General features: G+C 63.1%; 98 protein-coding genes, 2 pseudogenes and 1 riboswitch (2 of these 101 cut by a window edge). Of the genes and pseudogenes, 46 read left to right on the top strand and 54 right to left on the bottom strand.

The window, feature by feature from the left end; translation table 11 throughout:
• Both NY023_RS25690 and NY023_RS25685 read left to right on the top strand, forming a co-directional pair.
• Positions 1 to 490, top strand: the 3' portion of a protein-coding gene (locus tag NY023_RS25690; protein WP_238531277.1) for a BCCT family transporter. 1457 nt of this gene lie to the left of the window's left edge; the window shows 490 of its 1947 coding nt (coding positions 1458–1947); the start codon falls outside the window, past its left edge; the stop codon is at positions 488 to 490.
• Positions 491 to 622: 132 nt separating this feature from the next.
• A complete protein-coding gene (locus tag NY023_RS25685) occupies positions 623 to 5239 on the top strand; it encodes a dermonecrotic toxin domain-containing protein (RefSeq protein ID WP_013974586.1) in 4617 nt (1538 codons plus the stop codon).
• A gap of 42 nt (positions 5240 to 5281) precedes the next feature.
• Here the strand turns inward: NY023_RS25685 and NY023_RS25680 are convergent, their stop codons facing one another.
• From NY023_RS25680 to gpmI, 4 genes are all read right to left on the bottom strand, one after another.
• The gene (locus tag NY023_RS25680) at positions 5282 to 6049 is read right to left on the bottom strand and encodes a divergent polysaccharide deacetylase family protein (RefSeq protein ID WP_013974585.1); all 768 of its coding nucleotides are present in this window, start codon (positions 6047 to 6049) and stop codon (positions 5282 to 5284) included.
• Positions 6050 to 6057: 8 nt separating this feature from the next.
• Positions 6058 to 7374: a S41 family peptidase gene (locus NY023_RS25675; RefSeq protein WP_013974584.1), complete on the bottom strand. Its 1317-nt coding sequence runs from the start codon at positions 7372 to 7374 to the stop codon at positions 6058 to 6060.
• Between the two features lie 77 nt (positions 7375 to 7451).
• Positions 7452 to 8756, bottom strand: coding sequence for a murein hydrolase activator EnvC family protein (locus tag NY023_RS25670; protein ID WP_013974583.1), 1305 nt, complete (start codon positions 8754 to 8756; stop codon positions 7452 to 7454).
• 231 nt (positions 8757 to 8987) lie between these two features.
• Entirely contained in the window at positions 8988 to 10523 is a 1536-nt protein-coding gene (gene gpmI, locus NY023_RS25665) for a 2,3-bisphosphoglycerate-independent phosphoglycerate mutase (RefSeq protein WP_013974582.1), read from the bottom strand.
• Positions 10524 to 10729: 206 nt separating this feature from the next.
• Between gpmI and NY023_RS25660 the strand changes: the two genes are divergently transcribed.
• Genes NY023_RS25660 through secB form a run of 3 tightly spaced genes read left to right on the top strand, consistent with a single transcriptional unit; the run spans position 10730 to position 11924 of the window.
• The gene (locus tag NY023_RS25660) at positions 10730 to 11143 is read left to right on the top strand and encodes a rhodanese-like domain-containing protein (RefSeq protein ID WP_003259887.1); all 414 of its coding nucleotides are present in this window, start codon (positions 10730 to 10732) and stop codon (positions 11141 to 11143) included.
• A gap of 1 nt (position 11144) precedes the next feature.
• Positions 11145 to 11399, top strand: coding sequence for a glutaredoxin 3 (gene grxC / locus NY023_RS25655; RefSeq protein WP_003249204.1), 255 nt, complete (start codon positions 11145 to 11147; stop codon positions 11397 to 11399).
• A gap of 39 nt (positions 11400 to 11438) precedes the next feature.
• On the top strand, positions 11439 to 11924 hold the full coding sequence (gene secB / locus NY023_RS25650) for a protein-export chaperone SecB (protein WP_013974581.1): 486 nt from the start codon (positions 11439 to 11441) through the stop codon (positions 11922 to 11924).
• A 74-nt stretch (positions 11925 to 11998) separates the two neighbouring features.
• Here secB and trmL read toward each other — a convergent pair whose 3' ends face one another.
• A complete protein-coding gene (gene trmL / locus NY023_RS25645; protein WP_013974580.1) occupies positions 11999 to 12460 on the bottom strand; it encodes a tRNA (uridine(34)/cytosine(34)/5-carboxymethylaminomethyluridine(34)-2'-O)-methyltransferase TrmL in 462 nt (153 codons plus the stop codon).
• On the opposite strand from trmL, the gene NY023_RS25640 reads away from it, so the two are divergent.
• Complete coding sequence (locus NY023_RS25640) at positions 12459 to 12896, top strand: hypothetical protein (protein ID WP_013974579.1); 438 nt, start codon at positions 12459 to 12461, stop codon at positions 12894 to 12896. The two genes, trmL and NY023_RS25640, sit on opposite strands and share 2 nt — an antisense overlap.
• Positions 12897 to 13253: 357 nt before the next feature.
• Here NY023_RS25640 and ntrC read toward each other — a convergent pair whose 3' ends face one another.
• From ntrC to glnA, 4 genes are all read right to left on the bottom strand, one after another.
• Positions 13254 to 14690, bottom strand: coding sequence for a nitrogen regulation protein NR(I) (ntrC, locus tag NY023_RS25635; protein WP_013974578.1), 1437 nt, complete (start codon positions 14688 to 14690; stop codon positions 13254 to 13256).
• Positions 14687 to 15772 carry a nitrogen regulation protein NR(II) gene (gene glnL / locus NY023_RS25630; RefSeq protein WP_013974577.1) on the bottom strand — a complete coding sequence of 362 codons (1086 nt, stop codon included), beginning with the start codon at positions 15770 to 15772 and terminating at the stop codon, positions 14687 to 14689. Before glnL ends, ntrC begins: the two co-directional genes overlap by 4 nt.
• 265 nt (positions 15773 to 16037) lie before the next feature.
• Positions 16038 to 16958 carry a gamma subclass chorismate mutase AroQ gene (aroQ, locus tag NY023_RS25625; protein WP_013974576.1) on the bottom strand — a complete coding sequence of 307 codons (921 nt, stop codon included), beginning with the start codon at positions 16956 to 16958 and terminating at the stop codon, positions 16038 to 16040.
• Positions 16959 to 17131: 173 nt separating this feature from the next.
• Positions 17132 to 18538, bottom strand: coding sequence for a type I glutamate--ammonia ligase (gene glnA / locus NY023_RS25620; protein ID WP_013974575.1), 1407 nt, complete (start codon positions 18536 to 18538; stop codon positions 17132 to 17134).
• 470 nt (positions 18539 to 19008) lie between these two features.
• Here glnA and thiI point away from each other — a divergent pair, with 470 nt between their 5' ends.
• The 4 genes from thiI to NY023_RS25600 all read left to right on the top strand — a co-directional run bounded on the left by thiI (position 19009) and on the right by NY023_RS25600 (position 25251).
• Complete coding sequence (gene thiI, locus NY023_RS25615) at positions 19009 to 20463, top strand: tRNA uracil 4-sulfurtransferase ThiI (RefSeq protein ID WP_013974574.1); 1455 nt, start codon at positions 19009 to 19011, stop codon at positions 20461 to 20463.
• A 127-nt stretch (positions 20464 to 20590) separates the two neighbouring features.
• On the top strand, positions 20591 to 22411 hold the full coding sequence (gene typA / locus NY023_RS25610) for a translational GTPase TypA (RefSeq protein ID WP_013974573.1): 1821 nt from the start codon (positions 20591 to 20593) through the stop codon (positions 22409 to 22411).
• A 191-nt stretch (positions 22412 to 22602) separates the two neighbouring features.
• The gene (locus tag NY023_RS25605) at positions 22603 to 24027 is read left to right on the top strand and encodes a PhoPQ-activated pathogenicity-related family protein (protein ID WP_044047169.1); all 1425 of its coding nucleotides are present in this window, start codon (positions 22603 to 22605) and stop codon (positions 24025 to 24027) included.
• A gap of 270 nt (positions 24028 to 24297) precedes the next feature.
• A complete protein-coding gene (locus tag NY023_RS25600) occupies positions 24298 to 25251 on the top strand; it encodes an IS110 family transposase (protein WP_013970314.1) in 954 nt (317 codons plus the stop codon).
• Between the two features lie 99 nt (positions 25252 to 25350).
• Here the strand turns inward: NY023_RS25600 and NY023_RS25595 are convergent, their stop codons facing one another.
• Positions 25351 to 25755 carry a YkgJ family cysteine cluster protein gene (locus NY023_RS25595; RefSeq protein WP_003259873.1) on the bottom strand — a complete coding sequence of 135 codons (405 nt, stop codon included), beginning with the start codon at positions 25753 to 25755 and terminating at the stop codon, positions 25351 to 25353.
• 184 nt (positions 25756 to 25939) lie between these two features.
• Between NY023_RS25595 and NY023_RS25590 the strand changes: the two genes are divergently transcribed.
• From NY023_RS25590 to NY023_RS25570, 5 genes are all read left to right on the top strand, one after another.
• Entirely contained in the window at positions 25940 to 28390 is a 2451-nt protein-coding gene (locus NY023_RS25590) for a glycogen/starch/alpha-glucan phosphorylase (protein ID WP_013974569.1), read from the top strand.
• Between the two features lie 255 nt (positions 28391 to 28645).
• Entirely contained in the window at positions 28646 to 29656 is a 1011-nt protein-coding gene (locus NY023_RS25585) for a class 1 fructose-bisphosphatase (RefSeq protein WP_013974568.1), read from the top strand.
• 3 nt (positions 29657 to 29659) lie between these two features.
• Complete coding sequence (locus NY023_RS25580) at positions 29660 to 30256, top strand: DUF924 family protein (protein WP_013974567.1); 597 nt, start codon at positions 29660 to 29662, stop codon at positions 30254 to 30256.
• A gap of 225 nt (positions 30257 to 30481) precedes the next feature.
• Positions 30482 to 30736, top strand: a complete 255-nt coding sequence (bamE, locus tag NY023_RS25575) for an outer membrane protein assembly factor BamE (protein ID WP_044047168.1) — start codon at positions 30482 to 30484, stop codon at positions 30734 to 30736.
• Positions 30733 to 31305 carry a lipocalin family protein gene (locus NY023_RS25570; protein ID WP_003259870.1) on the top strand — a complete coding sequence of 191 codons (573 nt, stop codon included), beginning with the start codon at positions 30733 to 30735 and terminating at the stop codon, positions 31303 to 31305. Before bamE ends, NY023_RS25570 begins: the two co-directional genes overlap by 4 nt.
• Before the next feature lie 169 nt (positions 31306 to 31474).
• On the opposite strand, the gene NY023_RS25565 is transcribed toward NY023_RS25570, so the two are convergent.
• A complete protein-coding gene (locus NY023_RS25565; RefSeq protein WP_013974564.1) occupies positions 31475 to 32839 on the bottom strand; it encodes a formimidoylglutamate deiminase in 1365 nt (454 codons plus the stop codon).
• Between the two features lie 145 nt (positions 32840 to 32984).
• Between NY023_RS25565 and hutC the strand changes: the two genes are divergently transcribed.
• From hutC to hutG, 7 genes are all read left to right on the top strand, one after another.
• The gene (gene hutC, locus NY023_RS25560; protein ID WP_013974563.1) at positions 32985 to 33695 is read left to right on the top strand and encodes a histidine utilization repressor; all 711 of its coding nucleotides are present in this window, start codon (positions 32985 to 32987) and stop codon (positions 33693 to 33695) included.
• Complete coding sequence (locus NY023_RS25555) at positions 33692 to 34264, top strand: HutD family protein (RefSeq protein WP_013974562.1); 573 nt, start codon at positions 33692 to 33694, stop codon at positions 34262 to 34264. Before hutC ends, NY023_RS25555 begins: the two co-directional genes overlap by 4 nt.
• Positions 34265 to 34519: 255 nt before the next feature.
• On the top strand, positions 34520 to 36193 hold the full coding sequence (gene hutU, locus NY023_RS25550; RefSeq protein WP_013974561.1) for a urocanate hydratase: 1674 nt from the start codon (positions 34520 to 34522) through the stop codon (positions 36191 to 36193).
• A gap of 107 nt (positions 36194 to 36300) precedes the next feature.
• Entirely contained in the window at positions 36301 to 37833 is a 1533-nt protein-coding gene (hutH, locus tag NY023_RS25545) for a histidine ammonia-lyase (protein WP_013974560.1), read from the top strand.
• A 157-nt stretch (positions 37834 to 37990) separates the two neighbouring features.
• Positions 37991 to 39394, top strand: coding sequence for an amino acid permease (locus NY023_RS25540; protein WP_023663049.1), 1404 nt, complete (start codon positions 37991 to 37993; stop codon positions 39392 to 39394).
• 16 nt (positions 39395 to 39410) lie between these two features.
• Complete coding sequence (gene hutI, locus NY023_RS25535) at positions 39411 to 40616, top strand: imidazolonepropionase (RefSeq protein WP_013974558.1); 1206 nt, start codon at positions 39411 to 39413, stop codon at positions 40614 to 40616.
• A 10-nt stretch (positions 40617 to 40626) separates the two neighbouring features.
• Positions 40627 to 41430, top strand: coding sequence for an N-formylglutamate deformylase (gene hutG / locus NY023_RS25530; RefSeq protein ID WP_013974557.1), 804 nt, complete (start codon positions 40627 to 40629; stop codon positions 41428 to 41430).
• Between the two features lie 59 nt (positions 41431 to 41489).
• Here the strand turns inward: hutG and NY023_RS25525 are convergent, their stop codons facing one another.
• Complete coding sequence (locus tag NY023_RS25525; RefSeq protein ID WP_238531276.1) at positions 41490 to 42299, bottom strand: NEL domain-containing protein; 810 nt, start codon at positions 42297 to 42299, stop codon at positions 41490 to 41492.
• Positions 42300 to 44232: 1933 nt separating this feature from the next.
• On the bottom strand, positions 44233 to 47016 hold the full coding sequence (locus NY023_RS25520) for a dermonecrotic toxin domain-containing protein (protein WP_238531255.1): 2784 nt from the start codon (positions 47014 to 47016) through the stop codon (positions 44233 to 44235).
• A gap of 170 nt (positions 47017 to 47186) precedes the next feature.
• Between NY023_RS25520 and pip the strand changes: the two genes are divergently transcribed.
• From pip to NY023_RS25485, 7 genes are all read left to right on the top strand, one after another.
• A complete protein-coding gene (gene pip, locus NY023_RS25515; protein ID WP_013974556.1) occupies positions 47187 to 48158 on the top strand; it encodes a prolyl aminopeptidase in 972 nt (323 codons plus the stop codon).
• Complete coding sequence (dtd, locus tag NY023_RS25510; protein ID WP_013974555.1) at positions 48155 to 48592, top strand: D-aminoacyl-tRNA deacylase; 438 nt, start codon at positions 48155 to 48157, stop codon at positions 48590 to 48592. The genes pip and dtd overlap by 4 nt, the downstream gene beginning before the upstream one ends.
• A gap of 263 nt (positions 48593 to 48855) precedes the next feature.
• On the top strand, positions 48856 to 50577 hold the full coding sequence (locus tag NY023_RS25505; protein WP_202945023.1) for a glucan biosynthesis protein G: 1722 nt from the start codon (positions 48856 to 48858) through the stop codon (positions 50575 to 50577).
• On the top strand, positions 50570 to 53143 hold the full coding sequence (mdoH, locus tag NY023_RS25500) for a glucans biosynthesis glucosyltransferase MdoH (RefSeq protein ID WP_013974553.1): 2574 nt from the start codon (positions 50570 to 50572) through the stop codon (positions 53141 to 53143). Before NY023_RS25505 ends, mdoH begins: the two co-directional genes overlap by 8 nt.
• A gap of 253 nt (positions 53144 to 53396) precedes the next feature.
• A complete protein-coding gene (locus NY023_RS25495; protein WP_024087841.1) occupies positions 53397 to 54194 on the top strand; it encodes a transporter substrate-binding domain-containing protein in 798 nt (265 codons plus the stop codon).
• Between the two features lie 78 nt (positions 54195 to 54272).
• Entirely contained in the window at positions 54273 to 55235 is a 963-nt protein-coding gene (locus tag NY023_RS25490) for an amino acid ABC transporter permease (protein ID WP_013974551.1), read from the top strand.
• Positions 55228 to 55962: an amino acid ABC transporter ATP-binding protein gene (locus NY023_RS25485; RefSeq protein WP_013974550.1), complete on the top strand. Its 735-nt coding sequence runs from the start codon at positions 55228 to 55230 to the stop codon at positions 55960 to 55962. The genes NY023_RS25490 and NY023_RS25485 overlap by 8 nt, the downstream gene beginning before the upstream one ends.
• Before the next feature lie 116 nt (positions 55963 to 56078).
• Here the strand turns inward: NY023_RS25485 and NY023_RS25480 are convergent, their stop codons facing one another.
• The 14 genes and pseudogenes from NY023_RS25480 to ubiE all read right to left on the bottom strand — a co-directional run bounded on the left by NY023_RS25480 (position 56079) and on the right by ubiE (position 67533).
• Positions 56079 to 57029 (bottom strand): RHS repeat-associated core domain-containing protein, encoded by a 951-nt coding sequence (locus NY023_RS25480; protein WP_080563828.1) that lies wholly within the window; start codon positions 57027 to 57029, stop codon positions 56079 to 56081.
• 153 nt (positions 57030 to 57182) lie between these two features.
• On the bottom strand, positions 57183 to 57887 hold the full coding sequence (locus NY023_RS27875) for a methyl-accepting chemotaxis protein (RefSeq protein WP_372241080.1): 705 nt from the start codon (positions 57885 to 57887) through the stop codon (positions 57183 to 57185).
• A 198-nt stretch (positions 57888 to 58085) separates the two neighbouring features.
• Positions 58086 to 59126, bottom strand: a pseudogene (locus NY023_RS27870) (methyl-accepting chemotaxis protein); the annotation flags it as partial.
• Between the two features lie 263 nt (positions 59127 to 59389).
• Entirely contained in the window at positions 59390 to 60103 is a 714-nt protein-coding gene (locus NY023_RS27865; RefSeq protein ID WP_405047450.1) for a methyl-accepting chemotaxis protein, read from the bottom strand.
• 141 nt (positions 60104 to 60244) lie between these two features.
• Positions 60245 to 61189 (bottom strand): annotated as a pseudogene (locus tag NY023_RS27860) (methyl-accepting chemotaxis protein); the annotation flags it as partial.
• A 217-nt stretch (positions 61190 to 61406) separates the two neighbouring features.
• Positions 61407 to 62114, bottom strand: a complete 708-nt coding sequence (locus NY023_RS25465; protein WP_013974547.1) for a 16S rRNA (uracil(1498)-N(3))-methyltransferase — start codon at positions 62112 to 62114, stop codon at positions 61407 to 61409.
• On the bottom strand, positions 62111 to 62899 hold the full coding sequence (gene tatC, locus NY023_RS25460) for a twin-arginine translocase subunit TatC (RefSeq protein WP_013974546.1): 789 nt from the start codon (positions 62897 to 62899) through the stop codon (positions 62111 to 62113). The genes NY023_RS25465 and tatC overlap by 4 nt, the downstream gene beginning before the upstream one ends.
• The gene (gene tatB / locus NY023_RS25455) at positions 62896 to 63273 is read right to left on the bottom strand and encodes a Sec-independent protein translocase protein TatB (protein ID WP_003259854.1); all 378 of its coding nucleotides are present in this window, start codon (positions 63271 to 63273) and stop codon (positions 62896 to 62898) included. Before tatB ends, tatC begins: the two co-directional genes overlap by 4 nt.
• A gap of 3 nt (positions 63274 to 63276) precedes the next feature.
• A complete protein-coding gene (locus tag NY023_RS25450; protein WP_003259853.1) occupies positions 63277 to 63549 on the bottom strand; it encodes a twin-arginine translocase TatA/TatE family subunit in 273 nt (90 codons plus the stop codon).
• A gap of 172 nt (positions 63550 to 63721) precedes the next feature.
• Positions 63722 to 64057, bottom strand: coding sequence for a phosphoribosyl-ATP diphosphatase (locus NY023_RS25445; RefSeq protein ID WP_013974545.1), 336 nt, complete (start codon positions 64055 to 64057; stop codon positions 63722 to 63724).
• Between the two features lies 1 nt (position 64058).
• Positions 64059 to 64451 (bottom strand): phosphoribosyl-AMP cyclohydrolase, encoded by a 393-nt coding sequence (gene hisI / locus NY023_RS25440; RefSeq protein WP_013974544.1) that lies wholly within the window; start codon positions 64449 to 64451, stop codon positions 64059 to 64061.
• A 72-nt stretch (positions 64452 to 64523) separates the two neighbouring features.
• Positions 64524 to 66143, bottom strand: coding sequence for a ubiquinone biosynthesis regulatory protein kinase UbiB (gene ubiB, locus NY023_RS25435; protein WP_013974543.1), 1620 nt, complete (start codon positions 66141 to 66143; stop codon positions 64524 to 64526).
• Positions 66140 to 66763, bottom strand: a complete 624-nt coding sequence (locus tag NY023_RS25430) for an SCP2 domain-containing protein (protein WP_013974542.1) — start codon at positions 66761 to 66763, stop codon at positions 66140 to 66142. The genes ubiB and NY023_RS25430 overlap by 4 nt, the downstream gene beginning before the upstream one ends.
• Positions 66763 to 67533 (bottom strand): bifunctional demethylmenaquinone methyltransferase/2-methoxy-6-polyprenyl-1,4-benzoquinol methylase UbiE, encoded by a 771-nt coding sequence (ubiE, locus tag NY023_RS25425; RefSeq protein ID WP_013974541.1) that lies wholly within the window; start codon positions 67531 to 67533, stop codon positions 66763 to 66765. The genes NY023_RS25430 and ubiE overlap by 1 nt, the downstream gene beginning before the upstream one ends.
• A 124-nt stretch (positions 67534 to 67657) precedes the next feature.
• Here ubiE and NY023_RS25420 point away from each other — a divergent pair, with 124 nt between their 5' ends.
• From NY023_RS25420 to NY023_RS25410, 3 genes are all read left to right on the top strand, one after another.
• Complete coding sequence (locus tag NY023_RS25420) at positions 67658 to 67933, top strand: polyhydroxyalkanoic acid system family protein (RefSeq protein ID WP_013974540.1); 276 nt, start codon at positions 67658 to 67660, stop codon at positions 67931 to 67933.
• A gap of 123 nt (positions 67934 to 68056) precedes the next feature.
• Positions 68057 to 68476 (top strand): phasin family protein, encoded by a 420-nt coding sequence (locus NY023_RS25415; RefSeq protein WP_023663112.1) that lies wholly within the window; start codon positions 68057 to 68059, stop codon positions 68474 to 68476.
• A 10-nt stretch (positions 68477 to 68486) separates the two neighbouring features.
• Entirely contained in the window at positions 68487 to 69260 is a 774-nt protein-coding gene (locus NY023_RS25410) for a phasin family protein (protein WP_013974538.1), read from the top strand.
• A gap of 130 nt (positions 69261 to 69390) precedes the next feature.
• On the opposite strand, the gene NY023_RS25405 is transcribed toward NY023_RS25410, so the two are convergent.
• The 14 genes from NY023_RS25405 to gshB all read right to left on the bottom strand — a co-directional run bounded on the left by NY023_RS25405 (position 69391) and on the right by gshB (position 83451).
• Positions 69391 to 70005, bottom strand: coding sequence for a TetR/AcrR family transcriptional regulator (locus NY023_RS25405; RefSeq protein ID WP_013974537.1), 615 nt, complete (start codon positions 70003 to 70005; stop codon positions 69391 to 69393).
• A gap of 13 nt (positions 70006 to 70018) precedes the next feature.
• On the bottom strand, positions 70019 to 71701 hold the full coding sequence (gene phaC / locus NY023_RS25400; protein ID WP_024087840.1) for a class II poly(R)-hydroxyalkanoic acid synthase: 1683 nt from the start codon (positions 71699 to 71701) through the stop codon (positions 70019 to 70021).
• Positions 71702 to 71869: 168 nt separating this feature from the next.
• Entirely contained in the window at positions 71870 to 72721 is an 852-nt protein-coding gene (phaZ, locus tag NY023_RS25395; protein ID WP_013974535.1) for a poly(3-hydroxyalkanoate) depolymerase, read from the bottom strand.
• Positions 72722 to 72783: 62 nt separating this feature from the next.
• On the bottom strand, positions 72784 to 74463 hold the full coding sequence (phaC, locus tag NY023_RS25390; protein ID WP_013974534.1) for a class II poly(R)-hydroxyalkanoic acid synthase: 1680 nt from the start codon (positions 74461 to 74463) through the stop codon (positions 72784 to 72786).
• Between the two features lie 269 nt (positions 74464 to 74732).
• Positions 74733 to 75110 (bottom strand): gamma-butyrobetaine hydroxylase-like domain-containing protein, encoded by a 378-nt coding sequence (locus NY023_RS25385; RefSeq protein ID WP_003249306.1) that lies wholly within the window; start codon positions 75108 to 75110, stop codon positions 74733 to 74735.
• Positions 75111 to 75306: 196 nt separating this feature from the next.
• Positions 75307 to 76650 carry an ATP-dependent protease ATPase subunit HslU gene (gene hslU / locus NY023_RS25380; RefSeq protein WP_015272084.1) on the bottom strand — a complete coding sequence of 448 codons (1344 nt, stop codon included), beginning with the start codon at positions 76648 to 76650 and terminating at the stop codon, positions 75307 to 75309.
• 76 nt (positions 76651 to 76726) lie between these two features.
• Positions 76727 to 77257 (bottom strand): ATP-dependent protease subunit HslV, encoded by a 531-nt coding sequence (gene hslV, locus NY023_RS25375; protein WP_003249309.1) that lies wholly within the window; start codon positions 77255 to 77257, stop codon positions 76727 to 76729.
• A gap of 212 nt (positions 77258 to 77469) precedes the next feature.
• Positions 77470 to 78741: a dihydroorotase gene (locus tag NY023_RS25370; RefSeq protein WP_013974532.1), complete on the bottom strand. Its 1272-nt coding sequence runs from the start codon at positions 78739 to 78741 to the stop codon at positions 77470 to 77472.
• Positions 78738 to 79742: an aspartate carbamoyltransferase catalytic subunit gene (locus NY023_RS25365; RefSeq protein WP_013974531.1), complete on the bottom strand. Its 1005-nt coding sequence runs from the start codon at positions 79740 to 79742 to the stop codon at positions 78738 to 78740. The genes NY023_RS25370 and NY023_RS25365 overlap by 4 nt, the downstream gene beginning before the upstream one ends.
• Before the next feature lie 12 nt (positions 79743 to 79754).
• Entirely contained in the window at positions 79755 to 80273 is a 519-nt protein-coding gene (gene pyrR, locus NY023_RS25360; protein WP_003257772.1) for a bifunctional pyr operon transcriptional regulator/uracil phosphoribosyltransferase PyrR, read from the bottom strand.
• A 49-nt stretch (positions 80274 to 80322) separates the two neighbouring features.
• Complete coding sequence (gene ruvX, locus NY023_RS25355; protein WP_013974530.1) at positions 80323 to 80760, bottom strand: Holliday junction resolvase RuvX; 438 nt, start codon at positions 80758 to 80760, stop codon at positions 80323 to 80325.
• On the bottom strand, positions 80760 to 81329 hold the full coding sequence (locus tag NY023_RS25350) for a YqgE/AlgH family protein (RefSeq protein ID WP_013974529.1): 570 nt from the start codon (positions 81327 to 81329) through the stop codon (positions 80760 to 80762). The genes ruvX and NY023_RS25350 overlap by 1 nt, the downstream gene beginning before the upstream one ends.
• Before the next feature lie 171 nt (positions 81330 to 81500).
• A complete protein-coding gene (locus NY023_RS25345; RefSeq protein WP_013974528.1) occupies positions 81501 to 82406 on the bottom strand; it encodes an energy transducer TonB in 906 nt (301 codons plus the stop codon).
• A gap of 91 nt (positions 82407 to 82497) precedes the next feature.
• The gene (gene gshB, locus NY023_RS25340) at positions 82498 to 83451 is read right to left on the bottom strand and encodes a glutathione synthase (RefSeq protein WP_013974527.1); all 954 of its coding nucleotides are present in this window, start codon (positions 83449 to 83451) and stop codon (positions 82498 to 82500) included.
• A 212-nt stretch (positions 83452 to 83663) separates the two neighbouring features.
• Between gshB and NY023_RS25335 the strand changes: the two genes are divergently transcribed.
• The 7 genes from NY023_RS25335 (at position 83664) to trhA (ending at position 93324) form a co-directional block, all read left to right on the top strand.
• Entirely contained in the window at positions 83664 to 84065 is a 402-nt protein-coding gene (locus NY023_RS25335; protein WP_003257770.1) for a PleD family two-component system response regulator, read from the top strand.
• Positions 84066 to 84112: 47 nt separating this feature from the next.
• Entirely contained in the window at positions 84113 to 84478 is a 366-nt protein-coding gene (gene pilH / locus NY023_RS25330) for a twitching motility response regulator PilH (protein ID WP_003257768.1), read from the top strand.
• Complete coding sequence (locus tag NY023_RS25325; protein ID WP_003257767.1) at positions 84475 to 85029, top strand: chemotaxis protein CheW; 555 nt, start codon at positions 84475 to 84477, stop codon at positions 85027 to 85029. Before pilH ends, NY023_RS25325 begins: the two co-directional genes overlap by 4 nt.
• An 11-nt stretch (positions 85030 to 85040) precedes the next feature.
• Entirely contained in the window at positions 85041 to 87095 is a 2055-nt protein-coding gene (locus NY023_RS25320) for a methyl-accepting chemotaxis protein (protein ID WP_013974525.1), read from the top strand.
• Between the two features lie 35 nt (positions 87096 to 87130).
• Positions 87131 to 92083, top strand: a complete 4953-nt coding sequence (locus NY023_RS25315; RefSeq protein WP_013974524.1) for an Hpt domain-containing protein — start codon at positions 87131 to 87133, stop codon at positions 92081 to 92083.
• Complete coding sequence (locus NY023_RS25310; RefSeq protein ID WP_013974523.1) at positions 92076 to 92549, top strand: chemotaxis protein CheW; 474 nt, start codon at positions 92076 to 92078, stop codon at positions 92547 to 92549. Before NY023_RS25315 ends, NY023_RS25310 begins: the two co-directional genes overlap by 8 nt.
• Before the next feature lie 157 nt (positions 92550 to 92706).
• Positions 92707 to 93324, top strand: coding sequence for a PAQR family membrane homeostasis protein TrhA (gene trhA, locus NY023_RS25305; RefSeq protein ID WP_013974522.1), 618 nt, complete (start codon positions 92707 to 92709; stop codon positions 93322 to 93324).
• On the opposite strand, the gene NY023_RS25300 is transcribed toward trhA, so the two are convergent.
• Together NY023_RS25300 and NY023_RS25295 are read right to left on the bottom strand one after the other, a co-directional pair.
• Positions 93325 to 94044, bottom strand: a complete 720-nt coding sequence (locus NY023_RS25300; protein ID WP_013974521.1) for a 16S rRNA (uracil(1498)-N(3))-methyltransferase — start codon at positions 94042 to 94044, stop codon at positions 93325 to 93327.
• A gap of 129 nt (positions 94045 to 94173) precedes the next feature.
• On the bottom strand, positions 94174 to 95580 hold the full coding sequence (locus NY023_RS25295; RefSeq protein ID WP_013974520.1) for an adenosylmethionine--8-amino-7-oxononanoate transaminase: 1407 nt from the start codon (positions 95578 to 95580) through the stop codon (positions 94174 to 94176).
• A 265-nt stretch (positions 95581 to 95845) separates the two neighbouring features.
• Between NY023_RS25295 and NY023_RS25290 the strand changes: the two genes are divergently transcribed.
• The 3 genes from NY023_RS25290 (at position 95846) to NY023_RS25280 (ending at position 99090) form a co-directional block, all read left to right on the top strand.
• Complete coding sequence (locus NY023_RS25290) at positions 95846 to 97711, top strand: flavin monoamine oxidase family protein (RefSeq protein ID WP_013974519.1); 1866 nt, start codon at positions 95846 to 95848, stop codon at positions 97709 to 97711.
• Between the two features lie 214 nt (positions 97712 to 97925).
• Entirely contained in the window at positions 97926 to 98477 is a 552-nt protein-coding gene (locus tag NY023_RS25285; RefSeq protein ID WP_013974518.1) for a cytochrome b, read from the top strand.
• A 34-nt stretch (positions 98478 to 98511) separates the two neighbouring features.
• Positions 98512 to 99090, top strand: coding sequence for a YceI family protein (locus NY023_RS25280; RefSeq protein ID WP_013974517.1), 579 nt, complete (start codon positions 98512 to 98514; stop codon positions 99088 to 99090).
• Positions 99091 to 99248: 158 nt separating this feature from the next.
• Here NY023_RS25280 and NY023_RS25275 read toward each other — a convergent pair whose 3' ends face one another.
• The 5 genes from NY023_RS25275 to ahcY form a co-directional block, all read right to left on the bottom strand.
• Positions 99249 to 101135, bottom strand: a complete 1887-nt coding sequence (locus NY023_RS25275) for a DEAD/DEAH box helicase (protein WP_024087836.1) — start codon at positions 101133 to 101135, stop codon at positions 99249 to 99251.
• A 219-nt stretch (positions 101136 to 101354) separates the two neighbouring features.
• Positions 101355 to 102143 (bottom strand): substrate-binding periplasmic protein, encoded by a 789-nt coding sequence (locus NY023_RS25270; RefSeq protein WP_013974515.1) that lies wholly within the window; start codon positions 102141 to 102143, stop codon positions 101355 to 101357.
• A gap of 166 nt (positions 102144 to 102309) precedes the next feature.
• Positions 102310 to 103386: a hypothetical protein gene (locus NY023_RS25265; RefSeq protein ID WP_023661386.1), complete on the bottom strand. Its 1077-nt coding sequence runs from the start codon at positions 103384 to 103386 to the stop codon at positions 102310 to 102312.
• Positions 103387 to 103478: 92 nt separating this feature from the next.
• The gene (gene metF, locus NY023_RS25260) at positions 103479 to 104324 is read right to left on the bottom strand and encodes a methylenetetrahydrofolate reductase [NAD(P)H] (RefSeq protein ID WP_024087835.1); all 846 of its coding nucleotides are present in this window, start codon (positions 104322 to 104324) and stop codon (positions 103479 to 103481) included.
• 166 nt (positions 104325 to 104490) lie between these two features.
• Positions 104491 to 105900, bottom strand: coding sequence for an adenosylhomocysteinase (ahcY, locus tag NY023_RS25255; protein WP_013974512.1), 1410 nt, complete (start codon positions 105898 to 105900; stop codon positions 104491 to 104493).
• Between the two features lie 20 nt (positions 105901 to 105920).
• Positions 105921 to 106017, bottom strand: a riboswitch (S-adenosyl-L-homocysteine riboswitch).
• A 178-nt stretch (positions 106018 to 106195) separates the two neighbouring features.
• Here ahcY and NY023_RS25250 point away from each other — a divergent pair.
• Positions 106196 to 106597: an acyl-CoA thioesterase gene (locus NY023_RS25250; RefSeq protein ID WP_003257757.1), complete on the top strand. Its 402-nt coding sequence runs from the start codon at positions 106196 to 106198 to the stop codon at positions 106595 to 106597.
• 122 nt (positions 106598 to 106719) lie between these two features.
• Here the strand turns inward: NY023_RS25250 and NY023_RS25245 are convergent, their stop codons facing one another.
• Positions 106720 to 107955 (bottom strand): cation:proton antiporter, encoded by a 1236-nt coding sequence (locus NY023_RS25245; protein ID WP_013974511.1) that lies wholly within the window; start codon positions 107953 to 107955, stop codon positions 106720 to 106722.
• Between the two features lie 320 nt (positions 107956 to 108275).
• Between NY023_RS25245 and NY023_RS25240 the strand changes: the two genes are divergently transcribed.
• Both NY023_RS25240 and NY023_RS25235 read left to right on the top strand, forming a co-directional pair.
• On the top strand, positions 108276 to 109109 hold the full coding sequence (locus NY023_RS25240) for an EamA family transporter (protein WP_013974510.1): 834 nt from the start codon (positions 108276 to 108278) through the stop codon (positions 109107 to 109109).
• Positions 109110 to 109137: 28 nt separating this feature from the next.
• Positions 109138 to 109524: an MAPEG family protein gene (locus NY023_RS25235; RefSeq protein ID WP_013974509.1), complete on the top strand. Its 387-nt coding sequence runs from the start codon at positions 109138 to 109140 to the stop codon at positions 109522 to 109524.
• A gap of 49 nt (positions 109525 to 109573) precedes the next feature.
• Here the strand turns inward: NY023_RS25235 and NY023_RS25230 are convergent, their stop codons facing one another.
• Positions 109574 to 110725, bottom strand: coding sequence for a murein transglycosylase A (locus tag NY023_RS25230; RefSeq protein WP_013974508.1), 1152 nt, complete (start codon positions 110723 to 110725; stop codon positions 109574 to 109576).
• Between the two features lie 119 nt (positions 110726 to 110844).
• On the opposite strand from NY023_RS25230, the gene NY023_RS25225 reads away from it, so the two are divergent.
• Positions 110845 to 111291, top strand: coding sequence for a c-type cytochrome (locus NY023_RS25225; RefSeq protein ID WP_024087833.1), 447 nt, complete (start codon positions 110845 to 110847; stop codon positions 111289 to 111291).
• Positions 111292 to 111364: 73 nt separating this feature from the next.
• Here the strand turns inward: NY023_RS25225 and NY023_RS25220 are convergent, their stop codons facing one another.
• The 4 genes from NY023_RS25220 to NY023_RS25205 all read right to left on the bottom strand — a co-directional run.
• A complete protein-coding gene (locus NY023_RS25220; RefSeq protein WP_003257749.1) occupies positions 111365 to 111757 on the bottom strand; it encodes a DUF1090 domain-containing protein in 393 nt (130 codons plus the stop codon).
• A 132-nt stretch (positions 111758 to 111889) separates the two neighbouring features.
• Positions 111890 to 113590: an NAD-dependent DNA ligase LigB gene (gene ligB, locus NY023_RS25215; RefSeq protein ID WP_044047167.1), complete on the bottom strand. Its 1701-nt coding sequence runs from the start codon at positions 113588 to 113590 to the stop codon at positions 111890 to 111892.
• A 145-nt stretch (positions 113591 to 113735) separates the two neighbouring features.
• Positions 113736 to 114926: a methionine adenosyltransferase gene (gene metK, locus NY023_RS25210; protein WP_015272060.1), complete on the bottom strand. Its 1191-nt coding sequence runs from the start codon at positions 114924 to 114926 to the stop codon at positions 113736 to 113738.
• Positions 114927 to 114944: 18 nt separating this feature from the next.
• Positions 114945 to 115031, bottom strand: the final stretch of a protein-coding gene (locus NY023_RS25205; RefSeq protein WP_013974504.1) for an ArsR/SmtB family transcription factor. 906 nt of this gene lie beyond the right edge of the window; only the last 87 of its 993 coding nucleotides appear in the window; its start codon lies off the right edge, out of view; the stop codon is at positions 114945 to 114947.

Raw genomic sequence — 115031 nt, 5'->3', positions numbered from 1 at the left:
GTACAAGGCCATGAAGCAGGACGTGGTGGTGGAGCAGGAGCGTGCCGAGCTGGCCGCACGTGGCCGTCGTGGCTTCAGCGAGCGCCTGACCCAGCTGGAACTGCAGCCGACCCAGGCCTTGGTGCAGCGTTTCATGGACAAGCAGGTCAGCCCGGCGCTGAAAGAAGCCGCCGCGCAGTTGCAGACCCTGGGCTTCGAGGTGGAAACCCGGGTTGGCCAGTCGCGCAACATGATGGGCCTGCGGGTGTTGATGGAAGAGGGCAACCCGTTCGTCTATGAAGTAAGCCTGGATGGCTACCTGGCCGCGCCGAGCGAAGCGCCGGTGGAAGGTGAGCCGGAAGTGCGCCAGCGCTTCTACCGCGCCGAGGTGTACCTGCACGATGGCAGCCAGGAGTACGACCTGATGGGCTTTGCGCCGGAGCAGATCGTGCGTGATGTGCTGGACCAGTTCGAAAGCCACCGCCAGTTGCTGGGGCGTGTGTACAGCTGATCGCTGCGTTGAGTGAGAAAGGCTCTGTTCCCAAGAACAGGGCCTTTTTTGTTGGGCGGGTGCTATTTATCCAGCACCATGGATAAGAGCGGTTTCTCTAGGTTGGCCACCCCACCAACAAGAGGACCTGTCATGCCAACCCCCCCTGATTCTGTATTCGATTTCAAGGCGGCGGTCGCTCGCCAGTTCGCAGGCCGACCTACCCTGCGAAAGGTGGTCGGCGACCAATTGCTGGCGCAGCTGAAAGTGCGGCACCCAGTGTTGACTGATGTCGAACCGGTACTTACCGCTGAAGCGCTGGAGCTGCTGATACCTCATCCAAGCCAGCCGCACTGGGATCGAAAGCCCCTGATTGATGCAGTGCTGCAGGCTTGGCTGGATGGCAAGTCGCTAGATCTGGAGCCGATAAACGGGCGAGCTTTTGCGCTGACTCTGGCTTCCCCTTTCCTGTTCCCAGGGGCCGATGACGCATTCGGTGTGATACAACTGGTTGCCGGGACGGATGGTTTCGACGCATTGATCGCGCAGTTGGACGAAGACTGGTGCCAGGCGCAGATCGACTACTGGCAAGCCATTGGCTCAGCAGGTGTGTCACGCGACCGCTGGTTGCAGTTGCTGCTGAAGACAGCATTGCTGAGTAATTTGCCTCTGCAGGGCCTGGATGCCCAGCAGCAGGCCTGTGTGCACGGGCTGCTGGGTGGTGGTACGGCATCGCCTTCGGTGTTCGTCGTGGAAGTGCAACTGGATTTGCGCGGGCAGCAAACCCGCGAGATGCAGACCATGCTGCTGGTTACCGGAGAATGGGATGAAAGGCAGGTCGTGCTGTGGTGTTCTCCCTCAAGCGTTGTTCGTGCGTTCGATTCGCTTGATGAGTTTGCCGAAGCCCTGCGGGACACATTGGCTGAACGGTTCCAATACGATGCATTCACCTGGCACCGTCAGGAGCTGGAAGGCGATATTTTCGCCCAGCAAACGGCACTTCTGCTGGACAATATGCTTACCCGTGCCAGCGGCGTCCGGCATTATCACCTGGGTAACGTGGCGGAACTGGAGCAGGTGTTCGACGCGCTGAGCGCCCCGGAGCAGTGGTTCATCGACGGCTACTTCGTCGGTCAGGATGAGCCGGCGAAGCCCCTGCCTGGCCTGCTCAAGGCCAAGGCGGCTGACAGTTTTGCCTATCAGGATGCGGTATTCGAACTGGCCCTGGAGCAGGCGATATGCGAAGGCTCCACGGCGCCGGATGAGATTCTGGATCTGCATTCCTATACCCGCCAGAAACTTCGCGAAGCGCTACTGGCGGACTATCCGCTCGAGGCCAATTACCAGCCTGATGATCTGATACTGGAGCTCAAGTTGTCCCAAGGCGTGCCGGGTGGTGCTGCTACTGGGGCGGGCGGTGGGGAGCCGTGGGTACGGCTTGCCGACAAGACGTTGACCGAATTCGCCATCGGTAACCTCAGCTCGCTGGGTGATGCCGTCATCACCGGTATCCGGCATAAGAATGACCAGTTGATCATGCCTTGGCTGACAGGCGCCTACCTGCGTGAACTGGTCCAGCGCGTTGATATAGGCGGCAAATATCCCGCGTATGTGGCGCAGGCCATGAACGAGCCCGTGAAGCGCCCGCAACGGGTCGAGCGTTTTGCCCGCGAATGGCGGCAGACGATGATATTCAGTGCGCTCGACGCGAGGCTGGAGCGCAGGCTCAGTGATGCCGGTCTGCAGGTTGTTACCGACTACTGCCGAGGCTTTTACAGCGCGGGGCCGGCGGCGTCGTTGATCCCGCTGGCATTCACCACGGCTACCCAGTCCGAACGCTACGACCTGGTCTCGGGCATGTACCTGCTGTATTGCGCGGAGCCTTCCGTGGTTCTGCTCTATCGGCCATTGTACAAAAGCGAAGCGCTCCGGGAGTTTGCCAGCCTGGATAAACTCAAAGCCTACATTGCCCAGTCGGAGTCGCTGCAAGCGAGCATCTTGCAGTGGATGAGCGCTGAAGCGCGTGCGTTCTACCACAGCGATCTGAGCGCTGACACTCGCCTGGTGCACGTGGGAGGAGACCCTTTGCTGCTGCCTGAGTCGGCACAGCTTGCCCTGCGTCTGTGGAGCATCGATGTGGATACCAATCTCTACAACGCCAATCGTGACCTGCTGGTGGCGATTGCAGAGCAAGATGTCACGTCCAATGCCGAAAGCCGCTGGGCGCTGCTCGAGCGCGGTGCCTGGTTGCTGTTCCAGACCGTTACGCCGCTGCTGCGAGGGCCTGTCGCCGTTGTGGCCTGGTTGGCGCAGGGTGTTGCGGCAGTCAGGGACGATGTGTCGGCTTTGAGTGAAGGCAGCGAGTTCGAGCGTTCGGCTGCGGTGGTCGACCTGATACTCAACGTCGGCATGACCCTGATGCACGCGCGGTTGCCCGGCCCACAACTGGCGTCGCCCCCTTCTGCCGTGGCGTTGGAGTGGGGCGCTCGGCCCTTGCCGTCAGGCAGCCAGCAGCAGGTGGTGCCTGCTCAAGGCAAGGTGGGGCTGCCAGGGTCTCTGACTGGCATTCAACTGGACTTCTCCTGGCGAGGAAACCAGGGTTTCAACTGGATAACACCGTCCCAGCGTGAATCGCTCAAGGCGCTACGCTCGGGCCAGGACTTGAGCGCTCGAACGCCGGTGGTTTCAGGCTCTACCAAAGGGCTGTACCAGATCGAAGATCGGCTATATGCGCAGATGGGTGCAGAGGTCTACAGGGTCGAGCTGATCACTGATCAGGTCCGCATCGTCGGTCCGCAGGGCAGCATCGGGCCTTGGCTAAGTTTGGAAAACGGCGCATGGCGCATCGACCGGTCATTGCGACTGTTGGGTGGAGGGCCGAAAACCCGCCGGGAAATTCTGCAGCGGCAGAACAGGCAGAAGCTTGAAGAATTGATGGACCTTGAAAAAAACTTGACCCTGAAAAATAACGCACTTAGCGAGGAATTCCGCAAACATCGTGAGTTTCTGCTGGACAGTACCAAGAAGCTCGAGGCGGCCAGAAGCAGCGGCAGTGAACAGGTCAAACTCCTGGAGTCACTCAATCACCAAGCCAAGTTGCGGGTTCTGGCTGATTTGAAAAGTGTGATACGCAACGCGCTCGAGCACGATGAGGTACTCACCAAGATCATTCCGCTGAGCTCTTATGGGCTCAGCCTGGAAGACGCCTTGAAGCAGCAACGCAGTTCAAGCCGGCAAGAGCTGATCTCGAACTGCGAAAGTTACTACAACGAATTGGCGAGCCTGATTAACGCTGCTGATATAAACACGCTTGCCGAATCCCTGGTCGTCCTGCCTGAACTGGAAGGTGAGAAGCAGCACTATCGGGACTTCTACACAAAGCTTCAGCAAGTGGTGGAGTGGGAGCGCGACCTTGAAAAAATATTGGTCGACTTCGACCGGCTACTGGAGTGCACGCTCAAGGACGACGAGATTGTCTTTACCGATGCCGTCACTGGCAAGAGTATGAGTAAAACGAAGGAACTCAACGGTCTCATCGAGCGGCGTCGGCTGTCGGCAACAGACCTGGCGTTTCGTCAGTTGACGGACTTGGCGGAAGCTAGCCTGGACCGCCTGGCGGAGGTCGACGAGCGCGTACTCGTGGAATACGAGGCCTATCTGAATGGGCCTGAATTGCAGAGCGCCGGGGCCGCTCATGCAGATCTTGCGGGAGGCGTGTTCTCTACCGTGGAACGCATTGAAATTCTGAAAGGTGTGGTGGACGCCTACGAGCAGGCGCTGGCCATGAGTGAGTACCTGCGCAGTTTTGGCGGCAAGGCGATCAGAGCGGCGTCGCTGCAAGACTACCGAAGGGTTCTGAAGGGATTGAAGGCAAGGGCCGAGGCTGCGTTTGAGGAGCTCGTGCGCGAGCAGGAGCTGGCCGAGCAGCCAAGGCCGCGGGTATCACTTTACCCCGCCCGCGGCGGTAAGCGCCGAGTCGTGCGGACCCAGCGGGGCAGGAGCGTTGTCGGCCTACAGCGGGAGGTCGATGGGCGGTCGGTCATTGAGCAACTCGACTATCGCAAGGCCGTGCTGAAAACGTTCCGTGAAAAGGATGGGAAGTGGGTCGAGGATGTCACGGTTACTCCAGAGGATTTAGTAACGCCCGTGGCTTCGGGTGCGCTCACCAAGCAGGCGCAAGCGCTGATAGGTGACATCGAGTCGGTCATCAAGCTTGCCAGGCAATATATCAAGTCTGATCAGCCCATTAGTCTTTCAACCATCATTGACGGGCATAAGGAAAAACTTGAAGAAGTGCTTGGGCGGTTGCCGCGTCTCGACTCGACGAAACAGGTGATCGAGGCGCTGAGCGATGGCATCACCCGGCTGGAAACTTCGCATGATGAATGTTTGACGGAACTATACCTTTCTAGCCACCGTCCCACGGCTGAAAGTTTGCGGTTTCTGTGGAAGCGGCGCCTAGTGACCATCTCTCGCGTCCCTGAGCGGAAGCGGATCAGTGTCGAGGACTACCTCGACATCTACGAGATCCGTCGGCCGCCGGCGACTGGGCGAACACAGGGCATTTGTGTGTGGGAGGCGCACTTCCACTATACGAGTGAAAGTGCAGCGGCACGCGAGTTCGTCAAAGGCCACCTCAAGCTCTGGAGGGAGCGCAAGCTAGGGCGCAAGGCCCAGTTGCGTGCAGCGACCCAGCGTAAAGAGCTGCTATCGATCTACCGCGGTGACCTGCGCCTGGAGCAGGTAGACGGGATCATTCCGTTCGACTGAAGGCTTCCACCCGAATAGTGCAGCGGCCAAGTGGTGGATGTTTCAGCGGTTGCTGTAGCGGCCATGCTTGCCATGTGCGGGCATGGCCTGATTACTCCGCTCGGCGATCATCTGCTGCAGGTTTATCAGCCTGACGCCCTGGCTGCGCAGGTGTGGTAGCTCGTGCGCCAATACTTCAAGTGTCTGCGGGTAGGGGTGGCCGATCAGCACGGCAGAACCCTGCTTGCGCGCCAGTGCGATGCCTTGCTGAAGCTGTAGGGTAATCGCCTCGGGGGTGCGCACGTCATCCAGGAACACATCCCGCGAAACATGTGCCAGCCCCAGCGCCTGGGCCTCGGCCGCCGCTACGGTGGCGGCGCTGGTGCGGCTGTCGACGAAGAACAGGTGTCGGCGCTGCAGTTCTCCCATCAGCCAGGCCATCGGCTCACGCTGGGCGGTCATGAGGCTGCCCATGTGGTTGTTGATGCCGGCGGCATACGGAACCTTGGCCAGGGCTGCGTCCAGGCGTTTGGCCAGTTCATCGATCGGCGTGCCGGGGTGCCACGCGTAAGGGCCGGTGGCCGGGTCCATGGGCATGTGCAGGATCACCGTCTTGCCGGCCTTGTGCGCCTGACGGGCGAACGTTGTGGCATGCGGGGTGTCGGGCATGATCGCCATGGTCACCGGGCCGGGCAGGGCCAAGGTACGGCTGTCGCGCTCGCTGCTCTGGCCCAGGTCGTCGATGATGATGCTCATGTAGGCCTTGCCGGCCGGTACCGCTTGCGCGACCCCGGCCATCAGGCAGAACAGCAGACACAGCAGATAACGCATGGGGTGGATCAGTCGCCCTTGGTGATGTTCAGGCCTTTGAGCAGGCTCAGGGCCTGGCTCAGCTGGAAGTCGTCATCCTGCGGGCGCTCCTTGCGCTTGCCGCTGCCGGTCGGTCGGTCGGCGCCGCCGTTGCCGTTGCCCAGGTGGCCCTGCAGGTCGGCTTCCTTGAAGTTGTCGGTGTCGGCTTCGGCGGTGAGCTTGGCCGGGCGCACTTCGATGTCGGGGACGATGCCCTGGGCCTGGATCGAGCGGCCGTTGGGGGTGAAGTACAGCGCGGTGGTGAGCTTCAGCGCACGATCGTTGGCCAGTGGCAGCACGGTCTGCACCGAGCCTTTGCCGAAGCTGTCGGTGCCCATCAGCACGGCGCGTTTCTGGTCTTGCAGGGCGCCGGCGACAATTTCCGAGGCCGAGGCACTGCCGCCGTTGATCAGCACAACCAGTGGCACGCCGTCGCTGGCGTCTGCCGGGTCGGCCGAGAAGCGCAGCTCGGAGTTGGCGATGCGGCCCTTGGTGTAGACGATCAGGCCCTTGGTCAGGAAGTGGTCGGCCACTTCCACCGCCGACTGCAGCACGCCGCCCGGGTTGTTGCGCAGGTCCAGCACCACGCCGCGCAGCTTCTTGCCGTTGTCCTTGCGCAGTTTGGCCAGGGCCTTGCCTACTTCGTCGCCGGTCTTGACCTGGAACTGGGTGATACGGATGTAGCCGTAGTCGTTCTCCAGCAGCTGGCTCTTCACGCTCTTGACCTGAATGACCGCCCGGGCCAGGGTCACGTCGAAGGGATTGCCGCCGTCGCGCACCAGGGTCAGGGTGATTTTCTCGCCCACCTTGCCGCGCATCTTGTCGACCGCTTCGGTCATGGTCTGGCCACGAGTCGGGGCGCCGTTGATCTTGACGATCAGGTCGCCGGCCTGCACGCCGGCACGTGAGGCCGGGGTGTCGTCGATCGGCGAGACCACCTTGATGAAGCCGTCTTCCTGGCCTACTTCGATGCCCAGCCCGCCGAACTCGCCGCTGGTGCTTTCCTGCAGCTCCTGGAAGTCCTCGGGGCCGAGGTAGGCCGAGTGCGGGTCGAGGTTGCTGAGCATGCCCTTGATGGCATTTTCCAGCAGGGTCTTGTCATCCACCGGCTCCACATAGGCCGCCTTGATGCGGTCCATGACCTCGGCGAAGGTGCGCAGCTCTTCAAGCGGCAGTGGCGCCTTGGCGGTCACCTCGGTGGCCGGTACTGCGGCCGGCTTGGCCGGCTCCGCGGCAGTGACCAGGGGCGCGCCGACCGCCAGGGCGATGGACAGGGCCAGCTGGGTGAGACGAGGCGAGTGCAGCATGTCGAACGAACTCCTGATCCTGTAAGCGCTCCCTGGGGAGCATCGGTGCAGCCCGTGGCTACCCCGTAGAAAATTGACTAGCCCCGGCACCATTGCGAAGGGTCGGTAGGCCGACCCTGCTGGCGGATGGCGAAGTACAAGCCGGCAGCGTCCTGGCCGCCGCTGTCGCCAACGGTGGAAATGGCCTCGCCGGCCTTGACGATATCACCGGCGCTCTTGAGCAGGCTCTGGTTATGGCCGTACAGGCTCAGGTAACCGTTGCCATGGTCGAGAATGACCAGCAGCCCGGCACCGCGCAACCAGTCGGCGAACACCACGCGCCCGCCGTGCACGGCACGTACCTGGGTGCCCGGGTTGGCGCTGATCATCACCCCGTCCCACTTGGCACGGGCATCGCTGCCGCGGGCATCACCGAAACGTGCCAGCAATCGACCATTGACTGGCCAGGGAAGTTTTCCCCGGGCGGCAGAAAATGCGCCGCCGTAGCTTGCGCCGTCGCTGGAAACCATCGGGCCCAGGGTGGTGCGGGCCTTTTTCGGTGGCTCCACCGGTTCGCGGGCCTGTTCGCGGGCGGCAGCGGCGGCCAGGGCTTCCTGCTGGCGGCGTTTTTCCGCTTCCTGCTGGGCCAGCAAGGCCTTCTGGCGCGCTTCTTCGGCCTCGCGGGCCTGGCGAGCGAGGGTTTCCTCGATGGTCTTGAGTACTTTGGACAGGTCGGCCTGATCCTGCTCGCGCGATTGCAGCCTCTGGTCGCGGTCCTTCATGTCGCTGTTGAGCTTGGCCAGCACCTGCTGGCGCTTGCCACGCTCGGTTTCCAGGGCCTGGCGGCGGCTGTCGAGGTCCGCGCGCTGGGCCAGCAGCTGTTGCTGCTGGGTAGCGATTTCCTGTTCGACGTTGGCCAGCTGGCGCAGGGTCTCGTTGAAGGTGCGCAGTTGCTCCAGGCGCGCCTTGCTCAGGTAGTCGTAGTAGGTGAGGGTGCGGGCAAACTTCTCGGGGTTCTGCTGGTTGAGCAGCAGCTTGAGGTATTCCTCGCGGCCGTTCTGGTAGGCCGAACGGGCCTGGATGGCGATCAGTCGCTGTTGTTCAACGCGGGCGCTCTGGAGTTTTTTTTTCTCGGTATCAAGGCGCTCCAGCTCGCCCTCGGTCTTTTTTAGTTCTTGTTGCAGGGCCTCCACCTGCTTTTCGAGGTTGCCGATATCGGTCTCGGTGGCTTTGAGGTCCTTTTGCACACCGGCCTTTTCTTCCTGGAGCTTGCCCAGCGTCTTCTTGAGCTCGGCAATGTCCTGGCGGGTGGCGTCCAGTTGCTGCTGGGTCTGCGCACGCTCATCGGCAAAGGCCGGGCTGAGCAGGCAAGACAGGGCTAGGAGGATCAGGGCGCGAAGCATGGGGTTTGGCGTACCAAGGATGGAGACTGGCCTAGTATGCCCGCGCGGGCGGGCAAAAAAAACGCCTCGCTGCGGGTGCAGAGGGGCGTTTGTCTGGAATTCATGTGTTATTGGGGCTGCTATGCAGCCCATTCGCAGCTCAAGGCTGCTCCTACAGGCATTGCATGAGCCCTTTGTAGGAGCAGCCTTGTGCTGCGAATGTGCCGCAAAGCGGCCCCCTTTGGCACCGAGTCAGGCGTCGACCAGGATCGAGGTGCCGGTCATTTCTACCGGCTTTTCCAGCCCCAGCAGCTTCAGCATGGTCGGCGCCACATCAGCCAGCACGCCGCCGTCACGCACCTTGACGTTGCGCTTGCCCACATAAATGAACGGTACCGGCTCGGTGGTATGCGCGGTGTGCGCCTGGCCGGTGCATTCGTCTTCCATCTGTTCGACGTTGCCGTGGTCGGCGGTGATCAGCGCTTCGCCGCCGACCTTGTCCAGAGCTTCGACGATGCGCCCGACGCAGCCATCCAAGGCCTCGACGGCTTTCACCGCAGCCTCGAACACGCCGGTATGGCCGACCATGTCGCCGTTGGCGTAGTTGACCACGATCACGTCATAACGCTGTTGCTCGATAGCCTCGACGATGCGGTCGGTAACTTCCGGTGCGCTCATTTCCGGCTGCAGGTCGTAGGTGGCGACCTTCGGCGATGGGATCAGAATGCGCTCTTCGCCTTCGAAAGGCTCTTCACGGCCGCCGGAGAAGAAGAAGGTGACATGGGCATACTTCTCGGTCTCGGCGATGCGCAGCTGGGTCTTGCCGTTCTTCGCCAGGTACTCGCCCAGCACGTTGTTCAGGCTGGCCGGGGCGAAGGCGGCGGGGGCCGGGATTTTCGCCGAGTACTGAGTCAGGCCGATGTAGGCGGCCAGTTTTGGCAGGCGGGCACGCGGGAATTCGTTGAAGTCGGCTTCGACGAACACGCGCGACAGTTCGCGAGCGCGGTCGGCGCGGAAGTTCATGAAGATCACCGCATCGCCGTCTTCGACCTTGACGGCTTCACCAATGCGCGTGGCCTTGACGAACTCGTCGCTCTCGTCGCGGGCGTAGGCCGCTTCCAGGCCGGCCAAGGCGGTGTCGGCGGTGTATTCGGCAGCGCTGTCGACGATCAGGTTGTAGGCGGCGCTGACGCGGTCCCAGCGGTTGTCGCGGTCCATGGCGTAGTAGCGGCCGATCAGGCTGGCGATGCGGCCCTTGCCCAGCTTGGCGAAGGTGGCGTCGAGCAGTTCGATGGACGACTGCGCGCTGCGTGGTGGCGTGTCGCGACCATCGAGGAAGGCGTGCAGGTAGATCTTTTCCGCACCGCGCTGCGCGGCCAGTTCGGCCATGGCTACCAGGTGGTCCTGGTGGCTGTGTACGCCGCCGTCCGACAGCAGGCCGAGGATGTGCACGGCCTTGCCGGCACTGGCTGCCTTGTCCACGGCGCCGGTCAGAACCGGGTTCTCGAAGAACTCGCCGTCGCGGATGGCCTTGGTCACTCGGGTGAAGTCCTGGTACACCACGCGGCCGGCGCCGAGGTTCATGTGACCGACTTCGGAGTTGCCCATCTGCCCGTCCGGCAGGCCGACATCCATGCCCGAGCCGGAAATGAGGCCATGCGGCTGGCTGGCGCGCAGGCGGTCATAGACCGGTGTGTTGGCGGCATAGATGGCGTTGTATTCGGGGCTTTCGCTGTGGCCGAAGCCATCCAGGATGATCAGGACCAGGGGTTTGGGCGTACTCGTCATCAATCAAACTCACGGTTGTTCAAAGATGATAAAGACACGCATTTTAGGGCAAATGCGCCACCGGCGGCGAATATTCGTCCTGTTCCCTGACCAGCGTGGCCAATGTGGCAACATGAAGGTACCTTTCCGGCCGGCCCGTCGGGCTTTGGTGGCAATAAGGGCCTGTGTATACTGGCCGGCATTTTCAATCGCGTGGAACACCCCAGATGGTTGCTAACCTGATTCAATTTGCGACAAACCACTACATCCTGGTGGCGATCTTCGTTGTTTTGTTGGTCGCGCTGCTGGTCAACGAAATCCGTCGCGGCGGCCAGAGCCTGAGCAACGGCCAGCTGACTGCCCTGGTCAATGCCGAGAAAGCCCTGGTCATCGACATCCGCCCGACCAAGGAATACTCCGCCGGTCACATCGTCGGTGCGGTGAACATCCCGCAGGACAAGCTGGTCAACCGCATGAGCGAGCTGGACAAGCACAAAGAGAAGACCCTGATCGTCGTCGACTCGATGGGCCAGCAGTCCGGCACCATCTGCCGCGAGCTGCTCAAGGCTGGTTACAACGCCGCCAAACTGAGCGGTGGCGTTTCCAGCTGGAAAGCCGATAACCTGCCCCTGGTGAAGTGATATGAAGCCCGTCATCGTCTATTCCAGCGACTACTGCCCCTACTGCATGCGCGCCAAGTACCTGCTCGAGAGCAAGGGCGTGGCCTTCGAGGAAATCAAGGTCGACGGCAAGCCACAGGTTCGTGCCGAGATGAGCCAGAAGGCCGGCCGTACATCTGTGCCGCAGATCTGGATCGGCAGCACCCACGTCGGTGGATGCGATGACCTTTATGCCCTGGAGCGCGCCGGCAAGCTCGACGCGCTGCTGGCGGCCTGATTTGCACTGCATTCAAAAACATTAGGATAAGGATCTGCCATGACTGACCAACAGACCAACGGCGCTGCTGCAGAAGACAACAGCCCTCAGTTCTCCATGCAGCGCATCTATGTGCGCGACCTGTCGTTCGAAGCCCCGAAAAGCCCGCAGATCTTCCGCCAGACCTGGGAGCCGAGCGTTGCCCTGGACCTTAACACCAAGCAGAAAGCCCTGGAAGGCGACTTCCACGAGGTGGTACTGACCCTGTCGGTTACCGTCAAGAACGGTGACGAAGTGGCCTTCATCGCTGAAGTGCAGCAGGCCGGTATCTTCCTGATCAAGAACCTGGACGCGGCTTCGATGAGCCACACCCTGGGTGCGTTCTGCCCGAACATCCTGTTCCCGTACGCCCGCGAGACCCTCGACAGCCTGGTGACCCGCGGTTCGTTCCCGGCCCTGATGCTGTCGCCGGTCAACTTCGACGCCCTGTACGCGCAAGAAATGCAGCGCATGCAGGAAGCCGGCGAAGCGCCGACTGTGCAGTAATAGCTGCGTTTGAAAAAAGGCGACTTCGGTCGCCTTTTTTGTTGGCCTGTTCCGGCCCTATCGCCGGCAGCGCATCAACTGCCGGCAAACCCATTTTGCCGCCACGCCTCATACACCGTCACAGCCACGGTATTGGACAGATTCAGGCTGCGGCACCCCGGCCGCATCGGCAGGCGCAGGCGTTGTTCGGCCGGCAGGCTGTCCAGTACTTCGGCCGGCAGGCCGCGGCTTTCTGGCCCGAACAGGAAGGCATCACCCGGCTGGTAAGCCACTTCGTGGAACGGGTGCGAGCCCTTGGTGGTGAAGGCGAACAGCCGTGGGTTGCCCAGGCTTTCCAGGCATCCGGCCAGGCTCTCGTGGCGCTTGAGCGTGGCATACTCGTGGTAATCCAGCCCCGCGCGCCGCAGGCGCTTGTCGTCCAGTTCGAAGCTGATGGGCTCGATCAGGTGCAGGTCGCAGCCGCTGTTGGCGCAGAGGCGAATGATGTTGCCGGTATTCGGCGGAATTTCTGGTTGAAAAAGGATGACGTGAAACATGCACGGCTCCAAGCGTGAAGATGACGGGCATTCTACCCCCGAACCGGACGTGCGTTCGAAGGCGTTCCCGCGGGTGATGCTGTCGCTGGCGATCGTCTGCTTGATGGTAGGGCTGATGATCGGCCGCCTGACTACACCCGACGAGCGCGAGTTGCAGCAGGTGGAGGTGGTGCAGGATGGCCTGGAGCTGTGGTTCAACGAAGAGCCTCAGCTGCATGGCGAGAATGTGGACGGTACCGTAGCACTGTTGTTCCAGGCCCAAGGCAAGGCCCGGCAAGGGCAACTGAGCCTGCAGGGCAAGCCTGTGAGTTGGCGGGTGCAGAGTAGCAAGGAAGGGCTGTTGCTGACGGTGGTGGCCGCGCGCGCCCTGCACGGCGAGTGGGCCGGTGCAGAGGACGCTGGGCGCTGGCGGTTGCAGGTGAAACTGCACGAATAAAAGAGGGGATATCCCGGCCTGCCTGTACCAGGGTCCCCGAAAGGGGTACTGCGTATAAAGGGGGGATGGCCCGGCCTGCCTGTACCGAGGTCCCCAAAACTGGCGATGTTGCGAATAAAAGAGGGGTTCACCCGGCCTGCCTGTACCAGGGCCCCCGAAACTGGATATGTATTGTTTATTGCAGGGGGCGTGCCAGTTTTGAAAAGCCCGTGAATCTGGGCTTTCAGGGTGAATTGGCCGTTTTTTGAGGGGATTTGTGCCTTAGTGAGGTGCATCGGGCACAGGATCGGTGCATCGAAGGGCTGAAATGTTAGGGGCCGCAAAGCGGCCCCTAACAACTATTGGTTTACCTGGAACTCAGTGCTCGTCACCTTCCTCATCATCGCCCCCCGCCACATTCATCCCCAGCTCCTTGATCTTGCGCGTCAGGGTGTTGCGTCCCCAACCCAGCAACAGTGCCGCATCGCGCCGACGGCCAGCAGTGTGCTTGAGGGCTGTCTCGATCATGATCCGCTCGAAGCTCGGCACTGCGCTGTCCAGCAGGCTGGTCTGCCCGCGCGCCAGCGCCTGGTCGGCCCACTGGCGCAGGGCCTGCTCCCAGTTGGTTACCGGTGCGGCGTCCTGTGGCAGGTTCAACAGCTCCGGCGGCAGGTCGCCGATCAGCACTTCGCGGCTGGAGGCCATCACGGTGATCCAGCGGCAGGTGTTCTCCATCTGCCGTACGTTGCCCGGCCACGGCAGATTGCGAATGAATTCCTCGGTTTCCGGCTTGAGGATCTTCGGCTCGACCGCCAGCTCCTGGGCGGCACGGGCGAGGAAGTGGCGGGCGAGGGCAGGGATATCTTCGCGGCGGTCGGCCAGCCGCGGAATGTGGATGCGGATCACGTTCAGGCGGTGGAACAAGTCCTCGCGGAACTTGCCGGCCTGCACCAGCGACTCCAGGTTCTGGTGAGTGGCGGCGATGATGCGCACATCGACCTTGACCGGTACGTGGCCGCCCACGCGATAGAACTCGCCATCGGCCAGCACTCGCAGCAGGCGGGTCTGTGTGTCGGCGGGCATGTCGCCGATCTCGTCGAGGAACAGGGTGCCGCCGTCGGCCTGCTCGAAGCGCCCTCGGCGCAGGTTGGCGGCGCCGGTGAAGGCGCCCTTTTCATGGCCGAACAGCTCGGACTCCATCAGGTCCTTGGGGATGGCTGCCATGTTCAGTGCGATGAACGGTGAGGCCGCACGCGGGCTGTGGCGGTGCAGGGCGTGGGCCACCAGCTCCTTGCCGGTACCGGACTCACCGTTGATCAGCACGGTGATGTTGGAGTGGCTGAGGCGGCCGATGGCGCGGAACACCTCCTGCATTGCCGGTGCTTCACCGATGATTTCCGGGGTGCGCGCCAGGCTCTGCGGCACATCCAGCCCTTGTTGCTCCTGGGCGTGCTGGTTAGCGCGCTTGACCAGCGAGACCGCCTCGTCCACATCGAATGGCTTGGGCAGGTACTCGAATGCACCGCCCTGGTACGACGCAACGGCGCTGTCCAGGTCGGAGTGGGCGGTCATGATGATGACCGGCAGGCGCGGGTGCTGCTCACGGATCTGTGCCAGCAGGTCGAGGCCGCTGGTGCCCGGCATGCGGATGTCGGAAATGATCACGTCCGGTTGCTGGCGTGCCAGGCGGCCCATGACGCCATCGGCGCTATCGAAGCTCTGGGTGGTCATGCCTTCCTGTTGCAGGGCTTTTTCCAGGACCCAGCGGATGGAGCGATCATCGTCGACGATCCATACGGTTTCACTTCGGCTCATGAGGCGGTGGCTCCTTGTTCCAGGGGCAGGTAGATCGAGAATGCGGTGTGGCCTGCATGGCTTTCACACTCGATCAGGCCCTGGTGCTGGCTGATGATGTTCTGGGTAATGGCCAGGCCCAGCCCGGTACCGTCCGGGCGACCGCTGACCATGGGATAGAAAAGGGTGTCCTGCAGTTCCGGCGGGATGCCCGGGCCGTTGTCGATGATCTCCACCCTCGCCACAAGGCGATGGCGCACATGGCCGATGGTGAACTGGCGCAGGGCACGGCTGCGCAGGGTGATGCGGCCCAGGCGCAGTTCGTTCTGCGAACTGATCGCCTGCATGGCATTGCGCACGATGTTGAGCACGGCCTGGATCATCTGCTCGCGGTCGACCAATACGTCAGGCAGGCTGGGGTCATAATCGCGCACCAAAGTGATGCAACCCTGGCTTTCGGCCTCGACCAGGCTGCAGACCCGCTCAAGCACTTCGTGGATGTTGGTCATGGCCAGCGACGGCAGCTTGTTCGAGCCGAGCATGCGGTCGACCAGGTTACGCAGGCGATCGGCTTCCTCGATGATCACGTTGGTGTAGTCGCGCAGGCCTTCTTCAGGCAGCTCGCGGGCCAGCAGCTGGGCTGCGCCGCGGATGCCGCCAAGGGGGTTCTTGATTTCGTGGGCCAGGCCGCGCACCAGCATCTTTGTGGTTTCCTGCTTGCTCAGCTGGGCCTCTTCCTTGGTGATGCGCAGCAGCCGGTCGCGCGGGTGCACCTCCAGTAGCAGCAGGGTTTGGCCCTGGTGCAGGATCGGCGTTACCGCGTAGTCGACGGTGATGGTCTGCCCGGTCAGCGAGGTGAGCTGCGCTTCGCGCTTGGTGAACGGGTGCGCCTGCTCGACCGCCTGGCGCAGCGAGCTGAGCGCTTCGGTCGACTCGGTGAACAGCTCGCTGATGAACTGCCCATGGCTGCGCTGGCCACTCACTGCCAGAAGCATTTCCGCGGCCGGGTTCATGTACTCCAGGCGCAGCTCGGCGTTGAGCAGCAGCGTGGCGGTGGTCAGGTTGTCCAGAAGTAGACGGTGCTGGGCATCGCTGATGGTCATAGGGCGTCGTCGACCTCTTTTGGCGCGTGTCGGGCATGGGCGCGGCCATGGTCGGGCGCGCGGTGGATCCGCTGATTCCAGTCTTTGGGCAAAAAATGCAAGAACCAAACCAAGGCTCCGAAAAGAAGCGGAATTTGCCGATAAAGCCCTGGAAACGGGAAAATTCGCACCAGAATGAACTGATTAAACGGTTCATGTGATCGCTTTTGGGGTGCATTCGGGGGCGTCAGCTCTCAGAATGCACCAATATGGAGCATAGGTGGTTTCAGGTTTTATCGCATAGTTTGCTCGAGGCACGGATCATCGCCTGCTTGAGGGCAATGGGTTGAGGCCGTTTGCGGAGCTTGGTTGCCAGCTGCCGAGCACAGTCCGCCCTTCGCTCTTTGTCGAAGGCAGCGAGGGAATGCAGCAATTCGGCTTGCAAGCTGTCCAGTTCGGGTCGTAGCACGCTTGTGAGATCGCGACGATCTGCATCCGGTGCAGCGCCTCGACGCTGCCAGCGCTCAAGCAGAGCGTATTGCACCATTTTGTGTGCTTCGATCTGGTCGGCGAAAAAGCGCGCAGCTCGCTCGACTGGTAGCTGATGGCGCCATGCGCTGTTGCGAACCCTGGCCTGGACTTGCTGCTCCCTTTCGGTGTCCTGCACAGGCTGGCCATTGTCCCACTTGTGCAAGGCAATAGACTCGGCAGTGGCCAAGCGCTTTTCGATAGCATTGAACAAGGTGTCAAAGGCGTCTTCGCTTGTCGCGTCAAGCGGAGGGCATTCGGCTTCTGGCGTTGAAAACGCCAGGTCTTCATTGCTTGCGTGGAACACCATGACAGTGGCGGGCTGCCCAGTGGTGTGCCCGCGGTGCACTTGCCCTTGAAGTTCGGCCAGCGTCTGGCCTGCAACCAGGCTTGTCCGCTTGCCGTCGCGGGTTTCCACCTCGAGTCGTCCCTCGGTCAGATAGCCTAGATTGAGCGCCTGGTGACAGTGCCAGCCAAGGGTGGTGTGGGGGGGAATGCTGACTTTCACCAGCGACAGCACTGGTCGCCCTTCGGGGTAATTGCCATAGGCGGTACCGTCCCAACTGCCGGTGGCGCGGTGAAGCACCTCTGACGTTGCCTGGCCTGGCGCGGTGCCGTTGCTGGCGCAGCCGGTGAAGAGGGCGGATACGGTAATCATTGCAGGTAGAAGTTTGCGCATGGCGTGATGTCCGTTGACTGAAGGGACGCCTACCCTGCGGGCTGAGGGGGCGGCGAAATGTCAGCGGCATCTGCCGATTCTGTATGAAATCGAGGACGCAGCCACGGAAACGAAAACGGCCTCCCGAAGGAGGCCGTTCGTGATCAGGTCATCGGCGCGAGGCGCCGATCAGATCAGCAGCTGTAGTACAGCTCGTATTCCAGCGGGTGAACGAAGGTGCGGACCTTGATTTCTTCTTCGCTCTTCAGCTCGATGAAGGCATCGATGAAGTCGTCGGAGAACACGCCGCCCTTGGTCAGGAACGCACGGCCCTTGTCCAGCTCTTCCAGAGCTTCCTTCAGGCTGCCGCAAACCTGCGGGATGTCCTTGGCCTCTTCAGGCGGCAGGTCGTACAGGTTCTTGTCGGCAGCATCGCCTGGGTGGATCTTGTTCTGGATACCGTCCAGGCCGGCCATCAGCAGGGCCGCGAAGGCCAGGTACGGGTTGGCCGATGGGTCCGGGAAGCGAGCTTCGATACGGCGGGCTTTCGGGCTGCCGACGTAAGGAATACGGATCGAGGCGGAACGGTTGCGAGCCGAGTAGGCCAGCATTACCGGGGCTTCGAAGCCTGGGACCAGACGCTTGTAGGAGTTGGTTGACGGGTTGGTGAAGCCGTTCAGGGCCTTACCATGCTTGATGATACCGCCGATGAAGTACAGGGCGGTGTCGGACAGGCCGGCATAGCCTTCACCCGAGAAGGTGTTCTTGCCGTCTTTCCAGATCGACATGTGCACGTGCATGCCCGAGCCGTTGTCACCGTACAGTGGCTTCGGCATGAAGGTGGCGGTGCGGCCGTAGGCGTCGGCAACGTTGTGCACGACGTACTTCAGCGCCTGTACTTCGTCAGCCTTCTTCACCAGGGTGTTGAACTTGACGCCGATTTCGTTCTGGCCGGCAGTCGCCACTTCGTGGTGGTGAACTTCGACGGTCTGGCCCATTTCTTCCAGTGCGTTGCACATGGCAGTACGGATTTCGTGGTCGTGGTCGAACGGCGGAACCGGGAAGTAGCCGCCTTTAACGCCTGGACGGTGGCCTTTGTTGCCGCCTTCCACGTCAGCGCCGGTCATCCACGAGCCTTGCTCGGAGAAGATCTTGAACATCGAGCCGGAGATGTCCGACTGGAACTTCACTTCGTCGAAGATGAAGAACTCTGGCTCCGGGCCTGCGAATACGGTGTCACCGATGCCGGTGCTCTTCAGGTACTCTTCGGCGCGCTTGGCAATGGCGCGAGGGTCACGATCGTAGCCCTGCATGCTCGATGGGTCGACGATGTCGCAGGTGAGGATCAGGGTCGGCTCTTCGGTGAACGGGTCCAGTACGGCAGTTTCGTCGACCGGCATCAGGATCATGTCGGAGGCTTCGATGCCTTTCCAGCCAGCGATGGAGGAACCGTCGAACATCTTGCCGACTTCGAAGAAGTCGTCTTCCAGTGCATCACGCGCCGGCATGGTCACGTGGTGCTGAGTGCCTTTGGTGTCCGTGAAACGCAGATCAATCCACTTGACGTCATGATCTTTGATGAGTTGAACCGACTTCGACATGTTGTCCTCCGGATGGTCTAGAGCGCGGTGGGCCGCTGCCCTGGAAAAAGGGTGTTGCCGGGCGCGGATAGTCGGCCAAGCTTACCTGCCTCACAAGGGAGCAAATTGCATGCCAGTGCCCGAAAATGGCGAGGGCGGGATAAAAGGGGGCGTTTGCGGGCATCTGGGGGTGGGTTGCTGGGGAAAAGTGCACCCTTAAGATGCGAATTTTGGTAGCAGTGCACCAATAGTGTGCATTGCTTGAGTTATGTGCTTTCTTTGAGGGCCTCATCGCCGGCAAGCCAGCTCCCACAGGCAGGGCGCAGGTCTTGAGGACTGTGGATAGCCTGTGGGAGCTGGCTTGCCGGCGATGAGGCCGGTGCAGGCAATATAAATCCGACCTTCTGTACAAAAGTTGGTCAAATCCTGAGCAATTTCCGCTATAATTCGCGCCCCTCATTTTCGGCAGGCCCTGCGCGCGCTGTTAACCAATGAAACTTATCGTCAAAGTCTTCCCAGAAATCACCATCAAGAGCCGGCCGGTGCGCAAGCGCTTCATCCGCCAGCTCGGCAAGAACATCCGCAACGTGCTCAAGGACCTCGATCCTGAGCTCGTGGTCGATGGTGTCTGGGACAATCTCGAAGTGGTCACCCGCGTCGAAGACGAAAAGGTCCAGCGCGAGATGATCGAGCGCCTCACCTGCACCCCGGGTATCACCCACTTCCTGCAGGTAGAGGAATACCCGCTCGGCGACTTCGATGACATCGTCGCCAAGTGCAAGCAGCACTTCGGCCACCTGCTGGCCGGTAAGCACTTCGCCGTGCGCTGCAAGCGCGGTGGTCACCACGACTTCACCTCTATGGACGTCGACCGTTACGTCGGCAGCCAGCTGCGCCAGCAGTGCGGCGCCGCCGGCATCGAGCTGAAGAACCCGGAAGTCCTGGTGCGCATCGAAATCCGCGACCAGCGCCTGTACGTGATCCATAACCAGCACCAGGGCATCGGCGGCTACCCGCTGGGCGCCCTGGAGCAGACACTGGTACTGATGTCCGGTGGCTTCGACTCCACCGTGGCGGCTTATCAGATGATGCGCCGCGGCCTGATGACCCACTTCTGCTTCTTCAACCTCGGTGGCCGTGCCCACGAGCTGGGCGTGATGGAAGTGGCTCACTACCTGTGGAAGAAGTTCGGCAGCAGCCAGCGCGTGCTGTTCATCAGCGTGCCGTTCGAGGAAGTGGTCGGCGAGATTCTGAACAAGGTCGACAACAGCTACATGGGTGTGACGCTGAAGCGCATGATGCTGCGTGGTGCCGCGCACATGGCCGACCGCCTGGAGATCGATGCCCTGGTCACCGGCGAAGCGATTTCCCAGGTGTCCAGCCAGACCTTGCCGAACCTGTCGATCATCGACTCGGCCACCGACAAGCTGGTGCTGCGCCCCCTGCTGGCCAGCCACAAGCAGGACATCATCGACCAGGCCTACGCGATCGGCACTGCCGACTTCGCCAAGCACATGCCAGAATACTGCGGCGTGATCTCGGTAAACCCGACCACCCACGCCAAGCGCCACCGCATGGAGCATGAAGAGAAGCAGTTCGACATGGCCGTGCTGGAGCGCGCCCTGGAACGCGCCCGGTTGATCTCCATCGACCATGTGATCGACGAACTGGGCAAGGACATCGAAATCGAGGAAGTGACCGAGGCGCTGCCCGGCCAGATCGTCATCGACATTCGTCACCCCGATGCCCAGGAAGACGAACCTCTGGTGCTGGACGGTATCGAAGTCCAGGCCATGCCGTTCTATGCCATCAACAGCAAGTTCAAGCAGCTGGATGCCAACCGCCAGTACTTGCTGTATTGCGACAAAGGTGTGATGAGCCGTCTGCACGCACACCACCTGCTCAGTGAGGGACATGCCAATGTGCGTGTTTATCGTCCGGCATAAGACGCCAGGGCTGTATGGCGGCAGCATCCGCCATCGCCCTCCCGACCACCGGGCCCGCTGAGCCTCAAACCATACATATTCGCCGCCTACACTGGCGGCAACCGAATCCTCTGATCGAGATACAGTTGTGATCGAAAATCTGCGTAACATCGCCATCATCGCCCACGTTGACCATGGTAAAACCACCCTGGTCGACAAACTCCTGCGCCAGTCCGGCACCCTGGAGCGTAACGAGCTCAACGACGAGCGCGTGATGGACTCCAACGACCAGGAAAAAGAGCGCGGCATTACCATCCTGGCGAAAAACACCGCCATCAACTGGAACGGCTACCACATCAACATCGTCGACACCCCCGGCCACGCCGACTTCGGTGGCGAGGTTGAGCGTGTAATGTCGATGGTCGACTCCGTGCTGCTGCTGGTCGATGCCCAGGACGGTCCGATGCCACAAACCCGCTTCGTGACCAAGAAGGCTTTCGAAGCTGGCCTGAAGCCGATCGTCGTGATCAACAAGGTTGACCGCCCGGGCGCGCGTCCTGACTGGGTTCTGGACCAGATCTTCGACCTGTTCGACAACCTCGGTGCCACCGATGATCAGCTGGACTTCCAGGTTGTCTACGCTTCGGCCCTGAACGGCATCGCCGGTCTGGACCACACCGACATGGCCGAAGACATGACCCCGCTGTACCAGTCGATCGTCGACAACGTACCGGCGCCGAACGTTGACGTCGATGGCCCGTTCCAGATGCAGATCTCCGCTCTGGACTACAACAGCTTCCTCGGTGTTATCGGCGTTGGCCGTATCGCCCGTGGTCGTATCAAGCCGAACACCCCGGTTGTTGCCATCGACACCGAAGGCAAGAAGCGTAACGGCCGTATCCTCAAGCTGATGGGCCACCACGGCCTGCACCGCGTCGACGTTGAAGAAGCCCAGGCTGGCGACATCGTCTGCATCAGCGGTTTCGACGAGCTGTTCATCTCCGACACCCTGTGCGACATGAACCACGTCGAGGCGATGAAGCCACTGACCGTTGACGAGCCGACCGTTTCGATGACCTTCCAGGTCAACGACTCGCCGTTCTGCGGCAAGGAAGGCAAGTTCGTCACCAGCCGTAACATCAAGGAACGTCTGGACAAAGAGCTGCTGTACAACGTTGCACTGCGCGTTGAAGAAGGCGACTCGGCTGACAAGTTCAAGGTTTCCGGCCGTGGTGAGCTGCACCTGTCGGTTCTGATCGAAACCATGCGTCGTGAAGGCTTCGAGATGGCTGTAGGCCGCCCTGAAGTGATCATCCGCGAAGTCAACGGCGTGAAGCAGGAGCCGTTCGAGAACGTCACCATCGACATCCCTGAAGAATCCCAGGGCAAGGTCATGGAAGAAATGGGCCTGCGTAAGGGCGACCTGACCAACATGGCGCCGGATGGCAAAGGCCGTGTACGTCTGGAGTACAACGTACCTGCTCGTGGTCTGATCGGTTTCCGTAACCAGTTCCTGACTCTGACCAACGGTGCCGGCATCCTGACCTCGATCTTCGATCGCTACGACACCATGAAAGCCGGCCAGATGTCCGGTCGCCTGAACGGTGTACTGGTTTCGATCGAGACCGGCAAGGCGCTGACCTACTCGCTGGAAACCCTGCAGGCTCGCGGCAAGCTGTTCATCGAGCACGGCCAGGACATCTACAACGGTCAGATCATCGGCCTGAACAGCCGTGACAACGACCTGGGCGTGAACCCGACCAAAGGCAAGAAGCTCGACAACATGCGTGCTTCGGGCAAAGACGAAGTCATCGCCCTGGTACCGCCGGTTCGCCACACCCTGGAACAGGCCCTGGAATTCATCCAGGACGACGAGCTGTGCGAAGTGACTCCGAAGTCGATCCGCCTGCGCAAGAAGATCCTGGACGAAGGCGAGCGTACCCGCGCTGCCAAGAAAGCCAAGGCTTGATCGTCTAGCTTGAGCTGAAACGAAAACGCCCCCGGTCGAAAGGCCGGGGGCGTTTTTGTTTGTCTGACGCAGGTTTTTGTAGGTGATATCTCAAGCTGATGTAGGTGGCATCTTTCACGGCCTTTTGCGACTTGTGCGCGCTTGTTGTGATGCCTAGCGTGAAGTGCTTTCTCGAAGCAGGAAGCATGCACATGAATTACCGTTTAGCGCTGGCCATCCCCTGCCTGATGGCTGGCTTGCAGGCTTGCACCCTGCAGGATTGTGCCAGCCTGCGTCCGCAGGATGTTGTCCAGTGCCATATTGGCAAGGTGCGTCAGGCACCCTTGGAAGCCGTATTGCTCGAGCAAGCCTCCGAGCCTGGGTATGCGTTCCGTCGCTTGCAGATGGTTTCGCAGGTTTGGGAGCCAGCGCCGGTGGTTGAGCCGCGCCGCTGGGAGCATGATGTCGAGCTGCATATCCCGCACAATGCCGTGCCCGGCAAAGCCTTGCTGGTGGTGAACAACGGTGTACGGTTCGGACCGGCGCAAACCCCGGACTATACCCGCGAGGCATTGCGCGAGGTCGCCCTCAAGGCGCGGATGGCCGTGGTCATGATCAGCGATGTGCCCAATCAGTATGTGACCTTCAACGATAACGAGAAGCCCTTGCGCGAGGATGACGCCGTGGCCCATACCTGGGCTCATGCGCTTCGCGGCGCCGCGCCGGAATTGCCACTGCACGTGCCGATGGCCGCGGCGGCAAGCCGGGCGATGGATCTGGCCGAGCAAGAGCTGGCAGGGCAAGGGCTCACGGTGGACCGCTTCATTATCACGGGTGCCTCCAAGCGCGGCTGGAGCGCATGGCTCACGGCATTGGCCGATGAGCGGGTGATGGCCATCGTGCCCAGTGTGATCGACGTCGCGGATACTTCGGACATGCTGGCCGGATTGCGCAAGCGTTATGGTGGTCACTGGCCCTTGGCGCTGGGTTCCTACCAGCAGGCTGGTGTCCTGCAGCAGCTGGGTACCCCGGCATTCGAGCGGCTGATGGCGATGATGGACCCGATGCAGTACCTGAACGAGAAAAGGCAGCGTCTGGCCATTCCCAAGTACCTGGTGTCCGCCAGTGGTGACGATTTCTTCGCCCCTGACCCGGTCACCGATTATCAGCAGCGCCTGCCGGGTCAGACCAGCCTCAGGGTATTGCCGAACTCCGACCATGGCGGGGTGCGTCAAGCGATAGTCAGTACCTTGGTACCTGCGGTGTCGCGCTTGCGCGATGGGGCCCCTCTGCCAAGCGTGCAGGTGTCGCCGAACGGGCAAGGCGGGCAGATGAGCGTCGAATTCTCCGAGCCGCCAGTGGCGGTTAAGGTCTGGACGGCGAGTAACAGCCAGGACCGCGACTTCCGTTTTGCCTGCGGGGTGCGCTACCAATCCGAGACGCTCGCTCCCATGCAGAGTTTCACCCTGCAGCGCACGCCGCCGGCGGTGGGATGGCAGGCGCAGTTCGTCGAAGCGAAGTTTGCTGATGGCTTTATCGCGACCAGCCCGGTCAGCGTGCTGCCGCAGACCTATCCCGAACATCCACCGGCGGAGCAGGGTGGTGCGTGCAGGAGCTTTCCCTCTGGCGGAAAGTAGAATTCTGGCTTGGCACATAATTGGCCAGCAGTGGCCGCTTTGCGGCCCTTCGCGGGCTTGCCCGCTTGTATGGTTAGACTTGAAGGGGTGGTGGGACTAAATGCCCGATTCTGACTGTTCACAGCAGTACAGACCGTGGGAGACATCGCCCCACCCCTTCCACCAAAGCGCCGATAAAGAATGCATCGTTTGCAAGCGACGATAGAAACAAGCCAGCGCCTCTTGGTGAAACCCCTTCAAGCCGAAAAACCATAACGTGAGGAGCGGCCCATGGCAATGCAGGTAGGTAAGTTGATCGTGGGTGCGGATGTCGCGAAAGCTGAGCTGGTTATCCACCACGATGATCGCGACGAGATCATCAGGCTCAAAAACTCCAAACTCGAGATCAGAAGGTGGCTCAAGCAACAACCCCTCAACACCGCTATCGCTGTTGAGGCGACCAACGTCTATCACTTGGACCTGGTTGAATTGGCCCACAGCCTAGGCTTCGAGGTCTATGTCATCGATGGTTTTCAATTGAGCAACTACCGGAAGAGTGTTGGGGGACGGGTTAAAACCGACCCCTCCGATGCTCGGTTGCTGTCCCGTTTTTTAAAAAATGAAGGCGAGGACCTTCGCCCTTGGAGCCCGCCTCCCGCTGTCTACGGCAAGCTTCAGAGCCTCTTGCGACGCAGAGCCGCCTTGGTGACTGCTCGTACTGCAATGACTCAGAGCTGGGCTAACGAAAGCCTTTTGAAAGCCGCCTTCGAAACTTTTGTGAAGTCGATAGATCGGCTGGATCAGTTGATTCAAAAGAAGATTAAAGAAGTACTGCGAGACGCTGGGCTGCAGGAACAAGTCGCTCGCTGCCAGGCAGTAGAGGGCATTGGTTTTCTCACCGCCGCAGCATTGGTGATGGCTTTTACAAGGGGCGAGTTCAAAAGCAGTGACTCGTACATTGCATTCCTAGGAATGGATTTACGAGTCAGTGATTCCGGACAGAAGAATGGGCGACGTCGCCTCACCAAGCGAGGTTGTTCAGAAATTCGTCGCTTATTGCACAACGCTGCGATGGCGGCCAGCAGATCGGCAGCCTGGAAAGGGCTTTACGAACAGCATCGGAGCAGTGGTAAAGCAACAACCCAAGCGTTGGTAATCCTGGCAAGAAAGCTCGCGCGGGTGGCATTCGCCCTGATGAAAAATCAGGACGAATACGTCACTAAAGGCGCGAAACTGGCTTGCTGAAAACCATAGAATCTCCCACAGGTGTGTCGCTGAACCCATGATTTGCGCGACCCTTGTGGGAGCGGGCAAGCCCGCGAAGAGGCCCTTGAAGTCTAGCGATCAGCGCCCGACCACCTTGGGCTTGTATGCACAATACCCCGGCCGTGGCCCGACCTTGGGGTGGTTGCGGCAGGTATCCGGCCGCTTGTCATAAATGGTGCACAGCCGGCTTTTACGATCCAGATACAGGCAGTCATCATTGCTCATCCGGGTCAGGGTGAAGATCCCCGACTTCTGGTTGAAGCGTTCGATGATGCCGTCCTTCTGCAGGCGCTTGGCGATGTTCTTCGGCGGTTCGTCTTTCTCGAACTCGTCGACCACGCCGATACGGATCAGATCCTTGATCTTCACCTCCACCGGCAGGGTGCAGCAGGTCGAATGGCAGCCATGGCACATGTTGCTGGTGTAGCGCTGCCAGGTCTCCAGGCGGTCGACTTCGGCTGCGGCGATCAGGGTCGTTTTCATCTTTATGGGGTGTATCACGGTCTTGGGGCGCGCGATCATACCGGAATTGTTCAATTTATGAACAACCTTTTGCCGGAATCGCAAAGTGGGCATGAAAACTGCGAACGCTAACTGTCACTCCCTGTCGAAGGGTCTAGGCTCAACAGTCTCCCTCCGTTTTCGTCAACTTGCCCGAGGATGCCGCATGTCCCAGGAACCCAAAGCTCGTGACGCCGAGGTGGCCGAATTTCGCGCCGCTGTACTGGACAAGCTGACCTACGCGGTTGGCAAGGACCCAGAGCACGCCTTCGACCACGACTGGTTCGAGGCCATCGCCCTGGCCGCGCGCGATCACATGGTCGATCACTGGATGGACCACACCCGCCAGGCGTATCGCTGCAGCCAGAAGCGGGTCTATTACCTTTCTCTCGAATTCCTCATCGGCCGGCTGCTGTATGACAGCCTGAGCAACCTGGGCCTGCTCGACATTGCCCGCGACGCATTGGAAGGGCTGAACGTGGACCTGGAGCGCATTCGCCTGCTCGAGCCCGATGCTGCGCTGGGCAACGGTGGCCTGGGCCGCCTGGCGGCGTGCTTCATGGAGAGCATGTCGACCCTGGGCATCGCTGCTCACGGTTATGGCATCCGCTATGAGCACGGGCTGTTCCGTCAGGCCATGGTCGATGGCTGGCAGCAGGAGCAGACCGAGAACTGGCTCGACTTCGGCAACCCCTGGGAGTTCGAGCGCGCCGAGGTGATCTACCCCATCAGCTTTGGCGGCAGCGTCGAAACGGTGCACGACACCCACGGCCAGCAGCGTCAGGTGTGGTGGCCGGGCGAGACCGTGCGGGCGGTGGCCTACGATACCCCGGTGGTCGGTTGGCGCGGGGCCAGCGTCAATACCCTGCGCCTGTGGCGTGCGCGGGCGCTGGAAGAGCTGCACCTGGAACGCTTCAATGCCGGCGACCACCTGGGCGCGGTGGCCGAGGTGGCACGGGCCGAAAGCATTTCGCGGGTGCTGTACCCGGCCGACAGCACCGAGGCGGGCCAGGAACTGCGCCTGCGCCAGGAATACTTCTTCGTCTCGGCTTCGTTGCAGGACCTGCTGCGCCGCCATCTGAACATGCACGACAACCTGCTCAACCTGCCGGATGCGGCGGCCATCCAGCTCAACGACACCCACCCGTCGATCGCCGTGGCCGAGCTGATGCGCCTGCTGGTCGACCAGCATGAGATCCCTTGGGATACCGCCTGGGAGCTGACCGTCGGCACCCTGGCCTACACCAACCACACCTTGCTGCCCGAAGCCCTGGAAACCTGGCCCGTTGCGCTGATGGAACGCATGCTGCCGCGGCACATGCAGATCATCTACCTGATCAACGCCTACCACATCGACGCGCTGCGGGCGAAAGGCCTGCACGACTTCGACGTGTTGCGGGCTGTGTCGTTGATCGAGGAAGACAATGGCCGCCGGGTGCGCATGGGCAACCTGGCGTTCCTCGGCTCGCACAGCGTCAACGGTGTGTCGGCGCTGCACAGCAAACTGATGAAAAGCACGGTGTTCGCCGAGCTGCACAAGCTCTACCCGCAACGGATCAACAACAAGACCAACGGCATTACCTTCCGCCGCTGGCTGTACCAGTCCAACCCGCAGCTGACCGCGATGCTGATCGAGGCGCTGGGCCCTGAGCTGCTGGACGACCCCGAAGGACGCCTGGCCAATCTGGTACCGTTCGCCGACAAGAGCGGTTTCCGCAAACAGTTCGCCGCGCAGCGCCTGCACAGCAAGCGTGCCCTGGCCAGCATCATCCAGGACCGCCTGGGCGTTACGGTGAACCCCGAGGCGTTGTTCGACGTGCAGGTCAAGCGCATCCACGAATACAAGCGCCAGTTGCTCAACCTGCTGCACACCGTGGCGTTGTACCAGGCCATGCGCAACGACCCCGGTACCGACTGGGTGCCGCGGGTGAAGATCTTCGCCGGCAAGGCCGCGGCCAGCTATCACCAGGCCAAGCTGATCATCAAGCTGGCCAACGACATCGCCCGGGTGGTGAACAACGACCCCACCGTGCGCGGCCTGCTGAAGGTGGTGTTCCTGCCCAACTACAACGTCAGTCTGGCTGAAAGCATCATCCCGGCGGCGGACCTTTCCGAGCAGATCTCCACCGCCGGTTACGAAGCGTCCGGCACCAGCAACATGAAGTTCGGCCTGAACGGCGCGTTGACCATCGGTACCCTGGATGGTGCCAATGTCGAGATGAGCGAGCAGGTGGGTACCGAAAACATGTTCATCTTCGGCCTTACTGCGCAGCAGGTGGAGGCCAGGCGGCGCGACGGTGACTTTGGCGCCAGTGCGGCGATTGCCGCGTCCAGCCGCCTGAACGACGTGTTGCAGGCTGTTCGCAGCGGGGTGTTCTCACCGGACGACCCGTCGCGCTACAGCGCGCTGATCGACGGGCTGGTAGCTCATGACCGTTTCCTGGTGTGTGCCGATTTCGATGCCTACTGGGATGCCCAGCGACGGGTCGAGGAGCTTTGGCACACGCCGCAGGAATGGTGGCGCATGGCGGTGCTGAATACCGCGCGGATGGGCTGGTTCTCCTCGGACCGGACCATTCGGGAATATGCCAGCGAGATCTGGAAGGCTTTGGATTGAGGTAAGCCTGTGCCGGCCTCTTCGTGGGCACGCCCGCTCCCCCAGGATTTGCACAACCTTGGAAATCTTGTGCAGTCCCTGTGGGAGCGGGCGTGCCCGCGAATGGGCCCACAACCAGACCACCGGCCTGGCGCGCGCTGAACTACCGACCTATTGTGCCGTCTGAGAGCCGTTGCGAGTCTCATCACTCGCTAGCCTGCAACTCTCCCTGTAAACTGCGGGGGTTTTTATCCCCCAATCCTTTCGGAGCCATACATGTCCCGCGTTACCCTGAGTCGCTATCTGATTGAGCAGACCCGCAGCAACAATACCCCTGCCGATCTGCGCTTCCTGATCGAAGTGGTGGCGCGTGCGTGCAAGGAAATCAGCCATCACGTGTCCAAAGGCGCCCTCGGTGGCGTGCTGGGCAGCATGGGCACTGAAAACGTGCAGGGCGAAGTCCAGAAGAAACTGGACGTGATTTCCAACGATATCCTGCTGGAAGCCAACGAGTGGGGCGGCCACCTGGCCGGCATGGCTTCCGAAGAAATGGACAACGCCTACCAGATCCCGGGCAAGTACCCGAAAGGCGCCTACCTGCTGGTATTCGACCCGCTGGACGGCTCGTCCAACATTGACGTCAACGTTTCGGTCGGCACCATCTTCTCGGTACTGCGTTGCCCTAACGAATACCTGAGCCAGAACGAAACCCTGAACGAAAAAGCCTTCCTGCAACCAGGCACCCAGCAGGTCGCCGCCGGTTACGCCATCTACGGCCCGCAGACCATGCTGATCCTGACCCTGGGCAACGGCGTCAAGGGCTTCACCCTGGACCGCGAACTGGGCAGCTTCGTCCTCACCCACGAAAACATCCGCGTGCCGGAAACTACCGCAGAATTCGCCATCAACATGTCCAACCAGCGCCACTGGGAAGCCCCGGTTCAGCGTTACGTGGGCGAACTGCTGGCAGGCGAGACCGGCCCGCTGAAGAAAAACTACAACATGCGCTGGATCGCCTCGATGGTGGCGGACGTACACCGCATCCTGACCCGTGGCGGCCTGTTCATGTACCCACGTGACGCTCGCGAACCGAGCAAGCCGGGCAAGCTGCGCCTGATGTACGAAGCCAACCCGATGTCCTTCATCATCGAACAGGCCGGCGGTGCCTCCACCAACGGTTACGATCGCATCCTCGACATCCAGCCAGAAAGCCTGCACCAGCGTGTGTCGGTAATCCTCGGCTCGAAGGAAGAGGTCGAGCGCGTCACCGCCTACCACAAGGAGTAAGTCATGCTCGCACCTTGGCAGCCGTTGCTGGAGTGGTGGTTCGGTTGGGGCACCAGTCCCCAGGCCGTGGCTGACGAGAAGAGCACGCTGTGGTTCGGCAAGCATCATGACGCCGACGCCCATGCGCTGTTTGGCGACCTGGTCGAGCATGCCCTGGCGGGTGGGCTCGACGAGTGGCAGCAAAGCCCGCAGGGCTGGCTGGGCCTGCTGATCCTGCTGGACCAGTTGCCGCGCATGATCTACCGCGACACGCCGCGTGCCTTCGAGGGCGACCGGCGTGCCCAGGTGGTGGCGATGCAGGGTTTGCAGAAGAACTGGGATTACCAACTGCTGCCGATACAGCGGGTGTTCGTGCTGCTGGTTCTGGAACATGCCGAAGTGCTGGACTGGCAGAACCTGTGCGTCGAGCGCTACCAGGTGCTGCTGGACGAGCAACCCGAAGCCAACCGCCGGTTGTTCGAAGGCTTCCTCGACTATGCCGAGCAGCACCAGCGGGTAATTGCCCGTTTCGGGCGCTTCCCGCACCGCAACCTGGTGCTGGAGCGGCCGAGTACCAGCGAAGAGATGGACTTTTTGCTGGAACCTGGGTCCAGGTTCTGAGGTTTCGTGGCCTGCTGCGCAGGCCGTCGCGACGCAAGGCCGCCTCCTGCACGGGGCGGCCTTTTTGTTTGTGCGGGGTAATGCTTTGTGATTAATCGCACAGTAGTGGCCATCCGACCAATGGCGTAGGGGTAGAGGAGGGGGAGCAGGGAACCTGGGAGGGTTTTTACCGTCGAAGGTCACTGCAGGCCACTCGCCTGTATCCCCTCTCCAGGAGTGTCCTTCATGTCGTTGCGTTCCCTCGCCCTGTTGTCGCTGTGCGTCGTCCTGACTGCCTGCAGCAATATCAACCAGGAAAACTATTCCAAGATCAAGGCCGGTATGAACAAGGCCGAGGTCGAGCAGCTGCTCGGCACGCCGACCGAGTGCTCTGGCGCGCTGGGGATGAGCAGCTGCACCTGGGGGGACGAGAAGAGCTTCATCAGTGTGCAGTACGCGGCTGACAAGGTGCTCATGTATTCAGGGCAGGGTCTCAAATGAGGCGCGTGTATCTGCTGATGGGGGTATGCCTGGCGTTGCTGCTGGGCGGTTGTGCCGGCTCCGTGCACGACCCGCTGGCGCCGAAGACCGCGGGCAACATCGACCTCAAGCGCTACCAGGGCAAGTGGTACGAACTGGCGCGCCTGCCAATGCGCTACCAGACCGGCTGTGAGCAGTCCGAAGCGCACTACAACCTCAGACTCGATGGTAGCCTCGGCGTGCTCAACCGCTGCCGCACCATGGGTGACGAATGGCTGCGCGCCGAAGGGCATGCGAACATCCAGGAGCCAGGGCACACCGACAAATTGTGGGTCGAGTTCGACAACTGGTTCACCAAGCTGGTGCCAGGGGTGGCGAGGGGCGAGTACTGGATTCTGTATGTGGATGATCGCTATCGCACGGCGGTGGTCGGCAGCCCGGACCGCAAGCACTTGTGGCTGCTGTCGCGTACGCCGACGCTACCAGCCTGGGAGCGCGAGAACCTGATGTCCAAGGCCCGGCAGCAGGGTTATGACACCAGCCGGCTGATCTGGCGCGCGTCTGACCAGCAGATCGTCAAGATGCACTGAGGTTCAGAGTAGTTGTGGGTGTGGGCCTACCCGCAACCGCGATTTATGGCACCGGCTTCGCCGGTGTTCGCGGGTAAACCCGCTCCCACAGGTACTGCACAGTATCTGAGTTCAGCGCCTCACCTGTGGGAGCGGGTTTACCCGCGAATGCGATAGAACTGCCGGCAGATCAGCCCAAAAGCTGCCGCAGTACCTCGGCAAACGCCAGCGCGCTTTGCTCTTCCTGCGCATGCCGCCCCTGGCGCACCACCCACTGCCCATTCACCATCACATCCCGCACCTGCCGATCGCCGCCAGCAAACAGCCAGCGGTTGAGAATCGCATCCCCATCGGCCATGGCGATGTAAGGGTCCTGCCCATCGAGCACCAGCCAGTCGGCGCGCTTGCCCACGGCCAGTTCCCCGACCGCCTGCCCCAGCGCCTGCGCACCGCCCGCCAGGGCAGCGTCATACAGCGCTCGCCCGACCATCGGCTGGTCGCCGCGATACAGGCGGTTACGCCGCTGGTCGCGCAGCCGCTGGCCGTATTCCAGCCAGCGCAGTTCCTCCACAACGCTCAGCGACACATGGCTGTCCGAACCAATGCCCATGCGCCCACCCTGTGCCAGGTAGTCCACTGCCGGGAAAATCCCGTCGCCCAGGTTGGCCTCGGTGGTCAGGCAAAGCCCGGCTACCGCGCCGCTGCGGGCCATGGCGGTGACTTCATCCGGCTCTGCGTGGGTTGCGTGCACCAGGCACCAGCGCGGGTCCACATCTACATGCTCGTACAGCCACTGCAACGGGCGCAGGCCGCTCCAGGCCAGGCAGTCGTTGACTTCCTTCTGCTGCTCGGCGATATGGATATGCACCGGGCACTGTTTGTCGCTGGCTGCCAGCACTTCGGCGATCTGCCCGGGCGTCACCGCGCGCAGCGAATGGAAGCACAGACCCAGTTGCTGCGCGGGTTGCGCGGCCAGCAGCGGGGCCAGCTGCGCTTGTAGTTGCAGGTACTGTTCAGTGGAATTTATGAAGCGCCGTTGCCCGTCATTCGGGGCTTGGCCGCCGAAGCCTGCGTGGCTGTAAAGCACCGGCAGCAAGGTCAGGCCAATGCCGCTGTCGGCTGCAGCCGCGCTGATGCGGTGGGACAGTTCGGCCGGATCGGCGTAGGCCCTGCCGGCCTGGTCATGGTGCACGTAGTGGAACTCGGCGACCGAGGTATAGCCGGCCTTGAGCATTTCGATGTACAGCTGGCGGGCGATGACCTGCAGCTGCTCTGGACTGATCTGGCCGACCAGGCGATACATCAGGTCGCGCCAGGTCCAGAAACTGTCGTTGGGGTTGCCGGCGACTTCTGCCAGCCCTGCCATGGCGCGCTGGAAGGCATGCGAGTGCAGGTTGGGCATGCCGGGCAGCAGCGGGCCGGCCAGCCGCTCGGCGCCTTCGGCCGAGGCACCTGGTTCGATGCGGGCCACATGGCCATCACTGGTGACCTCGATGCGAACATGGCTGGCCCAGCCCGTGGGTAGCAGGGCGCGTTCGGCGAAGTAGGCGGACATCGGTGAAAATCCTGTTATTGTTAACTTGTATATACATATACAGGCGTTTGCCTGCCGGGTAAACTGCGGCAAGCTACCGCTCATTCCATTTGCACAAGGATCCAACGCCGTGCCGACACCTCCTGTCTCCGCGCTGGTTGCCCAGATGGGCGAGGGCCCGGCTCCGCTTTACGCCCGGGTCAAACAGATGATCATCCAGCAGATCGACAACGGCAGCTGGCCACCGCATCACCGGGTGCCCTCGGAGAGCGAACTGGTCAGCGAGCTGGGCTTCAGCCGCATGACCATCAACCGCGCCCTGCGCGAGCTCACCGCAGAAGGCCTGCTGGTGCGCATGCAAGGGGTCGGTACCTTCGTGGCCGAGCCCAAGGGGCGTTCGGCGTTGTTCGAGGTCAACAACATCGCCGACGAAATTGCCGCGCGTGGCCACCAGCATAGCTGCCAGGTGATCACCCTCACCGAGGAAACGGCTGGTTCCGAGCGGGCCCTGGCCCTGGACATGCGCGAAGGCCAACGGGTGTTCCACTCGCTGATCGTGCATTTCGAGAACGGCGTGCCGGTGCAGATCGAGGACCGCTACGTCAATGCGGCGATCGCCCCCGATTACCTCAAGCAGGACTTCACCCGGCAGACGCCTTACGCCTACCTGTCGCAGGTGGCGCCGCTGACCGAGGGTGAGCACGTGGTCGAGGCAATCCTGGCCGAGCCGGAAGAATGCCGCCTGTTGCAGATCGAGCGGGGCGAGCCCTGCCTGCTGATCCGCCGTCGCACCTGGTCCGGCCGCCAGCCGGTGACCGCCGCGCGGCTGATCCACCCCGGTTCCCGTCATCGCCTGGAAGGACGTTTCAGTAAATGAGTCAGCTGCAGTTGTTGCGTGCGCAGGGCTACCCGCGCATGCCGTGGAAGAACGGTGGCGGTTTCACCGAAGAGATTACCCGCGACAGTGGCGAAGGCCTGGACGGCTTTGGCTGGCGCTTGTCGATTGCCGATATTGAGGAGTCCGGCGGGTTTTCCACCTTCGCCGGCTACCAGCGGATCATCACCGTGCTGCAGGGTGACGGCATGCGCCTGCTGGTCGACGGCCAGGCCAGCAGGCCGTTGCTGCCGTTCGATGCCTTCGCCTTCAGTGGCGAGAGTCAGGTCAGCTGCAAGCTGCTGGGCGGGGCGATCCGCGATTTCAACCTGATCTACGCACCGCAGCGCTACCGGGCGCGGTTGCAGTGGTTCGATGGCACCAGCCGCTTGTACAGTTCGGCGTCGACAGTGTTGCTGTTCGCTGCCAGCAGCCAGGTCGAGGTTGGCATTGCCGGGCGCGAGACGCAGCGGTTGGGGTTGTATGACTGCCTGCGGCTGGAGGGCAATGACCAGTTGCTGGGGTTGGATGTGCAGGGGCGGTTCTGCCTGATCGAACTCGTTTCACGTTGAGATAGCCGGGGGCTGCTGCGCAGCCCTTCGCGGGCTTGCCCGCTCCCACAGGTACAGCGCACGCCTTGAAGGCAGTGGAGCTCTCTGTGGGAGCGGGCAAGCCCGCGAAGGGCCGCGCAGCGGCCCCATTTCTTTTGCCGCTCAGCGGAAAAGTCCAATTATTTTGGTTGTCCATGCTTGTACATACAAGTAAAGGTGTGTTTGTATATCTACCACGACATACCCGCCCGCGGACGACCGCAGAGGACCTTTCCCGTGACCGACAACAACAAATACCGTGACGTTGAAATCCGTGCCCCACGTGGCAACAAGCTGACTGCCAAAAGCTGGCTGACCGAAGCGCCACTGCGCATGCTGATGAACAACCTCGATCCACAGGTCGCGGAAAACCCGAAAGAACTGGTGGTGTACGGCGGTATCGGCCGCGCTGCCCGTAACTGGGCGTGCTACGACAAGATCGTCGAGACCCTGACCCGCCTGGAAGACGACGAAACCCTGCTGGTGCAGTCGGGCAAGCCGGTCGGCGTGTTCAAGACCCACAGCAACGCCCCGCGCGTACTGATCGCCAACTCCAACCTGGTGCCGCACTGGGCCAACTGGGAGCACTTCAACGAACTGGACGCCAAGGGCCTGGCCATGTACGGCCAGATGACCGCCGGCAGCTGGATCTACATCGGCAGCCAGGGCATCGTCCAGGGCACCTACGAAACCTTCGTCGAAGCCGGCCGCCAGCATTACGGCGGCAGCCTGAAAGGCAAGTGGGTACTGACCGCCGGCCTGGGCGGCATGGGCGGTGCCCAGCCACTGGCCGCCACCCTGGCCGGTGCCTGCTCGCTGAACATCGAATGCCAGCAGAGCCGCATCGACTTCCGTCTGGAAACCCGCTACGTCGACGAGCAGGCCACTGACCTCGACGACGCCTTGGCACGCATTGCCAAGTACACCGCCGAAGGCAAGGCCATCTCCATCGCCCTGCACGGCAACGCTGCTGAAATCCTGCCAGAGCTGGTCAAGCGTGGCGTGCGCCCGGACATGGTCACCGACCAGACCAGCGCCCACGACCCGCTGAACGGTTACCTGCCAGCCGGCTGGACCTGGGAACAGTACCGCGACCGTGCGCAGACCGAGCCGGCTGCAGTGGTCAAGGCCGCCAAGCAGTCGATGGCCGTGCACGTGCAAGCCATGCTCGATTTCCAGAAGCAGGGTGTTCCGACCTTCGACTATGGCAACAACATCCGCCAGATGGCCAAGGAAGAAGGCGTGGCCAATGCCTTCGACTTCCCGGGCTTCGTGCCGGCCTACATCCGCCCGCTGTTCTGCCGTGGCATCGGCCCGTTCCGCTGGGCGGCGCTGTCCGGTGATGCCGAAGACATCTACAAGACCGACGCCAAGGTCAAGGAACTGATCCCCGACGACGCCCACCTGCACCGCTGGCTGGACATGGCCCGCGAGCGCATCAGCTTCCAGGGCCTGCCGGCACGTATCTGCTGGGTTGGCCTGGGCCTGCGCGCCAAGCTGGGCCTGGCGTTCAACGAAATGGTACGCAGCGGCGAGCTGTCGGCACCGATCGTGATCGGCCGTGACCACCTGGACTCCGGTTCGGTGTCCAGCCCCAACCGTGAAACCGAAGCCATGCGCGACGGTTCCGACGCTGTCTCCGACTGGCCGCTGCTCAACGCCCTGCTGAACACCGCCGGCGGTGCTACCTGGGTTTCGCTGCACCACGGTGGTGGCGTGGGCATGGGCTTCTCCCAGCACTCTGGCATGGTCATCGTCTGCGACGGTACCGATGAAGCCGCCGAGCGTATCGCTCGCGTGCTGACCAACGACCCAGGGACCGGTGTGATGCGTCATGCCGATGCCGGTTACGACATCGCCATCGAGTGCGCCAAGGAGCAGGGTCTGGACCTGCCGATGATCACTGGCTGATCGCCACGCTTTGGATCGCACCCCACAAGGGGTAATACTGAACAACAAGAAGGAGCACGCAGGCACTCACAAACGGGCCTGCGGCTCCACGCGATTGGAGTAGTGAAGTGACCGAATTGACCCTCAAGCCCGGCACCCTGACCCTGGCCCAGCTGCGCGCCATCCATGCCGCGCCTGTGCGCCTGCAACTGGACGCCAGCGCCGCGCCGGCCATCGACGCCAGCGTTGCCTGCGTCGAGCAGATCCTTGCCGAAGACCGTACCGCCTACGGCATCAACACCGGTTTCGGCCTGCTGGCCTCGACCCGCATCGCCAGCCACGACCTGGAAAACCTGCAGCGCTCGCTGGTGCTGTCCCACGCCGCCGGTGTCGGCGCGCCGCTGGATGACGACCTGGTGCGGCTGATCATGGTGCTGAAGATCAACAGCCTCAGCCGTGGCTTCTCCGGCATCCGTCGCAAGGTCATCGACGCGCTGATCGCCCTGGTCAACGCCGAAGTCTACCCGCACATCCCGCTGAAGGGTTCGGTGGGCGCCTCCGGCGACCTCGCCCCGCTGGCGCACATGTCGCTGGTGCTGCTGGGTGAAGGCAAGGCCCGCTACAAGGGCCAGTGGCTGCCAGCCACCGAAGCCCTGGCCGTGGCCGGCCTCGAGCCGCTGACCCTGGCCGCCAAGGAGGGCCTGGCCCTGCTCAACGGCACCCAGGCGTCCACCGCCTATGCCCTGCGTGGCCTGTTCCAGGGTGAAGACCTGTACGCCGCTGCCATCGCCTGCGGCGGCCTGAGCGTCGAAGCCGCACTGGGCTCGCGCTCGCCGTTCGATGCGCGCATCCACGAAGTGCGTGGCCAGCGCGGCCAGATCGACACCGCTGCCTGCTTCCGTGACCTGCTGGGCGACTCCAGCGAAGTGTCGCTGTCGCACAAGAACTGCGACAAGGTTCAGGACCCGTACTCGCTGCGCTGCCAGCCGCAGGTCATGGGCGCCTGCCTGACCCAGCTGCGCCAGGCCGCCGAGGTACTGGGCATCGAAGCCAACGCCGTGTCGGACAACCCGCTGGTGTTCGCTGCCGAAGGTGACGTGATTTCCGGCGGTAACTTCCACGCCGAGCCGGTGGCCATGGCCGCCGACAACATCGCCCTGGCCATCGCTGAAATCGGTTCGCTCAGCGAGCGCCGTATCTCGCTGATGATGGACAAGCACATGTCCCAGCTGCCGCCGTTCCTGGTGGAAAACGGCGGGGTCAACTCGGGCTTCATGATCGCCCAGGTCACCGCTGCTGCCCTGGCCAGCGAGAACAAGGCCCTGTCGCATCCGCACAGCGTCGACAGCCTGCCGACCTCGGCCAACCAGGAAGACCACGTGTCGATGGCCCCGGCTGCCGGCAAGCGCCTGTGGGAAATGGCCGAAAACACCCGTGGCGTGCTGGCCATCGAATGGCTGGGCGCCTGCCAGGGCCTGGACCTGCGCAAGGGCCTGAAGACCTCGGCCAAGCTGGAGCAGGCGCGCCAGGCGCTGCGCAGCGAAGTGCCGCACTACGACCGTGACCGTTTCTTCGCGCCCGACATCGAAAAGGCCGTGGAACTGTTGGCCAAGGGTCGCCTGACCGGCCTGCTGCCGGCTGGTGTGCTGCCAAGCCTGTAATGCCCCCAGGGGCCGCTGTGCGGCTCATTGCCGGCAAGCCGGCTCCCACAGATGGAGATGCGACACACCATCTCTGTGGGGGCTGGCTTGCCGGCGATTGGGCTGCAAGGCAGCCCCCCTCGATCTCACGACCACAAAAACAATTTAAGGACGTGACATGCAACAAGCTCAAGGTCTAAAGCGCGGGCTAAGTGCCCGCCACATCCGTTTCATGGCCCTCGGTTCCGCCATCGGCACCGGGCTGTTCTACGGTTCCGCCTCGGCCATCCAGATGGCCGGCCCGGCTGTGCTGCTGGCCTACCTGATCGGCGGCGCCGCCGTGTTCATGGTCATGCGCGCCCTCGGCGAAATGGCTGTGCACAACCCGGTCGCCGGTTCGTTCGGCCACTACGCCAGCACCTACCTCGGCCCCATGGCCGGCTTCATCCTCGGCTGGACCTACGCCTTCGAGATGGTCATCGTCGCCATCGCCGACGTCACTGCCTTCGGTATCTACATGGGCTTCTGGTTCCCGGAAGTGGCCCGCTGGATCTGGGTGCTGGGCATCGTCTTCCTGATCGGCGGCCTCAACCTGTGCAACGTCAAGGTCTTTGGCGAAATGGAATTCTGGCTGTCGCTGCTCAAGGTCGGCGCCATCGTGGCGATGATCCTGGCCGGCCTCGGCATCATGGCCTTCGGCTTCAGCCAGGTAGGCACCGGGCAGGCCGTGGGTGTCAGCAACCTGTTCGACCACGGCGGCTTCATGCCCAATGGCGTGGGTGGCCTGATCGCCTCCTTTGCCGTGGTGATGTTCGCGTTCGGCGGTATCGAAATCATCGGCGTCACCGCCGGTGAGGCCAAGGACCCGCAGCGGGTCATCCCCAAGGCGATCAACGCCGTGCCGCTGCGCATCCTGCTGTTCTACGTGCTCACCCTGTTCGTGCTGATGTGCCTGTTCCCATGGCCGCAAATCGGCAGCCAGGGCAGCCCGTTCGTGCAGATCTTCAGTAACCTGGGCATCGGCTCTGCCGCCGCAGTGCTGAACATCGTGGTGATTTCCGCCGCGATCTCGGCCATCAACAGCGACATCTTCGGCGCCGGCCGCATGATGTACGGCCTGGCCCAGCAAGGCCACGCGCCGCGCGGCTTCAGCAAGCTGTCGAAGCACGGCGTGCCGTGGATGACCGTGGTGGTGATGGGTGCTGCGCTGCTGATCGGCGTGCTGCTCAACTACCTGATCCCGGAGAACGTGTTCCTGCTGATCGCCTCGATCGCTACCTTCGCCACCGTGTGGGTATGGCTGATGATCCTGCTCACCCAAGTGGCCATGCGCCGCAGCATGAGCCGTGAACAAGTGGCCCAGCTACAGTTCCCGGTACCGTTCTGGCCTTACGGCCCGGCCATGGCCATTGCGTTCATGGTGTTCATCTTTGGCGTGCTCGGTTACTTCCCGGATACCCAGGCGGCACTGCTCGTCGGCGTGGTCTGGGTGGTGTTCCTGGTGGCGTCCTACCTGCTGTGGTGCAAGCCGCGCGCAGGGCAGGGCAAACCGGTAGCGGAACCGGCCGAGCTGCACCGCTAAGTACAGGAGTCAATGTATGAGAACCGTCTGGCAGCACTGCCATGTGGCAACCATGGCCGAGGGCCGTTACTCGGCCATCGAGGACGCGGCCATCGTCACCAACGCCGGGCTGATCGAGTGGATCGGCCCACGCGTCGAGCTGGCGTCGGTCGATGCCGAGCGTACGGTGGACCTGGGCGGCGCCTGGGTCACCCCGGGGCTGATCGACTGCCACACCCACGCGGTGTTCGGTGGCAACCGCAGCGGTGAGTTCGAGCAGCGCCTGCAGGGTGTGAGCTATGCCGAAATCGCCGCACAGGGCGGTGGCATCGCCAGCACCGTGCGGGCCACCCGTGCGGCCAGCGAGGACGAGCTGTTCGCCAGTGCTCGCCAGCGGGTCCAGGCGTTGATGCGCGATGGCGTGACCACCATCGAGGTCAAGTCAGGCTACGGCCTGGACCTGGCCAACGAGCGCAAGATGCTGCGTGTGGCCCGGCGCCTGGCCGACGAGTTGCCTCTGGCGGTGCGCGCCACCTGCCTGGCAGCCCATGCCTTGCCGCCGGAATACGTCGGCCGGGCTGACGACTACATCGCGCACATCTGCGATGAAATGCTGCCGGCCCTGGCCGCCGAAGGCCTGGTGGACGCAGTGGATGCCTTCTGCGAACACCTGGCGTTCTCCCCGGCCCAGGTCGAGCGGCTGTTCATCAAGGCGCGCGAGCTGGGCCTGCCGGTCAAGCTGCACGCCGAACAGTTGTCGTCGCTGCACGGCTCCAGCCTGGCTGCGCGCTACCAGGCGCTTTCGGCTGACCATCTGGAATTCATGACCGAGGAAGACGCCATTGCCATGGCAAAAGCCGGCACGGTCGCCGTGCTGCTGCCGGGCGCGTTCTACTTCCTGCGCGAAACCCAGCTGCCGCCGATGGACGCCTTGCGCCGCCACGGCGTGAAGATTGCCCTGGCCAGCGACCTCAACCCCGGCACCTCGCCAGGGTTGTCGCTGCGGCTGATGCTGAACATGGGCTGCACCTGCTTCCGCATGACCCCGGAAGAAGCCCTGGCCGGTGTCACCGTGCACGCCGCCACTGCGTTGGGCCTGGGCGACAGCCACGGCTCGCTGGAAGTGGGCAAGGTCGCGGACTTCGTCGCCTGGCAGATCGAACGCCCCGCCGACCTGGCCTACTGGCTGGGCGGCGACCTGCCCAAGCGCGTGGTGCGCAAGGGCCACGAGATTTCCAACTGAGTGAGGCACGATGGACAAGGTACTGAGTTTTCACCAGGGGCGCCTGCCGCTGCTGATCAGCATGCCCCATGCCGGCCTGCAACTGTCGCCGGCGGTAAGAGACGGCCTGGTCGACCAGGCGCGCAGCCTGCCGGACACCGACTGGCATATTCCACGGCTGTATGACTTTGCCCGTGAAATGGGCGCCAGCGTGGTGGCGGCGGAGTATTCGCGCTTCGTCATCGACCTGAATCGGCCGGATGACGACAAGCCGTTGTACGCCGGTGCCACCACTGGCCTGTACCCGGCCACGCTGTTCGATGGCGAGCCATTGTTCAAGGACGGGCTGGTGCCGACAGGCGAGGAGCGCAAGCAGTATCTGGAGCAGATCTGGCGCCCCTACCACGACACGATTCGTCGCGAGCTGGCGCGGCTGCGCGAGCAGTTCGGCTACGCCCTGCTGTGGGACGCCCATTCGATCCGTTCGCTGATCCCGCACCTGTTCGACGGCAAGCTGCCGGACTTCAACCTGGGTACCTTCAACGGCGCCAGCTGCGACCCGGCCCTGGCCGAACGGCTGAAAGAGGTGTGCGCCCAGGCCCAAGGTTACAGCCACGTGCTCAATGGCCGCTTCAAGGGCGGGCATATCACCCGGCATTACGGCGATCCGGCCAACCACATCCATGCGGTGCAGCTGGAGCTGGCGCAGAGCACTTACATGGAAGAAGCCGAGCCGTTCGCTTACCGCGAAGACCTGGCACGGCCGACACAGGAGGTGTTGAAGCAGCTTCTGCAGGCAGTGCTGGACTGGGGCAAGGCGCATTACGGGCGGTGAAGTTCGCCAGTAAGAATGGCGACGCGATGCAGGTTGTTCGCGTCGCCAGTCACTACTGCTCAGTTGTTGTTGATCTGCTTGATGGTAAGTTCGCGCAGTAGCTCCTTCTCTTCCTGCTCCTTGTCATCTTGCAGGCCTTGCTGCAAGTTCAACTCGTCCTGAAGCGAGTGGTCCTTGCTTGCCAGCTCAAGCACCCGCAGGCGGAAACGTGCTTCTATTTCGGCGAAGCGGTCGGCAAATTCGGCTCGCAGACGCGTGGTCCAATCCGTATTCGCCAGCATGTATCCGACCAGTGCATCGCTCAGTTCACTTTTCCGAACCTTTTCCAGCACACTGGATAGCTCGTCCCGCGCCAGGTTCGCAGCACCTCGAAAACGCATGCTATCGGCGATCGGCAGGTCCAGTTCCCTGGCCAGTTCCCGGCGGTAGGCCAGACGTACCGAGACCAGGTCACCCGGGCCAGTCCGTTGGTTGGCCAGCAGCTCCAGCTGTTCGATCCGGAAAAGCTGCAATAGCCGACGACGCAGTGCTTGCAGGGAATCGCCGGCGTCGACCAACAGGCGTTGGCTCATCAGGTACAGTTCAATATTGTTGAACTCCTGCAGCGCTCCGTCATGGCAGGTCTGCGAGCCGGTTACCGGGTCTGGCAATGCCGCTGCGGCGATGCTCTCCATGATCGGGCGTTCGGTTTCGTTGCTTGCAGCCACCACCAGCATCAAGCGCACCCGTTCGCAGAAGGTGGCTTGCGTATTTGGGTCAAGGTATGGGGCGGCATTGTGCAAACGGCCCACCAGACGCAACAGATCACTACCTTCGAGCCGCTCCCAGCAGTCCTGCAATGCGGCATTCTGTGCTTCGCTACCCAGCATCCAGTCCTTCAGCCTGGGCGTATCATCGCCCAGCAGTGGGAAGTGAAGGTGGTCGAGAGATCCTTCGCTGGAAGTATCGAAGAACATCAGGTCGTCGGGGATATCCAGGGCAAAGGAATAGCTGTGCTGGCTGTCCGAGAAGCTGCGTACCCGCAGGATGGTTTCAGGAGGCAGCGGGTTGTCGAACAAGGCGATCGACGAGATTGGCATGGGATTGTTCAGGTTCGTCAGGATGTGCTCGGGCAACTGGGTGATGTTGTTCGAGCTCAGGTCCAGAAGTTCCAATGGCAGCAAACTGTCACACCAGCTGGGCCAGGCTTGGAGGTTCATGTTGGTCAATGCGAGTGACTGCAGGTTGCTGGCCAGCGATGCGGGCACATGGTCGATGTTGCCTGCACGGTTGCCCGACAGGTCCAGCGAGGTCAGGTTTCGCAGCCCTGCGAAAATGTCCATCATGGCCTGGTCGACCTCCAGCCCCATGTTGCGAAACTCCAGGTAGGTGAGTTGGGGAAGGCGAGCCAGGGCAGATGCCAGCGAGGGCATGGCGGCCTGGTGTGCATCGATGGTCAACCGGCTGATGTTAGGGAACCGGCTGAGTAGTTCGTCGAGCTGCGAGGCGCTGCCCCGCAACCGCGTCAGGCTGAGCGCGTGTACGCGGGCGCCGAAGAACGCTGGAAGCCGCCTGGGGAAATGCTCGATGGCCACGTCCTCGAGTTGCAGGCGCAGGTATGACTGGCCCTGCTCCTGTTGTTCCCAGAATTGATCGATCGCTGACGCGATACGTTGCCTGTCCGTCAGTGCGGCCTGGGTCAATGGGTTGCTCGAACTGGATGCCTGGGCCCAGCCATCGATCGCATCGCGCATCTGCCGTCGCTCATCGCGAATGCGTGCGAGTTGTTCGGACATTGCCTCTGGCTGGTCCGTGGTGATGCCCGAGGTGTCGACGCGCTCGTTCAGCAACAATCGCTGCAGGTGAGATTCATTGATGCTGTTGCCTTCCAGCGAGATCACCGGTGGGGTGGTCAGCATGTCCGCTTCATGAAGCAGGAACGAGGGCAAAGACCTGAGATTGTTGTGGCGCAACGACAGGTGGGCAATGCGCGCCAGGGCGTCGCTGCCAATCCCGATCGGCCATTGGGCCAGCTGCATCTGGTCCAGGCCCAGGTAGTCCAGGGTCAACTCATGGAAACTTGGCCTGTTGCTCTGCGCCAGCCGGTTACCACTCAGGTCCAGGTATCTCAATTGGCGAAGCCCTGACAGCAGGTTCAGGTCGCTTTCGGAGAGCGCCATGTTCTGGTTGGTGAGCACCAGTCGTTGCAAGCCTGGCAGGCACTCGGTGATGGTGGGCACGCTGAACAGGAAGGGCGAGGGCGTTGCCCTGGGGTCAAACGGACGGCTGATTTCCAGCGACTCGATCTGCGGCATCTGCCTGAGCAGGCGTTGCAGCAGGCGCTCGTTTTGCGCCCAGCCCGCCAAGGACCCTGACGGTAAGTCGATCAGGCTCAGGCTGCGCACGCGTGCGTTGAAAAAAGCGGGCAAGGTGAGGGGCACATCGGCAAGGGGGACGCGGGCGATACGCAGTTCCGTGGTGGGCCCGGTGCTCTCGTCCAGCGCAGTGTCGTACCAGTGTTGCATGATCGAGTCACGCAGGCTGTCGTAGTCCTGTGCTGCTTGGTCGCTTGCCGGCGAAATGGCTTCACTCCAATCGTCCAGGCTGCTTTGCAGCTCGTTGCGCTGCTCCAGTAGTGTCTGCAAATGTTCGAATATCTGCAGTTGCGTACGGCCGCGGCTGGCAAGTGCCTGCAGAACCTGAGCCGCCGAGCGGCCGGTGCGTTCGGCGAGCCCTGTGGCTTCGATAGCTTCGAACAGCTGCTGGCGGGTGATGCCATGGGTGGCCGGGCCGCCGCCACTGAGTGGGTAGCCCAGGCGGCCATCAGCCAGGCGCATGGGAGAACGGTAGCCTGGGCGTACGGGCTGCATGCCCAGCAGCACCCTCAAGGCCGGGCGAGGCAGCAACGGGCTTTCCTGTACAAGGCGCTGCAGCGCTTGCTGATCGGCGACGTCCATGCTTGCCATGGCCGCTGGCAGTGCCTCGTACAATGCAGCGTAAAGGCTTGAATACACCTTGACCGCCGCGCTGGGCAGGCTTTCGTCGTGGACGATGTACCCATGCCTGGGCATGGGTGATGGTCTTGAATGGGCGGGTGTCCAGTGTGCCTATGGCATGATCCTGGGTCGGCCAGGACATGCGCTGGAGCAGCCGGAGCCTGGTCTGTGCAGGCCAGCCTGGCAAGCGTTCGAGCGTATGCACGATCAACAGGTCGCTATCCCAGTTCGGCACGCTGGACAGGTACAGCCCTTCGCAGGCGCGGGCAAGGCGAATTTGTTGCTGGTAGATGCGGGCCTCTTCGGCAAGGCGCAGTGGTACCTTGCCGTTGTCGAGTATCTGCAGTTCGTTGGCACTGGCCTCGCGCGCCAGCTCATTGGCGACTGCTGACGGCAATTTCGGATACGCCCTCTGGATGGCCTCGGCGCCCGGCGCCAGGTCGCGCGAAAGGCCGGCGTAGGCCCTGGCAAACTCAGCGGGCCGAGTGCTCTCGTCCGCCAGCTGGCGGACCGTTTCGTCCAGCTTGAAACGTTGCAGGGTGTCTTCCAGCAAGGCCGGCAGCCGCTGGCTTTCGGCCAGGGCGCGGCGCAGCTCGTCTTCGTGTACGCCGCTGACGGCGATAATCCGTTGCAGCGTCGGCTCGTCGAAGTGCCCACTCAAGTGGCCGATGCGGCGCAGGAGTGTCATGCCCGACCAACTCAGTGGCTTATCGGTAACGTGCAACCATGCTCCGGCACCGTTGTGCCGCACTGGCGGCTGGTAACGGCGAGGACTTGCAGGGTGTTGCAAACGATATTCGCCAGTCGTTGGCGTTTGGCTGACGATGTACTGATTGCCCTGCAGTACCAGCCAGCGTTTGCCTTGGTGATGCCGTAGGCCCAGTTCGTCCGGTACCAGGTCATGGGGCAGCGTCTCGTGACTCCGGTAGGGCGTGAGGTCGGGTTTCCACAACCGCGTCTGACCATCGGATGTTTCCACGTCTTCCAGTTCTTCGATGAATGAAGGCGTTTCTACCGGAATACGGGTTATCCCTGGCTCCTCATCCTCTGGCTCTTCAATCTCCGGCCCTTCCAGCGACGTGCCGGTTTCGCTGCCGTGCAAGCCTCTCAAAGCTTTGGCTGCTGCGCTGAGGGCGGCCATGATGGCCACGTTTTCGATCACATCGACCAGATAGCCATAGGCAGTATCACGTTCGTCGTTTTCCCAGGCGTCGATCCCTTCATACACCTCATGGGCCAGCTGGGCCAGGCAAACAGCAAGCATTGCCTCGCCAAGCCCTGGCACGAAGAAGCCGGCGATGTTCAAGGCCGTGAGCACACGGCCGGCAATCAGCTCTCGGTGGGCTTGGGCGGTGCGCCGATCGACGATTTCGGTTGGCGTGGCGTGGAACAGCACATCCTTCTCATGACGCTGGGTCTTCTGGAACGTCATCACGCCCTGGAAGGCGTGGCTGAAAGGCTTTTTGACCGGATACAGGGTGGCGTGCGGATCCGGAACACGCTCATGCAGGCCGCGGGCACTCCAGGCCAGGGGCATTAGCCGATCCTTCAGACGGGTGGTTATCGGCGCCTTGTCGCGGTCGGCGAGGTGCCTGTCCAGGTAGCCGATATCGGCCTGGAGCCTGTCGCGCAACTCTTCGTTCATGGCTTCCTGGCTGGCGAATTCCTTGAGGGGCGTGGTGCTGTCTTCGGGGATGTACAGCGCCACTGCGTGATGCTCTTCAGCTTGCAGGGTGATGAGCACAACGCCGGTCAGCTCGGCTTCCCACAAGTCGAGCAGGCTGAACGTCACCGGCGAAGAGGGCGATGGCGCCTGGTCAAGTGGCGTGGCAAGAGCGGCGGAATATAGCGCCTCGCTGATATCCCCCTTGAGGCGGGCGAAATGCAGTGATTGCCGGAATGCCGATACCTCTGCACGCCCCAGTGTTTCATAAACGGCCAGTGCGGCTTCATCCGCGCCGAGTGGCGGCGTGGCCGCTGGATAGTAGATGGCATGTACCTGTTGATGGTATTTGCCGCCGATATCCAGCGTACGACACAAGTCGGCGAAATCTTCGGCGGCGATATCCAGTGCATTGTTGATCGGCACGGTGCCCATGAAGCGCCGGTGATCGACTATGACCGACCTCTTGAGCAGGGAGGCGGGCGCGTCCATGCCATGTTCGGCAGCGGCATCCTGGTCGAAGTTGTGCAAGGCGCAGTGCAGCAGCGAGCGTGTAGCCCGGTCGACGGCCTGGCGGCTGTCGATGGCATTGGTCGTTTCGATCTGGCGGGCATCGACGAGGTAGGTGTTGCGCACGTCCAGGTCAAGCCTGAATCGCTGCTTGATGGCTTCGGTGAGTGTCTTGGTGGCGTACGCTTCCAGGGTTGGAAGCTTTTCGAACAGCTTGTGCACCTGCACCTGGTGCTCGCGGTGACGTGCGTGCTCTTCCTGCCATGCCTTGGCGACTTCCGGTTGTTGCTGGATTGCCGTCGACAGCCAGGCAGGGGCTTGATGCCAGTTGCGCATCGCGCTCTGGGTTTCTGGCGGAGCCTGCTTGAGCCAGGTGGGGATTCTGCGCTCGATGGTGGCGTAATGAACACTAGGTACGGCAGTGACTGCAGTTGGCATGGCGAAGCCCTTGCTTGATTTGGGGCGAGGGACTATCGCGGGCCTGTCTGAGCTGCTGGAGGTAGATATATGTGCCCTCGAGGTGCGGCGGCATCAGCGCGGGCAGTGCTCAAAGCGCAATTCAGGTTTATGATGGCCCACGGCCGAATAATCCTCACACGGAGTGCGCAATGCAGACCCTGTACCCGCAGATCAAACCCTACGCCCGGCACGATCTGGCCGTGGAAGCGCCGCATGTGCTGTATGTCGACGAAAGCGGCTCGCCAGAAGGTCTGCCGGTGGTATTCATCCACGGCGGCCCGGGAGCCGGTTGCGACGCCCAGAGCCGCTGCTACTTCGACCCGACCCTGTACCGCATCATCACCTTCGACCAGCGCGGCTGTGGCCGTTCCACGCCGCACGCGAGCCTGGAGAACAACACCACCTGGCACCTGGTCGAGGACCTCGAGCGCATCCGCGAGCACCTTGGCATCGACAAGTGGGTGCTGTTCGGCGGCTCGTGGGGCTCCACCCTGGCGCTGGCCTACGCCCAGACCCACCCCGAGCGGGTGCATGGCCTGATCCTGCGCGGCATCTTCCTGTGCAGGCCCCAGGAAATCCAATGGTTCTACCAGGAAGGCGCCAGCCGCCTGTTCCCCGATTACTGGCAGGACTACATCGCGCCGATCCCGCCGGAGGAGCGCGGTGACCTGGTCACGGCCTTCCACAAGCGCCTGACCGGCAACGACCAGATTGCCCAGATGCACGCGGCCAAGGCCTGGTCCACCTGGGAAGGCCGTACCGCCACCCTGCGCCCCAATCCGCTGGTGGTCGACCGCTTCTCCGAGCCGCAGCGTGCACTGTCGATCGCCCGTATCGAATGCCACTACTTCATGAACAACGCCTTCCTCGAGCCGGACCAGCTGATCCGCGACCTGCCGAAGATCGCCCACCTGCCGGCCGTGATCGTGCATGGCCGCTATGATGTGATCTGCCCGCTGGACAACGCCTGGGCGCTGCACCAGGCCTGGCCGAACAGCGAACTGAAGGTGATCCGTGACGCTGGCCACGCGGCTTCCGAGCCGGGCATCACCGATGCCCTGGTGCGTGCCGCCGACCAGATGGCCCGGCGCCTGCTCGACCTGCCCCTGGAAGAAGCATGAGGGGCCTGCTGCAGCGCGTGCGTGGTGCGCGGGTGGAAGTAGCGGGGGAGGTAGTGGGTGCCATCGACCAGGGTTTGCTGGTGCTGGTGGCCGTCGAGCCTGAAGATTCCCGTGAGCAGGCCGACAAGCTGTTGCACAAGTTGTTGAACTACCGGGTGTTCAGCGACGAGCAGGGCAAGATGAACCTGTCGCTCAAGGATGTCGGGGGAGGTTTGTTGCTGGTGTCGCAATTCACCCTGGCGGCAGACACCCGCAACGGCATGCGCCCGAGCTTCTCGACGGCAGCGCCACCGGCCCTCGGCGCCGAGTTGTTCGACTATCTTTTGCAGCAGGCGAAGGCCCGGCACGCTGATGTGGCAAGCGGGCAATTCGGCGCAGACATGCAGGTGCACCTGGTCAATGATGGCCCCGTAACATTTATGTTACAAATATGAGGTTAAAAAACCCCTTGTTCACAGGAAAACAAGGGGTTTTGTACGATAAATAGTTGTTCCAGCCTGATGCGTTGTCACGCGACCTGCTGGATAATCGCGCGCTGCATGGACCTGCGTTCGCAGGTTCGTTTCACTCTGACTCGAGTATTGTCTGGATCCGTTTGGGGAATCATTACGCCCTCACGGGGTCCGAACAGTGCTCGCCAACCCGGCATTTGTCGCTGGCCGTTGGTTTCATGATCTGTTTTCGGCGAGGGTTGCTCGTGATTGTTAGTCCCCAAAAAGCATCAAGAATCCCCGGTACCGGGCTGCGCAAGGGCCTGATGGCCAGTGTTGCACTGGTCGGCCTGATGAGCGCGGGCCAGCTGTGGGCATTCAATCTTGACGATGTTGCAGCCAAGGCAAAGGATCTGGCCGGCCAGAAGTACGAAGCACCGAAAAGCAACCTGCCGGCCGTATTCCGCGACATGAAGTTCGCGGACTACCAGAAGATTCATTTCCTGCAGGAAAAGGCCGAGTGGGCCAAGGACAAGACCCCGTTCAAGCTGTCGTTCTATCACCAGGGCATGCACTTCGATACCCCGGTGAAGATCAACGAGGTCACCGCCACCAAGGTCGAGGAAATCAAGTACGACCCGAGCCGTTTCGAGTTCGGTGACGTGCCACACGACCCGGAAACCACCAAGAACCTGGGTTACGCCGGTTTCCGCGTGCTGTACCCGATCAACAAGGCCGACAAGCAGGACGAGATCATGACCCTGCTTGGCGCCAGCTACTTCCGCGTGGTCGGCAAGGGCCATGTGTATGGCCTGTCGGCCCGTGGCCTGGCCATCGACACCGCACTGCCGTCGGGCGAGGAGTTCCCGCGCTTTACCGAGTTCTGGGTCGAGAAGCCCAAGCCGGCCGACAAGCACCTGGTCATCTACGCCCTGCTGGACTCGCCGCGTTCCACCGGCGCCTACAAGCTGACCCTGCGCCCAGGCAACGATACCGTGGTCGACGTGCAGTCCCGCGTGTTCCTGCGTGACCATGTCAGCCGCCTGGGCATTGCCCCGCTGACCAGCATGTACCTGTTCGGCCCCAACCAGCCGTCCAAGGTCCTCAACTACCGTCCGGCCCTGCACGACTCCGAAGGCCTGTCGATCCATGCCGGCAACGGCGAATGGCTGTGGCGCCCGCTGAACAACCCGAAACACCTGGCCGTGAGCAACTTCAGCGTCGAGAACCCGCGTGGTTTCGGCCTGATGCAGCGCCAGCGCGCCTTCAGCGACTACGAAGACCTCGACGACAACTACCAGAAGCGCCCGAGCGCCTGGATCGAGCCGAAGGGGGACTGGGGCAAGGGCACCGTCGACCTGGTCGAAATCCCGACTGCCGACGAGACCAATGACAACATCGTGGCCTTCTGGAGCCCGGAAAAGCTGCCTGAGCCAGGCAAGCCATTCGAGTACGCGTACCGCCTGCACTGGACCATCGACGAGCCGAAGTTCCAGGCTCCCGAGCTGGGCTGGGTCAAGCAGACCCTGCGTTCCACCGGCGACGTCAAGCAATCCAACCTGATCCGCCAGCCAGACGGCAGCGTGGCCTTCCTGGTCGACTTCGCCGGCCCGGCGCTGGCCGCCCTGCCGGAAGACACCGCCGTGCGCAGCCAGATCAGCGTGGGCGACAATGCCGAGGTGGTCGAGAACAACCTGCGCTATAACCCTGAGACCAAGGGCTGGCGCCTGACCCTGCGTTTGAAGGTCAAGGAAGCCAACAAATCGACCGAAATGCGTGCCGCGCTTGTGCGTGACGTGCCGGTCGAAGCCGCCAAGCCTGCCAAGGACGCCAAGCAGGACAAGGCTGCAGCCAAGCAAGCCAAGGCCGAGAAAGCCGCCAAGGCCGAACAACCTGCCGCCGATGCGGCGCCCACCAACGGGACCCCGGCCACCACCGAGAAGGTGCTGACCGAGACCTGGAGCTATCAGTTGCCTGCCGATGAGTAACTCAAGCGCAAGGCCGGAATCGCTTCGCGAGTACCTGGCCCACCTACCACTGAGCGACGAGCAACGGGCGGAACTCGCCAGCTGCACGTCATTCAGTGAGCTGCACCAACGCCTGGCGGCCAACCCGGCCGCCAGCTCTGCCGAGGCCGTGCAGGCCTCGGTGGGCCCGCGCCTGACCGTAGGCAGCGCCGCCGAGCTGGAAGACGCCGAAATGCTTGGTGTCGACGGCAGCGGCCGCCTGTGCCTGAAGATCGCCCCGCCGATCAAGCGCACCAAGGTCGTGCCCGAGCCATGGCGTACCAACGTGCTGATCCGCATGTGGCGGCGCATGACTGGCCGCACCAACGCCCCGCAGCCGCCCAAGCGCGAGCTGCCGCCAGCCCGCTGGCGTACGGTCGGTTCGATCCGCCGTTACATCCTGCTGGCGCTGATGATCGGCCAGACCATCGTTGCCGGCTGGTACATGAAGGGCATCCTGCCGTACCAGGGCTGGTCGTTCGTGGACTTTGACGAAGTCGTCAACCAGCCGCTGTGGGACACCGTGGTGCAGGTTTGGCCGTATGCCTTGCAGACGTCCATCCTGGTTCTCTTCGGCATCCTGTTCTGCTGGGTATCGGCGGGCTTCTGGACTGCGCTGATGGGCTTCCTCGAGCTGCTCACCGGGCGCGACAAGTACAAGATTTCGGGTAGCAGTGCAGGCAACGAGCCGATCGCGCCCGAGGCGCGTACCGCGCTGGTGATGCCGATCTGCAACGAAGACGTGCCGCGCGTGTTCGCCGGCCTGCGCGCAACGTTCGAGTCGGTGGCCGCCAGCGGCAACCTCGATCGCTTCGACTTCTTTGTGCTCAGCGACACCAACGACACCGACATCGCCGTTGCCGAGCAACAGGCCTGGCTGGACGTGTGCCGCGAAACCAAAGGCTTCGGCCGCATCTTCTACCGTCGTCGTCGGCGCCGGGTGAAGCGCAAGAGTGGCAACCTCGACGACTTCTGCCGTCGTTGGGGCGGCGAATACAAGTACATGGTCGTGCTCGACGCCGACAGCGTCATGAGCGGCGAGTGCCTGAGCAGCCTGGTGCGCCTGATGGAGGCCAACCCGGACGCCGGCATCATCCAGACCGGGCCGAAGGCCTCGGGCATGGACACCCTGTATGCGCGCCTGCAGCAGTTCGCCACCCGCGTGTACGGCCCGCTGTTCACCGCCGGCCTGCACTTCTGGCAGCTGGGCGAGTCGCACTACTGGGGCCACAACGCGATCATCCGCATGAAGCCGTTCATCGAGCACTGCGCCCTGGCGCCGTTGCCGGGCAAGGGTGCGTTCGCCGGTGCAATCCTCTCCCACGACTTCGTCGAAGCCGCGCTGATGCGCCGTGCCGGCTGGGGCGTGTGGATTGCCTACGACCTGCCGGGCAGCTACGAAGAACTGCCGCCGAACCTGCTCGACGAGCTCAAGCGCGACCGCCGCTGGTGCCACGGCAACCTGATGAACTTCCGCCTGTTCCTGGTCAAGGGCATGCACCCGGTGCACCGTGCGGTGTTCCTCACCGGGGTGATGTCGTACCTGTCGGCACCGCTGTGGTTCCTGTTCCTGGTGCTGTCGACCGCGCTGCTGGCGACCAACACGCTGATGGAGCCGCAGTACTTCATCGAGCCGTACCAGCTCTACCCGCTGTGGCCGCAGTGGCACCCGGAGAAGGCCGTGGCGCTGTTCTCCACCACCATCGTGCTGCTGTTCCTGCCCAAGCTGCTCAGCGTCATCCTGATCTGGGCCAAGGGCGCGACCGAGTTTGGCGGGCGCATCAAGGTCACCCTGTCGATGCTGATGGAGATGCTGTTCTCCATGCTGCTGGCACCGGTGCGCATGATCTTCCACACCCGCTTCGTGCTGGCCGCATTCCTCGGCTGGGCCGCGACCTGGAACTCGCCGCAGCGTGACGACGACTCCACGCCGTGGAGCGAAGCGGTGCGCCGCCATGGCCCGCAGACCCTGCTGGGTATTGCCTGGGCGGCGCTGGTGGCCTGGCTGAACCCGAGCTTCCTGTGGTGGCTGGCGCCAATCGTTGGTTCGCTGGTGCTGTCGATCCCGGTTTCGGTGATCTCCAGCCGTACCCGCCTGGGCCTGGCGGCCAAGGACGAGAAGCTGTTCCTCATCCCCGAGGAATACGCCACTCCGCAGGAGCTGCTGGCCACCGACCAGTACACCCACGAAAACCGCTGGCATGCCCTGCATGACGGCTTCGTACGGGCTGTGGTCGACCCGCGGCAGAACGCCTTGGCCTGCGCCATGGCCACTGCCCGTCATGGTCAGGCAGCGCCGATCGAGGCACTGCGCGCCGAGCGCGTGGCCAAGGCGATGGAGGTAGGGCCGAAAGGGCTGGACCTCAATACCCGCCTGGCCCTGCTCAGCGACCCGGTGGCGCTGACCCGCCTGCACGAGCAGGTCTGGGCCGAGCACAATGCGGCGTGGATCGACGTGTGGCGTGCGTCGATCAAGAACGACCCGCATTCGCCGCTGTTGCCGTTGCATCCGGAGAATGAAGGCCAACCGGCACTCGTCGGCGCCTGACAGGGCCTATTCGCGGGCACGCCCGCTCCCACAGGGTACTTCACAGCCTTTGAGGCATGCGCTGTACCTGTGGGAGCGGGCGTGCCCGCGAAGCTTTTCAGGGCTCCCACCGATTTTGGCCAGCAAAGTCCCCCCCGGCTCTAGGTCCCCGAGCCGCCATGCGTTAGCATCCCTCTCCGATATGACGCATTGGCCACGACGGCCATGCCAACAATAAGATTCGCTACTTTTCTTGCTAGGGGACTTGGTGATGATCAAGAAATACCTTTCGCGACTGCTGGTCGGTGTCACCGCCCTGGTCGCCGTAACGGCCGCCCAGGCGGGCGCGATCGATGACGCGGTCAAGCGCGGCACCTTGCGCGTGGGCATGGACCCGACCTACATGCCGTTCCAGATGACCAACAAGCGTGGCGAGATCATCGGCTTTGAAGTCGATATCCTCAAAGCCATGGCCAAGTCCATGGGCGTCAAGTTCGAGCCGGTATCCACGGCCTATGACGGCATCATCCCGGCCCTGCTGACCGACAAGTTCGACATGATCGGTAGCGGCATGACCCTGACCCAGGAACGCAACCTGCGCCTGAACTTCAGCGAACCCTTCATCGTGGTCGGCCAGACCCTGCTGATCCGCAAGGAACTGGCGGGCGAGATCAAGTCGTACAAGGACCTGAACAACGAGAAGTACCGCATCACCTCCAAGCTCGGCACCACCGGCGAAATGGTTTCCAAGAAGCTGATCGCCAAGGCCAAGTACCACGGCTACGACAACGAGCAGGAAGCGGTGATGGACGTGGTCAACGGCAAGGCTGACGCCTTCGTCTACGACGCGCCGTACAACGTGGTGGCAGTGGACAAGGCCGGTGCCGGCAAGCTGCTGTTCCTCGAAGAACCCTTCACCTACGAGCCGCTGGCCTTCGGCCTGAAGAAAGGCGACTACGACAGCATCAACTTCATCAACAACTTCCTGCACCAGATCAAGCATGACGGGACCTACGATCGTATTCACGACAAGTGGTTCAAGAACAAGGACTGGCTGAAGGAAATGGAATAAGGCCCAGGCCACAAGCCGGCTTTATGACCCCGACGCGCAGGCAAACCCTGCGCGTTCGCATTTACGGAAGTACCCCACGTGATCAAACACAAGAAAGCCCAGTGGCCCTGGCACGGTTTGACTGCCCTGGTCCTGGTGGGCCTGGCGTTCAGCCTGTACATGGCCACCTCGATGATTTCCTACGAGTGGCGCTGGAACCGCGTACCGCAGTACTTCGCCTACAAGGCCGAGGAAGCACAGCGCGCCGCCGGTTACGGCACCGTGCAGGACATCGTCATCTCTGGCGATAATGCCCGTGTCACGCTGAAGGACGAGAACGGTGCCGAGCAGGTGCTCGATGTGGCCAAGGACAGCCTGCAGCTGGCCCGCGGCGACGATGTTTCCGAAGGCGACCAGATTGGCGTCACCCGTCACTGGGCGGCCGGCCCGCTGGCCTGGGGCCTGTGGACCACGCTTTGGATTTCGGTGGTATCCGGTGCCTTGGGCCTGTTGATCGGCCTGTTCGCCGGCCTCTGCCGCCTGTCTAGCAACCCTACGCTGCGGGACCTGTCGACTGTGTACGTCGAGCTGGTGCGCGGTACACCGCTGCTGGTACAGATCTTCATCTTCTACTTCTTCATCGGTACCGTGCTCAACCTGTCCCGCGAGTTTGCCGGGGTGGCTGCACTGGCGCTGTTCACCGGCGCCTACGTGGCCGAAATCGTTCGTGCCGGCGTGCAGTCCATTGCCAAGGGCCAGAACGAAGCGGCCCGCTCGCTGGGCCTGAACGCAGGCCAGTCGATGCGCCACGTCATCCTGCCGCAGGCCTTCAAGCGCGTGCTGCCGCCTTTGGCCGGCCAGTTCATCAGCCTGGTCAAGGACACCTCGCTGGTGTCGGTGATCGCCATCACCGAACTGACCAAGAGCGGCCGCGAGGCCATTACCACCTCGTTCTCGACCTTCGAGATCTGGTTCTGCGTGGCAGGCCTGTACCTGCTGATCAACCTGCCGCTGTCGCACCTGGCCAGCCGGCTCGAGCGGAGGCTTGCGCAAAGTGATTGAAGTCCGTGACCTGCTGAAAGTCTTCGACACCCGTGGCCACGTGGTACGGGCTGTGGATAACGTCACCACCCAGGTCGCCAAGGGCGAGGTGGTGGTGGTGCTCGGCCCGTCGGGCTCGGGCAAATCGACCTTCCTGCGCTGCCTCAACGGCCTGGAGCATTTCGACGAAGGCCATGTGGCCATCGACGGCCTGCAACTGGCCGACCCGAAGACCGACATCAACGCCTACCGCCGCGAAGTCGGCATGGTGTTCCAGCACTTCAACCTGTTCCCGCACATGACCGTGCTGGAGAACCTGTGCCTGGCACAGAAGGTGGTGCGCAAGCGCAACAAGGCCGACCGCGAAGCCAAGGCCCGGGCGCTGCTGGAGAAGGTAGGCATTGCGCAGAAAGCCAACGAATACCCGTCGCGCCTGTCCGGTGGCCAGCAGCAGCGGGTGGCGATCGCCCGAGCCCTGGCCATGGACCCGAAAGTGATGCTGTTCGACGAGCCAACCTCGGCGCTTGACCCGGAAATGGTCGGCGAGGTGCTGGACGTGATGAAGACCTTGGCCCAGGAAGGCATGACCATGGTCTGCGTTACCCACGAAATGGGCTTTGCCCGTGAAGTGGCGGACCGCGTGCTGTTCTTCGACCATGGCAAGTTGCTGGAAGATTCGGCCCCAGCCGCGTTCTTCGCCTCGCCGAAAGACCCGCGTGCGCAGGCGTTCCTGCGCCAGGTGTTGTGACAGGTAGTGAACGGTAGAGCGTAGCCAACCCCAAAGCTCGCTTCCTGCGGGTTGGCTGTCTCGCTCATTTGTTGTTTGGAATGCAGGAGGCAAAGAAAAGTTGCGCTGCATGTTGCTTAAAGGTTTTTTCTTATTGCCTTTGAAGCTAGATGAGGATATTTCTTTTCTAGATAATCTAGACGGCTGCGGGCTGTCTGGATTGCTAATTCATTCTGTTCAAATTCCGATTTTGCGCGCGAAACTTGAGATGTTGCTTTCTCTAGTTCCGAGCGCTTGGTGCTCAGCGCTTCAAAAGTGGATTCTAGGCTTTTTAGTTTGGCAGCTTGGTTGGCGTAGTCTTCGTACAAATAACTTGCCTTTAATCCATGCTTGCTGCTCTCGTATGTTACTGTGCCATCCATTTTCGCCATGGAATCTATGAGCGCTAACATTTCGGTTTCTGTTTTCTTAAGTGCGATGTCAGTCGTTTTAATGTCCCTCGCTCTTTGCGCGTCTTTTCTTTTTTCGTGGCCGATGTTGTATTCTAAGTTTCGAGTGCTGTCTATGCGGTTTTTCAAATTTTTTGAGGCTTTGACTAGGGACTTTCCAGCTTTCCAATCGTAGTAGCGCGCTATAGGTCCGCGGATATTTCCTGAGGGATCGTTATAATTAATCGGATCGCCCGCAGTGTAAGCGTATGCATTAAGGTTGCCAGTCAGGAAGATGCTGGCACGATCGGAAGAAATAAATCGCCTAAGGCGGGGGCTGTATCCTCGTTCGCCGCGGCCTAACAAGTAAACGCCGAAATCCTCAAGATACTCTCCGTTGTAACCTGGTGCTACAGGTGAAGGCCCAATGGGGTTATATCCATAAGCACAGTATGTCAGCCTGTTGACAGCAGAACTATGGCTCGAAGCCAAGACGGAGTTTGCTTGGTCGATAGCAATCAGGTTGCCCTCGGCAAAGGATGAGCCCCCTAGCTGGCATATCGGGCTGCCGGCCGCGTACATTATTCTTACTGGGTTGCCGGGCACTCCAATAGAGGCGAGCCGATCATGTTCATAAAAGCGTAATTGACGATTACCCATGAGATGACTCCCTATTGAATCATGGCCTCAAGGGTGCGGGCAGCAAGGCAGCCCCAACAACTGGCAAAAATGCTAGGTTGGTGTGCTCAGTTAATTCTTTATACCCAAGCCCTGGTTGAACGGTTGAGGGGCTGCAGAGCAGCCCCGGCAAACTCAAATATTGAACCGCCCCACCATCCCCCGCAACTGCTGCCCCAACTGCTCCAGTTCCCCACTCGAAGTCGCCGTTTGCTCACTGGCCGCACTGGTCTGATCCGACACATCGCGCACATTCAGCACACTGCGGTTGATCTGCTCGGCGACCACGCTCTGCTCTTCGCTGGCCGTGGCAATTTGCTGGTTCATGCCCTGGATGCTGGACACCGTGTCGGTGATCTGGCTCAACGCATGCCCAGCCTTGCGGCTCAGCTCCACACTCTGCTCGGTCAGGTTCTTGCTGTTGTCCAGCAGGCGGGTCACTTCGTCGGTGCCGTTGTGCAGGCTGTCGATCAGTTGGCCGATTTCCTCGGTCGCCGTCGAGGTGCGCTGGGCCAGACCGCGCACTTCATCGGCCACCACGGCAAAACCACGCCCGGCTTCACCCGCCCGTGCCGCTTCGATCGCCGCGTTCAGGGCCAGCAGGTTGGTCTGCTCGGACACTGACTTGATCACATCGAGGATGCTGCCAATGCGCTGGCTCTCGCCCGCCAGGTGCTGCATGGCCGCCAGGCAATGGTCCATCTGCCCGGCCAGCTGTTCGATACGGCCAATAGCTTCGGCCACCACTTGGTCGCCGATCTGTGCCTGCTGGTCGGCGTTGGTCGCCGCCAGCGAGGCCTGTTCGGCGTTCTGCGCCACTTCCTGCACGGTGGCGCTCATCTGGTTCATGGCCGTGGCCACCTGATCGGTTTCCTCGCGTTGCTGGTTGATGCGCAGCTTGGTGTCTTCGCTACTGGCCGCCAGCTGTGTGGCGGCCTGTGACAGGTGGCTGACGCCCTGGTCGATGCCACCGATCAGCTCGCGCAGGCTCAAGGTCATTTCGCGCATGCTGGTTTGCAACTGGCCCATCTCGTCGCGGCGTTGCACCGGTTCGACCTGGCTCAGGTCGCCCTTGGCGATGCGCCCGGCCACGGCCAGGGTCTGACGCAGCGGCTGGGTGATTTGCAAAGTGATCAGCCAGCCCGACAGGACGCCTACGGCCAACGCCAGCAGGGCTACAGTGGTCAGCAGTGAGCGGGCCTCAAGGGCCTCCCTGTCGCGCTGCTCGATCTTGCGTTTGCCAAGTTCCAGGCTTACCGCACGCAGCTCGTTGCCCATGTTCTCCATATTGTTTTGCAGCTGTTCGACACGCACCGCAGCCCGACGATACTCATCCAGGCTGGCGCGGTAGTTGGCCAGCTGCTCCCCAGGCTGCTGGGTGAGCGCAAGCGGCAAGCCAAGTGGAGCAAGGCCTTTGAGCAGTTGCGCAAGGCTGCTGGCGGCGGCATCCAGGGAGCTGTCGCCGACCTTGGCGAAGCTTTCCACAGGGGAGAAGGTGTAGGCCGGAACCAGGCTCTGCTGGTTGGCACCGTCGATATGTCGGCTAAGCGTGTCCATCAGCCCCAGCACACCGCTTTGCTGGCTGTTGGCAGGCATCCTCAGCAAGGCCTGGGTCTGGAGATCGTCGATTACTTCGGTGAGCTTCTGCTCACGGGCCTGCATGGCCTGGCGCAGGGCGATACGCTTGGCGACAGTATTCTCCAGCTCGCTGAAATCGCCGCGCAGGCGCTGCAGCAACGCCAGCTTTTCGGTCAGCATCTGCCGGGATTCATCCACGCTGCTACGTTGTTGCAAGGTGCTCAGCATGCTGTTGAGCTGGTCGAGAATGTTGGCTATCCGCGTTCTGCTGGCGTTGTCGTTGAGTACGCGGTAAGTGATGCGCTCTGCGCGCAAGTCTTTGGTCAGGTCGTTGATCAGGCCGATTTCGCTGAGTTGCTGCGAGCGCACAATGGCGTCATCCAGTGCACGCCAGCCACTGACGGTGGTGGCCAGGGTAAGCAGCAGGACTACGGCAAAGCCGAGGGCGAGCTTGGCGGCGACACTGATGTTGCCGAGCTTGCGGTTGAGGTAGCCGAGCATGAGGAATCTCCGTGCGATTGGGGGCGAGGATGCAGGCGTATTGCTGGCATCACACCTTTGCCAATCGGCAGCGGAGCTGTAGGACTTGACCTGATAATCAGGTAGGAAATTTCACTTCAACAGGTAGGAATATTCCATCTGTGCCGGCCTCTTCGCGGGTAAACCCGCTTCTACAGGTACTGCACAGATTTTGAGAACTGTGCGGTACCTGTGGGAGCGGGTCTACCCGCGAAGAGGCCAGTACAGGCGACTTACACATCAGCCTAGAGTCTGAACCGCCCCACCAACCCTTGCAGGTGGGTACCCAACCGCGCCAGCTCCACGCTGGAACTGGCCGTCTCTTCACTGGCCGCCGAGGTCTGGTCAGAAATATCCCGCACGTTCATCACGCTGCGGTTGATCTCTTCTGCCACGGCCGTCTGTTCTTCCGCTGCCGTGGCAATCTGCTGGTTCATGGCCTGGATCGACGATACGGTCCGGGTGATGGTTTCCAGCGAGCTGCCGGCGCGGCGGGTCAGTTCGACGCTGCTGTCGGTCAACTGGCGGCTGCTGTCCATCACGCTGGCCACGCGCTGGGTGCCGCTCTGCAGGCCGGCAATCAGCTCTTCGATCTCTTCGGTCGATTGCTGGGTGCGCTGCGCCAGGCTGCGCACCTCATCGGCCACCACGGCAAAGCCACGCCCGGCCTCGCCGGCCCGGGCCGCCTCGATCGCCGCGTTGAGGGCCAGCAGGTTGGTCTGCTGGGCCACCGACTTGATCACGTCGAGCACGCTGCCGATCTTGTCGCTTTCGGCCTTGAGCTGGTTCATCGCTTCGCTGGAGTTGACCACTTCGCCGGCCAGGCGCTCGATCTGCGCCACTGCCTCGCCCACCACACGGTCGCCTTCGCGGGCTTGCTGATCGGCCATCAACGCAGCTTCCGAGGCCTGCTCGGCATTGCGCGCCACCTCATGCACGGTGGTGGTCATCTGGTTCATGGCGGTTGCCACCTGATCGGTCTCGACCTTCTGGTTGTTGACTCCGGCACTGGTCTGCTCGGTCACCGCCGACAGCTCCTCGGCAGCACTGGCGATCTGCGTCACACCATCACCGATGCCGCTGATCAGTTCGCGCAGGCCCTGGGTCATGCGCTGCATGCTGGCCTGCAACTGGCCCAGTTCATCGCGACGTTGTACCTGCAGGCTCAGGGTCAGGTCGCCACTGGCCACGCGCTCGGCGGCGTGCAAGGTCTGGCGCAGCGGGACGATGATCTGCCGGGTGATGGCCCAGGCCGCCAGCAGGCCGAGAGCCAGCGCCAGCACGGTGGCCACGGCGAGCACGGTCTTGGCTTGGGCCGCCCCGGCGTCGCGCACGGCGGTTTGTGAGGTGGTCATCGCCTGGCTGGTCTCCAGCAGTACCGTGCCGTGCTCGACCATGCTCTGCAGGGCCTGCTCACTGGCGACCTGGGCACTGCCGAACTGGGTGACCGCGTCGCGGTAGCCTGCCAGGGCGGTGGTGGCATCGTCCAGGCTGGCAGCATGCTCCGCCGGCACTTTGGCCGGTAGCGCGCGCAGTTCGGCCAAGGCCTGGTCGATAGCTTTCAGCGCCGTTTGCTGATAGTCGGCGTTGCCGCTGTAGGTGTAGCCGCGTACCTGGAAGCGCGCCTGCTGCAAAAGGGCGCTGACTTCCACTGCGTGCTGGTACTGGCTGATATCGCCTCCCTGCAGCAGGCCGCGTTGCACCCGGCCAATCAGCTCCGCGGCCTTATCGGCAGTGTCGCCAAGTACGGCGCGGCTGGCCTCGCGGCGCTGGCCGGCCTGTTTCAGGTCGTTGAATGCCTGCTGGTAGCCGCGCACGGCCTCGCGCTGCTGCTCAAGGCGCTGTCTGTCAACGGGCTGCTCGATCTGCCCGAGCATAAACTGCACTTGGCGTTCGAGGTTGCCCAGTGCCTTTTCCAACTCTGCCACCGAGGCTTCGTCAGGCTGGCGCTGGTAATGCTGGCGGGCGATGCGCAGTTCCTGGGTGTACTGCAGGATGACAGAGATGTTTCCCAGCTTGTCGCCACGGTTGATGATGCTGTCCATGCCGTGCCAGCCGGCCAGGGTGATGGCCAGGGTCAACAGCAGTACCAGGCCGAAGCCTAGCCCCAGTTTGCGATTGACACTCACATTGCCCAATGAGTGGGCGAACCATTGATACATGTACGACTCCCCGGCGGCTTGGCACCACGATTAATTGTTGTGTTGCCAAGACAATCGGCCTGGGGGAGGGAAACTTTATGGCTGAAAGTTGACTTATGTGTCAGAAAATTCGTGATAGCAGTGCTGTCACCGCAGTCTCGACCCGCAAAATGCGGTCTCCCAGCTGCACGGGTGCCAGGCCAGCCTTGCCCAGCAGATCGACTTCGTAAGGGATCCAGCCGCCCTCCGGGCCGATGGCCAGGGTCACGGGCTGTTCCACGGCGCGCGGGCAGGCGGGGTAGGGGCCGGGGTGCCCGACCAGGCCCAGGGTGCCTGCGGCGATGGCCGGCAGGCGGTCTTCGACGAACGGTTTGAAGCGCTTCTCGATGATCACTTCGGGCAGCACGGTGTCGCGGGCTTGTTCCAGGCCCAGGATGAGGTTCTCGCGAACGCTGTCCGGGTGCAGGAACGGTGTTTGCCAGAAGCTTTTCTCGACCTTGTAGCTGTTCAGCAGGATCAATCGCGGCACGCCAAGGGTGGCCACGGTCTGGAAAAGCCGGCGCAGCATTTTTGGCCGAGGTACGGCCAGCACCAGGGTCAGCGGCAGCTTGGCCGGTGGCTGCTGGTCAAAGGCGACTTCCAGTTCGGCTTCGTGCTTTTCCAGGCGCAGCACCGTGGCCTTGCCCATCAGGCCGTTGATACGGCCAACGCGCAGGTTGTCGCCCACCGCCACACGGTGGATATCCTGCATGTGGGTGAAGCGCCGATCTGCGAGGACGACGCGGTCGGCCGAGACGAAGTCGGCCTCTTCAAGGAGCAACAGGTTCACGGTTGGGTCGCTGGTGGCTGGTCGTTGTGGTCGTTGGCGGTTTCGTCGTGGGCGCTGCGCTTGCGGATCAGGCTGCCGCACAGCACGCCGATCTCGAACAGCAGCCACATGGGTACGGCCAGCAGGGTCTGGGAGAAGATGTCCGGAGGGGTAAGGACCATGCCGACCACGAAGCAGCCGATGATCACGTAGGGGCGAATCTTCTTCAGGTACTTCACGTCGACCACGCCGATCCATACCAGCAGCACCACCGCCACCGGGATTTCGAAGGCCACGCCAAAGGCGAAGAACAGCGTCATCACGAAGTCGAGGTAGCTGGCGATGTCGGTCATCATCGACACGCCTTCCGGCGTGGCGCTGGCGAAGAAGCCGAAGATCAGCGGGAACACCAGGAAATAGGCGAAGGCCATGCCGGCGTAGAACAGGAAGATGCTCGACACCAGCAGCGGAATGGCGATGCGCTTTTCATGGCGGTACAGCCCGGGTGCGATGAAGCCCCAGATCTGCTGGAGGATGAACGGAATCGCCAGGAACAGCGAGACGATCATGGTCAGCTTGAACGGCGTGAGGAACGGCGATGCCACGTCGGTGGCGATCATCGTCGCATTGGCCGGCAAGTGCTCGCGCAGCGGTGCGGAGACCAGGGTGTAGATCTGCTGGGCGAAGGAGAACAGCCCGGCAAAGATCAGGAAAATGACGGCAACGCAGCGCAACAGGCGGGTGCGCAGTTCGGTCAGGTGCGAAACCAGCGGCATTGGCTGGTCGTGTTCCGGATTTTCGCTCATGGGGCTCGCGGCGGTTGAGGCGGTTCAGAAGGCGTGGCCGGGGCGGCAGCGGTCTCGACCGGCCTGGCTTCGAGCCCGGCGGGGGGCTGAACGGTGGCGGTGGTGACAGGCGGCTGCGCCGGCGGCGTCATCGGGTTGAGGATGCGCTTGGCTTCCTCCTCCATCTGCAGGATGTGCTCGTTGTGCAGCTGGCGGCGGATTTCGTCGGCGCCGATTTCGCGCTCCACTTCCATCTTGATGCTGTTGAAACTGCGCTTGAGCCGGCCGATCCACAGGCCTGCGGTGCGCGCGGCACCGGGCAGGCGCTCGGGGCCGAGCACCAGCAGGGCGACCAGACCGACGAGCAGCAGCTCGCTGAAACTGATGCCGAACATGGGTCAGTCTTTCCGCTGTGGCTCTTGGACCGGCTGGGCCTGGCCTTCGATGGTGTGGCCCTGGTTCTGCTGGGCAGTGTTCTGCACCGGTGGAACGGGTTGGGCAGGCGGCGGGGTCTGCTCGGCCGGCTTGTTCTCTTCGTCGCTCATGGCTTTGCGGAAGCCCTTGATCGACTCACCCAGGTCACTGCCGAAGTTCTTCAGCTTCTTGGTACCGAACACCAGGACCACGACCACCAGCAGGACGATCCAGTGTTTCCAGTCAAAGATACCCATTTCGTACTCCTGAAATTTACAGGTAAAGCGAATTGTTCTGGCAACGCGGCCCCTGTGGGAGCGGGTTCACCCGCGAACACCGGCTTAGCCGGTGCCATACACCGCGTCGCATTCTTCGCGGGTGAACCCGCTCCCACAAAAAAGAGAGGGGGCCCCGCGCACTTGAATTACATCAGGCAGACGGCTGTCGAGCCGCCTTCTCATCATGCCCGGAAAGCCCGAAGCGACGCTCCAGCTCATCGAGCACGGCTTGCGGATGCTGGCCCAGCGCGCTGAGCATTACCAGGCTATGAAACCACAGGTCGGCGGTTTCGTAGATGACATCGCTGTAATCCTTGCTGACCGCGGCATCCTTGGCGGCAATGATCGTCTCGACCGACTCTTCGCCGAGCTTTTCGAGGATCTTGTTCAGGCCCTTGTGGTACAGGCTGGCCACGTAGGAGCTGTCGGGGGCCGCTTGCTTGCGTTCTTCAAGCACTTCGGCCAGGCGGTTCAGGGTGTCGCTCATGTCAGTGTCCTGCGCTGTAGATGGCATCCGGGTCTTTCAGGACCGGGTCGACGGTTTTCCACTGGCCGTCTTCGAAGACGCGGTAGAAGCAGCTTTCACGGCCGGTATGGCAGGCGATATGGCCCAGTTGCTCGACCATCAGGATGATCACGTCGGCATCGCAGTCCAAGCGCATTTCATGCAGCTTCTGCACATGCCCGGATTCCTCGCCCTTGCGCCACAGCTTGCCACGCGAACGCGACCAGTAGATGGCGCGTTGCTCGGCGGCGGTCAGGGCCAGCGATTCGCGGTTCATCCAGGCCATCATCAGCACGCGTCCGGTCTTGTGGTCCTGGGCGATCGCCGGTACCAGGCCCTCGCTGTTCCACTTGATCTCGTCCAGCCAGTCTTTCATCGTCGACTCCAAAGCGGGCCCGCTCCTGTGCCGGGCCCTTTGCGCTAGTGTGCCAGCCATGGGCGCGGCTGGCTATTGGCGCACGATCAGGTAAAGGCCGGCGGCCAGCATCAGCCAGGCCGGCCAGGCGGCAGGGGCGGCCAGGCTGGCGGCTGCGGCGGCGCCAGCGGCCAGTACCGCGCCACCTCCGAGCAGGCCGGCGCCGAGCAGGCGCAGCGCCCAGCGGTCACCCTGGCGGCGCCGCTCCGGCAGTTGCGGATCGTGCAGGTGCGGTTGCGACAGGCGCTCGAGCAGGTCGCGGGCCATGTCGGCCAGGTGAGGCAGTTGCTCGACCTGGCTGTGGATGTTGCCGAGCACGGCCTTGGGGCTCATGCGGTCGCGCATCCAGCGCTCGAGGAATGGTTTGGCGGTGCTCCACAGGTCCAGGTCTGGGTACAACTGGCGGCCCAGGCCTTCGATGTTGAGCAGGGTCTTCTGCAGCAACACCAGCTGCGGCTGCACTTCCATGTTGAAGCGCCGGGCGGTCTGGAACAGGCGCATCAGCACCTGGCCGAAGGAAATATCCTTTAACGGTTTTTCGAAGATCGGCTCGCACACGGTGCGGATCGCCGCTTCGAACTCGTTGACCTTGGTGTGCGCCGGCACCCAGCCCGAGTCGATGTGCAACTGGGCGACGCGGCGGTAGTCACGCTTGAAGAAAGCGATCAGGTTGCGCGCCAGGTAGTCCTGGTCCTCGGCGGTCAGGCTGCCGACGATGCCGCAGTCGATGGCGATGTACTGCGGGCTCCATGGTTTGACCGTGCTGACGAAAATGTTGCCCGGGTGCATGTCGGCATGGAAGAAGCTGTCGCGGAACACCTGGGTGAAGAACACCTCCACGCCTCGTTCGGCCAGCAGCTTCATGTCGGTGCGCTGATCGGCCAAGGTGGCCATGTCGGTCACCGGCACGCCGTAGATGCGCTCCATCACCAGCACCTTGGGGCGGCACAGGTCCCAGTACACCTGGGGCACGTACATCAGCTCGGAGCCTTCGAAATTGCGCCGCAACTGGCTGGCGTTGGCCGCTTCGCGCAGCAGGTCGAGCTCGTCGTAGATGGTTTTTTCGTAGTCGCCGACGATTTCCACCGGGTGCAGGCGGCGGGCGTCGGCCGAAGCGCGCTCGGCGGCCTTGGCGATCAGGAACAGCCAGGCCAGGTCCTGGGCGATCACCGGCTTCAGGCCCGGGCGAACCACCTTGACCACTACTTCTTCGCCACTTTTCAGGCGCGCAGCATGCACCTGGGCCACCGAGGCCGAGGCCAGTGGTTCGACGTCGAAGCGGCTGAACAGTTGCGTTACCGGGGCGCCCAGCTGTGCCTCGATCAGTGCCACGGCCTGCTTGGGGTCGAACGGCGGCACGCGGTCCTGCAGCAGCATCAGTTCATCGGCTATGTCGTTGGGCAGCAGATCACGGCGGGTGGACAACAACTGGCCGAACTTGATGAAGATCGGCCCCAGGTCCTGCAGGGCCAGGCGCAGGCGCGCGCCTCGGTTGAGCTCGGACGGCTTGCGCGGCAGCCAGCGCCACGGCATCAGCAGGCGCAGGCTCATCAGCCACCAGGGCAGCGGCAGGTCGAACAGCAGGTCATCGAGACGGTAGCGGATCACCACACGCTGGATGCGAAAAAGACGGCGGACGGCGAGCAGCTTCATGCGTTATCGCTGGTATCAAGGGATCGGGAGAGGCGCTTGAGGCGCGCCTCGAGGCGTTCTGTATCGAGCTTCAGGGTATCGAGCTCACTGAAGGCGGCTTCGGCTTCGCGCTTGCCGACCAGGGTACGGGACTCTTCGGCCAGGTACTCGGAAAGGTTCTGGCTGAAGCGCGCCAGGCCCTGGCGGGTCCAGCGTGCACGCAGGCGGATGTGGCCGGCCAGCAGCGCCGTGGCGACCGGGCCAAGCCAGCGTTGCAGTTCGTGTTCCCAGTCCAGATCCAGGTCCTGCAGCACACCGAACAGGTCCAGCAACACGGCGCTGTCGCCATGCAGTTCGACTTGCGGGCTGTGCAGCACGGCGGTCTTGTCCCTGGCCAGGGCCAGTTGCGCCAGGCTGCCGGCCGGGGCGCGCAGGCTGCAGTCGACCTCGCCTTGCCAGTGGGCGGCGAGCATCAGGCCCTCTTCATCGGGCAGGATGAACACCTGCAAGGCTGGCTGGCGGCAGTCGATCTCGATGACCTTGCCCTCCAGCGCGGCCAGCCGCGGCAGGGCCGTGCTGTCCATGCGCAGGACGCGGTTCAGGCCATGTTCGGCGCTGGCGAGCAGCCCGGCCAGCAGCATCAGGGCTTGATCCCCCGATGCACGGCAACGATGCCGCTGGTCATGTTGTGGTAAGTGACCCGGTCGAAACCGGCCTCGACCATCATGGCCTTCAGGGTTTCCTGATCGGGGTGCATGCGGATCGACTCGGCGAGGTAACGGTAGCTCTCCGAGTCGTTGGTGATCAGCTTGCCGGCCAGCGGCATGAAGGCGAACGAGTAGGCGTCGTAGGCCTTGGACATCAGCTTGTTGGTCGGCTTGGAGAACTCCAGCACCAGCAGGCGACCGCCTGGCTTGAGCACGCGCAGCATCGAGCGGATGGCTTCGTCCTTGTGGGTGACGTTGCGCAGGCCGAAGGCGATGGTCACGCAGTCGAAGTGGTTGTCCGGGAATGGCAGCTTCTCGGCGTCGGCCTGAACGAACTCGATGTTGCCGGCCACGCCACGGTCGAGCAGGCGGTCACGGCCGACCTTGAGCATCGATTCGTTGATGTCGGCCAGCACTACCTGACCGGTCGGGCCGACCAGCCGCGAGAACTTGGCGGCCAGGTCGCCGGTACCGCCGGCGATGTCCAGTACACGATTGCCGGCGCGTACGCCCGACAGCTCGATGGTGAAGCGCTTCCACAGGCGGTGCATACCGCCGGAAAGCACGTCGTTCATCAGGTCGTACTTGGCCGCTACCGAGTGGAACACCTCGGCGACTTTCTTCGCCTTCTGGCTTTCAGGGACGTCCTGGTAACCGAAATGGGTGGTGGGTTCGGCGTGGTCGCCTTTGCGCTGGTCGTTCATATCGCTTCACCGGAAAAAATTACCGCCATTCTAGGGCGAACGGGCAGATTTGTCTTGGCGGGGTGTGCCAGTGGGCAGGGGCGGGCATAATGCCCATTATGTCTTCATCTTCAGGAACACCCGCATGACCCAGATCAGCGTCGAACGCAAACATTCCCTCGGCCGCGATGCCGCCCGTGCCAAGGCTGAAGCGCTGGTCGACAAACTGACCCGCGAGTACGACCTCAAGGCCACCTGGAACGGTGACCGGGTCGAGGTGGCGCGCAGCGGTGCCAACGGCAGTGTGCACATCTTCGATGACCGCATCCGCGTCGAATTGAAGCTGGGCATGATGCTGTCGATGATGAGCGGCACCATCAAGGGCGAGATCGAGCGGGCGCTGGACAAAGCCCTGGCCTGACCCCTTCCCGGGGCCATGCTCGTTCACCTTAGGGTGAAGATTCTAATTTACCTCTCTACCTTGTGCTCAAGCCCAACCTCCATGGGCGGTTTCTCCTCCACTCATGAGCATGAGGTACAGAGCATGGCCAAAGTGACTGTGAAGAAAAAGGACGACGCCCCGGGCACGCTGGGCGAGGTGCGCGGCTACGCGCGCAAGATCTGGCTGGCAGGCATCGGCGCCTATGCGCGTGTGGGCCAGGAAGGCTCCGACTACTTCAATGAGCTGGTCAAGGCCGGCGAAGGCGTCGAGAAGCGTGGCAAGAAGCGCATCGACAAGGAGCTCGATGCTGCCAACAACCAGATCGACGAAGCGACCCAGGAAGTCAGTCGCGTACGCGGCAAGGTCGAAGTTCAACTGGACAAGATCGAAAAAGCTTTCGACGCGCGGGTAGGTCGCGCCTTGAATCGCCTTGGCATTCCGTCTAAACATGACGTTGAGGCGTTGTCCATCAAGCTTGAACAGCTGCACGAGCTGCTCGAGCGCGTCGCGCACAAACCATAAGGAGAGCAGGATGGCTGGCAAGAAGAATTCCGAGAAAGAAGGCAGCTCCTGGGTCGGCGGGATCGAGAAGTACTCCCGCAAGATCTGGCTGGCGGGGCTTGGTATCTATTCGAAGATCGACCAGGACGGCCCGAAGCTGTTCGACTCGCTGGTGAAGGATGGCGAGAAGGCCGAGAAGCAGGCGAAGAAGACCGCCGAAGGTGTTGCTGAAACTGCCAAGTCGTCGACCACTTCGCGTGTGTCGGGCGTGAAGGACCGTGCGCTGGGCAAGTGGAGCGAACTCGAAGAGGCCTTCGACAAGCGCCTGAACAGCGCCATCTCGCGCCTTGGCGTGCCGAGCCGCAACGAGATCAAGGCCCTGCACCAGCAGGTGGACAGCCTGACCAAGCAGATCGAGAAACTCACCGGCGCTTCGGTTACGCCGATTTCGTCGCGCGCTGCGGCCAAACCGGCTGCGAGCAAGGCGGCGGCCAAGCCACTGGCCAAGACGGCAGCGGCCAAGCCTGCGGCGAAAACCGCGGCGGCCAAGCCGGCGGCCAAGACTGCTGCGGCGAAACCTGCTGCCAAGACCGCGGCGGCCAAGCCTGCAGCGAAACCGGCAGCGGCCAAGCCGGCTGTGGCGAAGAAGCCGGCAGTGAAGAAAGCACCGGCCAAGCCAGCAGCCGCCAAGCCGGCAGCTCCAGCGGCGAGCGCCGCTCCGGCCGCTAGCGCAGCTCCTGCACCAACCGCGGCTCCGGCCAGCAACCCGCCTTCGGCACCGACAGGCAACGGTACCCTGATCTGATACCGCGTCGCCTTCTTCGCGGGTAAACCCGCTCCCACAGGTGCTGCGCCGCTTGTAAGCTCTGCACCGTACCTGTGGGAGCGGGTTCACCCGCGAATGCGTCGGCCGCTGCAATACATTCCTGTCAGGCTTACCCCTCCAGATACCTCACCGCCAACTGCTCCGCCGCCCCCCGCGCCTTGGCCTGCAGATGCGGCGCCACCAGCATCATCACCTGGTACACCACAATCCCCACATCCCCCTCGCGCCCCAGTACCCGCTGGTAATCCAGCGAGAACATCAGTGTCAGGGTGATCTGCTCCACCAGTTGCCCCAGCGCCTGGGTCTCGCTCTCTACCAACCCTTGGCCCTTGAGGCTGGCCAGCAACGCCGCCAGCGTGCGCTTGAGCGCGTTGATCAGGCTGCGCATGCCGCGGGCCAGTTTGGGCAGGCGCCCGGTCAGGTTCGACAGGTCCTGGAACAGGAAGCGGTACTGCGCCATGCGTTCGACGATCAGGTGCAGGAACAGCCAGTAATCCTCGGCATCCAGGCGTACCTCCAGCGGCGGGTCGAGTAAAGGCATCAGCGCTTCTTCAAAGCGCTCGAACAGCCCCAGCACCAACGGCTCCTTGCCGTGGAAGTGGTAGTAGAGGTTGCCGGGGCTGATGCCCAGTTCGTTGGCAATTTCCAGGGTGGATACGTTCGGTTCGCCCTGCTGGTTGAACAGCTGCAGGGCACATTCGAGGATACGGTCGCGAGTCTTCATCCAGTCGGCATGCTCATCGGGTCAGCACGTAGGTGCCCGGCGCAGGGCCCAGCGGTGGGTAGGTGGCATTGCCCAGTTCGCTGCGCGGTGCCTTGAGCGGGCCGGAGCGCGGGGTGATCCACTCCAGCCACAACGGCCACCAGCTGCCTTCGCTGCGCTTGGCATCGTGGAACCAGGCACGCGGGTCGCTGGACAGCTTGGGGTTGGCCAGGTAATAGGCCTTGGGGTTGCCGGGCGGGTTGATGATGCTCTGGATGTGCCCGCTGTTGGCCAGCACGAAGCGACGGTCGCCGCCCAGCAGCAAGGCCGAGCGGTACACCGCATCCCACGGGGTGATGTGGTCGTTGCTGCCGGCCACGGTGAAACTGTCCAGATCGACCTTCTGCAGGTCGATGGGGGTGCCGCATACCTCCAGGCCGGCGGGGTGGGTCAGCGGGTTGAGCTTGAAGAAGTCCAGCAGGTCGCCATGCAGCGCGGCGGGCAGGCGCGTGCTGTCGGCGTTCCAGTACAGGATGTCGAAGGCTGGTGGTGTCTTGCCGAGCAGGTAGTTGTTGACCCAGTAGTTCCAGATCAGGTCGTTGGGCCGCATCCAGGCGAAGATCCGCGCCACCTCGGCGCCATCCAGCACGCCGCGCTGATAGGAGCGGCGCTTGGCGGCCTCGATGGTCTGCTCGTCGGCGAACAGGCTGGCGGGGCTTTCGAACTTGCTGTCCAGCAGGCTGACCAGGTAGGTGGCGCTGCGCACCCGGCGCAGCTGGTGCTTGGCCTGCAGGTGGCCCTGCAGCGCGGCCATGGTCAGGCCGCCGGCGCAGGCGCCCATCAGGTTGGGGTCGCGGTTGCCGCTGATGCTGCGGCAAGCGTTGAGCGCTTCTTCCAGGGCCTGCACGTAGCTCGACAGGCCCCATTCGCGGTGGCGCGGGTCGGGGTTGCGCCAGCTCACCATGAACACCTGCAGGCCGCTCTTGAGCATGTACTGGACAAAGCTGTTGGTCGAGCTGAGGTCGAAGATGTAGAACTTGTTGATCTGTGGCGGCACTACCAGCAGTGGCCGGGCGTGCTGCTTTTCGCTCATCGGCTTGTACTGGATCAGCTCCAGCAGCTCGTTGCGAAACACCACGGCGCCGGCGGTTGCAGCCAGATTGCCGCCCACTTCGAAGGCGCGCTCGTCGACCTGGCGTGGCAGGCCATCGTTGTGGCGCAGGTCATCGAGCAGGTGGGCCACGCCGCGCACCAGGCTCTGGCCACCGCTGTTGAACAGTTCCTTGACCGCCAGCGGGTTGAGCAGCGAGTTGCTCGGCGCCAGTGCATCGTTGATCAGGTTGAACAGGAAGTGCGCACGGGCCCGGTCATCATCGTCCAGGTGGCTTTCCTCGATCCACAGGCGGGTCTGCTTCTGCCAGGCCAGGTAGGCTTGCAGGCCGCGCCGGTAGAACGGGTTCTGGCTCCATGTCGGGTCGCTGAAGCGCGGATCCCGCGGGTTCGGCTGAAACGGTGTGTCACCCAGCATCACCCTGCCCAGCTGACCACCCAGGGCCAACAGGTGATGCGCGGTGTGCAGCGGATGACGCAGGCTTTGGCGGCTGACATTGCGCAGCGTGGAAATCAGGTCACGGCCGCGCAGTCCGAGGATGGCGTTCTGCACGTTCATGCTGGTGGCGGGAAGCGTTGTCGTTCCTTTGGCCGTTTTGTCTTTCATGGCAACACTCCCTCGTCCTGACCTGGTGCCTCATGACTAAACATATTCACTGATTTAGCAGGGTCTCTGTGGGAGCGGGTTCACCCGCGAACACCGGCGAAGCCGGTGCCATACACCGAGTTGGATTCTTCGCGGGTGAACCCGCTCCCACAGGGTCCCAAATCGCCTTCACACACCCGAAACCGGGCGAGGGTGCATGACAGCGCGCTGACGCTCTTGCTGAAGGAACTTCATGATGATCGGGGCGACGGCCTCGGCCCGGGTGATCAGGAACAGATGGCCGTCGTCGATAATGTGTAGCTGGGCATTGGGAATTCGCCAGGCCAGCAGGCGCATGTTGATCAGCGGGATCAACGGGTCGTCGTCGCCTGCCAGCACCAGGGTCGGCTGCTGGATCTTGTGCAGCCAATGGATGCTGGTCCAGCCAAGCCCGGCGAACAGCTGCCAGTAATAGCCCATCTTGCCGCCGGATCGCACCTTGGCGGCGTGCTGCATGGCCAGGTCCGGGTCACGCCGGAAGCCGCCGCCATAGATCGTCGGCGCAATGCGGATGACATGCGACGGCTGCACGTAGCGCCGCGGGCTGGCCATCATCCACAGCACCTTGGGCTTGCCCGGCACCATCACCGCACCGGCGGCAGTGGCGGCCAGCACCAGCTTCTTGCAGCGCTCGGGGTAGTCGTGGGCGAACTGCTGGGCCAGGGCGCCGCCCCACGACACGCCGATGGCATTGACCTGGCCGTAGTCGAGGTAGTCGAGCATGCGTGCCGTCAGCTTGGCCAACCCGGGGAAGCGGTAAGGGTGGCGCGGCGTGGACGAGCCGCCGACCCCGGGCACGTCAAAGGCGATGACTTCCAGGTCCGGGTCCAGCGCCTCGATGAACGGAAACACCAGCTCCAGGTTGGCGCCGATGCCGTTGAAGATCAGCAGCGGCGTCAGATGCGACTTGCCCGGGCGGACGGCGGTGCGGATGGACTGGTTGTCCAGCTCGACGGTCCTGAAGATATAGGGTTGCGGCATGCGCGTGACTCATGGGGTGAAATGAACACCGTGGCGCCCCGCAGGGGCCACGGCGCTGCAGCTCAACGCTCGTGAACGTAGGTGCCCGGGGATGCCTCGCCAGCGGCATAGGCACGGTTGCCCAGGCGGGTCGGTGCCTTTTTCAGCTCGCCGGCACGTTCGCCCAGCCAGCTTTGCCAGTGCAGCCACCAGGAGTTCGCATGCTTGGTAGCGTTTTCTTGCCAGGCCACCGGGTCACCCGGGCGATCGGCACCGGTCATGAAGCGCGCCTTGGGGTTGCCTGGCGGGTTGAGGATGCTCTGGATATGGCCGCTGTTGGACAGCACGAACTCGATCTTGCCGCCGAACAGGTGCGCCGAGCGGTAGCACGACTGCCACGGGGTGATGTGGTCGTTGGTGCCGGCAAGGCTGTAGATGTCGCATTTGACCTGTTTCAGGTCGATCGGGGTGCCGCAAACCTCCAGGGCGTCCGGGCGCGTCAGCGGGTTGCTCTTGAACATTTCGATCAGGTCGCCGTGGAAGGCGGCCGGCAGGCGCGTGGTGTCGTTGTTCCAGAACAGGATGTCGAACACCGGCGGCTCGTTGCCGAGCAGGTAGTTGTTGACCCAGTAGTTCCAGATCAGGTCGTTGGGGCGCATCCAGGCGAACACCTTGGCCATCTCGCTGCCTTCGAGCACGCCGGCCTGGTAGGAGTGGCGCTTGGCGGCCTCCAGGGTCTGCTCGTCGACGAACAGGGCGACCTGGTTGTCCATGGTGGTGTCCAGCACGCTGACCAGCAGGGTCAGGGCATTGACCTTGTTCTCGCCTAGCGCGGCATAGTGGCCGACCAATGCCGTGCAGGTGATGCCGCCGGAGCAGGCACCGAGCATGTTCAGGTCCTTGCTGCCGGTAATCGCCAGCACCGCGTCGACCGCCTCCTTGAGCGCATCGATATAGGTGGACAGGCCCCATTCGCGCTGGGCTTTGGTCGGGTTGCGCCAGCTGATGATGAAGGTCTGCTGCTGTGAGCGCAGGCAGTAGCGCGCCAGGCTCTTTTCCGGGCTCAGGTCGAATACGTAGAACTTGTTGATTTGCGGCGGCACCACCAGTAGCGGGCGGGCATGCACCTGCTCGGTGATGGGGCTGTACTGGATCAGCTCCAGCACATCGTTGCGGTACACCACGGCGCCTTCACTGGTGCCCAGGTTCTTGCCCACCTCGAAGGCGTCCATGTTCACCTGGCTGGGCATGCCGCCGTTGTTGACCAGGTCCTTGGCCAGGTTGGACAGGCCATCGAGCAGGCTCTTGCCGCCTGTTTCGAAAAAGCGTTTGACCGCTGCCGGGTTGGACAGGGTGTTGGTCGGCGCCATGGCTTCGGTCATCAGGTTGATGACGAACTGGCCACGGCTGATGTCCTGGGGCGAAAGGTCACTGCTGCCGATCCAGTCCTGCAGTTCCTTGCGCCAGGCCAGATAGGTTTGCAGGTAGCGGCGGTAAAGTGGGTTGTTGCTCCATGCCGGGTCATTGAAGCGACGGTCGTCGCTTTCCGGGGCAAGGCTGGATTTGCCCAGCAGCACGTTCTTCAGCTCCAGGCCAAAGTGGGCCACATGCTTGGCGCTGTGCAGCGGTTGGCGCACGGCCTGGCGCAGCACGGTGCGTGCCGAGCTCAACAGGTCCTTGCGACGGATACCGATGACCGGGTTCAGCCCCAGGGTGTTTTCCGAGGCCTGCCGCTGCAGCTCATCGTTGTTCTTGTTACTCATCTACGACGCTCCGTTGTCCTGAGACGAGTACCGGTTTCTGTGGCGGGTGCACAGTTCTGAGCCCGGTACTGCTACTCGGGTGACCAGTGATAAGGAACAGCGGTGCTGCGAGGGTTCTGGCTATCTGCAGTTTGATGCAGGGAACTTGCCACCCCCCATTGGTTACCCGACTTTCATGTAATGCGCAAGACAGCCCGTCACTGGGCTGTCTGTAAGGTATTCAAACAAATGAATTTAGAAAATGCGCTCTAAATCCTGAAGGCCTTGCGCTAGAGCATGAGTTTGACCACCGACTCGGCGGGGTCGCGGGATTTCCCGGCCTTGTGCAGTTCGTCGAGGTACTCGGCCCACAGCTGTTCCTGGCGCAGGCACAGCTGCTCGAGGTATTCCCAGGTGAACAGGCCGCTGTCATGGCCGTCGTCGAAGGTCAGTTTCAGTGCGTATTGCCCGGCAGGTTCCAGCCCGCTGAGGCCGACGTTGATCTTGCCGAACTGCAGGATGGGGTTGCCGTGGCCCTGGACCTCGGCGGAGGGGGAGTGCACGCGCAGGAATTCGGCGGGCAGGTGGTAGACCTCGCCGGGGGCGTAGGTGAGGCTGAGGGTTTTCGAGGCTTTGTGCAGGTTGATGGCGGTGGGCAGGCGGGCCATGGCTGGAATCTCTCGGGAGCTGATGGTGCAAGCTTCCAGCTTATGGAGGAGGGATTCAAGGGACATTGGGGCTGCTGCGCAGCCCTTTCGCGACACAAGGCCGCTCCCACAAGTTCAGCGCTGCATTGGAGGGCAACGCCCTACCTGTGGGAGCGGCCTTGCGTCGCGATGGGCCGCAAGGCGGCCCCCTGCGGTCTTACAGGATGTAACGCGACAGGTCTTCGTTCTGCGCCAGCTCACCCAGGTGGCTGTTCACGTACGCCGCGTCGATCTGGATCGGCGCTTCGTCATGGGTGCTGGCCAGGTCGCCAGCGCTGAACGACACCTCTTCGAGCAAACGCTCGAGCAGGGTGTGCAGGCGGCGGGCACCGATGTTCTCGGTCTTCTCGTTCACCTGGTAGGCAATCTCGGCCAGGCGCTTGATACCGTCGGCGAGGAACTCGATATTCAGGCCTTCGGTCTTGAGCAGGGCCTGGTACTGTTCGGTCAGCGACGCGTGCGGCTCCTGCAGGATGCGCTCGAAGTCTTCAGGGGTCAGGGCCTTGAGCTCCACACGGATCGGCAGGCGGCCTTGCAGTTCGGGCACCAGGTCGCTCGGCTTGCTCAGGTGGAACGCACCCGAGGCAATGAACAGGATGTGGTCGGTCTTGACCATGCCCAGCTTGGTGTTGACGGTGCAGCCTTCAATCAGCGGCAGCAGGTCGCGCTGCACGCCTTCACGGGACACGTCGGCGCCGCCAACGTTGCCGCGCTTGGCAACCTTGTCGATTTCGTCGATGAACACGATGCCGTGCTGCTCGACAGCTTCCAGGGCCTTGGCCTTGAGTTCTTCCTCGTTGACCAGGCGGCTCGCTTCTTCATCGCGAACCATCTTCAGCGCCTCTTTGACCTTCAGCTTGCGCGCCTTGCGCTTGCCTTTGCCCATGTTGGCGAACAGGCTCTGCAGCTGGTTGGTCATTTCTTCCATGCCGGGCGGCGCGGCAATTTCGACGCCCACGGCATCGGCCACTTCGATCTCGATTTCCTTGTCGTCCAGCTGGCCTTCGCGCAGGCGCTTGCGGAACAGCTGGCGGGTGTTGGAATCGGTGCTGGTCTGCGCGGCTTCTTCGGCGAAGCTGCTGACCCGCGCCTGCGGCAGCAGGGCATCGAGGATGCGGTCTTCGGCGGCGTCTTCGGCGCGGTGGCGCACGCGGATGATCTCTTGCTCACGCAGCATCTTCAGCGCGGCATCGGCCAGGTCGCGGATGATCGACTCGACGTCGCGGCCCACGTAGCCCACTTCGGTGAACTTGGTGGCTTCGACCTTGAGGAACGGCGCGTTGGCCAGCTTGGCCAGGCGGCGGGCGATTTCGGTCTTGCCGACGCCGGTTGGGCCGATCATCAGGATGTTCTTCGGGGTCACTTCGGCGCGCAGCTCGGCGGGGAGCTGCATGCGCCGCCAGCGGTTGCGCAGGGCGATTGCCACGGCGCGCTTGGCGTCGTCCTGGCCGATGATGTGGCGGTTGAGTTCGTGGACGATCTCGCGGGGGGTCATGGACATGATCAATAGGGTCCTCGGGCAGAATGATTCAGCGTGGAAAAGCCCCATCACCGGGATGGAGCGCCAGAACAGCTGATCAGTCGGCCAGGTCCTGCTCCTCGATGGTCAGGTTGTGGTTGGTGAACACGCAGATGTCGCCGGCGATGTTCAGGGCGGTCTCGGCGATTTCACGGGCCGAGAGGTCGGTCTTGTTCAGCAGGGCGCGTGCTGCGGCCTGGGCGTAGGCGCCGCCGGAACCCATGGCGATCAGACCGTCTTCGGGTTCGACCACATCGCCGTTGCCGGTGATGATCAGGGAGGCGTCCTTGTTGGCCACGGCCAGCATGGCTTCCAGGCGGCTCAGGGAGCGGTCGGTACGCCATTCCTTGGCCAGCTCGACGGCGGCGCGGACCAGGTGGCCCTGATGTTTTTCAAGTTGGCCTTCAAAGCGCTCGAAAAGGGTGAACGCATCGGCGGTGGCGCCGGCGAAGCCCGCGATGACCTGGCCGTGGTACAGGCGGCGCACCTTCTTGGCGTTGCCTTTCATCACGGTGTTGCCGAGGGATACCTGGCCGTCGCCGCCCATGACGACTTTGCCGTTACGGCGGACAGAAACGATGGTGGTCAAGGGGAGAGTCTCCACGCAGCGGGGCGAAAGTGCCTGATGCAGACTCATATGGGGGTGGGGGGAAGGATTTCAACCGTGGGGGATGAATGGTCGCGCATGACAGGGGGAACCCTGCAAGGGCATTCGCGGGCACGCCCGCTCCCACAGGATTACCACATGCCTTGGAATAGTGGTGATCCTGTGGGAGCGGGCGTGCCCGCGAAGAGCTTCACTCAGGCCTCGTGGCAGACATGCCCATCGACCAAGGTATAACGCACCGCACCCGGCAGGCAGTGGCCGATGAACGGGCAGTTCTCACCGCGGGAGAACCACTGCTCGCCGGCCACGGTCGAGGCTTGCGGGTCGAACAGCACCAGGTCGGCCGCGCCTCCCACTTTCAGCTCGCCGGCCGGCAGGCGCAGGGCCACCGCCGGGCCGCTGCTCAGGCGGGCTAGCAAGGTTGGCAGGTCGAGCAGGCCGTCCTGCACCAGGGTCATGGCCAGCGGCAACAGTAGTTCGACACTGCTGATGCCCGGCTCGGTGGCGCCGAACGGGGCCAGCTTGGCGTCGCGCTCGTGTGGCTGGTGATGGCTGGAGATCGCCTGGATCACGCCCGACTTCACCGCCGCACGCAGGCCGTCACGGTCGGCGGCGGTGCGCAGCGGTGGCTGCACGTGGTACAGGCTGGAGAACTCACGCAGCGACTCGTCGGTAAGGATCAGTTGGTACAGCGCCACATCGGCGGTCACCGGCAGGCCAAGCTGCTGGGCCTGCTCGATCAGCCGCGCGCCACGGGCGCTGGTGATCTGGGTGAAGTGAGCACGCACGCCGGTCTGTTCCACCAGCAGCAGATTGCGCGCCAGGGCCACGGTCTCGGCGGTTTCCGGAATGCCCGGCAGGCCGAGGAAGCTGGCCATGGCACCTTCGTGAGCCAGGCCGCCTTGGGCCAGGTCGCGGTCCTGGGAATGGAACACCACGGTCAGGTCGAAGGTGGCGGCGTATTCCAGGGCGCGGGCCAGGGTACGGTTGTTGGGGATTTCCTTCAGGCCATTGCCGAAGGCCACGCAGCCGGTGTCGCGCAGTGCCACCAGCTCGGCCAGTTGCTCGCCTTCCAGGCCCTTGGTCAGGGCGCCGATCGGGTAGACCTTGCTGTTGGCGGCCTCGCGGGCGCGGTCAAGGATAAGCTCGGCCACGGCCGAGGTGTCCAGCACCGGCTTGGTCTGCGGCGGGCAGCACAGGCTGGTGACACCGCCGGCGACGGCGGCGCGGGTTTCACTGGCGATGTTGCCTTTGCGGCTGTAGCCCGGCTCGCGCAGGGACACGCCGAGGTCGACCAGGCCGGGTGCGGCGACCAGGCCATCAGCCTGGATCGTGCGGCTGGCGCTGAAGCCGGCCGGGGCTGCACCGATGGCGGCAATGCGGCCGCCGTCCAAGTGCAGGTCGGTGACCTGGTCCAGGCCGCTGTTCGGGTCGATGACCCGGGCGCCGAGAATACTGATGGTCACTGGGCGTTCTCCTGGTCGAATTGACGTTGCACGTTCTGCCCGCTCATGGCCATGGACAGCACGGCCATGCGCACGGCGATGCCGTAGGTGACCTGGTTGAGGATCACCGAGTGCTTGCCGTCGGCCACCGCCGACTCGATTTCCACGCCACGGTTGATCGGGCCCGGGTGCATGACGATGGCGTCGGGCTTGGCGCCGGCCAGGCGCGCGGTGGTCAGGCCGAACAGGCGGTAGAACTCGCCTTCGCTGGGCAGCAGGCCGCCGGCCATGCGCTCACGCTGCAGGCGCAGCATGATCACCACGTCGACGTCCTTCAGGCCTTCGGCGAGGTCCGTGTAGACCTTCACGCCGTACTGCTCGATACCGATCGGGATCAGGGTTTTCGGGCCGATCACGCGGATGTCCGGGCAGCCCAGCGCTTTGAGCGCCAGCATGTCGGAGCGGGCTACGCGCGAGTGCAGGATGTCGCCGACGATGGCCACCGACAGGTTCTCGAAGCTGCCCTTGTGGCGGCGGATGGTGAGCATGTCGAGCATGCCCTGGGTCGGGTGCGCGTGGCGGCCGTCACCGCCGTTGATCACGGCAACTTCCGGGCACACATGCTCGGCGATGAAGTGCGCAGCCCCGGAGTCGGAGTGGCGCACCACGAACATGTCGGCGGCCATGGCTTCGAGGTTGCGCAGGGTATCGAACAGGGTTTCGCCCTTGCTGGTCGAGGAGGTCGACACGTTCAGGCTGATCACGTCGGCCGACAGGCGTTGGGCCGCCAGTTCGAACGTGGTACGGGTACGGGTGGAGTTCTCGAAGAACACGTTGCACACAGTCTTGCCGCGCAGCAACGGGACCTTCTTCACGGCCCGGGCACCGACTTCCAGGAAGGAGTCGGCGGTGTCGAGGATCTCGGTGAGCAGTTCGCGGGGCAAACCGTCGAGCGAGAGGAAGTGGCGCAGCTGGCCCTGATCATTGAGCTGCAGCGGGCGCTTGGCGTCGATTGGCGTCATCGCGGGGGACTCTTAAAGGGCGGAAGCGGAGGCGAGGTCCTGGCGCTCGAGGGCGAGCGGTGCGGGTCCGGTCAATTTTACCCGTTCATGGGGGGGCAGCGACAGGGTGGCGCCGAGTACATTCGGGCGGATTGGCAGTTCGCCGGCATCCAGGTCCAGCAAGCAGACCAGGGTGACGCTGGCCGGGCGGCCATAATCGAACAGTTCGTTGAGCGCGGCGCGTACCGTGCGGCCGCTCATCAGCACGTCATCCACCAGCACCAGGTGCTGGCCCTCGACCTCGAACGGCAGTTCGGACGGGCGCACTTGCGGGTGCAGGCCGTTCTGGCTGAAGTCGTCGCGATAGAACGACACGTCCAGAGTGCCCATGGGGCTGGTGTCGCCCATGGCTTCCTGCAGGGCCTGGGCAACCCAGACGCCGCCGGTGCGGATGCCGATGTAGCGCGGTTCGTTAATTGCCCGGCGCGCCAGGTGGGCACGAAGGTCGACAGCCATCTGCCGAATCAGGTCGGCGGGATTGGGTAGGCTCATTGCGGGCTCCTCGGAAGGGTGCGCCGGGCGGGGCCGGCGGCAAAGATGATCAGGTATTGGCCTCCAGCCAGCCTTGCAGCAACAGGGCGGCGGCGATGGCATCGACCGGGTTGTCGCGGTAGCTGCCGCGCTGGCCGCCACGGGCCATGCGCTCGCCCTTGGCCTCGAAGGTGGTCAGGCGTTCGTCGTGGGTGTGCACGGGCAGGTTGAAGCGGCCGTTCAGGCGGCGGGCGAACTTTTCTGCGCGGGCGCTCATTTCGCTGGGGGTGCCGTCCATGTTCAGCGGCAGGCCGACGACGATGGCGTCGGGCTTCCATTCGGCAATCAGCTTTTCCACTTGGGCCCAGTCCGGCACGCCGTTCTGTGCCTTCAGGGTGCAAAGCTCGCGGGCCTGGCCGGTAACCACCTGGCCGACGGCTACGCCGATCTGTTTGCTGCCGTAGTCGAAGCCCAGCAGCAGACGCAATTCCGGGTGCAGTTCGGCCATCAGGCGTGGCCCGCCTGGCTGGTCAGCAGGTTCAGGTTGATCCCCAGGCTGGCGGCGGCGGCTTCCAGGCGCAGGTCGCTGGTCAGGCCGAAGATGATTTCCGGGTCGAACGGGCAGTTGAGCCAGGCGTTGTCGGCAAGCTCCGCTTCCAGTTGGCCCGCTTCCCAGCCGGCATAGCCCAGGGTGATCAGGCTCTGTTTCGGGCCTACCCCGGCGGCGATGGCAAGCAATATATCCTGCGAGGTGGTCAGCGACAGCCCATCCAGCGCCACGGTGGCCTGGAAACTGCATTCGCTGCTGTGCAGCACGAAGCCACGGTCGGTCTGTACCGGGCCACCTTGGTAGATCGGCACCTGCAAGGTGCTGGCCGGTGGCATTTCGTCCGGGCGCAGCTGCTCGAGGATGTCGGCCAGGTTCAGCTCCTGCGGCCGGTTGACCACCAGGCCCATGGCGCCATGGGCGTTGTGCTCGACGATGTACGTGAGGGTCTGGGCGAAGTTCGGATCGGCCATGTGTGGCATGGCGATCAGGAACTGATGCTTGAGGTAGCTCGGCGTGAGGGTTTTCATGGGGGATAGTGTGGCGCCAGGTGGCGAGGCTGACAAGGTGCGTAACGAGGCTTGCGCGTTCCCTGTGGGAGCGGGTTTACCCGCGAATGCGCCAGATCAGGCAATGATGTCGCTTAGTCGGACGCTTTCGCGGGTAAACCTGCTCCCACAGGGACCGCGTAATGCCGCAGGTCAGTTACTGGACAAACGGTCCCCACGGGCAAAGCGCCAGGTGCGGATGATCTCCAGCCGGTCAAACTCGGCCAGGTCCCCGGTAAACGGCGCAAACGGCGCCGCCAGCCGCACGATGCGCTGCGCCGCCTGGTCAAGCACCGGTTGCCCGGACGACTCCAGCACCAGTACCTCGTACAACGAGCCATCGCGGTTGATCGACACCATCATGCGCAGGTTGCCGTAGATCTGTTGCCGGCGCGCTTCATCGGGGTAGTTCAGGTTGCCCACCCGCTCGACCTTCTTGCGCCACTCTTCCTTGTACCAGGCCCCCTTGTCGCGCATGGTCGAGGCGGCATTGAGCCGGTGGATGCGCGGGCGCTTGGCGTACATCTGCTGCTCGTTGGACAGCTCCGCCTCCAGGCTGGCGATCTGGCTGGACAACTGTGAGCTGTCGAAGTCCGGTGCCGGGGCTGCCGGCTTGGGCTGCGGTTTGCTTTCCCTGGGTTTGGGCTCGACCTTCTGCGGCTTGGGCGCCGTGGTCACTACCGCCGACTTCTGCGGGACAGGGGGCGGTACCACCTCGGGCTTCGCGGCGGGTGGCGGGGTGATCTTGTTGATCTTGCTGTCCTGGAACGGTGCCAGTTCGGTGGTCTTGGGTACCGCTTTCTTGTCCAGGGTGCCGCTGCCCTGCTGGTTGTCCTGGGCCTGGAAATCGGCTTTCTCCGGCGGTTTCTCGCTCTTGAAGGTGGCCAGGGTGATGTCCATGGTGTGGCGGATTTCGGCAGGCTTGACCACGCTGAAGCCGACGCCGAGGATCAGCGCCAGGTGCACCAGGGCAGCCAGGAACAGGGTAAAGCCGAGCCGGTCCACCGGGCGAACACGGGGGGGCAGCAGGTCGGCGGGGATGTCAGCGGGCAGCGTCATCGGGTTTCCAGCAACCGCAGGGCGGGGCAGCAGGCCAGGCTAAAAGGACCCGCATCATACCCCACTCTGGGTTGTTGCCGTGCGTCGGCGGTCAGCGCGCCTTCAGCTGGCGATCAATGGCATCCATCAATTGCCCGCCGATATCGGTGTTGTAGGCGGCATCGATCTCGCGGATGCAGGTGGGGCTGGTGACGTTGATTTCGGTGAGGTAGTCGCCGATCACGTCCAGGCCCACGAACATCAGGCCCTTCTCGCGCAGGGTCGGGCCGACCTGGGCGGCGATCCAGCGGTCGCGGTCGGTCAGCGGGCGTGCTTCGCCACGGCCGCCGGCGGCCAGGTTGCCACGGGTCTCGCCGCTGGCCGGGATACGCGCCAGGCAGTAGTCCACCGGCTCGCCGTCGATCATCAGGATGCGTTTGTCGCCGTCGACGATCTGCGGCAGGTAGGCCTGCGCCATGATCTGCTGGTTGCCGTGCTGGGTCAGGGTTTCCAGGATCACCGACAGGTTCGGGTCGTCCTTGCGGTGGCGGAACACCGAGGCGCCGCCCATGCCGTCCAGCGGCTTGAGGATTACGTCACCACGGCTGTCGGCGAACTCGCGCAGGATGTCGACACGGCGGCTGACCAGGGTAGGCGCCATGCACTGCGGGAACTGGGTGGCGAACAGTTTTTCGTTACAGTCGCGCAGGCTCTGCGGGCGGTTGACCACCAGCACGCCTTCGCGCTCGGCCTGCTCCAGCAGGTAGGTGCTGTAGACGAACTCCATGTCGAAGGGCGGGTCCTTGCGCATCAGGATCACGTCCAGCTCGGCCAGCGCGCTGTCCTGCTCCTCGCCCAGCTCGAACCAGCGGGCCGGGTCGGCGAACACTTTCAGCGGGCGCATCTGCGCACGGGCCTGGCCGGCGCCCAGGTACATATCGCGCTGTTCCATGTAGAACAGGCTCCAGCCGCGTGCCTGGGCGGCCAGCAGCATGGCCAGCGAGCTGTCCTTCTTGTAGGAGATGGACGCGATGGGGTCCATGACAATGCCGAGGCGAACGCTCATGGGGTGGTTCCTCTTGGCGGCACGTGGCCGCGATGGATCGAAAGAAAAGTGGCTCAGGGTGGCGCCGTGAACGCCGCCGGTCAAGGGGCGCCGCAGATGGAACGGCCACCCGGAGTGTGCTAAAAATGCCAGTCATAGCGCTATACAACAGGCCTTTGGGGCTGCGCAGCAGCTCCAGGAATTCGGCATAAGCAGCGACGGTAGCCCAAGTGATGGAACAACCCCTGAAGGTGATGGTGATCGACGACTCGCGCACGATCCGCCGCACCGCACAGATGTTGCTCGGTGAAGCGGGCTGCGAGGTGATCACCGCCAGCGATGGCTTCGATGCGCTGGCCAAGATCGTCGACCACCAGCCCAGCATCATCTTCGTCGATGTGTTGATGCCGCGCCTGGACGGCTACCAGACCTGCGCGGTGATCAAGCACAACAGTGCCTTCAAGGACACCCCGGTCATTCTGCTTTCGTCACGTGACGGCCTGTTCGACAAGGCCCGCGGCCGGGTGGTCGGCTCCGACCAGTTCCTGACCAAACCGTTCAGCAAGGAAGAACTGCTCGACGCGATCCGCGCCCACGTGCCCGGTTTTGCCGCAGCCCAACAACACGCACCCTGACCGCGCCCCGCCATGGCACGGTCTTTCTTTCCTGATGGGGAACCAGCATGGCCCGAGTTCTGATTGTCGACGACTCGCCGACAGAGATGTACCGATTGACCGAATGGCTGGAAAAGCACGGCTACCAGGTGCTCAAGGCCAACAACGGTGCCGATGGCGTGGCCTTGGCACGGCAGGACAAGCCCGACGCGGTGTTGATGGACATCGTGATGCCCGGCATGAACGGCTTCCAGGCAACCCGTCAGCTCAGCAAGGACCCGGAAACCAGCACCATCCCGGTGATCGTGGTCACCACCAAGGACCAGGAAACCGACCGTATCTGGGCCACGCGCCAGGGCGCTCGTGACTTCCTGACCAAGCCGGTGGAAGAGGACGCGCTGATCGCCAAGCTCAAAGAAGTGCTCGGGGCTTGACCACCCGCCCGCAGGGCGCGTCGCTGACCGCCTTCGAGTTGTTGCTGGACATCGACCGGCGCTGCCGCCTGCTGGTCGCCGACCAGCCACCGCAGGACAACCGCCTGCAACAGTGGAGCGGCATCGGCTTCCGCATAGCCGGGCAATGGTTCGTCGCGCCCATGGGCGAGGTTGCCGAGGTGCTGCGCGAACCGCGCAGCAGCCGCGTCCCCGGCGTGCAGCCGTGGGTGTGCGGGGTAGCCAACCTGCGCGGGCGGCTGTTACCGGTGATGGACCTGAGCAGTTTCTTCGGCCTGGGCCACGCCGCCCCGGGCAAGCAGCGGCGGGTGCTGGTGCTGGATCACGAGGACCTGTTCGTCGGCCTGCTGGTGGACGAGGTGCTGGGCCTGCAGCACTTTGCCCTCGACAGCCTGCAACTGTCGCCGCCACAGCCCCTGATCCGCGCGGCTGCACCTTTCGTGCAGGGGCATTTCCCGCGTGAACGCAACTGGGCGATCTTCAGCCCCTTCGCCCTGGCCCAGGCGCCGGGCTTTCTCGATGTGGCGTTATAGGACCTGCGAACGTGAACAAGCCTGCCACCCCCGTCACCACCGTGACCCCACGTACCCGCAGCATCGCGCAGATCACCGTGCTGTTCCTGATCCTGATCCTGTCGATCATTCTGCTGTTCGCCAACTTTGCCTACCTGAACACCCAGTCCAACTACGACAAGCAGTACATCGGCCACGCCGGCGAACTGCGGGTGCTGTCGCAGCGCATCGCCAAGAACGCCACCGAAGCCGCCACCGGCAAGGCCTTGGCCTTCAAGCTGCTGTCGGACGCGCGCAACGATTTCGAACGGCGCTGGGGCTACTTGCGTGAAGGTGACAAGTCCACCGGCCTGCCACCTGCGCCGCCCATGGTGCGTGACGAGATGGAAGCGGTACGCCGCGACTGGGAAAACCTGCGCAAGAACACCGACACCATCCTGGCCAGCGAGCAGACCGTGCTGTCGCTGCACCAGGTGGCGGCGACCCTGGCCGAGACCGTGCCGCAGTTGCAGGTGGAATACGAGAAAGTGGTCGAAATCCTGCTGCAGAGTGGCGCCCCGGCCAGCCAGGTGGCGGTGGCCCAGCGCCAGTTGCTGCTGGCCGAACGCATTCTCGGCTCGGTCAACACCGTGCTGGCCGGTGACGATGCCGCGGCCCAGGCGGCGGATGCCTTCGGCCGCGATGCCGGGCGCTTCGGCCAGGTGCTCGAGGGCATGCTCAGTGGCAACGCGGCGATCCAGGTGACCCGTGTCGAGGACGCCGATGCCCGTGCGCGCCTGGCTGAAATTGCCGAGCTGTTCCAGTTCGTTGCCGGCTCGGTGGATGAAATCCTCGAAACCTCGCCGGAACTGTTCCGCGTGCGCGAGGCTGCGGGCAACATCTTCAGCCTGTCGCAAACCCTGCTCGACGAGGCCTCGCACCTGGCCAACGGTTTCGAGAACCTGGCTGGCGGGCGCACGCTCGACACCGTCGGCGGCTATGTCCTGGGCCTTCTGGCGCTGGCTTCGATCATCCTCATCGGCCTGGTCATGGTACGCACCACCAACCGCCAGCTGCGTGAGACGGCGGAAAAGAACGAACGCAACCAGCAGGCGATCATGCGCCTGCTCGACGAAATCGAAGAGCTGGCTGACGGCGACCTGACCGTGACCGTATCGGTGACCGAAGACTTCACCGGCGCCATTGCCGACTCGATCAACTATTCCGTGGACCAATTACGCGACCTGGTCGCCACCATCAACCACAGTGCCGTGCAGGTCGCTGCCGCCGTGCAGGACACACAGAACACCGCACGCCAGCTGGCCAAGGCCTCGGAGCACCAGGCCGAGCAGATCAGCGAGGCTTCCGAGGCGGTTGGCGACATGGTCGAATCGATCGACCGGGTTTCGGCGCATGCCTACGAGTCGGCCAAGGTGGCCGAGCGCTCGGTGGCGATCGCCAACAAGGGCAACGAGGTGGTGCACAACACCATCAACGGCATGGACAACATTCGCGAACAGATCCAGGACACCGCCAAACGGATCAAGCGCCTCGGTGAGTCCTCCCAGGAAATCGGCGATATCGTCAGCCTGATCGACGACATTGCCGACCAGACCAACATCCTCGCCCTCAACGCGGCGATTCAGGCCTCGCTGGCCGGCGAGGCCGGCCGTGGGTTCGCCGTGGTCGCCGACGAAGTGCAGCGCCTGGCCGAACGCTCGTCCTCGGCCACCCGGCAGATCGAAGCGCTGGTGCGCACCATCCAGGCCGACACCAACGAGGCGGTGATATCCATGGAGCAGACCACCGCCGAGGTGGTGCGAGGTGCCCGCCTGGCCCAGGATGCCGGGGTGGCGCTGGCCGAGATCGAAGGCGTATCGCAGAACCTCGCCGACCTTATCCACAGCATCTCCGATGCCGCCCAGCTGCAGACTTCGTCTGCCGGGCAGATCTCCCACACCATGGCGGTCATCCAGCAGATTACCGCGCAGACCTCCGCCGGCTCCGGCGCCACTGCCGACAGCATCCGCCACCTGGCACGCATGGCCAGCGAGATGCGCCGTTCGGTGTCCGGGTTCACCCTGCCACCACCAGCAGAGCCCAAGTGAATAGCCCTACTGAAGAGTAGCGCCGAGGAGTGCCCATGGCTGTAGCAGCTGTAAGCCCCGAGCGCCACGACACCGTGGCGCTGGCCTGGACCAAAGCCGCCATCCTTGACTGCCTGGGCCAGGCGCGCCAGGCGCTGGAGCGCTTTGCCGGCGAGCCTGGCGACCTGTCGATGATGGCGTTCGTGGTCGACAACCTCCACCAGGTGCACGGCTGCCTGCGCATGCTCGAACTGCGCGGTGCCACGCGCCTGGCTGAAGAACTGGAGCTGTTCGCCAAGGCCCTGGCCGATGGTCAGGTCAGCCCCCGCGGTGATTGCCTGGGCGCGTTGTTCCGCGGCCTGGAGCAATTGCCATCGTATCTGGAGCGCCTGCGCGGCGCCCGCCACGACCTGCCACTGGTGATGCTGCCGCTGCTCAACCAGCTGCGTGCCTGCCGTGGCGAGGAGCCGTTGGCCCAGGCCAGCCTGATCAGCGGCGCCACACAACGCTTTGCCGGTGCCGACGACCTGGCCAACCTCGACCTGTCGCTGGGCAACTGGCGCGACCAGCTGCAGGCAGGGCCGGGCCGCGATGCCCTGCGCTCGGTGGTGACCGCGCTGTGCGACGACCTGATGCGCATCAAGGAGCGCCTGGACCAGTTCGTGCGTGGCGATCGCCAGCACAGCGAGCAGCTCGATGCCCTGCTGGCACCGCTGCGCCACGTGGCCGACACCCTGGCGGTGCTTGGCTTCCAGCAGCCACGCCGGGTGATCATCGACCAGGTGCTGGCGCTGCAGGCCCTGGCCCAGGGCGAGCGGGCCGTGGACGACGCGGTGTTGATGGATGTAGCGGGGGCCCTGCTGTACGTGGAGGCCACGCTCAATGGCATGGTTGGCCCGCTGGAGGAAAACGGCCAGGGCGGCCTGCCGGGCTCGGACCTGGCCGAAATCCGCCAGCTGGTGTTGAACGAGTCGCTGAATGTGCTGCAGCAGGCCAAGGACCTGATCGGCGATTGCCTGGAATCCGGCTGGCCTCGGCAACGCCTGCAACCTTTGCCAGGGCTGTTGCAGCAGATTCGTGGTGCACTGGCGATGTTGATGCTGCCGACCGTGGCCGAGCTGTTTGCCGGTTGCGCCAGCTATGTGCAGCGGTGGCTGCAGCACCTGGAGGTGGAGCCGCCAGCCGATGAGCTGACGCACTTGGCCGAGGCCCTGAGCGCCGCCGAATGCTACCTGCAATGGCGGGTGGCGGACCCATTGGCGGATGGCCAGCCCTTCATCGACATGGCGCGCGCCAGCCTGGCGACACTGGGTGTGCACTGCGCGATGGTCGAGGCCACCGCAGGCCAGGATGGCAGCGCTGATGGCATCGATGACGAGCTGCGTGAAGTGTTTCTCGACGAGGCCGGTGAACTGCTGCCGGAAATCGAGCGCCACTGGTTGCGCTGGCGTGCCGACAACCAGCAGCGCGAGGCACTGGGAGAAGTACGCCGCGCCTTGCATACGCTCAAGGGCAGCGGCCGCATGGTGCATGCCGAGGCGGTGGCCGAGCTGGCCTGGGGCGCAGAACACCTGCTGAACCGGGTACTCGAGGGCCGCAGCGTGCTCAGCCCGGAAGGCGTGGTGGCCCTGCAGCAGGTATTCGTCTACCTGCCCGACCTGCTGGCCGACTTTGCCGCAGGCCAGTTACCGCAACTGACGGAAATCGAGCAACTGGCCGGGCACCTGCATGCCCTGGCCGAAAACGATGCCCCGGTGGCGGCCGACATCGACGGCCTCGATCCGCAACTGCTCGAGATTTTCCGCAGCGAGGCGCAGGGCCACCTGGCCAGCCTGGATGCTTTCCTGCAGGGCGCCGACGGCCACGATACGCAGGTCAGCGATGGCCTGCAGCGCGCCCTGCATACGCTCAAGGGCAGTGCCGCCATGGCCGGGGTGATGCCGGTCGCCGAACTGGCCACCGCCTTCGACCGCCTGGCTCGTGAATACAAGGGCCACCAACTGCCCCTGCAAATGGCCGAGATCGAATGGCTGGAAGCTGCGCGCTCGCTGTTCCACCTGGGCCTGGCGCAACTCGACAGCACGCCGTTGGCAGCCATCCCCGGCGCCGCGGAACTGATCGAGCAGGTCGGCCAGGCGGTTGACGGGCACCTGGCCAGCTTGCATGACGACCCGCAGCATGGGCGGCGCAGCAAGCGCGACCCGCAATCGATTGCCAGTTTCCTGGCCCAGGCCATGGATATCCTGCTTGATGCCGAGTCGTTGCTGTCGCGCTGGCAGGAACAGCCCGGCCAGCGCGATGCGCTGGACACCCTGCTCGACGAACTGACTACCCTGGGCCACGCTGCGCATCTGGCCGACCTGTGGCAGATGGATGACGTGTGCGAGGCCTTGCTCGACTTGTACGGCGCCGTGGAGGAGGGCAGCCTGCCCGCCGATGCACGGTTCTTCGCCCACGTGCAGCGGGCCCATGAAGCACTGCTGGACATGCTCGACGAAGTGGCGGCCGGGCAGGACATCCCGCCAAGGCCAGAGCTGGTCGACAGCCTGCGCCACCTGCTTGGCCAGGCCCTGGCACCGGAGGCCACTGGCCTGGTGGGCATCGACACGGTCACGCCGTTGCATCCGGACATGGACCTGGCCGATACCCTTGGCCTCGGGCCTGCGCACAACCCTTTGCTGCCAGCTGTGGCCGAGCCGCTGGTCGAAGAGCCGGAAAGCCCAGGCGAAGAGCTGCTGGAAGTCTTCCTCGAAGAAAGCTCGGACATCGTCGAGAGTGCCGCCGCTGCCCTGGCGCGCTGGCAGGCTGACCCGCGCAGCAGTGTCGAGGTGGACAACCTGATGCGCGACCTGCACACCCTGAAGGGTGTGGCGCGCATGGTCGAAATTGCGCCGATCGGCGACCTGGCCCACGAGCTGGAGTTTCTCTACGAACTGCTGGCCGCAGGCCGTATGCCACCGAGCGCGCCACTGTTCGCCTTGCTGCAGAACTGCCATGACCGCCTGGCGCATATGCTCGATGCCGTGCGCCTGGGGCAACCGCTGCATGCTGCCACCGCGCTGATCGACTACATCCGCAACTTCAGCTTCTCGGCCCTGGCCGACAGCGCTGCCGGCCAGGGGCCGGTCGAGGCCGCGACCAGTGAGGCGCCGGCGGTGGCTCCGGAGCGGGCACCAGGTGATATGGTCAAGGTCGATGCCGAGCTGCTCGACGACCTGGGCAACCTGGCCGGTGAGCACTCGATCATCCGCGGGCGCATCGAGCAGCAGGTGAACGATGCGCAGTTCACCCTCAACGAGATGGAAACCACCCTCGAGCGCATGCGCGACCAGTTGCTGCGCCTGGATATCGAGACCCAAGGGCGGATGTCCAGCCGGCAGCAGTTCGAAGGCGATGCCTATGACGACTTCGACCCGCTGGAAATGGACCGCCACTCGCAACTGCAGCAGCTGTCGCGGGCCTTGTTCGAGTCCGCCTCGGACTTGCTCGACCTCAAGGAAACCCTGGCACAGCGCGCCCAGGAAGCCCACAGCCTGCTGCAGCAGCAAGCGCGGGTGAACAGCCAGTTGCAGGAAGGCCTGACCGCTACTCTGATGGTACCCTTCGAGCGCCTGGTGCCGCGCTTGCAGCGTGTGGTACGGCAGGTGGCCAGCGAGCTGGGCAAGCAGGTGGAGCTGGTGGTCGGCAATGCCGAGGGTGAACTCGACCGCAGCGTGCTCGAACGTATGGTGGCGCCGCTGGAGCACATGCTGCGCAACGCCGTCGACCATGGCCTGGAAAGCCGCGAAATGCGCCTGGCCGCGGGCAAGCCGGAGCAGGGCACCATTCACCTGAATCTGCTGCACGAAGGCGCGGATATCGTTATCGAAATGACCGACGACGGTGCCGGCGTGCCACTGGAAGCGGTGCGCCGCAAGGCCATCAAGCGCGGCCTGCTGGACCCGCAGGCGCAATTGAGCGATCACGAGATCCTTCAGTTCATTCTGCGCCCGGGCTTTTCCACTGCCGAGAAGATCACCCAGATTTCCGGGCGTGGCCTGGGCATGGACGTGGTGCACGAGGAGGTCAAGCAGCTGGGTGGCTCGATGAGTATCGAGTCGGCCCAAGGCAAGGGGGCGCGCTTCCTGATCCGCCTGCCGTTCACCGTGTCGGTCAACCGTGCGCTGATGGTGCACCTGGGTGAAGAGCAGTACGCCATTCCGTTGAACACCATCGAGGGCATCGTCCGCGTGCCGCCGGCAGAACTGGCGGCGTGCTACCAGCTGGACGCCCCACGCTATGTGTACACCGGCCACGAATACGAGCTGCGCTACCTGGGTGAGCTGCTGCAGGGCATGCCACGCCCGGCATTGCTCGGGCAGAGCGTGCCTCTGCCAGTGCTGCTGGTGCATTCCCAGGAGCAATCGTTCGCCATCCAGGCCGATAGCCTGTCGCCCAGCCGCGAGATCGTGGTGAAGAGCCTGGGGCCGCAGTTTGCCGCAGTTGCCGGGTTGTCGGGGGCAACGCTGTTGGGCGATGGTCGGGTGGTACTGATTCTTGACCTGCTGGGCCAGTTGCGTGGCCAGCAGCGGCGCCTGGCGCGCCTGCCGGGTGGCGGTGCGGCTCGGCGCCAGGTGTTCGGCCCTGCGCCACGGCGGGCGTTGCTGGTAATGGTGGTGGACGATTCGGTGACTGTGCGCAAGGTCACCAGCCGCCTGTTGGAACGCCACGGCATGAGTGTGCTGACGGCCAAGGACGGGGTCGATGCAATGGCCCTGCTGGAAGAACACCGCCCCGATGTGTTGCTGCTGGACATCGAGATGCCGCGCATGGACGGCTTCGAGGTGGCCACACGTATCCGCCGTGACGAGCGTCTGAAAGACTTGCCGATCATAATGATTACTTCGCGCACCGGGCAGAAGCACCGCGACCGCGCCATGGCCATCGGCGTCAACGAATACCTGGGCAAGCCGTATCAGGAGTCGGTCCTGTTGCAGAGCATTGCCCACTGGAGCCAGACCCATGCTTGAACTGATCGCCGGCCAACGCAGCAGCCTGACCGGGCTTTTGCTGCCGTTGGGTGACCGTACCCTGGTGTTGCCCAACGTGGCGGTGGCCGAGTTGAGTGGCCAGCGCAATGTGGTGTGCCAACGCGGCGAGCCGGCCTGGCACCTGGGCTGGATCGACTGGCGCCAGCAGCGCCTGCCGCTGATCGGCTTCGAAGCCGCGTGCGGTGGCGAGACACCCTGCGGCGAGCGGGCACGCGTGGTGGTGCTCAATGCCTTGGGTGATACCGGTCTGCGCTACCTGGCGTTGTTGCTGCAGGACATACCGCGCTCATGCAAGCTGGACAGCCAGCTGAACTACGTGGACGTGGCGTTGGGTCGCCTGGAACTGGCGGCGGTGCAGGTGGGCGAACAGGTAGCGCGGGTGCCGGACCTGGCCGGGCTGGAACGGCTGGTGCGTGACGCGCAATTGCAACCTGAGCTTGGGTAGGATGTAAGACACAGGGCCTCTTCGCGGGTAAACCCGCTCCCACAGGTAGTGCGCCACCCTCTGGTATCGTGGGATCCCTGTGGGAGCGGTTTACCCGCGAAGAGGCCGGAACAGAAGGACGCAGGAACCCAGCCCACCTCAGGAGGTCTGTGTTTGCATGTACTACGGTGAACGCTTCAACGCCTGGACCCACCTGGTCGGTGCCGTCCTGGCCTGTATCGGTGCCATCTGGCTGATCGTGGTCGCGGGCCTGCAGGGCGACCCGTGGAAGATCGTCAGTTTCTCCATCTACGGCAGCACCTTGCTGTTGCTGTACAGCATTTCTACCCTGTACCACAGCACTCGCGGGCGGGCGAAGGTGATCATGCGCAAGCTCGATCACCTGTCGATCTATCTGCTGATCGCGGGCAGCTACACGCCGTTCTGCCTGGTCAGTCTGCGCGGGCCCTGGGGCTGGAGCCTGTTCGGGGTTGTCTGGGGGCTAGCGGTGATCGGCATGTTGCAGGAGATCAAGCCGCGCTCCGAAGCGCGCATCCTGTCGATCATCATCTATGCGGTGATGGGCTGGATCGTGCTGGTGGCGGTCAAGCCGCTGCTGCACTCGCTCGGCAGCGCCGGCTTTGCCTGGCTGGCTGCCGGCGGGGTGTTCTACACCGTCGGCATCATCTTCTTCGCCTTCGACAGCCGCTTCCGCCACTGGCATGGCATCTGGCACCTGTTCGTGATCGCCGGCAGCCTCATGCATTTCGTGGCGGTGTCGTTCTACGTGCGTTAGTTAAAAGTCACCCCACAGTTGCTGTGCCACCGACAATGCAACCACCGGTGCGGTTTCGGTGCGCAGCACGCGTGGGCCAAGGCGTGCTGCGTGGAAACCGGCAGCCTTGGCCTGCTCGACCTCCGCTTCGCTCAGGCCGCCCTCGGGGCCGATCAGAAAGGCCAGTGTGGCCGGCTTGGCATGGCTGGTGAGCGGTTCGGCCACCGGGTGCAGGACCAGTTTCAGGTCGGCATTGGCACTGTTCAGCCACTCGGCCAGGGTCACTGGCGGGTGGATGACCGGCAAGGTCGAGCGGCCGCATTGTTCGCAGGCGCTGATCGCCACCTGGCGCCAGTGGGCCAGGCGCTTGTCGGCGCGCTCGTCCTTCAGCCGCACTTCGCAGCGTTCGCTGACGATCGGGGTGATTTCGTTGGCGCCCAGCTCGGTGGCTTTCTGGATCGCCCAGTCCATGCGCTCGCCACGGGACAGGCCTTGGCCGAGGTGCACGTGCAGTGGTGAATCGGCCTGGCCGGCGAGGGCCTGGTCGAGGCTGACGCGCACGGTTTTCTTGCCCACTTCGAGCAACTGGCCGCGGTATTCCTGGCCACTGCCGTCGAACAGCTGCACGGCGTCGCCGGGGGCCATGCGCAGTACGCGGCCGATGTAGTGGGCCTGGGCTTCGGGCAGGTCATGCTCGCCGAGGCTCAGGGGGGCGTCGATGAAAAAGCGGGACAGTCTCATGGTTGAGCTCAAGCTAAAGGGAGAAGGTGGTCCCTGTGGGAGCGGGTTCACCCGCGAATGCGGCGGTGACTCCACTATTGCATTCGCGGGTGAACCCGCTCCCACAGAGTACGCGGCGGGCTTCCGGGCTTAGCCCGGGTCGCGGAAGTCGGGGTGGAAGTTGGCCGGTACGGCCACGCTGACGCTATCGCGGGTGGCAATGTCGATGCCTTCGCTGGCCACTTCTGCCAGGAAGTCGATCTGATCTGGCGTAATCACATACGGCGGCAGGAAGTACACCACGCTGCCCAGCGGGCGCAGCAGGGCGCCACGCGTCAGGGCATGCTCGAACACTTTCAGGCCACGACGCTCTTGCCACGGGTAGGCGACCTTGCCGGCCTTGTCCTGGACCATTTCGATGGCCAGGGCCATGCCGGTCTGGCGAATCTCGGCCACATGCGTGTGGTCGGCCAGGTGCGCGGTGGCGCTGGCCATGCGGGTGGCCAATGCCTTGTTGGCCTCGATCACGTTGTCCTGCTCGAAGATGTCCAGGGTCGCCAGCGCCGCGGCGCAGGCCAGCGGGTTGCCGGTATAGCTGTGCGAGTGGAGGAACGCGCGCAGGGTCGGGTAGTCGTCGTAGAACGCCTGGTACACCTTGTCGGTGGTCAGGCAGGCGGCCAGCGGCAGGTAACCGCCGGTCAGGGCCTTGGACAGGCACAGGAAGTCCGGGCGAATGCCGGCCTGTTCACAGGCGAACATGGTGCCGGTGCGGCCGAAGCCCACGGCGATTTCGTCGTGGATCAGGTGCACGTCGTAGCGGTCGCAGGCCTCGCGCAGCAGCTTGAGGTACACCGGGTGGTACATGCGCATGCCGCCGGCACCCTGGATCAGCGGTTCGACGATCACCGCGCTGATCGAGGCGTGGTGCTCGGCCAGGGTCTGTTCCATGGCCTGGAACATGGTGCGCGAGTGCTCTTCCCAGCTCGTGCCTTCGGGGCGCAGGTAGCAGTCGGGGCTGGGCACCTTGAGGGTGTCGAGCAGCAGCGCCTTGTAGGTTTCGGTGAACAGCGGCACATCGCCGACCGACATGGCGGCGATAGTTTCTCCGTGGTAGCTGTTGGTCAGGGTGACGAAGCGCTTCTTGCCCGGCTTGCCGACGTTCTGCCAGTAGTGGAAGCTCATCTTCAGCGCCACTTCGATACACGACGAACCGTTGTCGGCATAGAACAACCGGTCGAGGCCGGCCGGGGTCATGGCTACAAGGCGCTCGGACAGCTCGATCACCGGCTGGTGGCTGAAACCGGCCAGGATCACGTGCTCCAGCTGGTCGACCTGGTCCTTGATGCGCTGGTTGATACGCGGGTTGGCGTGGCCAAACACGTTGACCCACCAGCTGCTCACCGCATCCAGGTAGCGCTTGCCTTCGAAGTCTTCCAGCCACACGCCTTCGCCGCGCCTGATCGGGATCAGCGGCAGCTTCTCGTGGTCTTTCATCTGGGTGCAGGGGTGCCACAGGACCTTGAGGTCGCGTTGCATCCACTGATCATTGAGGCCCATGGGCACTTCTCCTGGCTTTGCGGCTTGGTTCGACCGCGTAAGCCTAAGCAATGCCGCAGGGCAGGACAACCGCCGCTGTTCATCGGGTTGCCAGCTACGCTTGCTACCGCGTGGAAACGCTGCAGGCAAAAATGTCAGTGGCGAAAAGGACTTGATGTCACTGCGCTGGCAGGGTCGGTAGACCTGACGTATTCTTAACGCATCTCTCCCGGGGCATTTCTGCCTCTCCACGTTTCTGTAACCCCCTGACTCGGAGTTCGCCGACATGGCTGCTGCTTGGGTGCGCCTGTGCGCGTTGGTATTGATTGGTGTGTCCAGCGGCGCCGCGCTGGCAAAGGACAAGACACCTTCGGCGATCGTCGTGGGTGGCGGCCTGGCGGGCCTGACGGCCGCCTACGAGCTGCAGAACAAAGGCTGGCAGGTGACGCTGCTGGAAGCCAAGCCGGGCATGGGCGGGCGCTCTGGCCTGGCTACCAGTGAGTGGATCGGCAACGCCAAGGCGCAGCCGGTGCTCAACCAGTACCTCGACCGTTTCAAACTTGAAACACTGCCGGCACCGGAGTTCGTGCGTACCCCCGGTTACCTGATTGACGGCGAGTATTTCAGTGCCACCGACCTGGCTACCAAGCAGCCGGCCACCGCCGAGGCGCTCAAGCGTTACGAGAAAACCCTCGATGACCTGGCCCGTTCGATCGAAGACCCGCTGAACCCGCAAGCCAACAGCACGCTGTTCGCCCTCGACCAGATCAACGTCTCCACCTGGCTGGACAAGCTGCAGCTGCCGACCACCGCCCGCCAGCTGGTCAACCAGCAGATCCGTACCCGCTACGATGAGCCATCGCGCCTGTCGCTGCTGTATTTTGCCCAGCAGAACCGCGTGTATCGTGGCGTCAGCGACCGTGACCTGCGTGCCGCGCGCCTGCCCGGTGGCAGCCCGGTACTGGCCCAAGCGTTCGTCAAGCAACTGAAGACGATCAAGACCAGTTCACCCGTGACCTCCATCGTCCAGGACAAGGACGGTGTCACGGTCAAGGTCGGCAGCGTCGGCTACCAGGCGGATTACCTGGTCATGGCCGTGCCCCTGCGCGCCCTGGCCAAGATCCAGATGACCCCGGGCCTGGACAGCCAGCACCTGGCGGCGTTGAAGGGTACCAACTATGGCTGGCGCGACCAGCTGATGCTCAAGTTCAAGAAGCCAGTGTGGGAAAGCCGGGCGCGCATGTCGGGCGAAATCTTCAGTAACGCAGGCTTGGGCATGCTGTGGATCGAACCCGCGCTCAAGGGTGGCGCCAACGTGGTGATCAACCTGTCGGGCGACAACGCCCGCCTGCTGCAGGCGTTCGGTGACAAGCAGATGGTCGACCAGGTGCTGATCCGCCTGCATGCGTTCTACCCGCAGGCCCGTGGTTCGTTCACCGGCTACGAGGTCAAGCGCTACAGCACCGACGCCGGTACCGGCGGCGCCTACCTGGCCTACGGCCCGGGGCAGATCAGCAAGTACTGGCGCCTTTGGGAGCGTCCGGTGCAGCGCATCACCTTTGCCGGTGAGCATACCGACGCCCTCTACCCGGGCACTCTGGAAGGCGCCCTGCGCAGTGGCCAGCGCGCGGCCAGCCAGGTGCAGGACCTGCTGGCCGGCAAGTCGTTCGACCCGGCCAAGGCGGCACCAGTGGCGGCGGCGGCAGCTGCAGGCGCCGTGGCGGCCAAGGAGAGCAAGGGCGGGTTCTTCTCCAACATGTTCGGTGGTTCTTCCGACAAGGGCGACAAGGCTGACAAGGCCCCGGTCAAGGCCGAGCCGAAGCCGGTCGATGAGGCCAAGCAGGATAAGCCGGGCTTCTTCAAGCGCCTGTTTGGCGGGGCGGACAAGCCTGAGGTGAAGGCCGAGCCGATTGCCAAGGCCGAGGAAGTGGCGCCTGCGCCAGCCCCAGCCCCGCAAGCAGCGCCGGCCCCGGTTGCGCCAGCGCTTGTGGTCAAGGAAGCAGCGACCAAGCCTGCTGCGACCAAGGCTGCATCTGGCAAGCATGCACCGGCGCACAAACCGACCCACAAGCCTGCCGAGACCAAGAAAGCGACTGCCAAGTCCGAACCGGCCAAGAAAGCTGTAGCCAATACCCAAGCCAAGGCCGGTTGATTTATTGACAGTGCTGGCCCTTTCGCGGGTAAACCCGCTCCCACAGGGCCGGCACTGGCAACCGCTGATTACCCAACTATCGTTAATGTTTCCTTAATGGGAAGCTTACAGAATACATATCGGATTTCTCGATAAACCAAAGCAATTTTTTACGCTTTTATTCGATGCGTTACGCGTTAGTCTGTGCACAGCTTTCACGGGGAAACACGTCAACATGCAACTGCGCAATTCATCTTCTCGCTACGGCGTGGTCAGCATCGTCCTGCACTGGGGCGTGGCTCTGGCAGTCTTCGGCCTGTTCGGGCTGGGCCTGTGGATGGTCGGCCTCGACTACTACAGCCCTTGGCGCAAGGCCGGCCCGGACCTGCACAAGAGCATCGGCCTGGTGCTGCTGGCGGTGATGCTGCTGCGGGTGCTCTGGCGCTTCATCAGCCCGCCACCACCGGCACCAGCCAGCCACGGCGCATTCACCCGCCTGGCAGCCAAGTTGGGCCACCTGGCCCTGTACCTGGGGCTGTTCGCGGTAATGATCGCCGGTTACCTGATTTCCACCGCCGACGGTGTCGGCATTCCGGTGTTTGGCATGTTCGAAGTGCCGGCACTGGTCAGCGACCTGCCCGACCAGGCAAACCTGGCAGGCGTGATCCATCTCTGGCTGGCCTGGGGCTTGGTGATTTTTGCCGTGCTGCATGGCTTGGCAGCGCTCAAGCACCATTTCATCGACCGTGACGCGACCCTGACCCGCATGCTGGGCCGCAAAGCTTGACTCTCAACCTCAATTGCAAAGGAAGGAAGTAAGGATGTTGAAAAAGACTTTTGCCGCTCTGGCGCTCGGTACCGCTCTGCTCTCCGCCGGCCAGGCCATGGCTGCCGAGTACAAGATCGACAAGGAAGGCCAGCACGCGTTCGTTGACTGGAAGATCAGCCACCTGGGCTACAGCTTCATTCACGGTACCTTCAAGGACTTCGACGGCAACTTCACCTGGGACAGTGCAAAGCCTGAAGCCAGCAAGATCAACGTCGACCTGAAAACCGCCAGCCTGTGGTCGAACCACGCCGAGCGTGACAAGCACATTGCCAGCGCCGACTTCCTCGACGTGAAGAAGTATCCCGAAGCCAAGTTCGTCTCCACCAGCGTCAAGCCGACTGGCGACAAGACTGCTGACGTGACTGGCGACCTGACCATGCACGGTGTGACCAAGCCGGTCACCTTCAAGGCCACTTTCAACGGTGAAGGCAAGGATCCATGGGGCGGCGAGCGCGCTGGTTTCAACGCTACCACCACGCTGAACCTGAACGACTTCGGCATCAAGGGCCCGGGCGCTACCTCGCAGACCCTGGACCTGGATATCAGTGTTGAAGGTGTGAAGCAGAAGTAATTTGCTTTAGCTGAAGTACCGAGGGGGCTGCTTCGCAGCCCTTTCGCGACACAAGGCCGCTCCCACAGGTATTGCGCAGATTTCACTTGCAGCGCAATACCTGTGGGAGCGGCCTTGTGTCGCGAAAGGGCCGCAAAGCGGCCCCCTCATACTTTTTGTCAGCCCTTGCGGGTCAACAGCGCCGGGCGCTCACCGCGCGGGCGGCTCGGCAGGTCATCCAGCTGCTCTGGCGTCGGGTAACGGTCGAGCTTGGACTCCTTGCGGATGATCACTGGCTGTTTTTCCGGCTGGCGCGGGTTGCGCACGGCCGGCTCTTGCCGTGCAGCATCGTCACGGGCCGGGCGACCACGGCCGCCACCATCACGACGGGCGCCGCCACCATTATTGGCGCGGGCCGGACGTTTCTCGCCGCCACCGCTGCTGCGCGGCTGGCCGCTATTGCGACCCTGGCCACCGGCGTTGCTGCGCTGGCCATTACCCTGGCCCTGACCTTGGCCGGCATTGGCACCCGGGCGGCGATTGCGGCCCTGGTTCTTGCCCTGGTACGGGCTGACATAGTCGGCACGGTTGCCGAAGTTGTCGATATCGTCGTCCAGGAACTCTTCCGGATCACGGTCGACAGGCACTTTCGGCGCACTGCTGTTGCTGGCCTGCTGTTGCTGCTGGCGTGGCTTCTTGTCACGCGGCTTGCGTTGCTGCTGTTGCTTGTCGCCGCTCTTTTCCTTGTCGGCCGGCTTGTCCGCAGCCTGTTGCTTGGCCTTGCCTTTATCCTTGCCCTTGTCCTTGCGGCCGCCGTTGGCGTCTTTGCCGCCGTCGCCGCGGGCTTGCTGGTTACGGCCACCACGGCCATTGTTCTGCTGGCGTTCGCGTACTTCAGGCTTTTCTGCTTCAACCTGGCTGGCGTCGAAACCCATCAGGTCGCCGTCAGGAATCTTCTGCTTGGTTACCCGCTCGATGCTCTTGAGCAGTTTCTCTTCATCCGGCGCGACCATGGAAATGGCCTCGCCTGAACGCCCGGCACGGCCGGTACGGCCGATACGGTGGACGTAGTCTTCCTCTACGTTCGGCAGCTCGAAATTGACCACGTGCGGCAGCTGGTCGATGTCCAGGCCACGGGCGGCGATGTCGGTGGCGACCAGTACGCGCACGCTGTTGGCCTTGAAGTCGGCCAGGGCCTTGGTGCGGGCGTTCTGGCTCTTGTTGCCATGAATTGCGGCGGCGGTCAGGCCGTGCTTTTCCAGGTACTCGGCCAGGCGGTTGGCGCCGTGCTTGGTGCGGGTGAACACCAGTACCTGTTCCCAGGCACCCTGGGTGATCAGGTGCGCCAGCAGCGCGCGCTTGTGGCTGGCGGGCAGGCGGTAGACGCGCTGCTCGATACGCTCGACGGTAGTGTTCGGCGGGGTGACCTCGATACGCTCCGGGTTGTGCAGGAGCTTGTCGGCGAGGTCGGTGATGTCCTTGGAGAACGTGGCCGAGAACAACAGGTTCTGGCGCTTGGCCGGCAGGCGAGCGAGGACCTTCTTGACGTCATGGATGAAGCCCATGTCGAGCATGCGGTCGGCTTCGTCCAGCACCAGGATTTCCACGTGGGCCAGGTCAACCTTGCCTTGGCCGGCCAGGTCGAGCAGGCGGCCCGGGCAGGCGACCAGCACGTCCACACCCTTGGCAATGGCCTGGATCTGCGGGTTCATGCCGACGCCGCCGAAAATGCAGGCGCTGACCAGTGGCAGGTCACGGGCATAGACCTTGAAGCTGTCATGCACCTGGGCTGCCAGTTCGCGGGTCGGGGTCAGGACCAGCACGCGAGGTTGGCGCGGGCCATGGCGCTGCGACTTGTCGGGGTGGCCGGCCGGGAACAGGCGCTCGAGGATCGGCAGGGCGAAACCGCCGGTTTTACCAGTACCTGTCTGTGCGGCGACCATCAGGTCGCGGCCTTGCAACACGGCGGGAATCGCCCGCTGTTGCACGGGGGTCGGCTGGGTGTAGCCCGCAGCCTCGATAGCGCGGACAAGAGCCTCGGAGAGACCGAGGGAAGCAAAGGACATGGGCAATCCTGTTCTCGTGTGGGCTGGGCCCGTTTGGGATGTTCTGCCTGGCGCGACGGGCATCGGTGGGATGCGATCGCGTCCGGTCCAGCTGGGCTTTCACTGCACATCCGGGTAGCAGAGGGTGGACGCGAAGGTGCGTCGATGCCGATCGGGATGCCTGTTGCGAGGCCGAGCGTCCGGGCGTGAGCCGGGCGGGAAGGCCCGAGTATAACAGAGCTATCGCGCTGTGCTGCTTTCCTGCTGCTCAACGGCGTTGAGAATGTTTCCGATGTCGCCTGTGTAGCGGTTGTTGATTGCTGTATAGGCCGGTTCCAGCTTGAAGCGCCGGAGTTCCACGGCGAAGGCCTGGGCCAGTGCCTCCCGCCCTGGCTTGCGCGCCAGCGCCAGGTACTGGGGCTGGCGGCTGATCACCAAGGGCAGCTCCTCGACCTGCTTTTGGAGGCCCAGATGCCGCAGCAGGTAATGGCCGACCTTGCGGTCGGTGATTGCCAGATCGATGCGGCCCAGCATCAGCTTGCCGAAGTTGGCTTCATGGGTAGGTGCAGCTTCGCGCCGGAAATGTACGGCTTCGTTGAAAGCGGCACCATAGGCGTAGCCGGGTGAGGTGCCGACGGTTAGGCCGGCAAGGTCATCGAGAGTCTTGACGGCATGGCGTCGAGTGCGGGCCTGGAACAGGACGAACTCTACCTCCGACATGGGCTCGGGGGCGTACACCAGGTAGTGCTGGCGCGACTCGTTCTGGAAGATATCCATGATGCCGTCGGCCAAGCCCTGCTCGATCATTGCCAGGCAGCGCTTCCACGGCAGGAACTCCCACTCCACCTCGACGCCAAGGCGCTCGAACACCCGGGTGGTGACTTCGTAGTCGATGCCGCGAGGCTGGCCGTCGTGCTGGTATGCATAGGGTGCCCAGTCGTCGGTTACCAGGCGCAGGCGCTCGCCCAAGGCCAGCGGGCTTAGGCAGGCGAGCAACAGGATCCAGAACAGTCGGGCGATGTGTGGCATGGCCGGAGATTACGCGCTCGGCCTGTTCAAGGCCAGTGAGGATGATGTTCTCCTGTGCCGGCCTCTTCGCGGGTAAACCCGCTCCCTCAAGTACAGCGCGAGCCTGCAAGCCAGCAGAGATCCTGTGGGAGCGGGTTTACCCGCGAAGAGGCCGGCACAGGTTCGCTCAAGTGTGGGATGACCTCAGCAGATGCGCCTCGATATCCTTGCGCCGCTCGCCCAGCGACAGGCGCAACCCCGGGTGGCGCAGGCACTGGCGCAGTTGCTCGGGTTCCATGTGGCCATGGCGGGCGTTGAGGTTTTCCAGGGCTTTGTCCCACCAGGCCGGCGCGCAGGCGCGGTCGAACTCATTGGGGTAGGGGTAGCAGCCATACAGCAGTTCTCGGGCGAACTGGCGCTCGTGGCTTGGCAGGGTCATGCTCAGCGCCTTGTAACCCAGGCGTTGCAGGGCCGGCGGCCGTGGCAGCTGGTCATTGACCAGGGATACGTCGGCCAGCGCCGCCTGGCTCAGCGGGTCGTGGCCGTGCTTGCGCAGCCAGGCCTGAATCTTGGCGCGGAACTGCGCCTTGCGGCTCCAGTAGTGGTGGATGACATCTGTGCATTCGGCCAATTCCAGCGTGCGGTAGGCCGCCACCGCCAGGCAGAACTCCTCGAGGGTATACGCCTCGCGAGCCAGGGGGTGGAACTCGTCCATCATGGCGATGGAGCGGTCCAGAGTGCCGGCGTCTTCGGCGGTGAGGCCGATCACCCCCGAATTGACTAGTGGCATCTGGCAATCAGCCAAGCCCCTGGACTCGAGGATGGCCAGCAGGTTCTTGTACAGCAGGCACTTCTGGTTGCTGCCGTAGCGTGCGCCGATGGCATTGCACAGCAGGCGGCCAGGGGCTACCCGGGCGAACAGCTCCAGCGGCGACTTGCGGAAGAAGGTGTCGGTGTCGATCAGCACTGCCAGCGGGTGTTGCTGCAGCACCTGGCGCAACAGCACATGCTTGCTGCGAAAGTGATAGCCGTGAGGCGCGTTCCATGCCTGGCGCGTGGCTTCGTCCAGCAGGTGTAAGGTGACCGGCAGGCCGGCATAGGGCTGCGGGTTATCGGTATAGACCTGGATGTCCATGGCTTCGCTCGCTGCCGTGCCCAGATGGGCGAGGGCGCTGACGATGCTGAAGCAGGCCTCCTGATGGTAGGTTGCCGGGCCAAAAGCCAGGTAGACGAGCTGTGGACGCAATGGCTGGAGGGGCTGCATGGCAGGCAAGACCTGTGTAACCGGAAAATGAATAAGGCTTTAGTCTATGACCAAAGCCTTAATCAAATCTTAAACAGATTTTGCAAAAAATTTCAGCGCGGCAGCTTCAGATTGTTCCAGATCGCCAGGCTCGGCTCGGCCTGGTTCAAGGTGTAGAAGTGCAGCCCCGGTGCTCCGCCTTGCAGCAGCTGTTCGCACATGCGGGTGATCACTTCTTCACCGAATGCCTGGATGCTGGCGGTGTCGTCGGCATAGGCTTCCAGCTGCTTGCGGATCCAGCGCGGGATCTCGGCGCCACAGGCGTCGGAGAAACGCGCCAGCTTGCTGTAGTTGGTGATCGGCATGATGCCGGGTACCACCGGGATGTCCACGCCCAGCTTCTGCGCGCGCTCGACGAAGTAGAAGTAGCTGTCGGCGTTGAAGAAGTACTGGGTGATGGCGCTGTCGGCACCGGCCTTGACCTTGTGCACGAAGTTGGCCAGGTCAGCCTCGAAGTTGCGGGCCTGGGGGTGCATCTCCGGGTAGGCGGCCACTTCCAGGTGGAAGTGATCGGCAGTTTCCTGGCGAATGAATTCGACCAGGTCGCTGGCGTAGCGCAGTTCGCCACTGGCCATGCCCATACCCGATGGCAGGTCGCCACGCAGGGCGACGATGCGCTTGATGCCTGCAGCCTTGTATTCGGCCAGCAGGGCACGCAGTTCGGCCTTGGTGTCGCCTACGCACGACAGGTGCGGCGCGGCAGGTATCTTCACTTCGCTTTCCAGCTGCAGCACGGTGTTCAGCGTGCGGTCGCGGGTCGAGCCACCGGCACCGTAGGTGCAGGAGAAGAAGTCCGGGTTGTAGGCGGCCAGCTGGCGGGCGACGCCCATCAGCTTTTCGTGACCGGCATCGGTCTTGGTCGGGAAGAACTCGAAACTGTAACGGCGTTCCTGGGACATCAGGCGTTCCTCTGGCAGCAAGCTTCAAGCGGCAGGCTGCAAGTAAAAGCCAGATCGGTTATGGCCGGCCTGGCTTGGGCATCGTTCAAGATCCGTGATGCTTGAGCTGCAAGCGGCAACGGCATGGTCTGCCTTTGATTGCCGCTTGAAGCTTCAAGCTGGCCGCTTAGTAGCGGTATGCGTGTGGCTTGAACGGGCCTTCGACGGTCACACCAATGTAGTCGGCCTGCTGCTTGGTCAGCTGGGTGACCACGCCACCGAAGCCGCGGACCATTTCCAGGGCCACTTCTTCGTCGAGCTTCTTCGGCAGTACTTCGACAGTCAGGCGCTCGGCTTTCTTTTCGGGCGACAGGTCGGCGAACTTCTGCTCGAACAGGAAGATCTGCGCCAGTACCTGGTTGGCGAACGAACCGTCCATGATGCGGCTTGGGTGGCCAGTGGCGTTACCCAGGTTTACCAGGCGGCCTTCGGCCAGCAGGATCAGGTAGTCGTCGTTCTGCGGGTCGAAGCTGCCAGCGCCGGTGCGGTGGATCTTGTGCACCTGCGGCTTGACCTCTTCCCAGGCCCAGTTCTTGCGCATGAAGGCGGTGTCGATCTCGTTGTCGAAGTGGCCGATGTTGCACACCACGGCACGCTTCTTCAGCGCCTTGAGCATGTTGGCGTCGCAGACGTTGACGTTACCGGTGGTGGTCACGATCAGGTCGATCTTGCCCAGCAGGGCCTTGTCGATGCTGGCTTCGGTACCGTTGTTGATACCGTCGATGAACGGCGAAACCACTTCGAAACCGTCCATGCAGGCCTGCATGGCGCAGATCGGGTCGACTTCGGTGACCTTGACGATCATGCCTTCCTGGCGCAGGGACTGGGCCGAGCCCTTGCCCACGTCACCGTAGCCGATCACCAGGGCCTGCTTGCCCGACAGCAGGTGGTCGGTACCACGCTTGATGGCGTCGTTCAGGCTGTGACGGCAGCCGTATTTGTTGTCGTTCTTGCTCTTGGTAACCGAGTCGTTGACGTTGATCGCCGGGACTTTCAGCTCGCCCTTGGCCAGCATGTCCAGCAGGCGGTGCACGCCGGTGGTGGTCTCTTCGGTCACACCATGCACGCGCTCCAGCACTTGCGGGTATTTCTTGTGCAGCAGCTCGGTCAGGTCGCCACCGTCGTCGAGGACCATGTTGGCGTCCCATGGCTGGCCATCCTTGAGGATGGTCTGCTCCAGGCACCACTCGTACTCTTGCTCGGTTTCACCTTTCCAGGCGAACACAGGGATACCGGCGGCGGCGATGGACGCGGCGGCCTGGTCCTGGGTGGAGAAGATGTTGCAGGACGACCAGCGCACTTCGGCACCCAAGGCAACCAGGGTTTCGATCAGCACGGCGGTCTGGATGGTCATGTGGATGCAGCCCAGGATCTTCGCACCCTTGAGCGGTTGCTCGGCCAGGTACTTGCGACGCAGGCCCATCAGTGCAGGCATTTCCGATTCGGCGATGATGGTTTCGCGACGACCCCAGGCGGCCAGGGAGATGTCGGCGACTTTGTAATCGGTAAAACCAGCAGGCATGTTTGCAGCGCTCATGAGAGCCTCCATTCGTAGTGTGCGAATGGGCGCCGTTGTGCGTTAAGCGCCCGCGAGAGCGAGCAACGCCCCATCCGAGCCTGACAGGCCTAGCCTGCTGCAGCGCCCCTCGGACGGGTGGCGGGCATGGCGCCGCTGTGGGCGGCCATGTGAAACGGCGGAGATTATAGCCGCGCCCGTCGGCTTGCCCAAGGTTTTCTGTCGATTAATCGCGACGATAGTCGATGTTCAATGGAGCGACAGCGGCCGCTCTGCCATCATTGCTGCACGTTAGCCAAGCAGGTCAGGAGTACAGATGAACTTTCATACCCGCAAGTGGGTTAAACCCGAAGACCTCAACCCAAATGGCACTTTGTTCGGTGGCAGCCTGTTGCGCTGGATCGACGAAGAGGCTGCGATCTACGCCATCGTCCAGTTGGGCAACCAGCGTGTGGTGACCAAGTACATATCGGAAATCAACTTCGTCAGTGCCTCGCGTCAGGGCGACATCATCGAGCTGGGCATCACTGCCACCGAGTTCGGCCGTACCTCGATCACCCTCAAGTGCGAAGTGCGCAACAAGATCACCCGCAAGGCCATCCTCACGGTCGACAAGATGGTCTTCGTCAACCTTGGCGAGGATGGATTGCCGGCGGCGCATGGGCGGACCGAGATCAAGTACATCCAGGACCAGTTCCCGGACAGTGCAGTCGAATAGATCTCGGTTGTCGGTGCCGGCCTCTTCGCGGGTAAACCCGCTCCCACAGGTTTTTCACCGTCCGAAAGGTAGCGCAGATCCTGTGGGAGCGGGTTTACCCGCGAAGAGGCTGGCACAATTTCTCACGGCTGAGCGCTGACCTTGCGCACCACCCGCCCGATGCTCAACCCCTGCACCAGGATTGACGACAGCACCACGATGTAGGTGATCGACAGCAGCAGGTCACGTTCTTCGCCCAGTGGCAGCGACAGTGCCAGGGCAACCGACACCCCACCGCGCAAGCCACCCCAGGTCAGCACCCGTACCGTGCCCTTGGGCACCGGGCGCCAGCGCCGCAGCAGCACGATCGCCGGGGCCACGGTCAGCAACCTCGACAGTAGCACCGCCAGCGCCAGCACGCCGCCGGCTACCATGTGCATCCAGTTGAAAGGCAGCAGCAACAGCTCCAGGCCGATCAACGCGAACAGCAAGGCGTTGAGCATGTCATCGATCAGCTCCCAGAAGCCGTCCATGTAGCGACGGGTCATGTCGTTCATCGCCAGGTTGCGCCCCAGGTTGCCGATTATCAGGCCGGCCACCACCATGGCGATCGGCGCCGAAACGTGCAGTTCGTAGCACATTGCCGAGCCGCCGATGACCAGCGCCAGGGTCAGCATCACTTCCACCTGGTATTGCTCGACGCTCTTGATCATGCGGTAGGTGGCATAGCCGATCAGGCCGCCGAACAGCACGCCGCCGATGGCCTCGCGGGCGAACAGGATCGCCGTGTCGGTCATGCTCGGCGTCTCGCCCAGCTGGATGATGCCCAGCAACACGGTGAAAACCACCACCGCAGTGCCGTCGTTGAACAGCGACTCGCCGACGATAGTGGTTTTCAGCGGTTTGGAGGCATTGGCGGTACGTAGCGCGCCAAGCACGGCAATCGGGTCGGTGGGCGAGATCAGCGCACCGAACAGCAGGCAGTAGATCAGCGGCACTTGCCAGCCGAACAGGGCGAACACCCAGTGCGACAGGTAGCCAATGACGACGGTGGCAATCAGTACGCCGACGGTGGCCAGCAGGCCGATGGGCCAGCGGTAGCTGCGCAGGTCGGAGAGGTTCACGTGCAAGGCGCCGGCGAACAGCAAAAACGCCAGCATCCAGTGCATCAGCAGGTCATTGAAGTCGATCTGGTTCATCAGACCTTCGACGCGAGCTTCCAGGCCAGGGAAGCCGATCAGGCTCAAGCCCTGCAGCATCAGGGAAAACAGCAGCGCCGTGACCATCACACCGATGGCAGGGGGCAGGCCGATGAAACGGTAATTTACATAGGTAAGGAGGGTGGTGAGGCAGATAAACGCGGCAACTAGTTCAAGCATCCCGAATCCTGTAACAGTGGCTTCCAAGTCGTAACCCGAATGGCTCGGGCAGTTCTTTGATGACCTGGCGCGGGGTTCGGGACACAGGGTTTGACCGGATTCGTTTGAAACGTTCCCATCCAGAAGGTTGTATCGCATACCCAGACTTGTGCAAAACCCGAAGGCTGGCGCGGTCTCTGTGGGAGCGGGCATGCCCGCGAACACCGGCAAAGCCGGTGCCATGCACCGAGTTGCTTTCTTCGCGGGCATGCCCGCTCCCACAACGGTCCCCTCGAGCGCTGTATATTCACAAATATAAAAAGCCACAAGGATAAGAAGGCGTGCTGGCAACTTCCCTGGTGTTGGTCGCTGCACTGCTGCATGCGACCTGGAATACCCTGATCAAATTCAGCGGCGAGCGCCTGCTGGTGATCGCCAGCATGGATACGGTGGCGTTGGCTTTCGCGGTGCTGGCGGTGCCCTTCGTCGAGGTACCGCCGACTAACATCTGGCCCTGGCTGCTGGCTTCGGCGCTGGCCGAGCAGCTGTACCGCTTCCTGTTGATCCAGGCCTACCGCGTGGGCGACCTGGGGCTGGTCTATCCTCTGATGCGCGGGCTGTCGCCGCTGGTGGTGCTGGGGCTGACCTTGGCCTTTGCCGGCGAATCGCTGAGCCAGCAGCAGATCATTGGCATCCTGCTGATCCCCTGTGGCATGGCCTGCCTATTGTGGCAGGGCGGTGGCGGTGACCGGCTGCCCTGGTCGATGCTGCCGGTGGTTGCCCTGATCGGCCTGTGCATTGGTTGCTACACCTGGTTCGACGGCCAGGCCGTGCGCTTGTGGGGCAAGCCTTGGGATTACCTGGTATGGCTGACCTTGCTCAGTGCCTGGCCCTTCCCGTTGCTGGCCAGCGTGGCGCGGCGTGCGCCGTTTGTGTTGTTCTGGCGCCTTCAGTGGCGCCTGGGGCTGGCGGTGGGGCTGTGTGTACTGCTCAGTTACGCGCTGGTGCTGTGGGCCATGCACTTGGGGTCGGTGGCCGAAGCGGCGGCGTTGCGGGAGTTGAGTGTGATTCTGGTGGTGCTGCTGGGCATGCGCTACCTGAAAGAACCTTTTGGCGGGCCGAGACTCCTAGCTTGCGGGCTGGTGTTGGCCGGCATGCTGGTAATGAAGCTTTGACCCGAAGACTGAACAAGGAGTCCTGTCCATGACTGTTGCCCTGTGGTGCATCCTGATCGCGCTGCTCTTGCCGCCACTGTGCGCGTTGATAGCCAAGGCCGGTAGTGGCCGCTTCCGACTGCGCGACAACCACGACCCGCGTGCCTTCCTGGATACCCTGTCCGGGCTGCCGCGGCGCGCGCATGCTGCCCAGCAGAACAGTTTCGAGGCCTTCCCGGCATTTGCCGCGGCGGTGCTGGTGGCGGATATCGTCGGCAATGCCGAGCAGGTGACCCAGGATGTGCTGGGGGTGATGTACATCACCAGCCGGCTGCTCTACATCATCTGTTACCTGGCTGACTGGGCCATGCTGCGATCGCTGGTGTGGTTTGCCGGGATGGCGATCATTGTGGCTTTCTTCGTGGTTTCCATCTGATACCGCGTCGCCTTCTTCGCGGGCTCGCCCGCGAAGAATCCACCGCCGATCAAGGCACTTTCGGCACCTCGGGCAGCGGCTTGCCCTTGGGCCACAGCATCCAGATCTGCCCCTGCTGCTTCATGTTCCCGGCCAGTTCCCCAGCTTCCGGCCCAGTGCCCCAGAACAGGTCGGCGCGCACCTCGCCAGTAATTGCCCCGCCGGTATCCTGGGCCCCCACCGGGCGTACCACCGGTGTACCGTCCGGGCGAGTGGTGGACAACCACAGCAAGCTGCCCAGCGGAATCACCTTGCGGTCGATGGCCACGCTGTAGCCAGCGGTCAGCGGTACGTTCAGCGAACCGCGTGGCCCTTCGTTGCTGTCCGGGCGGGTGCTGAAGAACACGTAGCTGGGGTTGCTGGCGAGCAGTTCCGGCACCCGTTGTGGGTTGGCCTGGGCCCAGGCATGAATGGCGCCCATGCTCACTTCTTCCTTCTTCAACTGGCCCTGTTCCACCAGCCAGCGCCCGATTGGCCGGTAGGGGTGGCCGTTCTGGTCGGCGTAACCCAGGCGCAGCTGGCGCCCGTCTTCCAGTTGTACCCGGCCGGAACCTTGGATCTGCAGGAACTGCAGGTCCATCGGGTCGGTCAGCCAGGCCAGCACCGGTGCCTTGACGCCGTCACGGTTGATCACCTCGGCGGTGTCGTATGGCTTGAGCACCCGGCCATCAAGGCGACCGCGCAGGCGCTTGCCCTTGAGTTCGGGGTACACGCTGGCCAGGTCGACCACGATCATGTCGTCGGGGATGCCGTAGACCGCCACGTGATTGGTTGCCGACTGGCTCAGGCTGCCAGGGTAGACCGGTTCGTAGTAACCGGTGATCAGGCCGTTGGCGTTATTTTCGGCCGAGCGCAGGCCGTATACCTGCAGGTTCTGTTGCAGGAAGGTACGCACCTGCAAGGCATTGTCGGGCACGCTGGCGGCTGCTTCGCAGGTGCTGGCCCAGACGGTGTCGCGCTTGAGCTTTTCACAGCCGTTGCGCCAGGCCTGGAAGCCCGCCACCAGGTCGCTGTCGCTGACGGCAGGCAGGTCCTGCCATGTGGCATTGGCGTAGGTGGCGATGGCATGGGGCTCGGGTTTGGCGCTTTCGCCACCGTTGCAGCCGGCCAGCAGGGCCAGCGCCGGGAGTGTCCAGGCCAGATGGCGCAGGGCAGATTTCATGAGTATGTTCCTGTCATGGGTGAACACGGATATTCGCCCCTGTTTTTTATGTGGCTATTGGTCTTTCGCCGCTGGGCAGCGATACTGGCCGCCCATTTGCGTAGGCCGAAGTGACCGTGATGTTGAAGCGATTGACCGTTGTTCTGCTGGCAGCACTGGCCCTGAGTGGTTGTGACCGGGTTGACCCGAACTCCCCGCTGGGCAAGCGCAAGGTGATCTTCAAGGACATGCTCAAGACCAGCGAAGACCTGGGCGGCATGTTGCGTGGGCGGTTGCCGTTCGACGGGGTGAAGTTTGCCGACGGTGCGCTGAAGCTGGACAACCTTTCGCACCAGCCCTGGCAGCACTTCCCACAGGCGCGTGATGGTGGCGACAGTAGTGCGCGTGCCGAGGTATGGGAGCGGCAGACGCGCTTTCATGACCTGGCCCGCCAGCTGGAAGGCGTCACTGGCGAACTGGTCGATGTCACCCGGGGCCAGCCGCTGGACGCTGCGCAGTTGAAGGCGCCGATGGACAAGGTCGAAGCGGCTTGCAAGGCCTGTCATTCCGAGTTTCGTAATCATTGATGGCCTGTTGCGACCTCATCGCCGGCAAGCCTGCGATGAGGTCAGTAAAGGCAACGCAGTATTCGAATCTCTGTCAGCGATCCAGATCCTCCACCGCTTCCTGCAGTTCCTTGCGCGACTCGGCCAGCTTGTCCTTGCGCTTGTTGATCTTCTCCGAATCGCCTTTCTTCTCGGCTTTCTTCAAGTCCTTTTCCCGCTGCGCCACTTCGTGACGTGCGTCGAGCACCTTCTGCTCACGTTCCTTGCGCAGGCTGGCATCGGTGCAGTTGTCTACCCCTCGCAGTGCCTCTTCAAGCCCTGCGGCCTGTTCGTTGTTGCCGTGGTCACGGGCAATCTTCAACTGGTTCTCGATGGCGCTACGCTTGGCGGCGCAACCGGTCAGGCCGGCATCCGGCTGGGCGGCTTGTACGGCACCAGCGGCCAGGCCCAGTGTCGCGATCAGGAAAAGGGTCGAAATACGTTTCATGAAAAGCCTCCTTGAGGGGGCGGGGCAGCAAAAGTTGGGGGAAATCCTGCCTTGGTTTTGCCCATTTAGAAACCCTTGTTGGGGTTTTCCGGCTTAATCTCGGGATTTTCCTACAGGTAAATTGGTAAATAATCATTGCTCGATGCTTTGCCTGTCGATCCGGAATCCGTCGATCCCTGCCGTCGCCAGTTGCGTTGCAATGGCTTGAACCTCGGTGGTTGCAAAAAAACCAGCAAGCTGTTCTCCGCGCTTTTCGCCGATACCGGGCATGGCTTGCCATTCAAGACTCGTGCGGGCAGCCAGCTCCAGCCAGTCGCCTGTTACCTGCATCCTGGTGGGTGTAGGCGCGCCAAGCCCGCGCAGCCATTGGGCAAAGGGCCGTGAGCGAGCTTGGTCGAAACTGCCCAGCAACTGCGCAGCCGTTGTGTCACTGATACCCGCTACCTGGGCCAGGCGCTCGGCATCCAGATGCAGCCAGTCGGTCATCGAGGTCACCAGCCCGGCAGCCACCAGTCGGCGCCAGGTACCAGGGCCGGTGCGCGGCAGGGCCAGCCCCTGCTTGCCGCTGAGCCAGGTGAGGCGGGCAATGAACTGGTCCTCGCAGCCTTCGCTGATCTGCCAGCAACTGTGGGCATGATGCTGGCCGGGCGCTGGTGCGATCACCGGTTGGCGCTCGGCGGCGCGGTGCACCACTTGCTCCAGGCGTGGGATGGTCAGCCCGGCAAGGCTGACGGCCACCTGGTCACCGGGGCGGATGTCGAGCTTGCGCCAACGTGCCAGCGATCCCAGGCTCACCTGGGTGATTCGCCGGTCATCCAGGGTAACCGGCAGTACATGCAAGACTGGCGTAACCCTGCCGGTACGGCCGACGCGGAAGCGTACTTCGCGCACTTCGGCCAAGGCTTGCGTGTACGGGTGCTTCCACGCCGCGATCCAGTAGGGCGCCTTGGCCTGCCAGCGCTCGGACGGAGGCCGGACGCCTTGGCGCAGCACAACGCCATCGGTGGCGAAGGGCAGGGGTGAGCGGTACCAGTACTCGCGCCAGTGCGCTGCATCGTCTGCTGTTTCTATGGCGACGCTGTAATCCTGGCTGTGCGCAAAACCCAGTTCCGCCAGTTTCGCGAGGCGTTCGGCCTGCTGCTCGGGGCCCTGCGGCCAGTCCCACACGAACAGGCCGATGCGCTCACCTTGCTCACGACCCAGCTGCTTGCGAGCCAGCAGCCCGGCTACTGTCCCTCGGGCGTTGGCGCTGCCTGCCCGGGCTTGCACATGCGCGTCCAGGCGCAGGTACAGTTCGCCCTGCAGTTGCAGGTCAATGGCCTGGGGCAGCTGCCGATTGATTTCGACGAGCAGGGGGATGTGGCGGCTCCAGTCGTGCCCCTGCACGCCGTCCCCCCGGCTGATCAACTGCACCAGCCGGCCCTGACGGTAGATGAGGGAGACCGCTACGCCATCGACCTTTGGTTGCACCCATACATCTGCCTTGCCGGCCAGCCAGCGTTCTACAGCCTGACGGTCGGCCAGCTTGTCGACGCCGGTGTGCGGCACCGGATGCGGAATTGGCCCGCCAGCGCTGGCCAGCGGGGACGGGGTAGTCGTGATGCCAAAGCATTGCTGCAGGTGCGCCAGGTGCTGGCGGCTCTGGTCATATAGTTCATCAGCCACCAATGCGATGCCCTGACGATGATAATGGTCGTCCCAGCGGGCAAGCGTGGCGCGCAGTCGGCTCACTTCAGCCTCGACTTGTTGCGGGTTCCAGGTGGGACATGTGGCGGCACGGGCCAGGGGAGCATTCAACGTCAACAGTAGGGCGAAAAGCAGCATGAGCGGCATGGCCAGCATCCTTGCATGGCGGGTGGGAGCCCTCAGCCTAGGCAGGTAGCGTGCGGGTCGCCATGCAGCGTTTGTCAGCCCATATGTCACAAAAAAGCCCCTGCCGATTGCTCGGCAGGGGCTTTCGCCTGGCGCTGTAGGAAGCTTACAGGCCGGCAGCGTCACGCAGCGACTGGGCGCGGTCGGTACGCTCCCAGGTGAAGGTGGTGAAGGTGTCGTCGCCGACCGTCTTCTGCTGCGGGGTACGGCCGAAGTGGCCGTAGGCAGCGGTTTCCTGGTACATCGGGTGCAGCAGGTCGAGCATGGTGGTGATGGCGTAAGGACGCAGGTCGAAGCACTCGCGCACCAGCTGGATGATCTTGTCGTCGGAGACCTTGCCGGTACCGAAGGTGTTGATCGAGATGGAGGTCGGCTGGGCCACGCCGATGGCGTACGACACCTGGATCTCGCAACGCTCGGCCAGGCCGGCGGCGACGATGTTCTTGGCCACGTAGCGGCCGGCGTAGGCGGCGGAACGGTCGACCTTGGATGGGTCCTTGCCGGAGAACGCGCCACCACCATGGCGGGCCATGCCGCCGTAGGAGTCGACGATGATCTTGCGCCCGGTCAGGCCGCAGTCACCCACTGGGCCACCGATGATGAAGTTGCCGGTCGGGTTGATGTGGTACTGGGTACCCTTGTGCAGCAGTTCGGCAGGCAGGGTGTGCTTGACGATCAGCTCCATCACGGCTTCCTGCAGGTCTTTCTGCGAAACCTCAGGGTTGTGCTGGGTCGACAGCACCACGGCGTCGATACCGACCACCTTGCCATTTTCGTAACGGCAGGTGACCTGCGACTTGGCGTCCGGACGCAGCCATGGCAGCAGTTTCGATTTGCGCGCCTCGGCCTGGCGCTCGACCAGACGGTGCGAGAAGCAGATCGGCGCTGGCATCAGCACATCGGTTTCGTTGCTGGCGTAGCCGAACATCAGGCCCTGGTCACCGGCGCCCTGGTCTTCCGGGCGGGAACGGTCGACGCCCTGGGCGATGTCCACCGACTGTTTGCCGATGATGTTCATCACGGCGCAGGTGGCGCCGTCGAAACCGACGTCGGAGCTGTTGTAGCCGATGTCGATGATGACCTTGCGCACCAGCTCTTCCAGGTCGACCCAGGCGGAGGTGGTGACTTCGCCGGCGATGATGGCGACACCGGTCTTGACCAGGGTTTCGCAGGCTACGCGAGCGTATTTGTCCTGGGCGATGATGGCATCAAGGACGGCGTCCGAAATCTGGTCGGCGATCTTGTCCGGATGCCCTTCGGACACGGACTCGGAGGTGAAAAGGGAGTATTCGCTCATCTCGAAGGTTCCTGAAATTTACCGATGTTGTATGTCGCCAGCCGTCCGCTGGAAATGGCGGACCTGGATCTGGAAACCGTTACGCAAGCCCACGTACAGGCTGTC

Origin of the sequence: Pseudomonas sp. NBB (assembly GCF_032701105.1) — a bacterium.
In the GTDB taxonomy this organism is placed as follows: domain Bacteria; phylum Pseudomonadota; class Gammaproteobacteria; order Pseudomonadales; family Pseudomonadaceae; genus Aquipseudomonas; species Aquipseudomonas asiatica.
Note: the sequence above shows the minus strand (reverse complement) of the source record. Positions and strands in the feature narration are given on the sequence as shown.

What these genes read in the sequence shown, in the direction of transcription:
- NY023_RS25315 (WP_013974524.1), top strand. Translation starts at nt 87,131, where the DNA reads ATGGCTGTAGCAGCTGTAAGCCCCGAGCGCCACGACACCGTGGCGCTG.
- gpmI (WP_013974582.1), bottom strand. Translation starts at nt 10,523, where the DNA reads ATGACGAGTACGCCCAAACCCCTGGTCCTGATCATCCTGGATGGCTTC.
- NY023_RS25680 (WP_013974585.1), bottom strand. Translation starts at nt 6,049, where the DNA reads ATGCGTTATCTGCTGTGTCTGCTGTTCTGCCTGATGGCCGGGGTCGCG.
- NY023_RS25225 (WP_024087833.1), top strand. Translation starts at nt 110,845, where the DNA reads ATGTTGAAGCGATTGACCGTTGTTCTGCTGGCAGCACTGGCCCTGAGT.
- bamE (WP_044047168.1), top strand. Translation starts at nt 30,482, where the DNA reads ATGTCGTTGCGTTCCCTCGCCCTGTTGTCGCTGTGCGTCGTCCTGACT.
- NY023_RS25585 (WP_013974568.1), top strand. Translation starts at nt 28,646, where the DNA reads ATGTCCCGCGTTACCCTGAGTCGCTATCTGATTGAGCAGACCCGCAGC.
- NY023_RS25385 (WP_003249306.1), bottom strand. Translation starts at nt 75,110, where the DNA reads ATGGCCCGCCTGCCCACCGCCATCAACCTGCACAAAGCCTCGAAAACC.
- NY023_RS25580 (WP_013974567.1), top strand. Translation starts at nt 29,660, where the DNA reads ATGCTCGCACCTTGGCAGCCGTTGCTGGAGTGGTGGTTCGGTTGGGGC.
- NY023_RS25270 (WP_013974515.1), bottom strand. Translation starts at nt 102,143, where the DNA reads ATGCCACACATCGCCCGACTGTTCTGGATCCTGTTGCTCGCCTGCCTA.
- NY023_RS25605 (WP_044047169.1), top strand. Translation starts at nt 22,603, where the DNA reads ATGAATTACCGTTTAGCGCTGGCCATCCCCTGCCTGATGGCTGGCTTG.
- NY023_RS25365 (WP_013974531.1), bottom strand. Translation starts at nt 79,742, where the DNA reads ATGACGCCAATCGACGCCAAGCGCCCGCTGCAGCTCAATGATCAGGGC.
- ruvX (WP_013974530.1), bottom strand. Translation starts at nt 80,760, where the DNA reads ATGGCCGAACTGCACCCGGAATTGCGTCTGCTGCTGGGCTTCGACTAC.
- NY023_RS25595 (WP_003259873.1), bottom strand. Translation starts at nt 25,755, where the DNA reads ATGAAAACGACCCTGATCGCCGCAGCCGAAGTCGACCGCCTGGAGACC.
- NY023_RS25660 (WP_003259887.1), top strand. Translation starts at nt 10,730, where the DNA reads ATGGTTGCTAACCTGATTCAATTTGCGACAAACCACTACATCCTGGTG.
- thiI (WP_013974574.1), top strand. Translation starts at nt 19,009, where the DNA reads ATGAAACTTATCGTCAAAGTCTTCCCAGAAATCACCATCAAGAGCCGG.
- NY023_RS25565 (WP_013974564.1), bottom strand. Translation starts at nt 32,839, where the DNA reads ATGTCCGCCTACTTCGCCGAACGCGCCCTGCTACCCACGGGCTGGGCC.
- NY023_RS25445 (WP_013974545.1), bottom strand. Translation starts at nt 64,057, where the DNA reads ATGAGCGACACCCTGAACCGCCTGGCCGAAGTGCTTGAAGAACGCAAG.
- NY023_RS25295 (WP_013974520.1), bottom strand. Translation starts at nt 95,580, where the DNA reads ATGGGCCTCAATGATCAGTGGATGCAACGCGACCTCAAGGTCCTGTGG.
- NY023_RS25590 (WP_013974569.1), top strand. Translation starts at nt 25,940, where the DNA reads ATGTCCCAGGAACCCAAAGCTCGTGACGCCGAGGTGGCCGAATTTCGC.
- secB (WP_013974581.1), top strand. Translation starts at nt 11,439, where the DNA reads ATGACTGACCAACAGACCAACGGCGCTGCTGCAGAAGACAACAGCCCT.
- NY023_RS25230 (WP_013974508.1), bottom strand. Translation starts at nt 110,725, where the DNA reads ATGAAATCTGCCCTGCGCCATCTGGCCTGGACACTCCCGGCGCTGGCC.
- NY023_RS25480 (WP_080563828.1), bottom strand. Translation starts at nt 57,029, where the DNA reads ATGGGTAATCGTCAATTACGCTTTTATGAACATGATCGGCTCGCCTCT.
- gshB (WP_013974527.1), bottom strand. Translation starts at nt 83,451, where the DNA reads ATGAGCGTTCGCCTCGGCATTGTCATGGACCCCATCGCGTCCATCTCC.
- hutG (WP_013974557.1), top strand. Translation starts at nt 40,627, where the DNA reads ATGGACAAGGTACTGAGTTTTCACCAGGGGCGCCTGCCGCTGCTGATC.
- NY023_RS25600 (WP_013970314.1), top strand. Translation starts at nt 24,298, where the DNA reads ATGGCAATGCAGGTAGGTAAGTTGATCGTGGGTGCGGATGTCGCGAAA.
- NY023_RS25235 (WP_013974509.1), top strand. Translation starts at nt 109,138, where the DNA reads ATGACTGTTGCCCTGTGGTGCATCCTGATCGCGCTGCTCTTGCCGCCA.
- NY023_RS25300 (WP_013974521.1), bottom strand. Translation starts at nt 94,044, where the DNA reads ATGAGACTGTCCCGCTTTTTCATCGACGCCCCCCTGAGCCTCGGCGAG.
- ntrC (WP_013974578.1), bottom strand. Translation starts at nt 14,690, where the DNA reads ATGAGCCGAAGTGAAACCGTATGGATCGTCGACGATGATCGCTCCATC.
- tatB (WP_003259854.1), bottom strand. Translation starts at nt 63,273, where the DNA reads ATGTTCGGCATCAGTTTCAGCGAGCTGCTGCTCGTCGGTCTGGTCGCC.
- NY023_RS25335 (WP_003257770.1), top strand. Translation starts at nt 83,664, where the DNA reads ATGGAACAACCCCTGAAGGTGATGGTGATCGACGACTCGCGCACGATC.
- phaC (WP_024087840.1), bottom strand. Translation starts at nt 71,701, where the DNA reads ATGAAAGACAAAACGGCCAAAGGAACGACAACGCTTCCCGCCACCAGC.
- NY023_RS25245 (WP_013974511.1), bottom strand. Translation starts at nt 107,955, where the DNA reads ATGCTTGAACTAGTTGCCGCGTTTATCTGCCTCACCACCCTCCTTACC.
- NY023_RS25285 (WP_013974518.1), top strand. Translation starts at nt 97,926, where the DNA reads ATGCAACTGCGCAATTCATCTTCTCGCTACGGCGTGGTCAGCATCGTC.
- NY023_RS25415 (WP_023663112.1), top strand. Translation starts at nt 68,057, where the DNA reads ATGGCCAAAGTGACTGTGAAGAAAAAGGACGACGCCCCGGGCACGCTG.
- pip (WP_013974556.1), top strand. Translation starts at nt 47,187, where the DNA reads ATGCAGACCCTGTACCCGCAGATCAAACCCTACGCCCGGCACGATCTG.
- NY023_RS25570 (WP_003259870.1), top strand. Translation starts at nt 30,733, where the DNA reads ATGAGGCGCGTGTATCTGCTGATGGGGGTATGCCTGGCGTTGCTGCTG.
- glnA (WP_013974575.1), bottom strand. Translation starts at nt 18,538, where the DNA reads ATGTCGAAGTCGGTTCAACTCATCAAAGATCATGACGTCAAGTGGATT.
- NY023_RS25410 (WP_013974538.1), top strand. Translation starts at nt 68,487, where the DNA reads ATGGCTGGCAAGAAGAATTCCGAGAAAGAAGGCAGCTCCTGGGTCGGC.
- NY023_RS25250 (WP_003257757.1), top strand. Translation starts at nt 106,196, where the DNA reads ATGAACTTTCATACCCGCAAGTGGGTTAAACCCGAAGACCTCAACCCA.
- ubiB (WP_013974543.1), bottom strand. Translation starts at nt 66,143, where the DNA reads ATGAAGCTGCTCGCCGTCCGCCGTCTTTTTCGCATCCAGCGTGTGGTG.
- NY023_RS25265 (WP_023661386.1), bottom strand. Translation starts at nt 103,386, where the DNA reads ATGCAGCCCCTCCAGCCATTGCGTCCACAGCTCGTCTACCTGGCTTTT.
- NY023_RS25420 (WP_013974540.1), top strand. Translation starts at nt 67,658, where the DNA reads ATGACCCAGATCAGCGTCGAACGCAAACATTCCCTCGGCCGCGATGCC.
- NY023_RS25430 (WP_013974542.1), bottom strand. Translation starts at nt 66,763, where the DNA reads ATGCTGCTGGCCGGGCTGCTCGCCAGCGCCGAACATGGCCTGAACCGC.
- trmL (WP_013974580.1), bottom strand. Translation starts at nt 12,460, where the DNA reads ATGTTTCACGTCATCCTTTTTCAACCAGAAATTCCGCCGAATACCGGC.
- trhA (WP_013974522.1), top strand. Translation starts at nt 92,707, where the DNA reads ATGTACTACGGTGAACGCTTCAACGCCTGGACCCACCTGGTCGGTGCC.
- NY023_RS25290 (WP_013974519.1), top strand. Translation starts at nt 95,846, where the DNA reads ATGGCTGCTGCTTGGGTGCGCCTGTGCGCGTTGGTATTGATTGGTGTG.
- NY023_RS25685 (WP_013974586.1), top strand. Translation starts at nt 623, where the DNA reads ATGCCAACCCCCCCTGATTCTGTATTCGATTTCAAGGCGGCGGTCGCT.
- glnL (WP_013974577.1), bottom strand. Translation starts at nt 15,772, where the DNA reads ATGACCATCAGCGATGCCCAGCACCGTCTACTTCTGGACAACCTGACC.
- NY023_RS25345 (WP_013974528.1), bottom strand. Translation starts at nt 82,406, where the DNA reads ATGACGCTGCCCGCTGACATCCCCGCCGACCTGCTGCCCCCCCGTGTT.
- pilH (WP_003257768.1), top strand. Translation starts at nt 84,113, where the DNA reads ATGGCCCGAGTTCTGATTGTCGACGACTCGCCGACAGAGATGTACCGA.
- NY023_RS25555 (WP_013974562.1), top strand. Translation starts at nt 33,692, where the DNA reads ATGAGTCAGCTGCAGTTGTTGCGTGCGCAGGGCTACCCGCGCATGCCG.
- NY023_RS25280 (WP_013974517.1), top strand. Translation starts at nt 98,512, where the DNA reads ATGTTGAAAAAGACTTTTGCCGCTCTGGCGCTCGGTACCGCTCTGCTC.
- dtd (WP_013974555.1), top strand. Translation starts at nt 48,155, where the DNA reads ATGAGGGGCCTGCTGCAGCGCGTGCGTGGTGCGCGGGTGGAAGTAGCG.
- hutC (WP_013974563.1), top strand. Translation starts at nt 32,985, where the DNA reads ATGGGCGAGGGCCCGGCTCCGCTTTACGCCCGGGTCAAACAGATGATC.
- NY023_RS25350 (WP_013974529.1), bottom strand. Translation starts at nt 81,329, where the DNA reads ATGAAAACCCTCACGCCGAGCTACCTCAAGCATCAGTTCCTGATCGCC.
- phaC (WP_013974534.1), bottom strand. Translation starts at nt 74,463, where the DNA reads ATGAGTAACAAGAACAACGATGAGCTGCAGCGGCAGGCCTCGGAAAAC.
- hslU (WP_015272084.1), bottom strand. Translation starts at nt 76,650, where the DNA reads ATGTCCATGACCCCCCGCGAGATCGTCCACGAACTCAACCGCCACATC.
- phaZ (WP_013974535.1), bottom strand. Translation starts at nt 72,721, where the DNA reads ATGCCGCAACCCTATATCTTCAGGACCGTCGAGCTGGACAACCAGTCC.
- NY023_RS27875 (WP_372241080.1), bottom strand. Translation starts at nt 57,887, where the DNA reads ATGAGCGCCACCGTGCAGGAAGTGGCGCAGAACGCCGAACAGGCCTCG.
- metF (WP_024087835.1), bottom strand. Translation starts at nt 104,324, where the DNA reads ATGTCCCAGGAACGCCGTTACAGTTTCGAGTTCTTCCCGACCAAGACC.
- mdoH (WP_013974553.1), top strand. Translation starts at nt 50,570, where the DNA reads ATGAGTAACTCAAGCGCAAGGCCGGAATCGCTTCGCGAGTACCTGGCC.
- tatC (WP_013974546.1), bottom strand. Translation starts at nt 62,899, where the DNA reads ATGAGCGAAAATCCGGAACACGACCAGCCAATGCCGCTGGTTTCGCAC.
- NY023_RS25675 (WP_013974584.1), bottom strand. Translation starts at nt 7,374, where the DNA reads ATGCTGCACTCGCCTCGTCTCACCCAGCTGGCCCTGTCCATCGCCCTG.
- ahcY (WP_013974512.1), bottom strand. Translation starts at nt 105,900, where the DNA reads ATGAGCGCTGCAAACATGCCTGCTGGTTTTACCGATTACAAAGTCGCC.
- aroQ (WP_013974576.1), bottom strand. Translation starts at nt 16,958, where the DNA reads ATGCGCAAACTTCTACCTGCAATGATTACCGTATCCGCCCTCTTCACC.
- NY023_RS25640 (WP_013974579.1), top strand. Translation starts at nt 12,459, where the DNA reads ATGCACGGCTCCAAGCGTGAAGATGACGGGCATTCTACCCCCGAACCG.
- NY023_RS25310 (WP_013974523.1), top strand. Translation starts at nt 92,076, where the DNA reads ATGCTTGAACTGATCGCCGGCCAACGCAGCAGCCTGACCGGGCTTTTG.
- hutI (WP_013974558.1), top strand. Translation starts at nt 39,411, where the DNA reads ATGAGAACCGTCTGGCAGCACTGCCATGTGGCAACCATGGCCGAGGGC.
- NY023_RS25540 (WP_023663049.1), top strand. Translation starts at nt 37,991, where the DNA reads ATGCAACAAGCTCAAGGTCTAAAGCGCGGGCTAAGTGCCCGCCACATC.
- NY023_RS25525 (WP_238531276.1), bottom strand. Translation starts at nt 42,299, where the DNA reads ATGCTGGGTAGCGAAGCACAGAATGCCGCATTGCAGGACTGCTGGGAG.
- ligB (WP_044047167.1), bottom strand. Translation starts at nt 113,590, where the DNA reads ATGCCGCTCATGCTGCTTTTCGCCCTACTGTTGACGTTGAATGCTCCC.
- NY023_RS25220 (WP_003257749.1), bottom strand. Translation starts at nt 111,757, where the DNA reads ATGAAACGTATTTCGACCCTTTTCCTGATCGCGACACTGGGCCTGGCC.
- NY023_RS25520 (WP_238531255.1), bottom strand. Translation starts at nt 47,016, where the DNA reads ATGCCAACTGCAGTCACTGCCGTACCTAGTGTTCATTACGCCACCATC.
- NY023_RS25670 (WP_013974583.1), bottom strand. Translation starts at nt 8,756, where the DNA reads ATGCTTCGCGCCCTGATCCTCCTAGCCCTGTCTTGCCTGCTCAGCCCG.
- NY023_RS25450 (WP_003259853.1), bottom strand. Translation starts at nt 63,549, where the DNA reads ATGGGTATCTTTGACTGGAAACACTGGATCGTCCTGCTGGTGGTCGTG.
- hisI (WP_013974544.1), bottom strand. Translation starts at nt 64,451, where the DNA reads ATGAAAGACTGGCTGGACGAGATCAAGTGGAACAGCGAGGGCCTGGTA.
- grxC (WP_003249204.1), top strand. Translation starts at nt 11,145, where the DNA reads ATGAAGCCCGTCATCGTCTATTCCAGCGACTACTGCCCCTACTGCATG.
- pyrR (WP_003257772.1), bottom strand. Translation starts at nt 80,273, where the DNA reads ATGAGCCTACCCAATCCCGCCGACCTGATTCGGCAGATGGCTGTCGAC.
- NY023_RS27865 (WP_405047450.1), bottom strand. Translation starts at nt 60,103, where the DNA reads ATGAACCAGATGACCACCACCGTGCATGAGGTGGCGCGCAATGCCGAG.
- ubiE (WP_013974541.1), bottom strand. Translation starts at nt 67,533, where the DNA reads ATGAACGACCAGCGCAAAGGCGACCACGCCGAACCCACCACCCATTTC.
- NY023_RS25275 (WP_024087836.1), bottom strand. Translation starts at nt 101,135, where the DNA reads ATGTCCTTTGCTTCCCTCGGTCTCTCCGAGGCTCTTGTCCGCGCTATC.
- metK (WP_015272060.1), bottom strand. Translation starts at nt 114,926, where the DNA reads ATGAGCGAATACTCCCTTTTCACCTCCGAGTCCGTGTCCGAAGGGCAT.
- NY023_RS25405 (WP_013974537.1), bottom strand. Translation starts at nt 70,005, where the DNA reads ATGAAGACTCGCGACCGTATCCTCGAATGTGCCCTGCAGCTGTTCAAC.